The sequence below is a fragment of the Nocardia sp. NPDC056952 genome (genome assembly GCF_042674185.1).
Classification (GTDB): Bacteria; Actinomycetota; Actinomycetes; order Mycobacteriales; family Mycobacteriaceae; genus Nocardia.
On sequence record NZ_JBHURA010000007.1, the window covers coordinates 229,333 to 343,336 of the forward strand.

Annotated in this window: 106 protein-coding genes (2 of these 106 running past the window's edge); 70 read left to right on the forward strand and 36 right to left on the reverse strand. The window is 66.7% G+C overall.

Features of this window, described 5'->3' with window-relative positions; all coding sequences use genetic code 11:
• The 4 genes in view from ACFTS5_RS24345 to ACFTS5_RS24360 are tightly spaced (each overlapping or abutting the next) and all read right to left on the reverse strand, a layout consistent with a single transcriptional unit that may run on beyond the window.
• Positions 1–912: the 5' portion of a CHAT domain-containing protein gene (locus ACFTS5_RS24345; protein ID WP_378634930.1), read on the reverse strand. Its footprint begins 375 nt before the window's first position; 912 of the gene's 1,287 nt are visible here — the first part of the coding sequence; its start codon is at positions 910–912; its stop codon lies beyond the left edge, outside the window.
• Positions 909–2,423 carry a tetratricopeptide repeat protein gene (locus tag ACFTS5_RS24350; protein WP_378634933.1) on the reverse strand — a complete coding sequence of 505 codons (1,515 nt, stop codon included), beginning with the start codon at positions 2,421–2,423 and terminating at the stop codon, positions 909–911. Before ACFTS5_RS24350 ends, ACFTS5_RS24345 begins: the two co-directional genes overlap by 4 nt.
• Positions 2,423–3,511, reverse strand: coding sequence for a hypothetical protein (locus tag ACFTS5_RS24355; RefSeq protein ID WP_378634935.1), 1,089 nt, complete (start codon positions 3,509–3,511; stop codon positions 2,423–2,425). The genes ACFTS5_RS24350 and ACFTS5_RS24355 overlap by 1 nt, the downstream gene beginning before the upstream one ends.
• Positions 3,511–4,821: a hypothetical protein gene (locus ACFTS5_RS24360; RefSeq protein ID WP_378635268.1), complete on the reverse strand. Its 1,311-nt coding sequence runs from the start codon at positions 4,819–4,821 to the stop codon at positions 3,511–3,513. Before ACFTS5_RS24360 ends, ACFTS5_RS24355 begins: the two co-directional genes overlap by 1 nt.
• Positions 4,822–4,979: 158 nt before the next feature.
• Here ACFTS5_RS24360 and ACFTS5_RS24365 point away from each other — a divergent pair, with 158 nt between their 5' ends.
• The 3 genes from ACFTS5_RS24365 to ACFTS5_RS24375 all read left to right on the forward strand — a co-directional run bounded on the left by ACFTS5_RS24365 (position 4,980) and on the right by ACFTS5_RS24375 (position 8,615).
• The gene (locus ACFTS5_RS24365) at positions 4,980–5,495 is read left to right on the forward strand and encodes a lipoprotein LpqH (RefSeq protein ID WP_378634938.1); all 516 of its coding nucleotides are present in this window, start codon (positions 4,980–4,982) and stop codon (positions 5,493–5,495) included.
• A 102-nt stretch (positions 5,496–5,597) separates the two neighbouring features.
• A complete protein-coding gene (locus ACFTS5_RS24370) occupies positions 5,598–6,398 on the forward strand; it encodes a hypothetical protein (RefSeq protein WP_378634940.1) in 801 nt (266 codons plus the stop codon).
• A 156-nt stretch (positions 6,399–6,554) separates the two neighbouring features.
• Positions 6,555–8,615: a PhoX family protein gene (locus ACFTS5_RS24375; protein ID WP_378634943.1), complete on the forward strand. Its 2,061-nt coding sequence runs from the start codon at positions 6,555–6,557 to the stop codon at positions 8,613–8,615.
• Positions 8,616–8,682: 67 nt separating this feature from the next.
• Here the strand turns inward: ACFTS5_RS24375 and ACFTS5_RS24380 are convergent, their stop codons facing one another.
• Positions 8,683–9,417 (reverse strand): glycoside hydrolase family 25 protein, encoded by a 735-nt coding sequence (locus ACFTS5_RS24380; protein WP_378634945.1) that lies wholly within the window; start codon positions 9,415–9,417, stop codon positions 8,683–8,685.
• A 131-nt stretch (positions 9,418–9,548) separates the two neighbouring features.
• On the opposite strand from ACFTS5_RS24380, the gene ACFTS5_RS24385 reads away from it, so the two are divergent.
• Positions 9,549–10,235: a pentapeptide repeat-containing protein gene (locus ACFTS5_RS24385; protein WP_378634947.1), complete on the forward strand. Its 687-nt coding sequence runs from the start codon at positions 9,549–9,551 to the stop codon at positions 10,233–10,235.
• On the opposite strand, the gene ACFTS5_RS24390 is transcribed toward ACFTS5_RS24385, so the two are convergent.
• Together ACFTS5_RS24390 and ACFTS5_RS24395 are read right to left on the reverse strand one after the other, a co-directional pair.
• Positions 10,232–11,572, reverse strand: coding sequence for an amylo-alpha-1,6-glucosidase (locus ACFTS5_RS24390; RefSeq protein WP_378634949.1), 1,341 nt, complete (start codon positions 11,570–11,572; stop codon positions 10,232–10,234). The two genes, ACFTS5_RS24385 and ACFTS5_RS24390, sit on opposite strands and share 4 nt — an antisense overlap.
• A gap of 54 nt (positions 11,573–11,626) precedes the next feature.
• Positions 11,627–12,169, reverse strand: a complete 543-nt coding sequence (locus ACFTS5_RS24395) for a DUF6069 family protein (protein WP_378634952.1) — start codon at positions 12,167–12,169, stop codon at positions 11,627–11,629.
• An 85-nt stretch (positions 12,170–12,254) separates the two neighbouring features.
• On the opposite strand from ACFTS5_RS24395, the gene ACFTS5_RS24400 reads away from it, so the two are divergent.
• Entirely contained in the window at positions 12,255–12,944 is a 690-nt protein-coding gene (locus ACFTS5_RS24400; RefSeq protein WP_378634955.1) for an SDR family oxidoreductase, read from the forward strand.
• 194 nt (positions 12,945–13,138) lie between these two features.
• Positions 13,139–13,927 carry a polysaccharide deacetylase family protein gene (locus tag ACFTS5_RS24405; protein WP_378635271.1) on the forward strand — a complete coding sequence of 263 codons (789 nt, stop codon included), beginning with the start codon at positions 13,139–13,141 and terminating at the stop codon, positions 13,925–13,927.
• A 116-nt stretch (positions 13,928–14,043) separates the two neighbouring features.
• Here the strand turns inward: ACFTS5_RS24405 and leuS are convergent, their stop codons facing one another.
• A complete protein-coding gene (leuS, locus tag ACFTS5_RS24410) occupies positions 14,044–16,884 on the reverse strand; it encodes a leucine--tRNA ligase (protein WP_378634957.1) in 2,841 nt (946 codons plus the stop codon).
• 192 nt (positions 16,885–17,076) lie between these two features.
• Between leuS and ACFTS5_RS24415 the strand changes: the two genes are divergently transcribed.
• The 5 genes from ACFTS5_RS24415 to ACFTS5_RS24435 all read left to right on the forward strand — a co-directional run bounded on the left by ACFTS5_RS24415 (position 17,077) and on the right by ACFTS5_RS24435 (position 19,557).
• Entirely contained in the window at positions 17,077–17,484 is a 408-nt protein-coding gene (locus ACFTS5_RS24415) for an SdpI family protein (protein WP_378634960.1), read from the forward strand.
• A 63-nt stretch (positions 17,485–17,547) separates the two neighbouring features.
• Entirely contained in the window at positions 17,548–17,877 is a 330-nt protein-coding gene (locus ACFTS5_RS24420; protein ID WP_378634962.1) for a hypothetical protein, read from the forward strand.
• A 209-nt stretch (positions 17,878–18,086) separates the two neighbouring features.
• The gene (locus tag ACFTS5_RS24425; RefSeq protein ID WP_378634965.1) at positions 18,087–18,347 is read left to right on the forward strand and encodes a hypothetical protein; all 261 of its coding nucleotides are present in this window, start codon (positions 18,087–18,089) and stop codon (positions 18,345–18,347) included.
• Between the two features lie 477 nt (positions 18,348–18,824).
• A complete protein-coding gene (locus tag ACFTS5_RS24430) occupies positions 18,825–19,094 on the forward strand; it encodes a hypothetical protein (protein ID WP_378634967.1) in 270 nt (89 codons plus the stop codon).
• Positions 19,095–19,206: 112 nt separating this feature from the next.
• Positions 19,207–19,557 carry a hypothetical protein gene (locus tag ACFTS5_RS24435; protein WP_378634970.1) on the forward strand — a complete coding sequence of 117 codons (351 nt, stop codon included), beginning with the start codon at positions 19,207–19,209 and terminating at the stop codon, positions 19,555–19,557.
• Between the two features lie 90 nt (positions 19,558–19,647).
• Here the strand turns inward: ACFTS5_RS24435 and ACFTS5_RS24440 are convergent, their stop codons facing one another.
• Genes ACFTS5_RS24440 through ACFTS5_RS24455 form a run of 4 tightly spaced genes read right to left on the reverse strand, consistent with a single transcriptional unit; the run spans position 19,648 to position 24,057 of the window.
• On the reverse strand, positions 19,648–20,676 hold the full coding sequence (locus tag ACFTS5_RS24440; protein ID WP_378634973.1) for an aminotransferase class I/II-fold pyridoxal phosphate-dependent enzyme: 1,029 nt from the start codon (positions 20,674–20,676) through the stop codon (positions 19,648–19,650).
• On the reverse strand, positions 20,673–21,686 hold the full coding sequence (locus tag ACFTS5_RS24445; protein ID WP_378635273.1) for a 3-oxoacyl-ACP synthase III family protein: 1,014 nt from the start codon (positions 21,684–21,686) through the stop codon (positions 20,673–20,675). The genes ACFTS5_RS24440 and ACFTS5_RS24445 overlap by 4 nt, the downstream gene beginning before the upstream one ends.
• A 2-nt stretch (positions 21,687–21,688) precedes the next feature.
• On the reverse strand, positions 21,689–22,348 hold the full coding sequence (locus ACFTS5_RS24450) for an SRPBCC family protein (RefSeq protein WP_378634976.1): 660 nt from the start codon (positions 22,346–22,348) through the stop codon (positions 21,689–21,691).
• Entirely contained in the window at positions 22,345–24,057 is a 1,713-nt protein-coding gene (locus ACFTS5_RS24455; RefSeq protein WP_378634978.1) for a thiamine pyrophosphate-binding protein, read from the reverse strand. Before ACFTS5_RS24455 ends, ACFTS5_RS24450 begins: the two co-directional genes overlap by 4 nt.
• A 140-nt stretch (positions 24,058–24,197) precedes the next feature.
• On the opposite strand from ACFTS5_RS24455, the gene ACFTS5_RS24460 reads away from it, so the two are divergent.
• The 3 genes from ACFTS5_RS24460 (at position 24,198) to ACFTS5_RS24470 (ending at position 26,658) form a co-directional block, all read left to right on the forward strand.
• Positions 24,198–24,725: an EXLDI protein gene (locus ACFTS5_RS24460; RefSeq protein ID WP_378634981.1), complete on the forward strand. Its 528-nt coding sequence runs from the start codon at positions 24,198–24,200 to the stop codon at positions 24,723–24,725.
• A gap of 119 nt (positions 24,726–24,844) precedes the next feature.
• Entirely contained in the window at positions 24,845–25,879 is a 1,035-nt protein-coding gene (locus ACFTS5_RS24465; RefSeq protein ID WP_378635276.1) for an ATP-binding cassette domain-containing protein, read from the forward strand.
• Entirely contained in the window at positions 25,876–26,658 is a 783-nt protein-coding gene (locus ACFTS5_RS24470) for an ABC transporter permease (RefSeq protein WP_378634984.1), read from the forward strand. Before ACFTS5_RS24465 ends, ACFTS5_RS24470 begins: the two co-directional genes overlap by 4 nt.
• 52 nt (positions 26,659–26,710) lie before the next feature.
• Here ACFTS5_RS24470 and ACFTS5_RS24475 read toward each other — a convergent pair whose 3' ends face one another.
• The 3 genes from ACFTS5_RS24475 to ACFTS5_RS24485 all read right to left on the reverse strand — a co-directional run bounded on the left by ACFTS5_RS24475 (position 26,711) and on the right by ACFTS5_RS24485 (position 28,621).
• Positions 26,711–27,409 (reverse strand): anti-sigma factor family protein, encoded by a 699-nt coding sequence (locus ACFTS5_RS24475; protein WP_378634987.1) that lies wholly within the window; start codon positions 27,407–27,409, stop codon positions 26,711–26,713.
• Positions 27,406–27,915, reverse strand: coding sequence for a sigma-70 family RNA polymerase sigma factor (locus tag ACFTS5_RS24480; RefSeq protein ID WP_067455024.1), 510 nt, complete (start codon positions 27,913–27,915; stop codon positions 27,406–27,408). The genes ACFTS5_RS24475 and ACFTS5_RS24480 overlap by 4 nt, the downstream gene beginning before the upstream one ends.
• 67 nt (positions 27,916–27,982) lie before the next feature.
• Positions 27,983–28,621, reverse strand: coding sequence for a YqgE/AlgH family protein (locus tag ACFTS5_RS24485; protein ID WP_378634989.1), 639 nt, complete (start codon positions 28,619–28,621; stop codon positions 27,983–27,985).
• A gap of 105 nt (positions 28,622–28,726) precedes the next feature.
• On the opposite strand from ACFTS5_RS24485, the gene ACFTS5_RS24490 reads away from it, so the two are divergent.
• Positions 28,727–29,485: a lysophospholipid acyltransferase family protein gene (locus ACFTS5_RS24490; protein WP_378634992.1), complete on the forward strand. Its 759-nt coding sequence runs from the start codon at positions 28,727–28,729 to the stop codon at positions 29,483–29,485.
• Here the strand turns inward: ACFTS5_RS24490 and ACFTS5_RS24495 are convergent.
• Positions 29,479–29,790 (reverse strand): GNAT family N-acetyltransferase, encoded by a 312-nt coding sequence (locus ACFTS5_RS24495; RefSeq protein WP_378634994.1) that lies wholly within the window; start codon positions 29,788–29,790, stop codon positions 29,479–29,481. The two genes, ACFTS5_RS24490 and ACFTS5_RS24495, sit on opposite strands and share 7 nt — an antisense overlap.
• A gap of 158 nt (positions 29,791–29,948) precedes the next feature.
• On the opposite strand from ACFTS5_RS24495, the gene ACFTS5_RS24500 reads away from it, so the two are divergent.
• Complete coding sequence (locus ACFTS5_RS24500; RefSeq protein ID WP_378634997.1) at positions 29,949–31,085, forward strand: glycerate kinase; 1,137 nt, start codon at positions 29,949–29,951, stop codon at positions 31,083–31,085.
• 3 nt (positions 31,086–31,088) lie between these two features.
• On the opposite strand, the gene ACFTS5_RS24505 is transcribed toward ACFTS5_RS24500, so the two are convergent.
• Positions 31,089–31,433: a winged helix-turn-helix transcriptional regulator gene (locus ACFTS5_RS24505; protein WP_378635278.1), complete on the reverse strand. Its 345-nt coding sequence runs from the start codon at positions 31,431–31,433 to the stop codon at positions 31,089–31,091.
• A 176-nt stretch (positions 31,434–31,609) separates the two neighbouring features.
• Here ACFTS5_RS24505 and ACFTS5_RS24510 point away from each other — a divergent pair, with 176 nt between their 5' ends.
• The 3 genes from ACFTS5_RS24510 (at position 31,610) to ACFTS5_RS24520 (ending at position 33,903) form a co-directional block, all read left to right on the forward strand.
• A complete protein-coding gene (locus ACFTS5_RS24510; protein WP_378634999.1) occupies positions 31,610–32,491 on the forward strand; it encodes an NAD(P)-dependent oxidoreductase in 882 nt (293 codons plus the stop codon).
• Positions 32,491–33,333, forward strand: a complete 843-nt coding sequence (locus tag ACFTS5_RS24515) for an NAD(P)-dependent oxidoreductase (RefSeq protein ID WP_378635002.1) — start codon at positions 32,491–32,493, stop codon at positions 33,331–33,333. Before ACFTS5_RS24510 ends, ACFTS5_RS24515 begins: the two co-directional genes overlap by 1 nt.
• Positions 33,334–33,456: 123 nt before the next feature.
• The gene (locus ACFTS5_RS24520) at positions 33,457–33,903 is read left to right on the forward strand and encodes a nitroreductase/quinone reductase family protein (RefSeq protein WP_378635005.1); all 447 of its coding nucleotides are present in this window, start codon (positions 33,457–33,459) and stop codon (positions 33,901–33,903) included.
• On the opposite strand, the gene aroQ is transcribed toward ACFTS5_RS24520, so the two are convergent.
• Together aroQ and ACFTS5_RS24530 are read right to left on the reverse strand one after the other, a co-directional pair.
• Positions 33,900–34,349, reverse strand: coding sequence for a type II 3-dehydroquinate dehydratase (aroQ, locus tag ACFTS5_RS24525; protein WP_378635007.1), 450 nt, complete (start codon positions 34,347–34,349; stop codon positions 33,900–33,902). The two genes, ACFTS5_RS24520 and aroQ, sit on opposite strands and share 4 nt — an antisense overlap.
• A 15-nt stretch (positions 34,350–34,364) precedes the next feature.
• The gene (locus ACFTS5_RS24530; protein ID WP_378635010.1) at positions 34,365–34,925 is read right to left on the reverse strand and encodes a hypothetical protein; all 561 of its coding nucleotides are present in this window, start codon (positions 34,923–34,925) and stop codon (positions 34,365–34,367) included.
• Between the two features lie 396 nt (positions 34,926–35,321).
• On the opposite strand from ACFTS5_RS24530, the gene ACFTS5_RS24535 reads away from it, so the two are divergent.
• A complete protein-coding gene (locus ACFTS5_RS24535; RefSeq protein WP_378635013.1) occupies positions 35,322–37,001 on the forward strand; it encodes an NTF2-like N-terminal transpeptidase domain-containing protein in 1,680 nt (559 codons plus the stop codon).
• A gap of 72 nt (positions 37,002–37,073) precedes the next feature.
• The gene (locus ACFTS5_RS24540) at positions 37,074–37,430 is read left to right on the forward strand and encodes a DUF3054 domain-containing protein (protein WP_378635016.1); all 357 of its coding nucleotides are present in this window, start codon (positions 37,074–37,076) and stop codon (positions 37,428–37,430) included.
• 43 nt (positions 37,431–37,473) lie between these two features.
• Here the strand turns inward: ACFTS5_RS24540 and ACFTS5_RS24545 are convergent, their stop codons facing one another.
• Both ACFTS5_RS24545 and ACFTS5_RS24550 read right to left on the reverse strand, forming a co-directional pair.
• Positions 37,474–38,607, reverse strand: coding sequence for a YbhN family protein (locus ACFTS5_RS24545; RefSeq protein WP_378635018.1), 1,134 nt, complete (start codon positions 38,605–38,607; stop codon positions 37,474–37,476).
• Positions 38,608–38,611: 4 nt separating this feature from the next.
• Positions 38,612–40,132, reverse strand: a complete 1,521-nt coding sequence (locus ACFTS5_RS24550) for an adenylate/guanylate cyclase domain-containing protein (RefSeq protein ID WP_378635281.1) — start codon at positions 40,130–40,132, stop codon at positions 38,612–38,614.
• 521 nt (positions 40,133–40,653) lie between these two features.
• Between ACFTS5_RS24550 and ACFTS5_RS24555 the strand changes: the two genes are divergently transcribed.
• The 5 genes from ACFTS5_RS24555 (at position 40,654) to ACFTS5_RS24575 (ending at position 46,747) form a co-directional block, all read left to right on the forward strand.
• A complete protein-coding gene (locus ACFTS5_RS24555) occupies positions 40,654–41,895 on the forward strand; it encodes an AI-2E family transporter (protein ID WP_378635021.1) in 1,242 nt (413 codons plus the stop codon).
• Positions 41,876–43,054 (forward strand): MacS family sensor histidine kinase, encoded by a 1,179-nt coding sequence (gene macS / locus ACFTS5_RS24560; protein WP_378635025.1) that lies wholly within the window; start codon positions 41,876–41,878, stop codon positions 43,052–43,054. Before ACFTS5_RS24555 ends, macS begins: the two co-directional genes overlap by 20 nt.
• A gap of 16 nt (positions 43,055–43,070) precedes the next feature.
• On the forward strand, positions 43,071–43,721 hold the full coding sequence (locus ACFTS5_RS24565; RefSeq protein WP_378635028.1) for a response regulator: 651 nt from the start codon (positions 43,071–43,073) through the stop codon (positions 43,719–43,721).
• Between the two features lie 62 nt (positions 43,722–43,783).
• Positions 43,784–44,455: a DUF1707 domain-containing protein gene (locus tag ACFTS5_RS24570; RefSeq protein ID WP_378635030.1), complete on the forward strand. Its 672-nt coding sequence runs from the start codon at positions 43,784–43,786 to the stop codon at positions 44,453–44,455.
• Between the two features lie 570 nt (positions 44,456–45,025).
• A complete protein-coding gene (locus ACFTS5_RS24575; RefSeq protein ID WP_378635033.1) occupies positions 45,026–46,747 on the forward strand; it encodes a DUF2339 domain-containing protein in 1,722 nt (573 codons plus the stop codon).
• Between the two features lie 58 nt (positions 46,748–46,805).
• Here the strand turns inward: ACFTS5_RS24575 and ACFTS5_RS24580 are convergent, their stop codons facing one another.
• Genes ACFTS5_RS24580 through trmB form a run of 3 tightly spaced genes read right to left on the reverse strand, consistent with a single transcriptional unit; the run spans position 46,806 to position 52,474 of the window.
• Positions 46,806–50,957, reverse strand: coding sequence for an MMPL family transporter (locus tag ACFTS5_RS24580; RefSeq protein ID WP_378635036.1), 4,152 nt, complete (start codon positions 50,955–50,957; stop codon positions 46,806–46,808).
• Positions 50,958–51,674, reverse strand: coding sequence for an NYN domain-containing protein (locus ACFTS5_RS24585; RefSeq protein WP_082844190.1), 717 nt, complete (start codon positions 51,672–51,674; stop codon positions 50,958–50,960). It lies immediately after the preceding gene.
• A complete protein-coding gene (gene trmB / locus ACFTS5_RS24590) occupies positions 51,671–52,474 on the reverse strand; it encodes a tRNA (guanosine(46)-N7)-methyltransferase TrmB (protein WP_378635039.1) in 804 nt (267 codons plus the stop codon). The genes ACFTS5_RS24585 and trmB overlap by 4 nt, the downstream gene beginning before the upstream one ends.
• 133 nt (positions 52,475–52,607) lie before the next feature.
• Here trmB and ACFTS5_RS24595 point away from each other — a divergent pair, with 133 nt between their 5' ends.
• The 4 genes from ACFTS5_RS24595 (at position 52,608) to ACFTS5_RS24610 (ending at position 57,671) form a co-directional block, all read left to right on the forward strand.
• Positions 52,608–53,717 (forward strand): hypothetical protein, encoded by a 1,110-nt coding sequence (locus ACFTS5_RS24595; protein WP_378635041.1) that lies wholly within the window; start codon positions 52,608–52,610, stop codon positions 53,715–53,717.
• Positions 53,704–55,179 (forward strand): hypothetical protein, encoded by a 1,476-nt coding sequence (locus ACFTS5_RS24600; protein WP_378635043.1) that lies wholly within the window; start codon positions 53,704–53,706, stop codon positions 55,177–55,179. Before ACFTS5_RS24595 ends, ACFTS5_RS24600 begins: the two co-directional genes overlap by 14 nt.
• A gap of 249 nt (positions 55,180–55,428) precedes the next feature.
• Positions 55,429–57,258: a phosphoenolpyruvate carboxykinase (GTP) gene (locus tag ACFTS5_RS24605; protein WP_378635046.1), complete on the forward strand. Its 1,830-nt coding sequence runs from the start codon at positions 55,429–55,431 to the stop codon at positions 57,256–57,258.
• Between the two features lie 233 nt (positions 57,259–57,491).
• Positions 57,492–57,671, forward strand: a complete 180-nt coding sequence (locus tag ACFTS5_RS24610; RefSeq protein WP_378635048.1) for a hypothetical protein — start codon at positions 57,492–57,494, stop codon at positions 57,669–57,671.
• On the opposite strand, the gene ACFTS5_RS24615 is transcribed toward ACFTS5_RS24610, so the two are convergent.
• Positions 57,668–59,122, reverse strand: coding sequence for an aldehyde dehydrogenase (locus ACFTS5_RS24615; RefSeq protein ID WP_378635051.1), 1,455 nt, complete (start codon positions 59,120–59,122; stop codon positions 57,668–57,670). The two genes, ACFTS5_RS24610 and ACFTS5_RS24615, sit on opposite strands and share 4 nt — an antisense overlap.
• A 211-nt stretch (positions 59,123–59,333) precedes the next feature.
• On the opposite strand from ACFTS5_RS24615, the gene ACFTS5_RS24620 reads away from it, so the two are divergent.
• Positions 59,334–59,630: a hypothetical protein gene (locus tag ACFTS5_RS24620; protein WP_056823697.1), complete on the forward strand. Its 297-nt coding sequence runs from the start codon at positions 59,334–59,336 to the stop codon at positions 59,628–59,630.
• On the opposite strand, the gene ACFTS5_RS24625 is transcribed toward ACFTS5_RS24620, so the two are convergent.
• A complete protein-coding gene (locus tag ACFTS5_RS24625) occupies positions 59,631–60,431 on the reverse strand; it encodes a methyltransferase domain-containing protein (RefSeq protein ID WP_378635054.1) in 801 nt (266 codons plus the stop codon).
• A 297-nt stretch (positions 60,432–60,728) separates the two neighbouring features.
• Here ACFTS5_RS24625 and ACFTS5_RS24630 point away from each other — a divergent pair, with 297 nt between their 5' ends.
• Positions 60,729–61,895 (forward strand): glycosyltransferase family 4 protein, encoded by a 1,167-nt coding sequence (locus ACFTS5_RS24630; protein WP_378635057.1) that lies wholly within the window; start codon positions 60,729–60,731, stop codon positions 61,893–61,895.
• On the opposite strand, the gene ACFTS5_RS24635 is transcribed toward ACFTS5_RS24630, so the two are convergent.
• Complete coding sequence (locus ACFTS5_RS24635) at positions 61,892–63,736, reverse strand: hypothetical protein (RefSeq protein ID WP_378635060.1); 1,845 nt, start codon at positions 63,734–63,736, stop codon at positions 61,892–61,894. The genes ACFTS5_RS24630 and ACFTS5_RS24635 overlap by 4 nt on opposite strands.
• A 209-nt stretch (positions 63,737–63,945) precedes the next feature.
• On the opposite strand from ACFTS5_RS24635, the gene ACFTS5_RS24640 reads away from it, so the two are divergent.
• Positions 63,946–65,142 carry a polysaccharide biosynthesis protein gene (locus tag ACFTS5_RS24640; RefSeq protein ID WP_378635283.1) on the forward strand — a complete coding sequence of 399 codons (1,197 nt, stop codon included), beginning with the start codon at positions 63,946–63,948 and terminating at the stop codon, positions 65,140–65,142.
• A gap of 84 nt (positions 65,143–65,226) precedes the next feature.
• On the opposite strand, the gene ACFTS5_RS24645 is transcribed toward ACFTS5_RS24640, so the two are convergent.
• Entirely contained in the window at positions 65,227–66,417 is a 1,191-nt protein-coding gene (locus tag ACFTS5_RS24645) for a DUF3068 domain-containing protein (protein WP_378635063.1), read from the reverse strand.
• A gap of 146 nt (positions 66,418–66,563) precedes the next feature.
• Here ACFTS5_RS24645 and ACFTS5_RS24650 point away from each other — a divergent pair, with 146 nt between their 5' ends.
• A complete protein-coding gene (locus ACFTS5_RS24650) occupies positions 66,564–67,757 on the forward strand; it encodes an acyltransferase family protein (protein ID WP_378635066.1) in 1,194 nt (397 codons plus the stop codon).
• Positions 67,758–67,764: 7 nt separating this feature from the next.
• On the opposite strand, the gene ACFTS5_RS24655 is transcribed toward ACFTS5_RS24650, so the two are convergent.
• The 4 genes from ACFTS5_RS24655 to ACFTS5_RS24670 form a co-directional block, all read right to left on the reverse strand.
• Positions 67,765–72,093, reverse strand: a complete 4,329-nt coding sequence (locus tag ACFTS5_RS24655) for an alpha-(1->3)-arabinofuranosyltransferase family protein (protein ID WP_378635286.1) — start codon at positions 72,091–72,093, stop codon at positions 67,765–67,767.
• Positions 72,074–72,244 (reverse strand): DUF2613 domain-containing protein, encoded by a 171-nt coding sequence (locus tag ACFTS5_RS24660; RefSeq protein WP_022566695.1) that lies wholly within the window; start codon positions 72,242–72,244, stop codon positions 72,074–72,076. The genes ACFTS5_RS24655 and ACFTS5_RS24660 overlap by 20 nt, the downstream gene beginning before the upstream one ends.
• Before the next feature lie 67 nt (positions 72,245–72,311).
• Entirely contained in the window at positions 72,312–73,466 is a 1,155-nt protein-coding gene (locus ACFTS5_RS24665) for an isochorismate synthase MenF (protein WP_378635069.1), read from the reverse strand.
• 99 nt (positions 73,467–73,565) lie between these two features.
• Complete coding sequence (locus tag ACFTS5_RS24670; protein ID WP_378635072.1) at positions 73,566–74,033, reverse strand: universal stress protein; 468 nt, start codon at positions 74,031–74,033, stop codon at positions 73,566–73,568.
• 115 nt (positions 74,034–74,148) lie between these two features.
• On the opposite strand from ACFTS5_RS24670, the gene ACFTS5_RS24675 reads away from it, so the two are divergent.
• From ACFTS5_RS24675 to ACFTS5_RS24685, 3 genes are all read left to right on the forward strand, one after another.
• Positions 74,149–75,327, forward strand: a complete 1,179-nt coding sequence (locus ACFTS5_RS24675; RefSeq protein WP_378635075.1) for a glycoside hydrolase family 3 N-terminal domain-containing protein — start codon at positions 74,149–74,151, stop codon at positions 75,325–75,327.
• Positions 75,328–75,413: 86 nt separating this feature from the next.
• Positions 75,414–76,013 (forward strand): TetR/AcrR family transcriptional regulator, encoded by a 600-nt coding sequence (locus tag ACFTS5_RS24680; RefSeq protein WP_378635078.1) that lies wholly within the window; start codon positions 75,414–75,416, stop codon positions 76,011–76,013.
• A 66-nt stretch (positions 76,014–76,079) separates the two neighbouring features.
• Positions 76,080–77,246, forward strand: coding sequence for a DUF5685 family protein (locus tag ACFTS5_RS24685; protein ID WP_378635081.1), 1,167 nt, complete (start codon positions 76,080–76,082; stop codon positions 77,244–77,246).
• Positions 77,247–77,306: 60 nt separating this feature from the next.
• On the opposite strand, the gene ACFTS5_RS24690 is transcribed toward ACFTS5_RS24685, so the two are convergent.
• The gene (locus tag ACFTS5_RS24690; RefSeq protein WP_378635084.1) at positions 77,307–79,166 is read right to left on the reverse strand and encodes a VanW family protein; all 1,860 of its coding nucleotides are present in this window, start codon (positions 79,164–79,166) and stop codon (positions 77,307–77,309) included.
• Between the two features lie 302 nt (positions 79,167–79,468).
• On the opposite strand from ACFTS5_RS24690, the gene gnd reads away from it, so the two are divergent.
• From gnd to ACFTS5_RS24710, 4 genes are all read left to right on the forward strand, one after another.
• Complete coding sequence (gene gnd, locus ACFTS5_RS24695; protein WP_378635087.1) at positions 79,469–80,500, forward strand: phosphogluconate dehydrogenase (NAD(+)-dependent, decarboxylating); 1,032 nt, start codon at positions 79,469–79,471, stop codon at positions 80,498–80,500.
• Between the two features lie 260 nt (positions 80,501–80,760).
• Positions 80,761–81,462 carry a hypothetical protein gene (locus ACFTS5_RS24700; RefSeq protein WP_378635090.1) on the forward strand — a complete coding sequence of 234 codons (702 nt, stop codon included), beginning with the start codon at positions 80,761–80,763 and terminating at the stop codon, positions 81,460–81,462.
• A 95-nt stretch (positions 81,463–81,557) separates the two neighbouring features.
• A complete protein-coding gene (locus tag ACFTS5_RS24705) occupies positions 81,558–82,547 on the forward strand; it encodes an alpha/beta hydrolase (RefSeq protein WP_378635093.1) in 990 nt (329 codons plus the stop codon).
• A gap of 152 nt (positions 82,548–82,699) precedes the next feature.
• Positions 82,700–82,915, forward strand: a complete 216-nt coding sequence (locus ACFTS5_RS24710) for a hypothetical protein (RefSeq protein WP_378635096.1) — start codon at positions 82,700–82,702, stop codon at positions 82,913–82,915.
• 78 nt (positions 82,916–82,993) lie between these two features.
• On the opposite strand, the gene ACFTS5_RS24715 is transcribed toward ACFTS5_RS24710, so the two are convergent.
• A complete protein-coding gene (locus tag ACFTS5_RS24715) occupies positions 82,994–84,340 on the reverse strand; it encodes an acetyl-CoA C-acetyltransferase (RefSeq protein ID WP_378635099.1) in 1,347 nt (448 codons plus the stop codon).
• Positions 84,341–84,545: 205 nt separating this feature from the next.
• Between ACFTS5_RS24715 and ACFTS5_RS24720 the strand changes: the two genes are divergently transcribed.
• The 4 genes from ACFTS5_RS24720 (at position 84,546) to ACFTS5_RS24735 (ending at position 89,714) form a co-directional block, all read left to right on the forward strand.
• Positions 84,546–85,901 carry a 3-oxoacyl-ACP reductase gene (locus ACFTS5_RS24720; protein WP_378635102.1) on the forward strand — a complete coding sequence of 452 codons (1,356 nt, stop codon included), beginning with the start codon at positions 84,546–84,548 and terminating at the stop codon, positions 85,899–85,901.
• Positions 85,901–86,770, forward strand: coding sequence for a MaoC family dehydratase (locus tag ACFTS5_RS24725; protein ID WP_378635105.1), 870 nt, complete (start codon positions 85,901–85,903; stop codon positions 86,768–86,770). Before ACFTS5_RS24720 ends, ACFTS5_RS24725 begins: the two co-directional genes overlap by 1 nt.
• A 494-nt stretch (positions 86,771–87,264) precedes the next feature.
• Positions 87,265–87,792 carry a hypothetical protein gene (locus ACFTS5_RS24730; protein WP_378635108.1) on the forward strand — a complete coding sequence of 176 codons (528 nt, stop codon included), beginning with the start codon at positions 87,265–87,267 and terminating at the stop codon, positions 87,790–87,792.
• 530 nt (positions 87,793–88,322) lie between these two features.
• Positions 88,323–89,714 (forward strand): acyltransferase family protein, encoded by a 1,392-nt coding sequence (locus ACFTS5_RS24735; RefSeq protein ID WP_378635110.1) that lies wholly within the window; start codon positions 88,323–88,325, stop codon positions 89,712–89,714.
• Positions 89,715–89,770: 56 nt separating this feature from the next.
• On the opposite strand, the gene ACFTS5_RS24740 is transcribed toward ACFTS5_RS24735, so the two are convergent.
• The gene (locus tag ACFTS5_RS24740; RefSeq protein ID WP_378635113.1) at positions 89,771–90,160 is read right to left on the reverse strand and encodes a helix-turn-helix domain-containing protein; all 390 of its coding nucleotides are present in this window, start codon (positions 90,158–90,160) and stop codon (positions 89,771–89,773) included.
• 381 nt (positions 90,161–90,541) lie between these two features.
• Between ACFTS5_RS24740 and ACFTS5_RS24745 the strand changes: the two genes are divergently transcribed.
• The 11 genes from ACFTS5_RS24745 (at position 90,542) to ACFTS5_RS24795 (ending at position 97,559) form a co-directional block, all read left to right on the forward strand.
• On the forward strand, positions 90,542–91,234 hold the full coding sequence (locus tag ACFTS5_RS24745; RefSeq protein WP_378635115.1) for a hypothetical protein: 693 nt from the start codon (positions 90,542–90,544) through the stop codon (positions 91,232–91,234).
• Between the two features lie 753 nt (positions 91,235–91,987).
• Positions 91,988–92,557 (forward strand): ImmA/IrrE family metallo-endopeptidase, encoded by a 570-nt coding sequence (locus ACFTS5_RS24750; RefSeq protein ID WP_378635117.1) that lies wholly within the window; start codon positions 91,988–91,990, stop codon positions 92,555–92,557.
• A gap of 213 nt (positions 92,558–92,770) precedes the next feature.
• Positions 92,771–93,538 (forward strand): alpha/beta fold hydrolase, encoded by a 768-nt coding sequence (locus ACFTS5_RS24755; RefSeq protein ID WP_378635118.1) that lies wholly within the window; start codon positions 92,771–92,773, stop codon positions 93,536–93,538.
• 32 nt (positions 93,539–93,570) lie between these two features.
• Entirely contained in the window at positions 93,571–93,801 is a 231-nt protein-coding gene (locus ACFTS5_RS24760; protein ID WP_378635121.1) for a hypothetical protein, read from the forward strand.
• Positions 93,779–94,075 (forward strand): hypothetical protein, encoded by a 297-nt coding sequence (locus tag ACFTS5_RS24765; protein WP_378635123.1) that lies wholly within the window; start codon positions 93,779–93,781, stop codon positions 94,073–94,075. The genes ACFTS5_RS24760 and ACFTS5_RS24765 overlap by 23 nt, the downstream gene beginning before the upstream one ends.
• 228 nt (positions 94,076–94,303) lie before the next feature.
• A complete protein-coding gene (locus ACFTS5_RS24770; RefSeq protein ID WP_378635126.1) occupies positions 94,304–95,071 on the forward strand; it encodes an N-acetylmuramoyl-L-alanine amidase in 768 nt (255 codons plus the stop codon).
• A 232-nt stretch (positions 95,072–95,303) separates the two neighbouring features.
• On the forward strand, positions 95,304–95,759 hold the full coding sequence (locus ACFTS5_RS24775; RefSeq protein WP_378635128.1) for a hypothetical protein: 456 nt from the start codon (positions 95,304–95,306) through the stop codon (positions 95,757–95,759).
• Between the two features lie 31 nt (positions 95,760–95,790).
• Positions 95,791–96,456, forward strand: a complete 666-nt coding sequence (locus tag ACFTS5_RS24780; protein ID WP_378635131.1) for a hypothetical protein — start codon at positions 95,791–95,793, stop codon at positions 96,454–96,456.
• Between the two features lie 100 nt (positions 96,457–96,556).
• Positions 96,557–96,703, forward strand: a complete 147-nt coding sequence (locus tag ACFTS5_RS24785) for a hypothetical protein (protein ID WP_378635134.1) — start codon at positions 96,557–96,559, stop codon at positions 96,701–96,703.
• 53 nt (positions 96,704–96,756) lie between these two features.
• A complete protein-coding gene (locus tag ACFTS5_RS24790) occupies positions 96,757–97,101 on the forward strand; it encodes a hypothetical protein (RefSeq protein WP_378635136.1) in 345 nt (114 codons plus the stop codon).
• A 275-nt stretch (positions 97,102–97,376) separates the two neighbouring features.
• Positions 97,377–97,559, forward strand: coding sequence for a hypothetical protein (locus ACFTS5_RS24795; protein WP_378635139.1), 183 nt, complete (start codon positions 97,377–97,379; stop codon positions 97,557–97,559).
• A gap of 123 nt (positions 97,560–97,682) precedes the next feature.
• Here the strand turns inward: ACFTS5_RS24795 and ACFTS5_RS24800 are convergent, their stop codons facing one another.
• On the reverse strand, positions 97,683–98,399 hold the full coding sequence (locus ACFTS5_RS24800) for a hypothetical protein (protein ID WP_378635141.1): 717 nt from the start codon (positions 98,397–98,399) through the stop codon (positions 97,683–97,685).
• A gap of 526 nt (positions 98,400–98,925) precedes the next feature.
• On the opposite strand from ACFTS5_RS24800, the gene ACFTS5_RS24805 reads away from it, so the two are divergent.
• From ACFTS5_RS24805 to ACFTS5_RS24870, 14 genes are all read left to right on the forward strand, one after another.
• Positions 98,926–99,747, forward strand: coding sequence for a hypothetical protein (locus ACFTS5_RS24805; protein ID WP_378635144.1), 822 nt, complete (start codon positions 98,926–98,928; stop codon positions 99,745–99,747).
• Positions 99,748–100,574: 827 nt separating this feature from the next.
• Positions 100,575–102,476, forward strand: coding sequence for a hypothetical protein (locus ACFTS5_RS24810; protein ID WP_378635146.1), 1,902 nt, complete (start codon positions 100,575–100,577; stop codon positions 102,474–102,476).
• 347 nt (positions 102,477–102,823) lie between these two features.
• A complete protein-coding gene (locus tag ACFTS5_RS24815; protein WP_378635149.1) occupies positions 102,824–103,042 on the forward strand; it encodes a hypothetical protein in 219 nt (72 codons plus the stop codon).
• A 27-nt stretch (positions 103,043–103,069) separates the two neighbouring features.
• Positions 103,070–104,821, forward strand: a complete 1,752-nt coding sequence (locus ACFTS5_RS24820; protein WP_378635151.1) for a hypothetical protein — start codon at positions 103,070–103,072, stop codon at positions 104,819–104,821.
• Positions 104,822–104,913: 92 nt separating this feature from the next.
• On the forward strand, positions 104,914–105,792 hold the full coding sequence (locus ACFTS5_RS24825; protein WP_378635153.1) for a phage tail protein: 879 nt from the start codon (positions 104,914–104,916) through the stop codon (positions 105,790–105,792).
• Positions 105,789–107,471, forward strand: a complete 1,683-nt coding sequence (locus ACFTS5_RS24830) for a phage tail protein (RefSeq protein WP_378635154.1) — start codon at positions 105,789–105,791, stop codon at positions 107,469–107,471. Before ACFTS5_RS24825 ends, ACFTS5_RS24830 begins: the two co-directional genes overlap by 4 nt.
• A 26-nt stretch (positions 107,472–107,497) precedes the next feature.
• A complete protein-coding gene (locus ACFTS5_RS24835) occupies positions 107,498–107,923 on the forward strand; it encodes a DUF2744 domain-containing protein (RefSeq protein WP_378635157.1) in 426 nt (141 codons plus the stop codon).
• Positions 107,920–109,485 carry a hypothetical protein gene (locus ACFTS5_RS24840; RefSeq protein WP_378635160.1) on the forward strand — a complete coding sequence of 522 codons (1,566 nt, stop codon included), beginning with the start codon at positions 107,920–107,922 and terminating at the stop codon, positions 109,483–109,485. The genes ACFTS5_RS24835 and ACFTS5_RS24840 overlap by 4 nt, the downstream gene beginning before the upstream one ends.
• On the forward strand, positions 109,482–111,125 hold the full coding sequence (locus tag ACFTS5_RS24845; protein WP_378635162.1) for a hypothetical protein: 1,644 nt from the start codon (positions 109,482–109,484) through the stop codon (positions 111,123–111,125). The genes ACFTS5_RS24840 and ACFTS5_RS24845 overlap by 4 nt, the downstream gene beginning before the upstream one ends.
• Positions 111,122–111,316 carry a hypothetical protein gene (locus tag ACFTS5_RS24850; RefSeq protein WP_378635164.1) on the forward strand — a complete coding sequence of 65 codons (195 nt, stop codon included), beginning with the start codon at positions 111,122–111,124 and terminating at the stop codon, positions 111,314–111,316. The genes ACFTS5_RS24845 and ACFTS5_RS24850 overlap by 4 nt, the downstream gene beginning before the upstream one ends.
• Positions 111,317–111,327: 11 nt before the next feature.
• Positions 111,328–111,657 (forward strand): hypothetical protein, encoded by a 330-nt coding sequence (locus tag ACFTS5_RS24855; RefSeq protein ID WP_378635166.1) that lies wholly within the window; start codon positions 111,328–111,330, stop codon positions 111,655–111,657.
• Positions 111,658–111,697: 40 nt separating this feature from the next.
• A complete protein-coding gene (locus ACFTS5_RS24860) occupies positions 111,698–112,063 on the forward strand; it encodes a hypothetical protein (protein WP_378635169.1) in 366 nt (121 codons plus the stop codon).
• A 13-nt stretch (positions 112,064–112,076) separates the two neighbouring features.
• Entirely contained in the window at positions 112,077–113,273 is a 1,197-nt protein-coding gene (locus tag ACFTS5_RS24865) for a hypothetical protein (protein ID WP_378635171.1), read from the forward strand.
• A gap of 414 nt (positions 113,274–113,687) precedes the next feature.
• A protein-coding gene (locus tag ACFTS5_RS24870; protein WP_378635174.1) for an RHS repeat-associated core domain-containing protein crosses the window boundary here: on the forward strand, positions 113,688–114,004 show its beginning. 724 nt of this gene lie beyond the right edge of the window; only the first 317 of its 1,041 coding nucleotides appear in the window; its start codon is at positions 113,688–113,690; the stop codon falls past the right edge of the window.

Below are 114,004 nucleotides of genomic sequence, written 5' to 3' on the forward strand. Positions count from 1 at the left end.
GAGCGTATGGGTGCCGAGGAGAAGGTCTTTCGCCGAGAGCGGGCGATGGGTGCGGTTCGTCGCCGCGAAGCCCCGGGTGTCGGCGGTGCAGCTCAGGTGGAGCTCGGCGTGTTCGCTCCGGCCCGATTCCGGTGCGGGAGCGGTGACATGGCCGACGTAGACGAGTCGGCTCGCGCCCGTCCGCAGCACCTCGGACAACCAGTCGCGGTCGGTGTCGGCGCGCCGGAAGAGTTCGACCGTGTCGTCGACACGGGGAACCACGCGATCTCCGTAGCGGCCGAAGTGTTGTGCCACCAGGGTTTCCGCCGACGGCCTGCCGAGCACCGAGCCGAGTTCGGAGTCCGCGCGAAACCCGGGCACGCGCGGATCGAGCACCGCGACCACGGGTAACTCGCGAGTATCGTTCCAGCGGTGCGCGATGCGATCCGGCGCGTGCACCACCGAGACCGGTGCGAGCAGGCTGATGTCGGCGATGTCCAGCAGCCGGATCCCCGCGTCGGGGGCGAGGATCTCCCACGGCACCTGCGCCAGCCTGGGTGAAGGCTGGATCCGCAGATGCGGCCGAATCCCACGCTGCGACAGTTCGTACAGCTGCACGGCGAGCCCATAGGGCAGCAGGGTGCGTGACAAAGCCTGTGCCAGCGCACTTTCCGCCTCGGGATCGACCAGTGCCCCCGTGGTCATGACCCGCCGCAGATCGTCGGGTCGCGCGGGGTCGGGTACCGCGTCGGTCAGCAGTCGCAGTGTCTCGCGCACATGGTCTCGGGGCAGTACCGCTACGCCACGCGCCAACGCGTCGCCGGCCCATCGCCACGACACGTACACGTCACCCGCGTCGGCCAGCCTGATGAAGGCTGTCGGCACACTGCTGAGTTCGGCAGCCGAAGGCGTTCCCGTCGCCGGCTCGTTCACAGCGCGATCACCCGGCGGTCGCGGACGGGGCGTCCGTAGCGTTGCTCGGCGTGGGAGATGAAGTCCGCCAGGACGATGCGGCCTTGGTCGGTCAGCCGGGGTGGTGGCGCGACGGGGATGCCCGCGGCGGCGGCGACATCGGCGAGCGCGGCGCCGAGTTGCAGGGCCGGTGTGGTGATCTGCTCGGCGGGCTCGGGATCGAACAGCTGGAATTCGAGGGTAGGCGCCGTGACGTCGGTGTACGCGGTGGTATCGAGAGTGGTTCCAGCGCACTGCGTCTCGATCAGATCGCTCACCAGTTGACCGTTTCCGGCGAGGGCGGCGCATCGGAAGGCGACGCGCATGGCGGGTTCGGCGACGGTGCGGTGCCAGTGTTCACGCTGGTTGCCGTTGGGGAGGGTGTGGCGGACGGCATCGATGGCGAGGGCGGCGGGGACCGCCAGGGACACCGCGCGGGCCACCAGGTCCGGATCGGGTTGTGCCGCTTGCTCGATCGAGGCATGGAGGAGTTCGGCGTGCCAGTAGTCGAGCTGGGCGCAGTGCATCCCGAGTCCCTGGGCGGCGTAGGCCGCGAACGAGGTGTCCAGTAGCTGCTCGGCGCCAGCGAGATCGCCTTCCGCACAGGCGACGGTGGCCAGGCGCAGCCGCACGTCCGCCGCGTCCACCACCGCGCCGGTGGCGTCGAACCGATCCAGTGCCCGCTCGTAAAACGCACGCGCCGTGGTGAAGTCACCCCGGCGTTCGGCGAGGAAACCCATCGTCTTCGACCCGATCCCGGACCAGTGGCCCAGTTCACCGGCCTCGAAGAACTCCTGACTGGCCAGCAACGGCTCCTCGGCCTCGTCGAAATGCCCGGCCCGCACCAGCATCGTGGCCAGATTCTGCTGCGACTCCGCGACCGAGGCGGCCTCGCCCGCCGCGGCGAAAGCGGCCACCCCCTGGCGCGCGAAGTCGATAGCCAGTTCCCAGCGGCCGGTCTCGAACGAACAGGCCGCCAGGTTCATCAACGGGTGACCGGCCAGCTCCGGCGCGAAACGCTCCGTCACACCGAGAGATTCGACCGCCAGCTCACCGGCGCGCGCCCACTGCTGCCGATGCAGCGCGACCGCCGTCAGCGACAACAGGCACGCCACCCGCAGCAGCCCCTGATCGGTGCTGTCGGCGAGCAGCGCACGCGCCTCCTCGAGCACATCCTGCGCGGCATCGAACTCGCCCAGATGCTGGAAGGCCTGCGACAGATTCACCAACGCCGCAGGTCGCTGATGTGCGGCATCGTCGGGCATTTCCGCAAGAGCCGTTCGGAACAGCACCACCGAGCGCCGATGCTCCCCGAGCTCGTCGGCCATACTCGCGGCGTTGATCAGCGCGGCACTGCGCAATCGCGGCGCCGCACCGTCGGCCGCCCGCTCGAAGATCTCCAGTGCCGCGATCACATCGCCACGCTGATAGGCCGCGTACCCCGCGGTGAGCTGGGCGTCGTCGCGATCGGATGTCCTGCCCGTGGCTGCCATCAGAAGTCCTCGTCTGTTTCAGCGGCCGCTGTTTCGGCGCTCAGGCGCTGGTCGCCGGTGTGTTCGGTGAGCCGGGCGCGGGCGAATCGGCGGATCCGATCCCGGGCGGCCGACTCGTCTTCCAGCGGATCGGCAGGGCCGACGCCGGGCACGAAAACGGTGATCTCCGGCGAGCTTTCCGGTGTACCGGGGATTCGCGCCGAGCCGGTCCAGGCATCGCCCCGCAGATGCAAGGGCATCTCGACATCGGGTCCCGGTGGGGCGTGCTCAGTGCCGTCGGGCAGCCGCACTCGTACGCGCGCGTGCGGGCGAAGGTGTTCGGGGACGAGTCGCCGGCAATCCGGCGCGGCGACCACGCTGACCCGCACCGTCGACACCCCGCCCGCGCGGGATACCTGCCACGACACGGCGTGCTCGCCCGCGTCGAGAATGCCGGGCGGGCAACGTCGCCAGTCCCAGCCGCCACTGCCGCGCGCCACGATCAGCCCGTCGGACGAGTCGGCGCCGCCGGCCGCCAAGGCGTAGTCCTGCGCGCGACCCCGTGATCCTGTCGACTCGCCGAGCGGCCTTCGCTCGTCGGTGGAGTCGGACAACCCGAAGTCTTCCTGCGTGCCCGGTATCGACGAGCCGGTGCCGGGCTCGTCGTCGCCGTCGACCGCCATTTCGCATTTCGCGGTGAGCAAGCCGATTTCCTCGACCAGCAGCCGCGGATCCAGGGCGGGAATGCCGTCGATAGTCGACGCGGGCCACCACCGGCTCGCCCAGTGCGCGTAGGCAAGTCGCCGCAGGGCCGCCGCCGAAGCGCGTCGGGCGGGCGCGGCTGTCAGCTCTCCGGGCCGGTTGTCCGCGAGCGCCGAGGCGACCTCTTCGCCGTACACCGCCCACACCCAATCCTGTGCGGCATCGACGTCGTCGAGTACTGCGGCGGGCACCGACTCGTCGTCGAACAGGCTCCAGCTCAGATGCCCTCCCACGACCTCGATAACCAGCACATCGAGCCCCGGCGCGGCATCGGTGACCAGTGGCGCCCGCTCCGGAGCGATCACCAGCAAGCCCGGCTCCGCATGGCGAAGGTGCACGACTGTCATCAGCTGGCCCTCGCTTCCACATCGGCCACGGTGTCGGCGGTCAGCGCCTGTTTCACCCGCGTGCGGTGGTCCAGGATCACCGACCGGGCGACACCGTCGAGCAGATCCCACAGCTCACCGGGATCGAACACCGGCAGCTCGCGCACATCCCGGCCGTGCAAACGCACCCACAACCTGCGCGAATACGGCCGCCACGGCGCGTGTAACTCGGCGGCGACCGCCGCGAGCGGTCCTGTCTGCCCGTCGACCACGTGCACCGCGTACCGGCGCGCCTGCAGCACATACCCTTCCCGCCGCCAGCGACCGTTGACCACCTCGTGCGCACGCGACGAAGGAGCCGGGTCGACCGCCGCCGGGGTACCGAACGGGGAGAGACCCAGCGCCAGTTCGGAACCCGCCGCCGCGGCGACCCGTAGCGATTCGTCGAGCAGTCCCCATGGCGAACAACTGCGCGAGATCTCCCGCGTGACCAGCTCCGGAATCTCGGGGAGGTCGGTCCGATCGATGCTGCCCTGCAACACCGTGAAGACCCGCTCGTACACGGTCCGGTCGAAGGGCAGACCGAGACTCGCGGTCGACGCGGACGCGCCGAGCTCGGGTCGCTGTGGGCTGGCACAGATGGTGAGCCCCAGGTCGTCGGCGCCCGCGTCGGGATGCGCGAGCCACAGGGCGATCCCGCGTCGGGTGCCGGCACCGCTGTCGACGATGTCGTCGAACAGCGGCCCCGCATCGGCCGGATCCCCCGAACGAGCGAGCGTGCAGGCTTCGAGCAGCTCGGTCAGCTCGGCCGCCAGATCCCTTGCGCCGTAGGGGGCGAGCGGGCGGCGTGCCCAGGCGATGTCCAACAGCTCGGCCAGCCCTGGTGCTCGAGCCGGGTCGGTCACATGGCGTTTCAGCGCGGCGGTGGTGCGCCCACCGGTGCTGTCGTGGACTTCGCGCAGCGTCGCCTCGGCCCTCGCGTGCGCGCGGTCGCCCTCCGGCGCACCGTCTACGGTCGCCAGCTCGAAGCAGCGCTGGAAGTACAGATCCTGGGCGTTCCCCTCGGTGATCCGCAGCCTGCGCCGCACCTGCTTCAGGACGACGAACCACGCCGCACACGCCCGCAGCGCATCGGACTGCGCGTGCAGCAGTGCCGTGAGCAGCGCGATCCCGTCCTCGTCGAGCATGCTCGACGCCAGCCCGGGATGCTGCATCGGCCGCAGTACCAGCGGATCGAGAATCAACTTCACCGTCCGCCGCAACGGCCCACCGTCGGCCCCGCTCAGCGCGTCGACGCCGTCGAGTCCCCGCCACACCTCATCGAGCACCATGGCGCGCGGTCTCCGCATCCGACCAGGTTATAGGTATTTTCGGCGGCCGGTGCGGCGGTTGCCGAGCACGAAAGTTGGGATCGGTAGGCGGGAAAAGTTTTCTACCTTTCTCTCAACGGGTTACCAGCCCGGTCACACCGAGAGAAACGGAAACCACCATGAACACCAAGCTGATCGCCGCCCTCGCCGCTTCCGCCGCCGCCACCGCGCTGTTCGTCACCGGTTGCAGCGACGATGCCGGCACCACCTCCCCGAGCACCGCCGGATCGGCCGCTCCGGCCCCGGCCGCGGGCAAGTCCACCGCCACTGTCGACGGCAAGGAATTCACCGCGAAGTTCGACACCACCTGCGCCAAGCAGGCAGGCACCCTCGCGCTGGCGCTCACCGATACGGCCAACGCCACCTACGGCAGCCTCTCGGTCAGCGCGTCGGTCGAAGGCGAGAAGGTCCAGGCGGTCGCCATCGGCGGTAGCCAGGGCGGCGCCAACGGCCTGCCCTACGCCGTCGGCTACGGCAACGGCCAGCCCGGCGGTTCCGCGACCCTGGCCAAGGACGGCAACACCTACCGCATCACCGGCGAGGGCATCAGCGCCGACATGACCAACCCGCTGGCGGGCCCGTCGACGGTGAAGTTCGACATCACCTTCGCCTGCTCCACCATCGTCGGCGCCTGATCGACACAGGCGCGCAGCGCTCCTCAGCCGCGCATGGCCGGAGCGAATGCGGAGGTACGCCTGATCGTTCGCGACCCGGTCGCATCCATCCAAGGAGAAATCATGAAATCCAAACTGCGTGCGGCCGCGGTCGCCTTCGGAATCCTCGCCATCGGCTACTACCTCTTCTACGGCCTCACCTACACCCCCGACGAATACACCGGCGCGATGCTCGGCTGGGTCGGTCCCCAGATGGCCCTGCCGATCATCGCGCTCACCATCGTCCCGATCGTCTTCGCCTTCACCGGCGACGGCATTCTCGAAGCCTTCACCGGCCGCAACAGCAGCGAGTTCCGCGACGCCGCGGTCGGTATCGGCACCATCACCTCGTTTCGGCAGACCGGCGTCTCGGTGAACGACCAACCACAGGTCAAGATCGCTTTCCGGGTCGAGGGGTCCGACGGAAAGGTCTTCGACTCGCACGCCAAGATGATCGTGCCGCTCACCGAGCTGGCCCTGCTGCAGCCGGGCGTCGTCCTGCCGGTCCGGTATCTGCCGGGCCGCACCGACAAGGTCGAGGTCGACCGCTCCGGCGACAACGGCGCCGCCCAGCGCGCGATGAACGAATCGCTCATCCGCAAGGGCATCACCACCCGGGGCAAGCTCGACATCGCCGAACGCGGGCTGGCTGCCCAGGCCGTGGTCCGCAGCCTGGACGTCCCCGGCCGCATCCGCGGCGGCTACACCGAGATCGCGCTCGGTCTGGTGGTCACCCGCCCGGACGGCACCACGTTCGAGACTCGCGCCGAGAAGTATCTGCCGCCCACCGCGGTCGGACACGTGCAGGTCGGCCGGATCGTGCAGGTGCACTATCTCCCGGGCAACGAGCAGGAAGTGGTGATCTCCCTTCCGGTCAACGCCTGATGACAACGTCCTGCGCACTCGGCGCGCGCTGTGGCTGATCCATCCGTGATCGGTCACAGCGCGCGCCGAGTTTTGGTCGTCCGTTCATCTACGCGTTCCCGATGGCTCGCTTGGGCTGCTTACGGTGCCCGGAGTCCGTTCTACTCAGGAGTCACCGTGAGTCCGAAACCGCTCGCCCTGTTCGTCAAGCATGACGGTCAGTCGGCACGCGCCGCCCTGACCTGTGAATACAAGTGCGGCAACGCCTGCTTTCACGAGCCCCCGAACACCTCGGAGGGTGCCTACTTCGGTGACATCGTCAGCGGCCTCAACCGCCGTGGCCTGATCAAGGGCGGCGCGGCCGCGGTGCTGGCTGTCGGCGCCGCGAGTGCGCTGGCCGCCTGTGGTGACGACTCCGAGGCCGCGAAGACCCCGGCCCCGACTCCGGCCGGAACCCCCGGCACCGGAACGGCGTTCACGGCGGTGGCGCCGAACAAGGAAGACGCGCTGACCATTCCGGAGGGCTACGACCAGCAGGTCGTCATCCGCTGGGGTGACCCCATCTTCGCCGACGCCCCCGCGTTCGACTTCGACAAGCAGACCGCCGCGGCGCAGCTGAAGCAGTTCGGCTACAACAACGACTTCGCCGCGCTGATGCCGATCGAGGGCCAGGCCAACAGCTACCTGCTCGTGGTCAACCACGAGTACACCACCGGCCCGATGATGTTCCGCGGGTACAACAAAGACGCGCCGACCGACGAGCAGATCGCGATCACCAAGGCCGCCCACGGCATGGCCGTGGTCGAGGTCAAGGGCGAAGCGGGCTCCGGCAAGCTCACCCCGGTCTTCGGTAAGTACAACCGCCGCATCACCGCCGACACCGAGTTCCTGCTCACCGGTCCCGCCGCGGGCAGCGCGTTCACCGTCACCGGTGCCGACCCCTCGGGCAAGAAGGTCCTCGGCACCTTCGCCAACTGCGCCGGTGGTGTGACTCCTTGGGGCACAGTGCTTTCCGGTGAGGAGAACTTCAACGGCTACTTCGCCAACGGCGACAAGGCCTCCGACCCGCAGGGGCGCGTCAAGCGCTACGGCTTCCCCAAGGGCGGCACGCCGAACCAGTGGGAGCGCACCGACAAGCGCTTCGACCTGAGCCAGGAACCCAACGAGGCCAACCGTTTCGGCTATGTCGTCGAGGTCAACCCGTGGGATGCCGCCGCCACGCCGATCAAGCACTCCGCGATGGGTCGCCTCAAGCACGAGGGCGCGTCGATCTACGTCACCGACTCCGGTGATGTCGTCTCCTACACCGGCGACGACGAGAAGTTCGACTACATGTACAAGTTCGTGTCCTCGCGCAAGATCCAGTCCGGCACCGGCGCTTCCGCGATGCGGCACAACCTGACCATCCTCGACGCGGGCACCCTCTACGTCGCCAAGCTCACCGGCGACCACGCCGACAAGATCGACGGCAGCGGCGCGGTCCCCTCCGACAAGGGCTTCACCGGCAAGGGCCAGTGGATTCCGCTGCTCGAGACCGGCGACGACGGCAAGGGCAAGTCCCTGGTCGACGGCATGTCCGCCGCGGAGGTGGCGGTGTTCACCCGCCTGGCCGCCGACAAGGTCGGCGCCACCAAGATGGACCGCCCGGAAGACTTCGAGGCCAACCCGTTCACCGGCAAGGTCTACGTGGCGCTGACCAACAACGACAACCGCGCCAAGGACGACAAGCCGGGTGTCGACGAGGCCAACCCGCGCAAGCTGAACAAGAACGGCCAGGTCCTCGAGCTCACCGACAACCACACCGGCACCGACTTCACCTGGTCGCTGCTGCTGGTCTGCGGTGACCCCGCCGCCGCCGACACCTATTTCGCCGGCTTCGACAAGACCAAGGTCAGCCCGATCTCCTGCCCGGACAACCTGGCCTTCGACCCGTACGGCAACCTGTGGATCTCCACCGACGGCAACGCCCTCAAGACCAACGACGGCCTCTTCTCGGTGATCCTCGACGGCCCCAACCGCGGTGAGACCAAGCAGTTCCTGACCGTGCCCAAGGGCGCGGAGACCTGCGGCCCGATCGTCACCGAATCCCACGTCATCGTGTCGGTCCAGCACCCCGGCGAGGCCGATGACGCCACCCCCGACAACCCGCAGTCCCACTGGCCCGACGGCGGCACCTCTCAGCCGCGTCCCGCCGTGGCGGTCGTCTGGAAGAAGAACGGCGGACGAATCGGCGTCTAGCCGACCCCCGATCCGCTGACGAAACCGCTACTCGGCTGGGCGAGTGGCGGTTTTGTCATGTCTGTCCTCAGCTGCTGCCGAACATTCCCGACATGTTGGCGAAGCGGGCGAGGTCGCCTTGCGCGCCGCTGTAGATGTTGACGTCGGTGCCGCCGTGGATGCCGGGGACCGTGCCGCGGTCGGTGGTTTGCCAGAAGGTCCAGGTGGGCCAGTTGCCGGGGACCTCGGGCTGGTCGTTGCCGCTGTAGTCGGCGATCCAGAGCGGGTATCGGGTGAAGGCGCTGGTGTCGGCCATCGCGGTCTTCCAGAAGTGCGGGTAGGTGTAGATGATGGGCGTGCGGCCGGTGAGGGTTTGCAGCGCGTTGAGGTAGCGGTGGGTCCAGTCGATGAGGGCGGCGGGGGCCAGGCCACCCGCGGTCTCCAGGTCGAGCACCGGGGGCAGGTCGAGGGGCCCGTTCTGGCCGAGGACCGTCGCCGCGTACATCGCGGCCTGCGGTTCGGGCGGCAGTTCGGGGCGTGCGAAATGGTAGGTGCCGCGCGCCACCCCGGCGGTGCGCATGAGAATGCTGTCCTGCACGAAGAACGGATTGATGTAGTGCAGTCCCTCGGTGGCCTTCACCATCGCGAACTGGTGTCCGGCCGCGCGCACCGCGTGCCAGTCGATCATCCGGCCGTCCACATGCTGCCAGGACGACACATCCGGCCCGCTGGGCTCCGCCTGCGCGGTAGCGGGTAGCGCGCAGGCCAGGGCGATGAGCGCAACACAACCACGAACCGTCGAACTCCAGCGCTTGGTGTCCATGGCCGTCGACCGTAGTGACTTGTTGCCTGTGTGACCAGTGGTGTTGGTGAGTGTCTGTGAATAGTTACGGAAAGCCTGTCGGCCCGTGCCCGTATCTTGGTGCGGACATCGGCTGACAGAAAGTGGTGGGCATGGCGCGCAAGCGTGAGGTGCGGTTCGAACCGGCGGTCGCGAAGCCGGGGGCGCTGCGACCCGCGGTCTCGCCCGGCGACGACCCGATCGACGAACTGACCGTCACCGACGTCGAATATCGCGACGCGGATTTCGCCGAGCGTCACGTCTCCGGCATCAGCGTCGAGGCCTGCGTGTTCGACAGCGTTCGGTTTCCGAGCACCCTGCGGCACAGCACCATCGCCGAGTCCACGCTGCGAGTCTGCGATCTGGCCAACGTTCAGGCCGATGACTCGTCGATGATCGAATCCCTGATCGAGCACGGTCGTCTCACCGGATTGTCGTGGACCGCGGGTGTGCTCCGCGACGTCCTGATCGACTCCACGCGCGCCGACCTGTCCTCCTTCGCTCAATCCCGTCTGCGCACAGTGGTGTTCCGCGACTGTGATCTACGTCAAGCCGACTTCCAGAGCGCCGAGTTCCGCAACGTCCGCTTCGAACGCTGCAATCTCGTCGGAGCCCGCTTCGCCGGCGCCCGCATCCAGCAGAACCTGCGCTTCGAAGACTGCGACCTCACCGGCATCTACGGCATCACCGCCCTGCGCGGCGCCACCATCAACGGCGGCGACCCGGAGGGATTGGCGTCGACTCTCGCGCGCGAACTCGGCATCACCGTCGAATGGCACACCGATATCGCGGAGAGTTAGCCGAGCCAATCGAGAACCGAAGCGGCAGTCCAGGATTGCTGCATGCTCCCCAGCGGAGCGCCGGTGTACGGCTCGTAGTACTCGGCGAAGCTGCCGTCACTGGCCTGGCGCAGACCTTCGGCGCGGAGCATGTAGGAGCGCTCGGCCCAGCCACGGCGGGCGAAGGCCCAGGAGAACAGCCAGCTCATCACCGGCCAGACGGGGCCGCGCCAGTATTCGCGGGAGCGGAAGTCCTTGGAGACCGGCGAGGTGGACGGTGGCAGGGCGTAGCGCAGGTCGGGGTGGCCGCAGAAACGGGGGCCCTCGAAGGTGTTGAGGAGGGCGCGCTCGGCGTGGCGCGGCAGGCCGCCCGAGATCAGCGGGGCGAACATGGCGAGGGTCTCGGTACTGATCCAGCGTTGCAGGCGGACGTCGTAGTCCTTTGCGGCGCCGGTCCGTTCGTCGGTGGTGGCGACCACGCCCTTGCGGAAACGTTCGGCCCAGCCGTGCAGTTCGCGGACGTCGGCGTGCGGTTGTTTGTACTCCTCGCCGATATCGGCGAGCACCTCGCAGGCCAGTGCGAAGATCGCCGACACGAACACGTCCTCCACGGCGAAACTCATCACCGAGGTGAGCTGGAAATCGTCGTAGTTCGCGCGGCGCATCTGCTCGACCAGCCACAGGTAGCGGTCGTACTCACGGTCGCTCGGCCGCTGGGTGGGGTCGGAGATGATCGAGGTGTCCGCGCGCCGGTACGGCGGAAGATCCGTCCCCGGAACGACATTGGCGTAGGCGCGGTCCCAGCGCGGGGAGTTGTCCATGCCGGATTCCCAGCCGTGGTACAGCGTGATGCGCCCGGTTTCCTTGGGGTCGCGGGCATGCGCGAGCCAGCGGTGCCAGCGCACCAGATCGGGCCAGCGGCGGTTCAGGAATTCCTCGGCGACCGCGCGGGTGGAGCGGCCGTGCCTGCGGGAATGGTCGAGGATCCGCTGCACGGCGATGGCGTGCACCGGCGGCTGGGTGATGCCGGAGGTATCGGGGCCGTCGGGGGCGTTGCTCGCCAGCTTGCGACATTCCCACCGCGCGGGCCCGGGAAAGTATCCGTCGACGCCGTTGGCGAACACGATGTGCGGGATCATCCCGTTCTTCCACTGCGCCGACAGCAGCGTGTCGAGCTCGACCACCGCCCGCTCCACGCTCAACGGCGCCAGCCCCACCGCCACGAACGCCGCGTCCCAGCTCCACATGTGCGGGTAGAGGCGGGGCGCGGCACTGGTCATCGTGCCCAGGTCGTTGCCCCGCAGGAGGTAGGCGGCGCGGGCCGCGAGCTGCGTCGAGGTGAAACCTGGGTCGGTCATCTATCTATTCTGCGGTGGAGCAGGGCCTATGGCATCTCGACGGCACTGTGACGATCAGTACCCGGCTTGACGCGGCGTGTTCTGCGCCGCCGACCCGACCGAGCTGAGCATGGTGGTGATGCACAGCCCGACCAGCAGGTTGATCGCCGCGGTCGCGATCTTGGCGTCCAGGTCGGCGACCAGCGTGAACGGCAGAATCACCGCGACGGCCGTCAGGAGCAGGCAGATCCAGGTGAAGAAGGTGAGCGGGCTCGGCATCGCCAGCAACAGCACCATCAACAGTGCCGTGGCCAGCAGCGCGGCGGCCGCGGCGGCGATGGCGTAGGAGGTGGTGGAGACGGTGCCGTACGCGCCCGCGCCCTCGGGCGAGAGGATCGCGATGCCGAGCACCCCGCGGATGAGCATGATCGCGACGACCACCAGCAACGCGGCCACGACGGCCGTGCCGATACCGCCTGCCCACAGCTTGCCCACATTGACCTTGGGCTCCGGTTCGCCCTGGGGATAGTGGGGCTGGCCCTGGCCGTACTGGGGCTGGCCCTGGTGCTGGGGATACTGCGGGTCCGCTGGTCCGTAGTTGTACCGGGGATCGGTCATAGTCCGACGGTACTAGTCGGTGCTGTCATCCGCGCGCGGAAACGGCCAGGGTGTCGAGATCTGCCTGCCCGCTAGCGTGGGATGTATGACGGTGACCAGTACTCCCGCCCAGACCGCTCTCATCACCGGCGCGAGCCGTGGACTCGGTGCCGCGATCGCCCGCGAACTCGCGCCCACCCACGACCTGCTGCTCGGTGCCAGATCCGCCGATGCGCTGAAGCCGATTCTCACCGAGCTGCCCGAGGCGACGGGCTGGCCGGTCGCGCTCACCGACTACGCGGCGGTGGCCGCGGCCGCCGAGCCGATCTCGCGACTCGATGTCCTCGTGCACAACGCGGGTATCGCCGACCTCGGAACGGTCGCCGAGTCCTCGGTCGAGCAGTGGCGCGAAACCCTCGAGGTCAACCTGATCGCGGTTGTCGAGCTGACAAGGGTGTTGCTGCCCGCACTGCGTGCCGCGAACGGGCACGTGGTGCTCATCAATTCGGGCGCGGGATTGCGCGCGCATCCCGGCTGGGGCTCCTATGCGGCCAGCAAGTTCGGGCTGCGCGCCTTCGCCGACGCACTGCGTCAGGAGGAGCCCGCGCTGCGGGTGACCTCGCTGTTCCCCGGTCGCATCGACACCGATATGCAGCGGGCGATCGTCGCCGACGAGGGTCGCGAGTACCGGCCGGAGGAGTTCCTCACCGCCGAGACGGTGGCCGGTGCCGTGCGAACGGCCGTCGACACCCCTCGCGACGGACATCCGACCGAGATCGTCTTGCGGCCGCGCTGACCGCGACGAGGCGATTCGGTATGGTCGCCGATAGCTGCGTCCAGGGGGTCGGCGCTGGAATTCGCACAGAGGTATCCGCTGGTTCAGGCGCGCGATGGATTCGGTGGGTACCGTGCCGCTGATTTGATCGTGCCCTGGCTCGTGGCGAGGTGCACCCGGCTCGAGTAGGGGTTTCGTAAGTGGATAGACGTCGAATGCTGGCGATGTTGGCCGCGGGTACCGCCGTGGCGCTGACCGGCTGCGCGACCGCCGAGGGCGAGACCGTCGAGGCGGGTTCCGGCGGCGAGATCCCCACGCCGCCGCCCGTTCCGACCCCCGTCCAGCCCCTGCTCCCGCCCCCGCCGGGCGGTCCGAAGTCGATCATTCCCCCGAAGCCCATCACCGCGCTGCCGGGCCAGGGGCTCACCATGGCACTGACGGTCGACGACGGCGCCAGCGCCGAAGTCGTCGGCGCGTATGTGAAATGGGCGAAGGACACCGGCGCCCGCTTCACCTTCTTCGTCACCGGCTATTACGACTCCTGGACCATCCACCGCGACGCGCTGCGCCCGCTGGTGGAGTCGGGCCAGATCCAGCTCGGCAACCACACCTGGGACCACGCCGCCCTGACCAAGATCAGCACCACCGAGGTGGCCGACCAGCTCGGTCGCACGAAAACGTTCCTGCGCAACAACTTCGGCGTCGACGGCACCCCGTTCTATCGACCGCCGTTCGGATACCACAACGCCACCGTCGACAAAGTAGCCGCCGACCTCGGCTACACCGTCCCCACCATGTGGTACGGATCCCTGTCCGACTCGGGCCTCATCACCGAGGAATACCTGATCGAGTGCGCGCACAAATACTTCGCCGCCCAGTCGATCGTCATCGGCCACGCCAACTTCCCCCCGGTCACCCACTGCTACGGCCGGCTGGTCGACATCATCCGCGAGCGCAACCTGTCGCTGGTCACGCTGAACGACGTCCTGGAAGTACAAAGCTGATCTCGCAAGAACATGGGTAACTCACCGGGCACGAGCTGACCCGCCCACCTCACAAAGCTTGCCGCGTCCCCAACCCTCCCCGTACCCGGGTCTGGCCAAAAGACCCGGGGAGGCGGCTACGGCACGATGTTGACCATCTTCCCCGGCACCACGATGATCTTGCGGGGCGCCTGACCGTCGAGCAGGGCGATGACCTTCTCGTCGGCCAGGGCGGCGGCCTCGATCGACGCCGGGTCGGCGTCGGCGGGGACCTGGATTCGGCTGCGGACCTTGCCCTTCACCTGGATCGGGTATTCCACCGAGTCCGCCACCAGCAGTGCGGGATCGGCGGCGGGGAAGGGGCCGTGAGCCAGGGAGGTGGTGTGGCCCAGGCGTTCCCACAGTTCCTCGGCGATGTGGGGAGCCAGCGGAGCGAGCATCAGCACCAGCGGTTCCACGGCGGCGCGGGGGGCGCCGGTGGGGTAGTTCTTGGTGAGGTGGTTGGTCAGCTCGATCAGCTTGGCGCCCGCGGTGTTGTCGCGCAGCGCGGCCAAATCCTCGTCGACGCCGGCGATGGTGCGGTGCACCAGGCGCAGGGTCTCGTCCGACGGGGCGGTGTCGGTGGCCTTCACCGTGCCGGTTTCCTCGTCGACCACCAGGCGCCAGACGCGCTGCAGGAAGCGGTGCGCGCCGACGACGTCCTTGGTCGCCCACGGACGCGAGGTGTCCAGCGGACCCATCGACATCTCGTAGAAGCGGAAGGTGTCGGCGCCGTAGAGGTCGCACATCTCGTCGGGCGAGATGGCGTTCTTCAGCGACTTGCCGATCTTGCCGTACTCCTGGGAGACCTCGATCTCGACGCCGTCGGCGCCGGTCCAGAAGAACTTCGCGTCACGTTCGACGACCTCGGCGGCGGGCACGTACGCGCCACGCTCGTCGGTGTACGCGTAACCCTGCACGTAACCCTGGTTGTACAGGCGGCGGTAGGGCTCGCTGCCCGACACATCGCCCAGGTCGAAGAGCACTTTCTGCCAGAACCGCGCGTACAGCAGGTGCAGCACCGCGTGCTCCACACCGCCGACGTACAGGTCGACACCGCCCGGGTCGTTCGGGCCGTGCTCGGCCGTGCGCGGGCCCAGCCAGTACTTCTCGTTCTCCTCGGCGCAGAACGTCTCGGCGTTGGTCGGGTCGGCGTAGCGCAGCTGGTACCACGACGATCCGGCCCAGTTGGGCATGACGTTGGTGTCGCGGCGGTACTGCTTGGGTCCGTCGCCCAGATCCAGCTCCACGTTCACCCAGTCGGTGGCCTTGGCCAGCGGCGGGGACGGCTCGGAGCCGGCGTCGTCGGCGTCGAAGGTGACCGGCGCGAAGTCTTCCATCTCCGGAAGTTCCACGGGCAGCATGGATTCCGGCAGCGCGTGGGCCACGCCGTCGGCGTCGTAGACGATCGGGAACGGCTCGCCCCAGTACCGCTGACGCGCGAACAGCCAGTCGCGCAGCTTGTACTGGACGGTGCCGGTGCCGTGACCCTCGGCTTCGAGGTGACCGATCATCGTCGCCTTGGCCTCGTCGACCGAAAGCCCGTTCAGGAAGCCGGAATTCACCAGCTTGCCCTCGCCCGAGTGGACCGCTTCGGCCACGTTCCCGCCGTCGATCACCTCGATGATCGGCAGGTTCAGCGCGGTCGCGAAATCCCAGTCGCGGCTGTCGTGGCCGGGCACCGCCATGATGGCGCCGGTGCCGTAGCCGCTCAGCACGTAGTCGGCGATGAAGATCGGCACCTGCGAGCCGTCGGCCGGGTTGGTGGCGTAGGAGCCGAGGAAGACGCCGGTCTTCTCCTTGTTCTCCTGACGTTCCAGATCCGACTTCGCCGCGATCGACTTGCGGTATGCGGCAACAGCTTCCGCGGGGGTGGCGCTGTCGTTGGTCCAGCGGGCGTCGGTGCCGCCGGGCCAAGCCGCGGCGGTCAGCTTGTCGACCAGCTCGTGCTCGGGGGCCAGCACCACATACGTCGCGCCGAACAGGGTGTCGGGACGGGTGGTGAACACCTCGATGGTCTCGCCGTCCGCGTCGAACCGCACCTGGGCACCACGCGAGCGCCCGATCCAGTTGCGCTGCATGGACTTCACATTGTCGGGCCAGTCCAGGGTGTCCAGGTCGTCGACCAGGCGGTCGGAGTAGGCGGTGATGCGCATCATCCACTGCCACATGCGCTTACGGAACACGGGGAAGTTCCCGCGCTCGCTGCGCCCGTCGGTGGTGACCTCTTCGTTCGACAGCACGGTGCCGAGTCCCGGGCACCAGTTGACGATCGAATCCGATTGGTACACCAGGCGATACGAGTCGATCAGCGCACCGCGCTCAGCGGCCGGCATGGTGTTCCAGTCGCCTTCGGGAACCGGACGCGCGCCGGTGGCGAACTGCTCTTCCAGCTCCGCGATCGGCCGGGCCCGACCGGCTTCCTGGTCGTACCAGGCGTTGTAGATGCGCAGGAAGATCCACTGCGTCCACCGGTAGTACTCGGGGTCGGTGGTGGCGAACGAACGCCGCGGGTCGTGGCCGAGGCCCAGCCGGTCCAGCTGACGCTGCATGGTCGCGATGTTGGCTTCGGTGGTCACCCGCGGGTGCGCGCCGGTCTGCACCGCGTACTGCTCGGCGGGCAGGCCGAAGGCGTCGTAGCCGAGCGCGTGCAGCACGTTGCGCCCACGCATGCGGTGGTAGCGGCCGAAGACGTCGGTGGCGATATAGCCCAGCGGGTGGCCGACGTGCAGGCCCGCGCCCGAGGGGAACGGGAACATGTCCTGGATGAACAGCTTGTCGGGCGGCGTCTCCCCGGCGAGCGGCCCGACCGGGTTGGGCGCGTTGAAGGTGCCGCGCTCGGTCCAGTTCTGCTGCCAGCGGCGTTCGATCCGCCCAGCCAGCTCGGCGTTGTACCGGTGCTGAGGTACGTCAGTCTCGGTTGCACGAGTGTCCTGCACGGTCCTGCCTTCTTGTTCTCGCCGATCCCCGGTAAACATCGTCTAACAGCGTAGAACGTGGACGCGAGGCGATTTCCCAAGGGCCGAGAACATGCCGCGCGGCCACGACGGCACGCACGGGCGGTGTGTGGCCGGTCACGCTCGGCGGGGAGCCCTGATTTCGGGCCTTTACGGGTGCGCTAGCCTGCATGAATGGTCGTCGTCGCTCTCCTGTTGTTCGCGCTGGCCGCGGTCGCGATTGTGACCGGCGTGCTCGGACTGCTCGGCAAACTGCCCCGCAACCGCTTCCTCGGTGTCACCACGGAAGCCGCGCTGCACAGTGACGACAATTTCCGCCTCGCCAACCGCATCGCCGCCCCCACCTCCGTCGGCGCGGGCGCCCTGCTGTTCGCCGGCGGACTGGTCGTGCTGGTCGCCGGTGGTCTCGCGAGCGTCGGCGTAGCCGCCCTCGTCGCCGTCATCGCCGTCTTCACCCTCGGCGCAGGCGCCAACGCCGCCGCCCGCACAGTAGAACCCCTCCTCCCGCCCGCCCCCGTCGGCGGCTGCGGCTCCTCCTGCGGCGGCTGCTCGCTCCGCGACACCTGCGCCCCCGCCAACTAACCCTCTAGCGGCAGGGTCCTGCGTTCCGGTACAACGGGAGCAGGACCTTGATCGGGGGGAATTGTGAAGGTTGTCGGGGCTGGGCTTGTTCTTGCGTTGATCGGGGCGATCACCACCGGCTATTCGGTGATCGCGGGGGTCGTGCTGATCGTCGTCGGGGCGGTCGCTGTCGTGGTCGGGGGCGTTCTCGCCTTTCGCGATCCCGGGGGTTCGCGGAAGTCGAAGCGGTGGTGGGCCGCGGGCTCGTCCGCGGGCGGGGTCAGCTGGTTCGGTGACGGTGGCGGGCAGTCGCACGGCGGCGGTGGCGGAAACAGCGGCAGCGGTGGGCACGGTGGCGGCGGCTGTAGTGGTGGCTGCGGCGGTGGCGGCTGTGGGGGTGGCGGCGGCGAGTGATCGCTGAGCGCATCCTCGGCAGTGGTTGAGCCACAAGGGGATTGCAAGAACGCGCGGTTACGGTCGGCCTCGGATGGCCATGACCGGCACGGTCACGATTCCCACCACGCCGAACACTCCGACAATCATCGGCGGAAGGCCATCGGGCAGATCATTCAGGCAATTCGGTGTCGACGTAATGCGGCGACGCTCATCTCGGGGGAGGAACCATGGTCTTTGTCGTGGCGTTCATCGTCGCTGTCGTCGGGCTGTTGCTCGGCGGCGGAATCGGAGCAATGCTGCTGGCGACCACGATCGTGCTGGTGCTGTTCGGGCTCGTCATGCTCGGTGCCACACCGGAAGCCAGAAACGAACGGGACGCGGCCGCGGTTCGCCGGGCGCGTCGGCGTGCGTCGTCGGGGCAGGCGCGGCAGGCGAAGAGCCGGCGAGGGTCGGCGTCGTCGAGGGGTGCTGGCGACGGGGGCTGCTGACCGGGCGGTTCTCACCGCTAGTCGGCCGCAAGGGGATTGCAAGTGCGCGCGGTTACGGTCGGTCTCGACACACCGGTCCAGGTAGGGGGTCCCCATGAACTTCATCGATGTGATCGCCACACTGCTCGCGATCGTCGTAGTCGCGGTATTTCTCGTTGTGCTCATCGGAGGTCCGGTGATGATCATCGGGTTGATCATTCGGGCGGCCGATACCCCGACCGAGAGGACCAGGCGCGCGCAGCGGGCCGCGAACTTACAGCGGGCGCGCACGCACCAGCGGGCAAGGCGCTCGGGCTCGAGTGGCTGGAGCTCCACTGACAGCAGCTGGTCCAGCGGCAGTGCCTGGTCGGCGAGCAGCGACTCCGGATCCAGCAGCGGCAGCAGTTGCGGCGGCGGTAGCAGCAGCTGCGGTGGGGGAAGCAGCAGTAGTTGCGGCGGCGGCAGCAGTAGCTGCTGACATCTGAACGGACAATCTTCATGATCTACGGTGCGGGAATTCTGGTAGCTCTGGTCGGGCTGATCGCCACCAGCCATTCGCTGCTGATCGGCCTCGGCCTGCTCGGCTTCGCGGTGACACTGCTGACGATCGGTGGTGTGCTGAGTTTCCGGAATTCGCGCCGCCTGCGGTCGAAATACCAGCGTCTGCGGATCGACACCGGCGGCAAGGCCGGTCGACGCGGGATCGACGACGCGGACTCGCTGAACGAAACCTACGGCGGCGGTTTCGGTGGCGGCGGCGGGGACTGAGGACTGGTCGCCGCGTCGGGCCGGCTGAAAGCGAATTGCAAGGACCAGCGATTACGGTCGGTCCAGACATACCCGATCGCACCACGCGTTCGACATTCGCAGGAGGTTTCCGATGGCCGCTACGCGTTCTGACCTGCGGGGGAGCAGGGAATACATGGCCGGGGCGCTGGTGCTGCTGGTTGTCGGGCTGATCTCCGCCGCATACGGATGGATGTTCACGGCGGCGATCCTGTTCGGCTCGCTGGTGTTCTTCATCATGGGCGTCACCCGGATCGTGCTGCGGCCCAAGCGGGGTGCCGGCGGTGCTGCGCGCAGGTCGGGATGGCTTGCCGCGGGGAGCGCCGGTGCCGGGTTCGCCGGGACCGGTGACGGGGGCAGCGGTGACGGTGGCAGCGGGGGGAGCTGCGGTGGCGGCAGTGGGTGCGGCGGCGGGGGCGGTTGCGGCGGCGGAGGCGGGTGCTGAACCACGGATGACCGGGACCTGGCGGAGGGGGCCGGGTCCCGGTCGTGGTGACCCGGCCGGTGGCCGGGTCGGGTTCCGTTGTCGAAGGGGCTACCGCAGGTCGACGAGGGCAGCGTGGACGGCGTGCCCTGCTGCGGGGTCGCCGACCGTGATGCGCGCGCTACCGTCCGGGTAGGCCTTCGCTTTGATACCGGCGCGGCGCAGGGCGGTGGCCACGCCGGGTCCGGGTAGGTAGAGGAAGTTCGCGTGACTGGGCGGTACGTCGATTCCGCAGGCACGCAAAGTGATTCGCAGGCTGTCGCGTTCGAGGTTGATGCGCTCGACCCGGTCGCGCAGTTCCGTGCCCGCCGCGTAGGCGGCACGCACCGCGGCAACGGACGCGGTGGGTGTGCCGAAGGGCAACTGCTGGTGGCGGATTCGTTCGATCAGTTTTCCGCGGCCCACGCAGTAGCCGATCCGCAGCCCGGCCAGTCCGTACCCCTTCGAGAAGGTGCGCAGGATCAACAGATTCGGGTGACGGTGCAGCAGGGTGTGGATATCGAGACGGTCCGCCGGATCGAGGAATTCGACATAGGCCTCGTCGAGGAGCACCGGTACGCGGTGCGGGATCGCGGCGAGGAAGGAGCGCACCGCCGCCGCCTCGAGGACGGTGCCGGTGGGATTGTGCGGGCGGCACAGCACGACCAGGCAGGTGCGCCGGTTCACCGAGCGGCGCATGGCAGTCAGGTCCTGATTGCCGCCGGAATCGAGGGGGATCGGGACAAGGGTCATCCCGGCCATCTCGGCCATGATCGGGTAGCCGTCGAAAGTGGGTGTGCCGGTAACTAGTTCACCGGCGCCGAGCGTCCGCATCACCTGCAGGGCGACACCGGTGGCCCCCGCGCCGACCACCACGTCGTCGGGCGAGACCCCGAGGTGATCGGCGATCACCCGCGGCAGTTCCTCCGGCAAGAACTCCGGATACCGGTTGGCCTGGGTGAGGGCGGCAGTCACCGCCGTCAGCACGGAGGGCAGTGGGGGAAAGGGGTTCTCGCTGAGACCGAGGTCGAACAGCGTGGGTGTCGCCGTGGTGTGGAACCGACGGGAGGGGATCGTCGGTTCCACCAGCCGCACAGTCATCGCGCGGCGCCCCAGCGAATAGCCGCGGCACCGGCGAAATCACCCGCGTGCGCGAATGCCGACAGGAGAACCACCGACCCGTTGCGCAATCGGCCTGCACGGTTCTCCGCATCGAGAGTGACGGGAATGCCCGCGGCGAACAGGTTTCCGCACTGGTCGAAGGTATCGGGATGACGTTCGGCGGGCAACTCCAGCGCGTCGTGCCAGTTGCGCAGGAACAGCCGGTTCGGCTGATTGGTGACGAAGGTGTCGATATCGCTGCTCTTCACCCCGATCCGCTTGCAGACCTCCAGCGCCACCTCCGGCACCAGCCGGTTGCCACGCGCGAACACCTTGGTGATCTTGGATTCGGAGAAGGTCACACAGCCCTGACCCTCGCCCGGCTCCCAGTACTTGCGCGGACCGTTCGTGGAGAAGTCCATGTCACCGGCGAATTCGGGATAGGTGCGGGTTTCGATATCGAGGATCGGTCCCGAATCATCCTTGCGCAGCAAGCCGATTCCGCACCCGTCGCCCGGCACCGGCGCCTGCGCCAGTTTCCGGATGTCGGGCTGGGTGAACACCGGGCCCGCACAGTTCTGCGCGGCGACGATCAGCGCGGTCTTCGCCTCGCTGGTGGCCATCATCATCCGGGCTATCGCCATCATCTGGACGAACGCGGCGCACCCGCTGTTGTGCACGTCGAGTACCTGCGCCGGACGAGCGCCCAGCCGGCGAGCCAGTTCGGGGCCCGCGCCGAGCACGGGATTGTCGGGCAGCTGGGTGTGGGTGATGATGATGTCGATCTCGGACGCGAGGTCGGCGCCGTGGCGTTCACGCAGGACGGCGAACGCCTGCTCGGCCATGTCCACGGCGGTCTCGTCGCGGCCGATGTGATGACGGCCGGTCGGCGATCGGAACATCACGTTCTTCGCCATCCGCTCCGAGCGGGAGAACTGGGTGAAGTAGTCGGTCGGGACGGGGTCGCCGGGCAGATAGCTCGCGACGTCGACCAGACTCACCTGCGGCATGTTCACTGCATCCACTCCGGCTTGATCGGCAGCCCGTTGGCCGCGCGGTATTCACAAATGGCTTTGAGGTTGTCCAGCTCGAGCTGGTGTCCGGCGGAGAACATCTCCCAGAAGTCGCCGACCCAGACGGGGCGCTTCGGCGGCGCGGTTTCGGGGTAGCCGTTCTCGTCGTAGAAGGGGTGCTTGCAGTTGATCCACGTCACCACCGAGCCGGGTTTGTTGAACACCACCTGGGCGTCGACCACCCGCATCAGGTAGATCATCCAGAGGTGCTCGGACTGGTCCCACGCGCAGTGATAGTCGACGGTCATCGCGTCGGGATGGGCGACGGTGCGGGTGAAACACTTGGTCGCGTCACCGAGACGGTCGTAGGACAGCCACAGGCCGGGCTCCTCGGTTTCGGTGAATCCGCGCAGGCTGTAGGTCCATTCCTCGAGCGAGCGGGTGTCGGCTAGGTATTCGTAGACCTCGCGCGGTGGGGCCGCGATGTAGGTCTGCACGGGGCAGTAGTCGCCGAAGATCTGGTCGTGCGGATACACCGACCGCAGCATGTCCATGATGATCGGCGTTGTGGTCTCCCGGTCGGAGTTCTCGATGCGGATGACGCCGGGCACCACCTCCTCGGGGATGTCGGACAGGGCCGGCAGGGCGCTGATGGTCACGGGGTGCTCCTGGATGATTCGAGGGCTGACAGAAAGGGGAGGAACGGCGGGACTTCGTCGGGGTCGCAGAGGATTTCGAGGAACGACGGCCCGGTGCCGGCGAAGCTGAGGTCCAGTGCGCCGGACAATCGGGGGGCGTCGGAGACGGTGCGGGCGGGCAGCCCGGGGAACATGGCGGCGATGCCCGCTCCCAGGTGTGACGGTTGAAAACGGTTGAAGCTGTAGCGATCCCGGTAGTAGAGCTGTTCACGGGTGACGCACATGGCGTGCGCGTTGTTGTTGAACACCACGAAGGTGATGGGCAGGTCGTGTTCGATCGCGGTGTGGATTTCCATGCCGTGCATGAAGAACGCGCCGTCGCCGGCGATGACGACGGTGCGATGCGGGCCGTCGGGCGCGGCGCGGCGGGCGAACGCGGATCCGATACCCGCACCGAACGCGTAACCCATTCCGCCCATCCCGAGTGCGACCGTGAAACGTCCGCGCTCGGGTACCCGTAGGTAATGCACCACCGAGGCGCCGGTGTTACCCGCGTCGGCGAAAATGTCGGCGCCGTCGGGCAGCGCGCGCTGAATCGCCTCGATGACGGTGCGATAGCGCAGGCCGGGTCCCGCCGCCGCGGGAACGGGCATCGGCGTGAGCTCGGCGGAACGCTGACTTGTTGTGGCCCCCGCCCCGATCTCGGCCAGCAGCGTGGCGATGGTTTCCGCGAGATCCGCGCTGGTGGCGTGGGTCGCCGCGAGGTAGGGAGCGTGCGCGCCGATGCTGAGCACCGGCAGGTCGGCCAGGGCCGCGTCGAGGCCGGCGCGGGCAGTGACCGGCAGGCGGGTGCCGACGAGTAGGCAGGCGCTCGCCGCCGACAGGGCTTCGGCCAGCTCGGCATGACCCATGCTGCCCGCGACACCGCAGTAGCCGGGGCCGGTGTTGGAGTACACGTCCTTGGCGTCGGGGGCCACGCCGATGGCGGCGTCGAGCGTGGCCACCAGTTCGGCGAGCTCAGCGCGGGCATCGTCGCGGGCGACCTGATCACCGGCGATGATCACCACCTTCCCGGTGCGCCGGGCGTTGGTGAGTTCGGTGGCGATGGTGTGTGGGGAAGTCGCTTCCGGGGAGGCGCGATCCAGCCGTACTCCGTCGGAGGGGGCCGCGACGGTGTCGAACTGTTGAGCGACGACGGCCTCCGGCATCAGTTGCTGCTGAACATCTTTCGGGATCAACAGCACCGCAGGCCCACCACTCTCCGCGGCGGTGATCGCCGCGGCGAGCTGTGCGGGCAGCTCGAGCGGATCGGTCACCCGAGCGCAGTACTTGCTGATCGTCGCGAACAACGCTGCCGCGTCGATGGATTCGGACAATCCGCTCGAATCCTGGAACGCGCCGAGACCTTCCAGGCTGGTCGGCGGCTGTCCGATCAGCGCCAGCACCGGAACCCGTGATGTGAACGATTCGGCGAGTCCAGCAACGAGATTCACCGCACCACCGCCGGACGTGGCGGCCACGACACCCAGCCCGCCGGTGCTGCGCGCATACCCGTCGGCCATGGTCGCCGCGGAGAACTCGTGCTTGGCGACGATCCCGGCCGGTGCGCCCCCCGCGTCGAAGATCGCGTCGTAGAGGTCCTCGATATTGGCGCCGTCGACGCCGAAGATCTGGGTGATTCCCCGGTCGGCTACCGTTCGTACCAGGTAGTCCACCACCCTGTCCGGCATCGGCACTCCTTCTCCGCGACGAAATGTGACGCCGTTGTGCACCGCGTCTGATGGGGTTACGAGGCGCGCCAAGGGGGAGTTCAGAGGGTGGGTGAAAACCACCCCTTGTGTGTACGTACACATATACGTATAGTGGGTTCATGCCCAACAAGACGATCTACGTAGCCGACGACGATCTCCCCGTGTTCCAGCGGGCGCAGGAGCTCGTCGGCGGAAACCTCTCCAGCACCGTGGTCAGCGCGCTGCGCAGGCTCATCGAACTGGAGGAGGGTCGTGAGGCCGGCTTCGAGGAGGTCGTCCTGCAGGTGGGGCGCGACGGTGTCCGGCAGGTGCGCTTCCAGGGCGTGCTGCTGGGTGAATGGCGCGAGGTCGGCGACAAGCGGGTGCTGCACCAGCAGGTCTACCGCAGCCGCAAGGGCAAGCTCGTGCTCCACACGCACTCGGCGCTGTGGTCGGAATACCCGACCGGGGACGCCGCGGGCGACATGAAGGACTGGAAATACTGGCGCCGCATGTTCGGCATCGGCGATCGGGCGTGGGACTGGGGTGACTACGAGTACGAGATCCTCGACGACCTGAAGGACCTGAAGGATCGCGTGCCCGACAAGCTCTATCGCAAGGTCGAGGACATCACCGCGCACCCGCAGATCGAGGAACTCGACATCTAGCTCCGTCCTCGGACGAACAACCACACACCGCACACACCGACCGCAGCCCCTGGGGGCTGTGTCGATAACTCATGCACATATTCGCAGCAATGAATGCAATCCTCTGGAAAGGGACGACCATGGTCAACTCGGCCATCACCGCACGCGGTCTTCACAAGGCCTACGGCGACAAAACAGTTCTCGACGGCATCGACATCACCGTCGCCGAGGGCACCGTGTTCTCGTTGCTCGGCCCCAACGGCGCGGGCAAGACCACCACCGTGCAGATCCTCACCACACTGATCGCCGCCGACGGCGGCGAATGCACCGTGGGCGGCCACGATGTGGCGACCGACCGGGGCGGGGTGCGTGAGCTGATCGGCGTCACCGGGCAGTTCGCCGCGGTCGACGAGCTACTGACCGGCCGGGAGAACCTGCACATGATGGGGGACCTCAACCATCTGCCGCGCCGCGAAACCCGCGTTCTGGCCGACGAATTGCTGGCACGGTTCGACCTGGTCGAGGCAGCCGACAAGCCCGCGAGCACCTACTCCGGCGGCATGACCCGCAGGCTCGATCTGGCGATGACGCTGGTCGGCAATCCGCGGGTGATCTTCCTCGACGAACCGACCACCGGCCTCGATCCGCGCAGCCGCCGCTCCATCTGGGAGATCATCCGCGGCCTGGTCGACGATCTCGGCGTCACTGTCTTCCTCACCACGCAGTACCTCGAGGAGGCCGACCAGCTGGCCGATCGCATCGCGGTGCTCGACAACGGCCGGATCGTCGCGGAAGGCACTGCGGCAGAACTGAAGCGCCTGGTCCCCGGCGGCCACATCCGCATCGATTTCACCGATCAGCCCGATGTCGACGCAGCTCAGCGCGCGTTCGGCTCGACGGCGAAGGTGGTCGAGGGCACCGACGGGCTGACCCTCGCCGTGCCCAGCGACGGCGGCGTGCGATCACTGCGTGCCGTCCTCGACCTCCTGGATGCCGAGAACATCGAAGCGGGCGGCATTTCCGTGCACACCCCCAACCTCGACGACGTCTTCCTCACCCTCACCGGCATGAGCGGTCAGCGGCCGGAGGCGGAAGCGGAGCGTGACCACGCAGGCCGCCCGAGCATGCCCATTGTCAACAGCCGCGCCACCATCGAGCAGGAGACTCTGCGATGACCACTCAGACCAAGTCCAAGTCCTACGCCGTCGCCGACACCATGACGATGCTGCGGCGCAACATGATTCACGTCAAGCGCTATCCCAGCATGACGTTCAGCATCATCATCATGCCGATCGTGCTGATGCTGGTGTTCAAGTACGTCTTCGGTGGAGCACTCGAGAAGTCCTCGGGCGGCAGCTATATCGACTATCTGGCGCCCGGCATGATGCTGCTGTTGCCCGCCTACCTGACGGTGTCGGTAGCGGTCTCGATCGCCACCGACGCGAGCAAGGGCATCGTGAATCGCTTTCGGGTGATGGCGATCTCGCAGTCGTCGGTGCTCACCGGGCATGTGCTCGGCGCGCTCATCCAGGCGATGGCGGGCGTTGTCGCGATGACCGCCGTCGCGATGCTGGTCGGCTTCCGGCCCAACGCGAACGTCGTGGAGTGGGTCGGCGCGTTCGGGCTGCTCGCCCTGGTGACCTTCGCCTTCACCTGGCTCGCCATCGCGCTCGGCCTGCTCTCGCCCACCCCCGAAAGTGCCAGCAACGCACCGTTTCCCATCGTGCTGCTGCCCTTCCTCGGCAGTGGCCTGGTCGCTACCGACACCATGCCGGTCGGCATGCGTCAGTTCGCCGAATACCAGCCCTTCACCCCGATCACCGAGACGCTGCGCGGACTGCTGATGGGTACCGAGATCGGCGCCAACGGCTGGGTCTCGCTGGTCTGGTGCGCGGTCATCGCGGGCGGCGGCTTCCTGTGGTCGAAGTCGATCTTCCGCAAGCAAGCGAAGTAGCCTGTCGCGCAGACGGTCCGGTCTCCCCCGCGGAGACCGGACCGTTTCGCGTTCAGACCTGGGCGACCAGGACCGTCCGGCCGGAATCGATGGACGTGATCTCCACTGTGCTGATCGAATCCGGCGGGGCGTCGATGGTGCGATCCACCGTCAGCTCGGTGCCGGGACCCGCGGGCCACTGGTCGAGTTCGAAGCGCTGCTCACCCGCGGTCACCACGAGCCCGTAGGTGCGGGTGTAGCCGGAGCCGTAGGCGCTCGGCGCGTAGCTGCAGGTCATCACCAGGCGCGTGCGGTCGCCGTCGCGCACCAGCTTCACCTGCGCGCTCACCGGCGTCTGCTCCACCGCCCGCATCTGCTGCTCCGCGACGATCTGCTCGGTCGGCGTCTCCGAGCGCGCCACGGTGACGGTCACCGGAATCGCGATCGCCACCGCTGCCGCGGCGGCCGCCACCGCGCTGCCGACGCCCGTCCAGCGTCGCCGCCGCCTGCGCCGTTCGGCCGCCGCGGCCAGCGACGGGAGCAGATCGGGGATCTGTGACGGAACCGGCTCGGGCGAGGCGATCATCGACAGTGCGGTGTCGCGGTCGACCAGGGCGAGCATGCCCGGCATCCCGGACAGCTCGGCGACGGCCTGCTGGCAGTGCGCGCAGCCGAGCAGATGCGCCTCGTATTCACGCCGCTCGGCGGCGCCGAGCGAACCGAGGACATAGGCCGCGTCCCAGGTGCTGTACTCGTCGGCGAGGTCGGTCATCGGTTCGTCACCCCCATCTCCTGTAGCGCCAGTCGCATGGCGCGCATGCCGTAGTGCAAGCGCGATTTCACCGTCCCCGGCGGGATGCCCAGCTCGTCGGCGATCTGGGCCATGCCGAGGCCGCGATAGTAGGCCCGCACGATCACCTCGCGATGATCCGGGCTCAGCGTGCTCAGCGCGTCGGCGACCAGCCAGCCGTCGAGCGCCCGATCCGATTGATCGGGGCTCACCTGCTCCGGTGGGTTGTCGGTGCCGAACTCGCGGCGGTGCCTGGCACTGCGATGCTCGTCGACCGCGAGATTACGAGCCACGGTGAACAACCATGCGCGCGGTGAGGTTTCGGTCTGCTCCAGCACGGCCGGGCGTTGCCAGGCGCGCAGCAGAGTCTCCTGCACGATGTCCTCGGCCCGGCCGGGATCGCGTACCAGGCCGAGGGTGAAACGCCACAGCGCGGGTGCGTGCTCGGCGTAGAGCGCGCGCATCAGTTCGTCGCGACCATCGTTCATCGGCGGCCCTGGTCACTGCTCGTCGAAATTCATATGTCACTCCTGCTCGTGTGAAGGAGTAACGGGATCAGTTGCGTTCGAGTTCAATCGGGTGTGTCGCCAGCAGGGCCAGCGGCAACGGCTGACGGCGCAAGACCGCGGACCACAGGTCGTGGCGGTCGGTGGCGATCGGATCCGACGGCAGCGCCGAGACCACGATCCAATCGTCGTTGTCGAGTTCGCCGTCGAGCTGGCCCATCGACCAGCCCGCGTAGCCGGCGAAGATCCGGATCTTCTCGAGAAGCGGTCCGATCTCGGCGGGGTCGGCGTCCAGATCGACCAGCACCACCCGGCCGTCGACCCGGCGCAGGCCGCGGATGTCGGAGATGTCGACGCCGGCGCGCAGTACCCCCAGGCACAGCGCCGCATCGCGTTTGACCGGTCCGCCGATGTAGAGATCGGTCGGGGTGGCGGCCAGGTCCGCCCAGGCGGGCAGCACATCCACGACCGGGGTCTCACTCGGCCGGTTCAGCACCACGCCGAGGCTGCCCGCGTCGTTGTGCTCGATCACATACACGACGGTGCGCCGGAAAGTAGGTTCCACCAGGTCTGTCGCGGACACCAGCAGATTGCCCGCGCGGACGTTCACCGCCGGCTGACCACGCCGCCGATCGTCGCCGTGCCCGTCGCGAGTCCGGCGCTCGTCCGGGTCGTCTCCGCCTGCCACCGAGCCATCATCGCATTGGAGCGGCGGTGCGCGCTTCCCGCGCAGCGGATCGGAACCGGAATTTCTTCGTGCGTGGACCCCGCGATCGCCCGGTAGGGTCGCGCTATGCACTCGCCCGAAGTCCTGCTCGACGACAACGACGCTGTGTACGACTACTACCTGCGGCATCAGCAGAACAGGTGGAAGGCGCTTGCCTCGTACGCGGTGCTGGCCCGGCGGTTCCGGCCGCGCGTGACGTTCGCCGAGGGCGCGAAACAGCAGTTGAAAGCGCTGATCCGCAGCGGTCGGCCGGTGATCTACGCGATCAACCACCTCTCGACCAGCGACCCGTACACGGTCGCGGCGACGGCGTGGCGCTCACCGCTGCGCTCGAAGATCGGGCGGGTGCGGGTGCTGGCGAAGGACGAGCTCTTCCTCGACCCCGAGCAGCGGCGCAAGGTGGACATGATGGGCGGGATCCCGGTGTTCCGCGGCAAGGACCACGGCATTCGCGCGGTCAATGCCGCAGGTCAGCGGATGATGGATGTGTGCGCGCAGCGGTTGGCCGCCGGTGATCACCTCGCGATCTTCCCCGAGGGGACGTGCAATGAGGTAGATCACACCAAGGTGCAGGCGGTCGGCAGCGGAATCGGGCATATCGCGTTCCGGGCGGCCAAACTGGACGCCGCGCCCGCGCTGGTCGCCATGGGGATGAACTACGGCTCCTATGCGGCCGGTGTCGAGCCGACCGCGGCGGAGGTGGTGTCGGGGAGCGCCTACTTCCGGGCGCCGATTCTCGAGTTGCCGCAGCGGCCCGCCGACATCGCCAGGCTGGTCAAAGACGAGCTGCAACTGGCTGTCGACGGGGCCGTCGCGCGCTACTGAGGTAGACCGAACAACTCTCTGGCACGTTGCGGGACGTAGGCGATGTAGTCGGGGCGGGTGGTGATGAAATGCAGGACGACCGGGCACATCGGCAGGACGCTGAAACCTTGGTCTCTGCTGGTGTCCAGCGCGGCTTTGACCAGGGTGTTCGCCAGTCCTCGGCCTTCGAATCGGGGGTAGATCTCGGTGTGCACGAGGGCGCGTTCGTCCCCGGTGTCCTGGTATTCGATGTAGCCGGCGGGTTGACCGTCGGCGGTGAGTTCGAACCGCTCGAGCGCGGTGTTGTTGCGGACCTCGGTCGCCATAGGTCGACGCTACCGTGTTCGGGAGGACAACCCACTGAGCAAATGAGAACATGGGTCACTCCCCGACCACCTCCGAGCCGTCGCGCGCCTGATGAAAGGCCGAGAGCGAACGGTCGAGCTCGGAAACGACACTATGAATACACGGAGAGGCGGAACAGATGGCCGGCGAACCGCTTGTCGTGCTCGCTCCCGACAAGTTCAAGGGGTCGTTGACCGCGCCGGAGGTGGCCAGGGCTCTGGCCAGGGGAATCGCTCGGCGTGCGCCGAAGGCGCAGGTGCGGTGTGTGCCGGTGGCCGACGGTGGTGACGGGATGGTCGACGCTTTCGTGGCGTCGGGGTGGAAGCGGGTGGAGGTCGCCGCGCCCGGGCCGACGGGGGAGCAATCGACGGCGGTGTACGCGGTGCGGGGGGATACCGCGGTGGTGGAGCTGGCGGCTGCCGTGGGGCTGGTGAAGTTGCCCGGTGGGCGGCTGGATCCGCTGCGGGCCGATACGTTCGGGTTGGGTGTTGCCATCGTGCACGCGCTCGACGGCGGGGCGCGGGAGATCGTGCTCGGGCTCGGCGGAAGCGCTTCGACGGACGGTGGGTCGGGGTTGTTGCGGGCGCTCGGGTTGCGGTTGCTCGATCAGGAGGGGCGGGAACTGGCGGGCCGCGGGGACGTGGCCGCGTTGCTCGAGCAGGTCGCCTCGGTGGATCGAGGCGGGCTGCATCCGGCGGTCGCGACGACGCTGTTCACGCTGGCCTGCGATGTGGACAATCCGTTGCTCGGGCCGGCTGGTGCGGTAGCGGTGTACGCGCCACAGAAGGGTGCCAGTGCTCGGCAGATGCTGAAACTCGAAGCGGGGCTTACCAACTGGGCGGCCGTGCTGGGCAGGGGCTACGCGGAGATCGGTGGCGCGGGCGCGGCGGGCGGCACCGGGTTCGGGGCGCTCGCGGTGCTGGGTGCGCAGGTGCGCAGCGGGATCGATGTACTGCTCGAGCTGCTGGAATTCCCGGCCCTCATCGACGGGGCCAGGCTGGTTGTCACCGGTGAGGGCTCACTGGATCACCAGAGCATGCACGGGAAGGCGCCGGTCGGGGTCGCGGCGGCGGCGAAGAAGGCGGGCGTGCCGGTGATCGCGGCGGTAGGGCGAACCCTGTTGTCGTCCGGGGAGATTCGAGCCGCGGGATTCGCCGCGTGTTATCCGCTCAGCGACCTCGAGCCCGATCCCGCGCGCTCGATCATCGCGGCGGCCGACCTGCTCGAACGCATCGGCGAGCGGATCGCCATGGAGCACCTGTGCCGGATGCGCTGACGGTTACAGCGCGATCCGGGAGGGCGAGGGCTGCGGGGCAGTCGGCCGGGTAGCGGTGGCCAGCGCCTCGCGATTCTCATCGCCCCAGGTCTCGAGCGGTTCCAGCGCGAGGCGAAGGGCTTCGCCCAGCGGGGTGAGCGAGTACTCCACCCGCGGCGGGATCTCGGGATAGATCTCGCGGTGCACCACGCCGGTGCTCTCCAGGTGCCGCAGGTTCTCGGCGAGCACCTTCTCGCTCACACCCTCGAGCAGCCGCCGGATCTGACCGAATCGCTGCGGCCCGGCGCCGAGCACCCACATCAGGTGCAGCTTCCATTTACCGCCGACGACGTCGATGGCCAGGCTCATACCGCACACATCGTGATCTGCGTCACTGCTCAACGTCGCCACACCCTTCTGACCGTATTTCGAACCTCTGGGTAAGCAACCACACCCGAACGTTCGGTCTTCCCGACGATACTCGCGCCGACCACCATGGAAAGCGGCGCCGAACCAACCAGTATCGAGAATCGAAGGGCCACACCATGTCCGAGCAGACCGCTCCCCGTTCCGTTTCCGTTCTCGGCCTCGGCCCGATGGGCCAGGCCATGGTCAGGGCTTTCCTCGAGGCAGGCGTCGAGGTGACGGTGTGGAATCGCAGCACCGCCAAGGTCGATGCCATGGTGGCGCTGGGTGCCAAGCGCGCAGGCACCGTCGCCGAGGCGCTCGATGCCAACGAGGTCTCCGTGCTCAGCCTCACCCATTACGACGCCATGTACGACGTGCTCGGTCAGGCGATCGACCACCTGCCCGGCAAGGTGATCGCCAACCTGTCCTCCGATTCACCGGACAAGGCGCGAGCGGGCGCGCGGTGGGTTCGTGAGCGGGGCGCCGAATTCCTCTCCGGCGGCGTGATGTCGGCGGGCGACAACATCGTCCATCCCTCGTCCTACATCTTCTACAGCGGCCCGAAGGCGGTCTTCGACGCGCACGCCGAGCTGCTGCGCCCGCTCAGCCCGCAGGAATACCTGGGTGCCGACGACGGCTTGGCCCAGATCTTCTACCAGGCCCTGCTGATCACCTTCCACCCGTGGTTGCTGGCGTTCGACCAGGCGTCGGCGATGATCGCGAACTCCGGCCACAGCATCGACCAGTTCGTACCGTTCGCCGTCCGCTCCGCCGGCGCCTACCCGTTCTTCATCGAACAGTTCGCCGAGGCGAACAAGGCGGGCGGCTTCGCGGAGCTCTCGCACCTGAAGATGATGGACGCGGGCGCCCAGCACATCATCGACGCCAGCGAAGAGGCAGGCGTCGACGCGAGCCTGTCCCACCTCGCCCAGTCGTTCTGGCGCAAGGCCGTCACCGCGTCCGAGGCGACAGGCAGGCAGATCTCGCCGTACGCGTTGTTCCGCGGCGAGGCGTCCTGATGTCGGCTTCCGGCCGAGCGGCCGAGGCGGTCACCGTCATCGGCCTCGGCCCGATGGGGCAGCAGATCGTGCGCACCTACCGCGCCGCGGGTTTCACGGTGACGGTCTGGAACCGCACCCCCGGCAAGGCCGACGGTCTGGGTGCCCATCGCGCCGAGACGGTCGCCGACGCGGTGGCGGCGGCGGAGCTCATCGTGCTCAGCCTGACCCACTACGACGCGATGGACGAGATTCTCGGCGGCGCCGATCTGACCGGCAAGGTTGTGGTCAACCTGTCCTCGGATTCGCCGCAGCGAACTCGGCAGGGGGCGGCGTTCGTCCGGGCTCGCGGTGGCGAATTTCTCGCCGGTGGGGTGATGGCTCAGCCGCACGAGCTGGCCGGGCCTGCGGCATACATCTTCTACAGCGGCCGACCGGCGGTATTCGAAGCACAACGAGAGTTGTTGCGGCCCTTGGCGTCCATGGAATATCTGGGTGCCGATGACGGCGCGGCCCAGGTCTTCTACCAGGCGATGCTCGCCCTGTTCCTGCCTCTGCTGCTCGGCTACGAGCAGGCGCTGGCGATCATCGACCGGTCCGGTTCCGCGATAGCCCGGTTCATGCCCTACGCCCAGCGGTCACTGGGCAGTGTCGGCGAGCTGTACGCCGCTTGGGCGGGAATCGCCGAGGACGGGGGTCCGCCCGATCCGGCGTACCTGCGAATGATGGCGGCCGGCGCGCGACATGTGGTGGCGACCGGTGCCGAGGTCGGCGTGGACACCGTTCTGGCCGAATCGGTTTCGTCGTATTGGGAGCGAGCTGCCGGTACGCCCGAATCGACGTTCCAGGTATTTCGCGGATGAAACTCTCGATTCGCTGAAATCGGACTTTTCGAAAACTGTGAGCACTGCTCTTGACTTCGGCGCGCGGATCGCGCATGCTTGTACTCAACAGAGAGCAGTGCTCACAGTTTAGGAGTGATCAACATGGACAACGCGACCCGCCACCTCCCCCCGACCGGCATCGACCCGATCGTCAACAAGATCGCCAACCTGCTGCCCAAGCTGGGAATCAGCATCATGGGGTCGCGGCTGCTGGCGGTGCGCGGCCGCAAGAGCGGGGAATGGCGCACCACCATGGTCAACGTGATGACGGCCGCCGACGGCGAGCGCTACCTGGTCGCGCCGCGTGGGCACGTCCAATGGGTGCGCAATCTGCGCGTGGCGGGCGACGGCGAACTACGCCTCGGCCGTAAGACCGAACGGTTCACCGCCACCGAGGTCGCCGACGCCGACAAGGTGCCGCTGCTCCGGCTGTACCTGGAGAAGTGGGGCTGGGAGGTCGGCAAGTTCTTCGAGGGTCTCACCAAAGACGCGACCGATGCCGAATTGATCGCTATCGCACCGGGTTTCCCCGTCTTCCGCCTCAGCTAGGGCTTGCTCAGGTATTCGATCGCGGCGGCATAGCCCTGGATGCCGAGGCCGGCGATGACCGCGGTCGCGATCGGGGAGACGAACGAATGGTGCCGGAACTCCTCGCGCGCGTGCACATTGCTGATGTGCACCTCGACGATCGGCACCTCCGGGATCACCAGGGCGTCGCGCAGCGCCACCGACGTATGGGTGAGGCCGCCGGGGTTGATGACGATGGCCGACACCTCGCCGCGGGCCTGGTGGATCCGGTCGATCAGCGCGCCTTCGTGATTGGACTGGAACGCGATGACCTTGCGTTCGAATCGGGCGGCGGTCTGCTCGCACAGCGCGACGACATCGTCGAGGGTGTCGGCGCCGTAGATCTCGGGCTGACGGGTGCCCAGCATGTTCAGGTTCGGTCCGTTGATGACGAGGATCGGACCGGTGGCCTGCACGGAATCTCCCATGCAGGCCACTGTAAGTCACAAGCCGGTGGGGCCCTCCGAGCGCAGGTCGTCGACCTTGCGCATGGCTTCGCGGAGTTCGGCCAGCCAGGTTTCGGCGTGTTTGCCCGCGAGTTTGACCGTCCAGGCCAGGGCGTCGGCGCGGGAGCGGGCGACGCCCGCGTCGATCAGGGTGTCGAGGACCTGGCGTTCGGGCTGACGCAGACGGGTCATCACGGGGACCGCCAAGTGGGTGAACAGGATCCGTTCGCCGTCTACTCGCACGCCCCAGGCGACACTGCGGCCGTAACGCCGCTGGGCCTCGTCGGCGATCTGCATGCGGGCCGGGCGGGTCGACTCGCGGAAGCGGGCCAGCGCGCCTTCTTTCGTGGCCGCCGGGGTGCTCGCGTCGCCGGGGACGGGCAGTTCGCCGACCACGACGATCTCGTCGCGGTCGATCTCGATGTCCACCGGCCCGGTGAACCAGTCGGCGGGCAATCGTCCGGCGAACCAGTCGGGGGCGTCGGCGGGATCGGGAAGGTCGGCTTGCTGCCAACCGCCGGGTCGGCCGAATCCGCGCTCGCGTCGATCGTTCCGCATGGAAATCACCTGCTATCTGTCTTGCGCACGTTGCGTTGATTACAAGATTACGCCGATATCAGCGCGGTGAATTCCGCTCTGCGTGAACCGGTGCGTATCGACTCGGTAAAGGCGATGCCGTGCGTGTGGACGGAGACGGCCTGGGTACCCTCGCGTTGAATCGCCGGACAAATGCGAGATCCGCACCACCTGGCGCGGCTGTCGGTACGGTTGACGCAGCAGTTGTTGCCGCTTACTGGGCGAGGTTGGAAAACGGACCCTCATCAGGGCGAGATTTCCGGCACAATCGAGGTGTCGAGGTCGGGGAGTATCCCGGCTGACCGGGGCATTGGAGACGGGTCAACTTCCGGTACGGTGGATTTGTTACCGGAGTGGCAAGAGTGAAGAGTGGGCGATATGGATGTGTGGGGATCCCGCCGCTTTCGCGTCCGGGGCGCAATGGCGATCGCGGGGGTTGCGACCCTCGCCATCGCGCTGTGCTCGTGCGGAGTGGGTGGGAAGACGAGCGAGTCGGAGACGGTGGTCCAGCGGTTCACCGAGTACCTCGACGATCAGGACTACGGCAAAGCCGCCGACCTGACCTCGTACCCCGCCGCCGCTTCGGCAACCATGAAGCAAATGTTCGAGGGCCTGCAATCGGGCACTGTCGACTACGAGGCGTCGCAGGTCATCGACCTCGACAAGCAGTCCGCGATCTTCAGCATGGAAGTGGCCTGGAACTTCGGCGAGAAGAAGGACTGGACCTACACACTGCAGGGCACCGTTCGCAAGCTCGCCATCGGCTGGCGGATCTCCTGGGAGCCCGCGGTGGTCATGCCGCAGCTGACGAACAACCGCACCGTCAAGCTCGTGCGTACCACCGCGAAGCCGCCGCCCAAGGTTGTCGACCTGCCCGGCGAAACGCTGATGACCGAGCAGACGCTCAACGTCATCAAGATCGACCCGAGCCGTACCGGCGACCTCGTCGGCACCACCAACGCGCTCGCCGACGCCATCGAGCCGGTCGCGCCCCTGATCACCGGGCCGTCGCTGATGCAGCAACTGGCAGGCTCGCAGGGCAAGCCGATCGTCGCGGTGAACCTGCGCGACGGGGATTTCGCGATCCTGGAACCACGGATGGCCAAGGTGCCGGGTGTGGTGATGGAGAAGCAGCCCAAACTGATCTCGGCCGACCGGCGCACCCGTTCGCCGATGCTCGACGCGCTGCGCGAGGTATGGCAGGACAGCCTCGAGGCCACCGCGGGCTGGGGTGTGCAGATCTTCGAGGCCGACGGCAGGTTCGTCAGCCAGGTGGCCGGATACCAGGGACCGGCCGGGCCGGATATCGCCGCGACGATGGATCAGCGACTCCAGCGCGCCGCCGAAGACGCCGTGGTGAGCGCGGGGACCGCGGCGACGGTCGTGGCCATTCAGCCCTCGACCGGCGCGGTTGTCGCGGTGGCGCAGAACTCGTACGCGACGGAGAAGGGGCCGATCGCCTTCACCGGACTGTTCCCGGCGGGCGGCACGATGGAGCTGTTCCGCACCGTGGCCGCGGCGACCAAGAACAAGCCGCCGCAGGACGTCACCGTGCAGGAGGCGGCCGAGGCGGCCACCGCGCTCGGCGTCGGCGTCGACTTCAAGGTGGCCGGGCTCGACGAGGTGACCGGGCGGATCAGCACGCCCGGCCGCAGCACCGAGCAGGTGCGTCAGGGCGCGGGCGCCGACGCGGTGCAGGTGAGCCCCTTCGGGATGGCGATCGCCGCGGCGGCCATTGCGCGTGGGTCGGTGGTGCCGCCGATGATCGAGGCGGGCAAGCCGGGTACCACCGATACCCCGGTTCCCACGCTGCCCCAGCCCGCGGTCGACCGGCTGCGCGGAATGATGAACGAGGGCATCGGCAAGCCCGAAACCGCTGCGCTGCGCGGATTCCGCGATATCACCGCCTTCGCCGCGACGGGCGGCGCCGACGGTTGGCTGCTGGCGACGATGGGCGACCTGGTCTTCGCGGTGCACATCGCCGATGTCGACAGTGGCGACGCCACTTCACGACTCGCGGCCGTGCTGCTGAAATCGCTGGCGACGCCGGAGCCGTAGAGCGAGGGTTATCACTGCTCAGTGGCTATGAACCCGGTCTCGAAGTCGATCTTGACCGGTTACGCTACGTCCGTGAAGAGATACGCGCCGTTCGGTATCGATGCTCTATTGGTGATCGTCTTCTGCGCGATCGGGAGGCGCAGTCACGACGAAGCCGTCATCGCCGGTCTGCTGAAAACGGTGTGGCCCTTCGGGTCAGGACTGATCCTCGGCTGGGTCCTTGCGGTCTACCTCGCACGGAACACGCGGTTCGACGCAACGGCGTTGTGGCCCACCGGAATCCTGATCTGGGCGAGCACCCTCGTCGGCGGGATGGTGTTGCGCGCCATCAGCGGCCAGGGCGTCGCGTTCAGTTTCATGATTGTCGCGGCCTGCGTCCTCGCGCTGTTTCTCTTGGGGTGGCGCGCCGCGATACGCGCGCTGCGGTGACACCGTTCGATAATCGGCACATGGGTAACTCATCGGGGACGGGCTAACCCGACTCCATCGTTCCGCCGGCCGCGTCCCCGGATTCCCCGCGCCTACGTCTGGCTTGAATACGCGGGGAGGCGGAATAGAACTCTTGCTCGTACTCTTCGTCGTCGGCCTGTGGTGTGCGGAACAGGAACGCGAAGACGATCCAGCCGACCACGGCGACCAGGATGAAGCTGACCAGCCGGTACACGAACGCGGCCGCGACGGCCTGTGCGGCGGGCAGTCCCGCGGCCGCGGTGAGACTGTAGATCAGCGTCGCGTCCACATAGACGATGCCGCCCGGCGCGAACGGAATCGACCCCACCGCCTTGCCCGCCGCGAAGGCGATGAGCAGCCCGGACAACTTGGGATCGGCGCCGATCGCGTAACAGGCGGTGCCCAGACACGCCACGTCGGCGAACCGGTGCACCAGCGCCCACACCCCGACGAGCGCCGCGTCCTTCTTCCCCAGATCGACCGACTCGAGTTGCGCCCGGATCTCGGCCAGCTTGGCGATGCCGTGATCGGCGGGCTTCTTCCGCAGCCGATTGACCAGCGCGAGTACCCGCCGCAGCATGGCCTCGAGCGTGCCGGGATGGCGGGCGAGATAGTTGCCGGCGAACAGGACCAGGGCGAGGACCACCAGCGAGACGACGAATTTGAAGCCGATCCCCTGTCCGACCAGCGCGGCGCCGGCGATCCCGAGCAGCGCCAGCCCCGCGGCGGCGACCACGCCGGAGAAGACCAGCTGCCAGGAGGCGACGATCGGGCTCGCGCCCCAGCGCCGGGTCTGGCGGTAGGTGAACGCGGTGGAGAAGACCTGTCCGGCGGGCAGCGTCAGCGACATCGCGGTCGCGCCGTAGACCACCGATACCGATTTCCCCTGGCTGACGTCCACCCCACCGGCGTGCAGCAGTTGTTTCTGCACCCGCCCGAAACCGCTCATCGACATCGCCTGCAACACGATGCACAGGAACAGCCAGCCCCAGTGGATCTCGGTGAGCGTGCGCCAGGATTCGTGCAGGCGGGGCCACAGATACACGCCTTCGCCGACGAGCAGCGCGAGGATCACCGCGCCGAGCACCCACTTGACCCACCGAAAGCGGCGGCGGCGCTCGGCCGGTGCGCCTGCTAGGTCGCCGTCGGCCGTCACGGTCTCAGCCTAACGAACGCATCTGTTCTTCCTCGTCCCCGCGCGGCGCGGCGATCGCGGACTTCGGCCAGGCCAGGCGGGTTTTTCTGCGTCTGCCGCGCAATTGGACCTCGTCTCCGGTTATCCAATGTTCTTGCTCGCTTTCGTCGGCGAAGTAGAGCGCGCTGCCCGAAGCGAGAACGCGGCCGGGATGATCTTTGGCCAATTCGGTGAGCCGCGACGCCTCGTTGACGGGGTCGCCGATCACGGTGTATTCGAAACGATTTGCGGCGCCGATGTTTCCGGCCACCGCCAGGCCCGCCGAGACGCCGATGCCGATGTCGAGGCTGGTCACCTCGCGCAGGGCCTCGCGCAAGTCGCGGGCCGCGGCGAGGGCGGCGCTCGGTGCGTCGGGGCGATCCAGCGGGGCGCCGAAGATGGCGAGCGCCGCGTCGCCGACGAACTTGTTGACGAAACCGTGGTGGCTGTCGATTACGTCGACCACCACCCGGAAGAACTCGTTGAGCAGGCTCACCACCTCGGTCGGCGGGCGTTCGGCCGCGGCGGCGGTGGAACCGACCATGTCCACGAACAGCACCGCGACGAATCGGGTCTCACCACCGAGTTCGGTGCCGTAGTCCAGTGCCCGCTGCGCCACATCCTCGCCGACGTGCTGACCGAACAGTTCCTGCAGCTTGCGGCGCTTGGCCGCCTCGTCCATCATCCGGTTGAAGCCGACCTGCAACAGCCCGATCTCGCTGCCGTCGTAGACCTCCACCTGCACGTCACGCGAGCCGGCCTGCACCCTGTTGATGGCTTGGGACAACTGCCGCACCGGGTCGGAGATCGAGGAACCGGTCAGCATCGACAGCGCCAGCGCCTGGAGGATCACCACGCCACACAGCAGCAGGATCGAGATCGCGAGCGACTTCGCCGAGAACTTCACGTCCGAGGAGATCTGGGTGACGCACAGCAGCACGATCGCGATGGTGGGCGCGAAGGTGCCCATGCCCCAGGTCATCGCCATCCGGGTGCCGACGCCGGGGGTCAGCGTGTGGTCGAAGGTGCCCTCGGTCAGCGCCTCCGCGGCGACCGGGCGCAGGATGCGTTCGCCGAGCATGTAGGTGAAGCCGAACACGATGGTGGCGGCCATGCACTCGGTGACGATCACCGCACCCGCCAGCTCGGGCGATTCGGTGATGATCAGCGCGGCCAGGATCCCGCCGCCGATGATCCACAGCACCAGGTGCACGATCGACTGCCGCAGCGGCACGTGCAGGGCCGCCATCTGCTCGCGTCTGCTCGGTGGCCCGCCGCGCATCTGCCAGCGCATCACCGGCCGCAGCATGAGGGCCGCGGCGAAGATGCTCAGCACGGCGGCCACCCCGAAAACGAGCAGCGGCGCGAGCAGACCGGTCTGGCGCACCCCACCCGGATCGCCCTCCGGAACCGGCAGGCCGTATTGGATGAAGGCCCACACCAGCACCGCGCCGAAGGCGTTCGCCAGCAGCACAGACGTCAGATACAGCGGCCAGCGCGTTCGCATGGTCTGTTTGACCGCTTCCAGGGGCGCCGACACGTCTGCCAATCTATCTGACCACCTAGCCAGGTGATCAGGACAGGCGACAGGGTGGGCATTATCGCACCGACATTCGCCCATTACCGGGTGGAAACCGAGGAAATCCCGTCGCCATTCCGCAGTAATTCATTCTGGCTATGTATGAAAGATACTGACTGACAACATAATTCGCCGAATGGTGGCCTCGATTCCGCTGCCGATGGCACCACGACCAGCGGCTCGGCCGAGAGTATCTTCCCGGCACTGAACAGCGGTAGTGCCAAGCCCAGCGGCGCCTCCCCCGAGGCTGTCGGCCCGCCGGAAGGCACGCCGCCGAGCTACACCGTGCCCGGCTTGGCCGGACACTGACATGCGGTTCTGTCGATAGGCAGGCGAACGCCCGGTTCCGTCGACCGGGCGTTCACCCGTAGCGGGACTGTGGTCAGAACCTCTTCCCGAGGCACCGGCACGAGCACCGATCCGGCGTTCGGACCGATAGGCTCTCTCGAGTGACCGACCAGAAGGTAGATTCCGGGACCGCGTCAACGCCGTGGCGCTCGGACGCCGAGGCAGTTCATCCCCTGGTCCGCAAAGCCGCCGCGTGGAGTTGGCGGCTGCTGATCATCTTCGGCGCGTTGCTCGCGGTCGGAATGCTCGTGCAGAAGTTCGCCACGGTGGTGATCCCGCTGGCCATCGCGCTGCTCGCCGCCGCGCTGCTCGCGCCGATGGTCGATTGGATGCAGCGGGTGGGGATTCCGCGCTCGCTCGGCGTGTTCGTCGCGCTGCTGGGGTCGATCGGTCTGCTGGCGGGGGTGCTGACCTTCGTCGTCGAACAGTTCGTCGACGGTGTGCCGGGGCTGTCCAACGAGGTCACCAACAGCGTGCACAAGGTGCAGGACTGGTTGATCAACGGTCCGCCGCATCTGAGCGATCAGCAGATCCGCAGCGCGGGCGACACCATCGTGCGCACCATTCAGGACAACCGCGAGAGCCTGACCAGCGGCGCGCTGACCACCGCCACCGCCATCGGCCACATTCTCACCGGCGCCTTCCTGATCCTGTTCATTCTCATCTTCTTCCTCTACGGCGGAGATCAGATCTGGAACTTCGTCACCCGGATCATCCCCACCGCGCACCGCGAAAAGGTCCGCACCGCCGGTGAGCTGGGCTTCGGAACGCTGGTCGGGTTCGTGCGTGCCACCGTCGCGGTGGCCGCCGTCGACGCGATCGGTATAGGAGCCGGGCTGGCGATTCTGCATGTGCCGCTGGCTTTGCCGCTGGCCTCGCTGGTGTTCATCAGCGCGTTCATCCCGATCATCGGCGCGTTCTTCGCCGGGTTCGTCGCCGTGTTCATCGCCCTGGTCACCAAGGGGCTGGTGACCGCGCTGATCGTGCTCGGCATCATCATCGCGGTGATGCAGCTGGAAGGCCATGTGCTGCAACCGCTGTTGCTCGGGCGGGCCGTGAGCATCCATCCGCTGGCCGTGGTGCTGGCCATCACCGCCGGCTTGGTGGTCGGCGGGATCGCGGGGGCACTGCTCGCCGTGCCGTTGATCGCGGTGGGCAACACGGCGATTCGCTATCTGCTCGCCGACAGTCCGGAGGAGGCCTTCGGCGAATTGGTCGCCACCGAGGAGCGAAAACGGTTCAGCGCCGAGCCGGACAAACCGGAGCCGCCGGGCCGCTTCGACGTGGCGAAGCGGCTGCGCATGGAAGAAGCCGAGTCCGGCGATGCGGACTCACACAGCTGAGCTGAGCTCGGCCGACGCCGCGACCGCGCCGCTGTGGCGGGCGGCGCAGGCGTTTCGGCTGGTCACGCTGCTGTACGCGATCGGTCAGCAGATCGCGTCGGTGTCGTATTACGAGCATCCGCGACTGAGCTGGATGCTGATCGCGGTGATGGCGATCTGGTCGGGCAGTTCGGCGCTGCTGTTGTCGCAGTGGTACTTCCCCGAGGCGACCGGGAAGATCCGCGGCTGGGTGGTGTTCGGCGATCAGGTGGTGACGATCGCGCTGATCGCCTCGACTCGGCTTGTCGCGGACTACGATTGGTACCACGGACATCAGACCCTGCCGACGACGTTGTGGATCGCGAACTCGGTGATCTCGATGGCCATTCTGCGCGGACCTGTCGCGGGTGTTGTCGCGGGACTCGCCATGTCGGCGGTCGTGGTGACCGTACGGGGTCAGTGGGGACAGGACGTCTGGGGCGACGCGACCGCACCGGTACTCGTCTCGGTCGGGTTGGCGCTCGGGTTGGCCGCCAATACCGCTCGCCGGGCGCAGGGGCAGCTCGAACGGGCCTTGCGGATCACGGCGGCGGCGCAGGAGCGGGAGCGCTTGGCTCGCGAGGTGCACGACGGGGTGTTGCAGGTGCTGGCGTTCATCAAACGCCGTGGCAGCGAGATAGGCGGGCCCGCACAGGAACTCGCGCAGCGGGCCGGGGAGCAGGAGGTGGCGTTGCGGGTGCTGCTGTCCGAGCAGGCGGAGCTGCCCGATCCGGAGTCGGGCGAAGTGGATCTGCGGCCTCTGCTGACCGCGCACGCCACGCCGAAGGTATCGGTGGCCACGCCGGGCGATCCGGTGCTCGTAGGACGGATAGTCGCCCAGGAGATCGCGGCGGCGGTGAACACCGCGCTGTCGAATGTCTCGTTGCACGCGGGCGCCGACGCGAAAGCCTATGTGCTGCTGGAGGACACCGGTGACGGGTTGGTGGTGAGCGTGCGTGACGACGGCGTCGGCATCGCGACAGGACGGCTGGAGGCGGCCGAAGCCGAAGGGCGGATGGGGGTTTCGCGCTCGATCGTCGGCCGGATCGAGGCACTGGGCGGTACGGCCGAGTTGTTGACCGAGGGTGCGGACCTCGGTACCGAGTGGGAATTCCGGATTCCGCGCCATCCGGCGCGCTGAGAAGAGGAGCTGGGCGATGGCGGTGATTACGGTCATGGTGGTCGACGACCATCCGATGTGGCGTGAGGGTGTTTCTCGCGATCTCGCCGAAGCCGGTTTCGAGGTACTGGCCACCGCGGACGGCGTCGGCACGGCCTCCCGTCGGGCCGCGGCTGTGCAGCCGGACGTGGTGTTGATGGATATGCAGCTCACCGACGGGAACGGGGCCGCGGCGACCGCCGAAGTGCTGCGGGTGTCGCCGCACAGCCGGGTGCTGGTGCTGTCGGCCTCGGCCGAGCGCGACGATGTGCTCGACGCGATCAAGGCCGGGGCCAGCGGATATCTGGTGAAGAGCGCGTCCGCCGCCGAGCTGATCGACGCTGTCAAGGCCACTGCCGCTGGTCAGCCGGTGTTCACGCCCGGGCTGGCCGGGTTGGTGCTCGGCGAGTATCGGCGGATGGCGACCGCACCGGCGGCCGCCGATCAGCCGCATCGGCCGTCGTTGACCGAGCGGGAGACGGAGGTTCTGCGGATGGTGGCCAAAGGGTTGTCGGCCAAGCAGATCGCTACTCGATTGAATCTCTCGCACCGGACCGTGGAGAACCACGTGCAGGCGACGTTGCGCAAGTTGCAGCTCGCGAATCGGGTCGAGCTCACCCGCTACGCGATCGAGCAGGGGCTCGAGTAGCCACAGTGATTAGGGGTTTGCCCTGATGTGCTCGGCGGGGGTGGCTGGCTACCCTCGATGACATGGGCGGTCCTGAATCCCTCTTCGTACCCGGCGCCGCGACGGTCGGCCCCGTCGGCGACCGTGAGCTGCGTGTTTCCGATGCCGAACGTGAGCATGTCGGTCAGCTGCTGCAGCGTGCCGTCGGGCTCGGCATGTTGTCGCTCGGGGAGTTCACCGAGCGGATGGACACCGCGCTGGCCGCCAAGACCCGCGGTGAACTCAACGCCGTGCTGGTCGACCTGCCCGGTATGCGGGTGGCGGGCACACCGCAGCCCGCCGCTATGCCGCGCCCACGACACATCCCGGTTCCGGCCGGTGGGTCGAATCCGAGCGCGATCCGCAGCCGTTTGTCGGGGGTGCATCGACGCGGGCCGTGGCAGGTGCCGCCGGTGCTGCATCTCAACAACCTGATGTCGGGTGTGACCTTGGACTTCACCGAGGCGGTGATGCAGACGCAGATCGTGGAGATCCAGGTCGACGACTACTGCACGAGCCTCACATTGCTCGTCCCCGCGGCGGCCACCGTCGACCTCAACGGTCTCGATCTGGTGGGGTCCTCGGCCAACAACAAGGTGCGTACGGGGCCGCCGATCGGACCTCTGCACCTTGTCGTGCACGGGCGTATCCGGTTCGGGTCGGTGACGGCGAAGTATCCGTTGATGGTGCAGTGGCGACGGTTTCTGGGGTCATGACCCCGGGTAGTCGGGGAGACATCGAGGGCTACCCGGGCTGATTCGGGTAGGAACCGGGGGCTGACGGGGGTTTCTACTCATGTTCGGCGGGTGTCGGGCGCCGACGATGGGGAGATGAGTACCGCTATTGATCCCGCGCTCGTAGCGCGGCTCTCGGGGGAGTTCACCGCGCTGGGCGCCCGGATGGGTCAGCTGGGGGGCGATCTGGACGTGCTTTCCGCGCAGTTGCGGGCTGAAGAAGCGCTGCGCGAGGGCGAGGTGGTGCCCCCGACGTCGTGTGCGGCTGCTGTGGGGCCTGGGCCTGTTGCGGGGCCTGCATCTGTTGCGGGGTCGCCTGCTGCGGGGGCTGTGCCCGTTGCGGGCCCGCCGACTGTCGCGGGCTTCGGGCCTGTTCACGGCGGTCCACCTCGAGGCGCTCCCTTCGGCCAGGCGGGGTGGGCGGGTGGTCGGCACACAGCGACCTACGCGCCGGCGCCGGGAACGGCTGTGCCCGTGGGCGCGGGGCAGGGGCGTCAGGTCGGGTCCGGATGGGGGCAGGGAACTCATCCGGCTGGTCGACCCTTCGCGCCGATGCCGATGCCGATGCCGATGCGGGGTCCGGCGCGCGAGCCTCGGGTGCCGTGGTGGCAGCGGGAAGGGGTGATTTCGCGGGTGCTGGCGGTGGCCGGGGTCGGGGTGACCTTGGTCGGCGTGCTGATGCTGCTGGTGCTGGCCGCGCAGGCCGGATTCTTCGGTCCGGTGGCGAGAGTCGGTGCCGGGGCCGGTCTTTCGGTGGTGCTGGTCGGGCTCGGGTGGCGCGTTTTCGGGCGGCCCGGTGGGCGTGTCGGTGGAATCGCGTTGGTGGCCACCGGTATCGCTGGGTTGTATCTCGATGTTGTCGCGATGACCGGGTACTACCGATGGGTTCCGGGTGAGGTCGGGCTCGCGGCGGCGCTGGCGGTGGCGTTGATCGGGGTGGGAGTCGCGGTGCGGTGGCAGTCGCAGCCGTTGGCCGTGGGAGTGGTGGTGGGCGCCGCGGTGTTGTCTCCGGCGTTGACCACCGAGCTGATGTTGCTCGGGTTCCTGGTGGTCTTGCAGGCGGCAGGCGTTCCGGTGCAGATGCGCAGAGCTTGGCCGGTGCTGCACGTGGCGCGCACCTTGCCGGTGGTGCTCGCCGTGCTGGGGATGGCGGCGTTCAGCGGGATCGAACGGGCGATCTCCGGCACTGCGGCCGAGCAGCGGCAGGGTCTGCTGGTTGCCGCGATCGCCTGTGCGGTGGTCGGTCTGGTCGGCGCGCTGCTCGCGGTGCGGCGCAGGCCCGATGACATCACCGCGAGCATCACGATCGCGCTGACCGCACTTCCGGTGCTCGCGGTCGCCGTACTGTTCGACCGAATGGCGAGCGCCTCGATCACTGCGGCTCTGGCCGCTGTCCTGCTCGGCCTCGCGGCCACCGCGGTGATTCCGCGTCTGACGGGAGTAGGACCCGCCGCGACGACTCCCCGCTCCGCGAATGCTCCCGATGCAGGGGATGTTCGGCCTGTCGCAGTGTGGCGGATCGCGCGGCACACGGCACTGGTGGCGGGACTGACCGGTGCCGTAGCTCTGTCGCAGACCTGCGTGGCGGCGACGAGCGGTCACCCTCGACTGCTACCGACCACGCTGTTCGCGGCCGGTCTGGGGTTTCTCGCGGTGGCCGCCGTCAGTCGCACCCGGGTGGCCGCCGGGCTCGGTATCGCGTTCGCGGTACTCGGTGGGCTGGTGATGCTGGCGACAGCTACGCCGGAAACGCTTGCGCTGCAAGGGCTCGCGGAGCGGGAACTCGATGTCGCGACGGCAGTGGCGGCCATGGTCGGGTTGGGTGTGGCGGCGATGGTGGCGTGGACCGTGCCACGGTTGCCGCGGTGCGACGATCCGGGGCTCGTCACCGGGGTGTGGATCGCGGTGAGTATCGCGGGGCTGTACTACGTGCTGGTCGCCGCGGTGTCGCTCGGCGTATCTCTCGGCGGTGCCGATGGTTTCATCGTCGGGCACAGCCTCGCGACCATCGTGTGGATGGTGGTGGCCACCGGCGCACTGTTCTTCGGTTTGCGTCGTCTCGCCAGTTCACCCGCCGTGGCGAAAGTCTGCCTGGTGTCCGGCCTGCTGGTCGCCGCGGCCGCACTGGCGAAACTGTTCCTGTTCGATCTGGCGACACTGTCCGGCCTGGTCCGCGTCACCGCGTTCCTGGCGGTCGGAATACTGTTGCTGCTCACCGGAACCCGTTACGCGCGTGCCTTCGCCGAGGCAGCACCATCGCGCCAGGCCTCCTAGAAACAACGAACCGGCGGGGCTCGAAAGCCCCGCCGGTCGTGTGTCAGCACTGCGAACGTCAGTCGTCCTCGCGTCGGCGCAGCAGTTCGTTCACGCTCACCGTCCGGCCCTCGTTGCCGTGGTGGCGACCCTCGTCCGCGGCCGTACCGCGGCGCGACGAGCGCAGCTGAGCCATCCAGTTCTCGATCTCGTTGCGCGTATCGGCGGGGGATTCCGCTGCGGTGGCATCGGTTTCGGCGGCGGGGGTATCCGGGGACGCATCGTCGGAAGGCTCCGCAGGCGATGCGGCCGGCGTCGGAACAGCGGTGAAACCGGAAGGCGCCTGCCACTGACCGGGGCCACCGATCTGGTCGGTCGCCGGTGCCTCGCCGTCCGGTTCCCCACTGGCGGCCGATGTTTCGCCGGTTGCCGAATCCGGCTGCCGGGGTGAAGGCGCGGTCTCGGGTCGGACCTCGGTGAATCCGGGCGGCGCGATCTGCGGACGCACCACGTCTGCCGGTCGAGCCGAAGTCGGCCGGTCGCCGGAGGAATCGACGACAGGACGATCACGGTTCGCCTCGTCGGCCGAGGACGGGGTGACCGGTGAGAAGCGAGGTCCGCTGTCCTGGTCGGACGAGGTGAAACCGCGTGGTGTGCCGGGGCCGGTCATGCCGTTGTTCCACGGGGCGCTCGGCTGCGGTTCCACGGGTACCGCGGTGCCGAAGACGCCCTGCGGCGGGATCGGCGACTCGGGTTCCGTTTCCGCGCGAGCCGGACTGCCCTGGTGAGACTCGGCGCGATGCGCGCCGGGCGCCGCTGTGAAGTCAGGGCTCGCGGTATCGACTTCGTGCGGGCGCGAATCCGTCTCGCGCACAGGGAGATCGGCCTGCTCGGTCGGACGGCTCGGCTCGAACGGACGGTTCTGCTCGGTCGGACGGCTCGGCTCGAAAGGACGGCTCTGTTCGAACGGATGACTCTGCTCTGACGGACGGCTCGGCTCCGCCGGAGGGGCCGCAACGACCGGATCGGGCGCGGGGGAGTCGGGCGTGACCGGCCTGAGGTTCGACGCGGTCACCGGGCTGAACCCGTTGAAAGTTCCGCTCGACGGAGTCTCGCTCGGCGGCGCGGGGGGCGTCGCGTTCGGGGGCGTGTTCACGATCCTCGGCGCCTGCGGCGGGACGATCCCACGCGGCGGCGGTGTCGCCGTGTTCGGCCTGGCCGGGGGCACAATGCTGGGTCGCGGCGGGGAATCGGCAGGGGGGGTGCCGAATCCGGCGCTGTCGCCGGTCTCGTCGGGGGTCGACACCCGGGGAACCGGCGGAGTCTCGCCGATCACGCCGGAGGTGTTGTAGCCCGAAGGCGGCTGTACGCGTTCGGAGCCACGCGGCGCAACCCCGGTGACGATGCCGGGCAGATCGAGACCGGACCCGTTGTCGACCGGTCCGGGCCGCGAGATCGACGGGCCGGTGGGGGTTTCGGCGGTGCCGTTCGTGCGTCCGCGCCCGTTGGTCGAGCGAGCGGCGCCGCCGGGGCCGGTTCGCGGATCGCCGAGATCGGCGAGGGGGATGGGGGGTGTGCCGAAGCTCGGCCCCGAATAGCCACGGTCTTCGTCCTCGGTGGTATCCGGGGTCGAATCATCAGGTCCCTGAACGGGTTTCGGAGCATCCGGCTTCACGATCGGCAGTACCTGGGTCGGCTCGCCGGAAACGTACTTCGGCAGGTCGGGACCGGAGTCCTCCTGCTTCGCCGTGTCCTCCGGAGCGGCTTTCGCCGGCGTACCCGGCTTGACCACGGGCAACTCCCGGGTCGGCTCACCCGAGGACAACATCGAGGCGCGAGGACGCGTCGGATCGGGCGACATCGGCTGGCGCGAACGGGCGGGTTCGTCGGTGTCGGTGATCTTGTCGATGCGCTGAGTCGGGGCCTCGGCCTCGATCTCGGCGACCGTGCGCGGCCTGCGTGGGGTGCGAGCCAGCTTGGAGTCGGGGACCGCCGTCATCTGCATGGTCGGCGGGTCGGTGATCGGGGTGGTCTTCACCAGGTCGACCACGCCACCGTGTTCCGGGCGCTCGTCGTCGAGGATGGGTTCGCCGAGGCCGATCTTCTCCTGGATGCGCTTCATCCACTTCGGCGCCCACCAGCAGTCGTCGCCGAGCAGCTTCATGATCGCCGGGACGAGCAGCATGCGCAGGATGGTGGCGTCGATGAACAGCGCCGCGATCATGCCGTAGGCGATGTACTGCATCATCACCATGTCGGAGAACGCGAACGCGCCGGTCACCACCAGCAGAATCAGGGCGGCGGCGGTGATGATCCTGCCGGTTTGGGCGGTGCCGATCCGTACGGCTTCGGTGGTCGACGCGCCTTGGGCGCGTGCCTCCACCATGCGGGAGAGCAGGAAGACCTCGTAGTCGGTCGACAAGCCGTAGATGATCGCGATGATCAACATCAAGACCGGCGCGCTGATCGGCTGTGGGGTGAAGTTCAGAAGGGTGGCGCCGTTGCCGTCGACGAAGATCCACGTGAGGATGCCGAGAGTCGCACCGAGACCGAGCGCGCTCATCAACGCGGCCTTGATCGGCAGTACCAGCGAACCGAACGTCAAGAACATCAGGATCGTGGTGGTGACCAAGACGAGCAAGATCATCCACGGCATCAGGTTCAGCAGCGTATCGATACTGTCGGCCATCAGTGCGGGCTGACCGGTGACATACATCGTGACGCCGTCGGGTACCGAGATCGAGCGCAGGTAGTCGATCGTCGGCTCGGCGTTGTTGGTGGGATCGAGCAGGGTCGCCGAGGTGCGGAACACCTCGGGGTTGGTCGGCGACTTTGTCGGCACCTCGAAGGGGCCGACCAGCCCGGGCGCTTGGTTGGCTTCCTTCCAGACCTTGCCGATCGCGTTGGTGTTGTCCGAGACGAAGACCAGCTGGATCGGGTCGGTCTTCTTCTGCGGGAAGACTTCGTAGAAGTGCTCGAGTGCGGACCGGGTCGGATTGTCCGGCGGGAGGTACTTCTCGTTGATACCGCCGAACGACAGATCCTTGACCGGGATGATCAGCAGGAGCAGGCCGATCGTGATCGGGATGGCGATCTTGAGTGGATGCCGCATGACCCAGCGGGTCATGTTGCCCCAGAAGCCGTTCTCGACCTGCTCGGCGGTCTTGGTCTTGCGGAAGCGCTTGAGACCGAGCATGTCGACGCGCGGGCCGAGCACGGCCAGCATCGCGGGCAGGATCGTCACCGCCGTCAGTGCCGCGAGGGAGACGGTGGCGATGGTGCCGTAGGCGACGGACCGCAGGAAGCCCTGCGGGAAGATCAGGATGCCGCCGAGGCTGGCGATGATCATCGTCGCGGAGAACACGACTGTTCGCCCAGCGGTCATCACCGATCGCCGAACGGCGGCGCGCGTGCTGTAGCCCTCGGCTATTTCTTCACGGAAACGGCTGACGATGAACAGGCCGTAGTCGATCGCGAGACCGAGACCGATCATCGAGACGACACCGGTGACAAAGGAGTTGACCTCGGTGAAGTTGGTCAGCACCATGACGAGGCCGGTTGCGCCGAGGATGGTCAGACCACCGATGATCAGTGGCAGGGCGGCCGCGACGATGCCGCCGAAGATGAAGAACAGCAGGATCGCCACCGCGGGAATGGCCAGCACTTCCATCCGCTTGGAGTCGTGCGTGATGGTGTCGTTGAGCGTGACCGCGATGGCCTGCAGGCCCGAGACCTCCACGTCAACGCCGGGGATGTAGAAGACGTCCGCCACGGTGCGGTAATTGGCCATCATGGTGGTGTCGTTGTCACCGGCGATGGCGATCGACGCGAACGCGTGCTTCTTGTCCTTGGACCCGAACGCAGAGGGCACGGCCTGCGCGTCGCCCACCTTCCAATAGGTGGCGTTGATCTTGGCGATCTGATCGGGATACTTGGCGACGACCCCGGCCAGGCTGTCGACAACCTTCTTCGAGAACTCCGGATCATCGATCGTCTTGCCCTCAGGAGCGTTGTACATGACGATCACGTCCGCCAAGTGGTCGCGCCCGTATGACCCGTCGGCGATCTGCGCGCCCTGCACCGACTCCGAGCCAGGATCGAACCAGCCACTCTGGCTCAGTCGAGGGCCGAGCCCCATGCCGTAGGCGCCCAGCGCCAACATCGCCGCACCGACGACAACGATGACGGCGAAGCGGAAACGGTAGACCAGATCGCCCCAGCGGGTGAACACTTAAGCGACTCCTTGACCAGGGCGAGAAGTGAGTAGCGCAGACAGCGGCCGGAACGGCTGCAGCCAAGCGCCCTCGTCGGGCAGCGACTCGAGACTCACCCGCGGTAGCGGTTCGCGGAACACGCCGGGGATGTCCTCGAGGTCGACGAACCCGAGGGTATCCGAAGTGACCGCCCAACTCGCGTGCTCACGGAATCCGAGCACCTGAGCTGGGATTCCCTTGGCCGCGATGGCTTCCAGCGGTTCACGGAAGGCTTGGCCGTCGGCCGAGGCGACCATGATGCCGGCTAGACCACCGTCGCGTTGCCGGGTCGCGATGTGCGCGAGCATGTCGGCGTCGACATCGGAGTCTTCGTCGATCTTGGGCTTGGCGAACACCGCGAAACCGACATTGCGCAGCGCTTCCACCCACGGGCGGACCACGTCGGCGGTGCCGGGCGCGATATTGGTGAAGACGGTGGCCTCGGCCTCGATGCGACCCTTGGAGGCGACCGAGATCTCGGCGGTGCGGGCCAGCAACCAGCGGCCGAGGGCGTCGAAGCGGGGGCGATAAGCGGCGGTGGGACGTCCACCGAGGATGGCGCCGAGCCCCATGTCGAGGTTCGGCGCGTCCCAGACCAGCAGGACGCGTCGAACATCGGAACCGCTCAACGCCTCGGAACCGGAGCCTGCCTGGGCGGGCACCGGCATCTCGGGGGCGATCTCACTCACGCTCATCTGTCGATCTTCCCCCATATGAACTCGTTGATGGCGCTACCGGCACGCAGGCCTTTGCCTTCGAACTTGGTGACGGGCCGTTCGAAACCGATCGGCGCGGTAGTGCGGTTGGCGGCGCTGTCGCCGCCGGTGGTGTCGTTCAGGCCGGTGAACAGCGGTTCCTTGGAGCCTACTTCGAGAATATGTTCGGCGTAATCCGCGTGGTCGGTGGCCACGTGCAGCACGCCGCCGGGCTTGAGTCTGCTGGCGATCAGGGCGAAGGTCGGCGCCTGGAGCAGCCTGCGCTTGTGGTGGCGGGCCTTCGGCCACGGGTCGGGGAAGAACACCCGAACACCGATCAGCGACTCCGGGGCAACCATGTTCTCCAGGACGTCCACGGCGTCGCCGCGCAGCAACCGGATGTTCTCGATCTCCTCGCGCTCGATCTGCTGGACCAGCTGGGCAAGCCCGGGCTGATACACCTCGATGCCGATGAGATTCAGGTGTGGTTCGGCCTTCGCCATGGCCGCTGTCGCCGTGCCGGTGCCGGTACCGATCTCGATCACCAGCGGCGCCTCGCGCCCGAACCAGGCGTCGGCTTCGACCGGATCATTGGACACATCGCGCCCGATCACCGGCCAGGTGCGGTCCCATGAGGTCTGCTGATTCGGCGTCAGCGCGCCTCGCCGCGAGCGGAAGCTCGTGACGCGCGGGTACAGCCGGGAGCCGGTGAGCGAGCGCCTGCCCGCGTCGTTCGGCATCTCCGACAGCTTGTGGCTGGTCGGCTCGGCGTGGTTGGCGGCGTCGTTCACGTCGTCCATTGTCCAGCATGCGCGCAGCTGCGTCGCAGGCGAGTTCGGGGGACCGCTGATCCGCCCAGGTCGGCAGAAGGTTCGCCCCGCCCCGGCTCGGCGCGGATCTGACACAATGCCCTGCGAAAAGGGGGTGCGCGCAATGCCGACAGCCACTGAATTCGCACAGACACGACCCGCGGACCAGCTCGACGCGCTGATCGCGGTTCTAGGTGCAGGTCGCGGGGGTGATCCGGGGATCGCCGAACAGCTCGCCGCGGCGGCTGCGCGCCGTCGTCGTCCGCTGCACATCCAGATCACCGGGCGTGCGCTGAGCGGGCGGACCACCGTGATGGCCGCGCTGGCCTTGTTGTCGGCGCAGGAGACCGCGCCGGTCGATCAGCCCGAGCTGCCCGACCCGGTCCTCGACGGCGATCTGGTCATCTACGTGCTGGCCGGCGCGCCGCAGGCCGCCGACTACCGCCTGCTCGCGACCGTGCCGCAGGGTCGCGGCGTGGTGGTGCTCAACAAGGCCGACGCGGTGGGCGCGCGCTGGGGCGAGGCCGTGGCCGCGGCGCAGCGGCACGCGCAGGAACTCGGCCTGCCGATCGTGCCGATCGTCGCCTCGGTCGCCGCCAGGACCAGGTCGGGAGCGGTGAGCGCCGAGGATCTGAGCGATCTGCGCAGGCTCGCGGTCGGCCCCGATGTGCCGTCGGTGCTCGCCGCCGATCTGTTCATCGGCGTCGGCTCCGACCAGGAAGCGCGCAGACGGCTGATCGCCAACTGGGATCTCTACGGCGTGGACTGCGCGCTGTCGGCCCTGCGCGCCGATCCCGATCTGCCCGCGTCGGCGATCATCCAGATCCTGCACTCCGCGAGCGGGATCGATCCGCTGCACAAGCTGGTCCACCGCCGGTACGAGCAGGTGGAAGCAGTGCGCGGCGGCGAACTGCTCGACGAGCTGACCCGCCTGGCCGCCCGCGCGGTCCCCGGCGACGGTGGCCGCGCGCGAGAACTGATCGAGCAGTATCTCACCGGAGACGAGGCGCTCTGGGCCGGTCTGTGCGCCGGATTGGCCTGTCCGCAGGTCTCCCACCTGGCCGCGGGCTACCCGTCACCCGCGCCCGGCGACGCCGACGAGGCGCTCGCCCGCGCCACCCGCTGGCGTGCCGTCGTGTCCAGCGACATGCCCCCCGCTGCCAGACGAGCCGCGCTGCGCGTTCACAACGGCTATGTCAGAGCCTGGGAGCGGATGTCCAGTGCAGGCCTCTGAGGTCCCGCCCGGCCAACGCTCGGCCGTCGACGACCCCGGTGCCCTGCCCGAGGCGGTGGACGCGGTGATCGACCGGTGGAATCCACAGGGTGGCGCCCTGCTCCGGGCGATGGCCGCCGCGGGGGAGGGCAGCAGCGTCGACTTCTACGCCCCCGACGACGCCAACACCACCCTGCTGCGCACCGAACTCGCCCGCTTCGAACCCCATATCGACCTGGCCGATCCGACCGTGGGCAACGACCCGGCCGCGGCGCTCATCCTCTTCGACGCGGGCAGTGTCCTCGGCGCCGACATGTTCGCCCTGATCGACCGGCTGCGCGCCGCCGATCAGCGAATCCTGCTCGCCATGAACGGCTTTCACGCCTATCAGGACTGGCGCGCGACCCGCGACCGCAACCTGGAACTGCTCGCCGCGCGTGGCATCACCGACCTCGACATCGTCGCCGTCTCGGCCCGGCTGGCCGCCGCCGCCCGCGCCACCGACGATTCGGCCCTGCTCGATCGCTCCGGCGTGGCCGGACTGCACGCCACCCTGGCCGCGGCCACCGCGAAGGGACCGGCCGACGGTGCCCAGCGCCGCACCGTCGTCCGCACCCGGGTACTCGCCGACACCAGGGCGAGAATCGACGAACAGATCACCGCACTGCGCTCCGGCACGGACACCGCACGGATCAGGGAGGAACGCATCGGACTGGTCGCCGAGCGCGACGGTGGCCGCCAGACCGGCCTCGCCGCCGTGCGCAGCCAGGTGCAGCTCGCTCGCGTCGACCTGACCACCGAGCTCGGCGCGATGGTGCGTGCGCTACACACGCGGTCGCGCGCCGAACTCGACCGCTGCGACCGCGCCGAACTGCGCGCCTACCCACAGCGTGTGCAGCAGGCGGCCGGTGAACTGTCGGTCTCGGTCGACGCCGTCATCGACGCACGGGTCAGTGAAGCGGCGCGCCGGATCGGTACCGCCGCGCCGACCACCCGGCGCCGCGATCCGGCGCCGCGAGTCGGTCCGGATCCCGGTAAGAGACACCGAGGTGTCGAAGATCACCTCATGATCGCCCTCGGCGCGTCGGCCGGCGTCGGCCTCGGCCGATTGATCGTCGCGCCACTGTCGCTGGTCCCGACACTCGACGTGGCGAGCGTTCCGGTGACGCTGCTGCTCGGCGCGGGCGCGGCCTACTGGGTCGTGCGCGCCCGCGGCCAGCTCGCCGAACGCAACCACATGGCCCAGTGGGTCTCCGAGGCATTGGTGAACGTCAAAGCCCAGCTCGAACAGCGTGTCGCGGGAGTGCTCGTGGACATCGAGGCCGAACTGGCCGAGCATGTGGTGCGGGAATCGACCGCGCGGGCCGTGGCCGTGGATCGGCGTGTCACCGAGCTCGACGCGCTCGCGCGCAGGCTCGTCGCCGAGCGTCCCGCACAGCTGACGGCCTGTGAGCGTGACATCGCCACGCTCGATCGACTGTGAGCGTGGGATTGACCGATACACCTGTGGGTACCTGTTAGGGAGCCCGATGCCATATCGGTCGTCATATCGCGTTAACCTTGAGGCAGGAACCTGGGCGTCCGCTCTTGCCAGTCGATGCGCGGCCACCGTCCGTGTACGGCCTTCCTAGCCGTCTATCGGGGTTGTGCGACGGTTGGTCACTGCGGACGCCTTACCCGCCCATGGTGGCGATCGATGGATCGAACAACCGCCCATCTCAGGAGAGTTTTCATGACCTCAGCGACCATTCCTGGTCTTCGTGGATCCGACGGCACGGCGCCGACCGAGCACAGTGAACTGCTCGCCTGGGTACAGGAAGTCGCAGAGCTCACTCAGCCCGATCGCGTGGTCTGGGCCGACGGCTCCGACGCGGAATGGGATCGCCTGACCACTCAGCTGGTCGAGGCAGGCACCTTCAAGCAGCTCGACGAGAAGAAGAAGCCCAACTCCTTCCTCGCGCTGTCCGATCCTTCCGATGTGGCCCGTGTCGAATCGCGCACCTACATCTGTTCCGCCACCGAGGCCGACGCCGGTCCGACCAACAACTGGGTCGACCCCGCCGAGATGCGCGCCACCATGACCGAGCTGTACCGCGGCTCGATGAAGGGCCGCACCATGTACGTGGTGCCGTTCTGCATGGGCCCGCTCGGCGCCGAGGACCCCAAGCTGGGCGTGGAGATCACCGACTCCGAGTACGTGGTCGTCTCGATGCGCGTGATGACCCGCATGGGCCAGGCCGCGCTCGACAAGCTGGGCGCCGACAAGCCGTTCGTGAAGGCGCTGCACTCCGTGGGCGCGCCGCTGGCCGAGGGCCAGGCCGACGTGCCGTGGCCGTGCAGCGACACCAAGTACATCACCCACTTCCCCGAGGACCGTGAGATCTGGTCCTTCGGTTCGGGCTACGGCGGCAACGCGCTGCTGGGCAAGAAGTGCTACTCGCTGCGCATCGCCTCGGCGATGGCCCACGACGAGGGCTGGCTGGCCGAGCACATGCTGATCCTCAAGCTGATCTCGCCCGAGAACAAGAACTACTACGTCGCCGCCGCGTTCCCGAGCGCCTGTGGCAAGACCAACCTCGCGATGATCCAGCCGACCATCCCCGGCTGGCGCGCGGAGACCCTGGGCGACGACATCGCCTGGATGCGTTTCGGCAAGGACGGTCAGCTCTACGCGGTGAACCCGGAGTTCGGCTTCTTCGGCGTCGCGCCGGGCACCAACCACAGCTCCAACCCCAACGCGATGGCCACCATCGACGCGGGCAACACCGTGTACACCAACGTCGCCCAGACCGACGACAACGATGTGTGGTGGGAGGGTCTCGAAGGCGACCCGCAGCACCTGATCGACTGGAAGGGCAACGACTGGACCCCCGAGTCGGAGGGCCACGCCGCGCACCCGAACTCGCGCTACTGCACCCCGATGTCGCAGTGCCCGACCCTCGCGCCGGAGTGGGACGACCCGCAGGGCGTGCCGATCTCGGCCATCCTGTTCGGCGGTCGCCGCAAGACCACCGTTCCGCTGGTGACCGAGTCGTTCGGCTGGGAGCACGGCGTGTTCATGGGCGCCACCATGGGCTCGGAGCAGACCGCCGCCGCCGAGGGCAAGGTCGGCACCGTCCGTCGCGACCCGATGGCGATGCTGCCGTTCCTCGGCTACCACGTGGGCGACTACCTCAACCACTGGATCGACCTCGGCAAGAACGCCGACGCGAACAAGCTGCCGAAGATCTTCTACGTGAACTGGTTCCGTCGTGGCGACGACGGCCGCTTCCTGTGGCCCGGATTCGGTGAGAACTCCCGCGTGCTGGAGTGGATCGTCGGCCGTATCGAGGGCCGCTCGGGCGCCACGGCCACCGCGGTCGGCAACGTGCCCTCCGCCGCCGATCTCGACCTGGACGGCCTCGACGTGGTCGCCGCCGATGTCGACGAGGCACTCGCGGTGAACGCCGACGAGTGGCGCAAGGAGATCCCGTCGATCGAGGAATGGTTCGAGTTCGTCGGCGACAAGCTGCCTTCGGGCGTGCGTGACGAGTTCGAGGCACTCAAGGAGCGCCTGGGCTGATCCCCCGAACACAAAAACCGCCCGTACCGTTTCGGTACGGGCGGTTTTGCTTGTCCACAGTTCGTCCGACGATTCCCGCGAACTCTTTATGGGTACATCTGTCTGTGATCAGAGCGTCGCTGGTGGTGTCAGCGCAACTGTCGCTTATATTCCTCTCGAGCTGAAACCCCTGCGAGACTCCTGCACCGCCACGCGGTCAACGACGAGATCGACGCTGAGAGGTGGTTTGACGCATGACCGATCTGGTGACCGGATTCGAGTCCGACACCTATTCGAGCACGCCCATGCAGCGCGTGGCGGGCCGACTGGAGCGGGTCCTGCCCCCGGGCTGGCGGGTCGAGGTCGTCGACCTACCTGCCCGGGGTGATGTGGCCGCGCAGCCGGTTCTCCGGGTCCATATGCCGGAAAACTAGGAGGCGGAGTCGGTCCACCCCATGGGCATCAGGACCGACTTCTGCTCACAGAACGCGTCGAGGCCCTCGGGGCCGTTCTCGCGGCCGATGCCCGAGTTCTTGTAGCCACCGAACGGTGCGGTCGGGTCGAAGGCGTACCAGTTGATCGCGAAGGTACCGGTGCGGATCCGGGCCGCGACCTCGGCGCCGTGCTCGATATCGGTGGTCCACACCGAACCGGCCAGGCCGTAGTCGGAGTCGTTGGCGATGGCGATGGCCTCGTCCTCGGTCTCGTACGGGATCACCGAGAGCACCGGGCCGAAGATCTCCTCCTGGGCGATGGTGCTCGAGTTGTCGACGTCGGCGAAGATCGTCGGCTCGACGAACCAGCCGCGGTCCACGCCCGCCGGCCTGCCGCCGCCGAGCACCAGCCGCGCACCCTCGGCCTTGCCCTTGGCGATGTAGCCCTCCACGCGGTCACGCTGCTTTTCGCTGATCAGCGGGCCGAGCTGGGTGGCGGGATCGGTCGGATCACCGGTCTGCATGGTCTTGACGTGCGCGACCAGCGCCTCGACGATCTCGTCATAGCGACTGCGCGGCGCGAGGATTCGGGTCTGCGCGACGCAGCCCTGTCCGCTGTTCATCAGCCCGGAGAACGCGAGCACGGGAATGCTCGCGGCGAGGTCGACGTCGGGCAGCACGATGGCGGCCGACTTGCCGCCGAGCTCCAGCGACACGGTCTTGAGCTGCGCACCGGCCAGCGCGGCCAGCTTCCTGCCGACCGGGGTGCTGCCGGTGAAGGTCACCTTGTCGACGCCGGGGTGGCCCGCGAGGTATTCACTGGCCTCGGCGTCGGCGGGCAGCACCGAGAGCACGCCGTCGGGCAGGCCCGCCTCGGTGAAGAGGTCGGCGAGGATGTTCGCGGTCAGCGGAGTCAGTGGCGACGGCTTGAGCACCACAGTGCAGCCGGCCAGCAACGCGGGTCCGAGCTTGTTCGCGGCGAGGAACAACGGGACATTCCAGGCGGTGATCGCGGCGACGACACCGCGGGGTTCCCGTGAGACACGCGAGGTTCCGAACAGGCCGACTCGAGTCTCGTTCCAGGCGAACGTCTTCGCGAGCTCGGTGAGTGCGTCGAGTGCCGCGACGGCGGGAATCTGGTTGAGTGTCAAGGCCGCTAACGTCGGCGCGCCCATCTCCGCGGTGAGCGCGGCGAGCAATTCCGGCGAACGCTGCTCGATCAGCCGCGCAACCTTGGTGAGTACCTCCGCTCGTTCCAGTGGTGGTGTGGATGGCCACGGCCCGCTGTCGAACGCGTCGCGCGCCGCGGCGACCGCGGCGTCGACATCGGCATTCGTTACCGCCGGCACGCTGCCGACGGTCTCCTCCGTTGCAGGGGAGACCACCGAAATGCGGTCACTACCGGCCGGGGTGGTCCACTTCCCGCCGATGAACAGACTGTCGTAGTGCATGAGAACACGTTACAGTTTTGCGGGCGAATTGTCTGCAACCTGTTCTAATTCGCTGCGGCGCAACGACTGTGAAGATTGCGAATTCCAACCTGTCGGTTCGCTTTTCGGGGAAACGCACTATTGCGTTCCGGTGGTGAAAAGGGGATGCTTTAGCTACTGATCAGCTCGCTCGATTCATCGGACATTAACAGCGAATTGGGGAGACCGACTCATGGCTGTGCAAGTGATCGGCCGATCGTTGATGACCAGCGACCAGACCGACCATCAAGCGAAAAGTGTGGGCAGTGGCGGATGGGTTGTCTCATTCCTGCCGGGCCGCACGCTCACGATCGAGCAGGCGACTGCCGCTATCCAGGCCGCTGAGGCGGTCGCGATGGTCGGCGCGCTGGCCGATCAGGTCGGCCTGACCACGTTGGAGACCGTAGGCCTGGCGATTCAGGAATCGCCGTGGGTCAGGGTGTTGCCCGAGCCGATGCGGAGGTCGCGGCGCTTGAGCTGGCTGGCGTGATCATGGTTTGGTAGCTACCACGACCAGGTTGCTGACCAGTAGCTCGCGAATGACCGGAACTCGGACGAGCCACCAGGCCCAGTGTGGGTGATAACGCGGAAAAATAGTCCGCACGTCGGCTGAAGTCGTTGCTGCCCAGTGCAACCCATCGGCCGCGGTCACCGCGAACAGTGATCGGCCGAACCTGTTCTTCGGTTCGTGTCCGTTCTTGCGCCGGTACCGGCGGGCCGCGTACTCGCCACCGAGGTAGTGCCAGAGACCGGTCTCGTGCCCACCGAACGGTCCGTGCCACACCGTGTACGAGTACACGATGAGGCCGCCGGGCTTGGTCACCCGCACCATCTCGTCCGCCATCAGCCACGGCTGCGGCACGTGTTCGGCGACGTTGGAGGAGAAGCAGACGTCGAAGGAGTTGTCGAGGAACGGCAGTGCCATCCCCGATCCGCGTACCGAACCCGACACCCGCAGCCCGGCCGCGTGCATCTCCGACGGGTCGGGCTCCACCGAGACGTAGCGCGCGCCCACCGCGGTGAACTCGTCGGCGAAGTAGCCGGGGCCGCCGCCCACGTCGAGGACGACGGTGCCGGTGAGATCGCGGCCGGTGATGTCGGCGTAGAAGTCGCCGATCAGCTCCGCGCTGTCGGTGGCGATGCCGCCGTAGAAGCGGGCCGGGTCGGACTGCTCGAAGCGGAAGCTGGTGAGCAGGCGCAGCGAGCGGCGCAGAGTGGCCCGGCGCGCGAACCTCGATCGGTCGCGTCGATGGACGGGCTGCTCGGTTGTCGGCTGGGTGGCGATCGGCACGGGCAGGAGTTTATGGGCAGACCCTTCGGTCGCGGCTGGTGGTGGGGGCGTTGGGTGGTGGGGGTGGAGATCGGTGGGGTCTTGGCGCAATCACCTGTTTCGGCGTTGTGGAGTCGGAAAAACTGACTGGACGGGGTTCGATTGGGTGATTGCGCCGGGTTCGTCTTCACGGGGTCAGCTCGGTTGCGACGGGCTGATCTGGGCGGGCGGGGTCGATACAGCCGTGTTGCGTGGAGCACACCCGCTAGTGTGGGGGCCGACGTTTGTCTGCCACCGAACCGAATGCGAGCCCCGACCGTGCGTGAAGTCCTCCTACTCTGCTGGCGTGACACCGGGCACCCACAGGGTGGCGGCAGCGAACGGTATCTGGAGCAGGTAGGCGCCCAGCTGGCCGCGCGGGGCATCAAGGTCACCCTGCGTACCGCGGGTTACCCGGGTGCCCCCAAACGGGAGCGGATCGACGGCATCGACATCAGTCGCGCGGGCGGCCGATTCACCGTCTACCCCCGCGCGCTCGCCGCCATCGTGGCCGGTCGGCTCGGTATCGGCCCGCTGCGCGGCCTGCGCCCCGACGTCGTGATCGACACCCAGAACGGCATTCCCTTCTTCGCCACCGCGACGGGTGTGCCCTCGGTAGTGCTGGTGCACCACGGGCACCGTGAGCAGTGGCCGGTCGCCGGTCGCCTGGTCGGGCGGATCGGCTGGTGGATCGAATCCACGCTGTCCCCGCGCGTGCACCGCGACAACCAGTACCTCACCGTGTCGCTGCCGTCGGCCGAGGAGCTGTCGGCGCTCGGTGTGGACCGTGAGCGCATCGCCGTGGTCCGCAACGGGGCCGAACCGGTCCCCGCCGCGGTCGTCCCCGGCGACGACGCCACCCGCGCCACCCACCCGCGCATCGCGGTCCTGTCGCGCCTCGTCCCGCACAAGCAGATCGAAGACGCCCTCACCGCGGTCGCCCACCTGCGCGAACGCTTCCCCGACGTGCACCTCGACGTCATCGGCGACGGCTGGTGGGCCCCCAACCTGCGCGCCTGCGCCGACGCACTCGGCATCGCCGACGCCGTCACCTTCCACGGCCACGTCGACGAACGCCGCAAGCACGAGATCCTCTCGACGGCCTGGGTCCACGTGATGCCCTCGCGCAAGGAAGGCTGGGGCCTGGCCGTCATCGAAGCCGCCCAGCACGGCGTCCCCACCATCGGCTACCGCAGTTCCCGAGGTCTCACCGACTCCATCGTCGACGGCGTCACCGGCCTGCTGGTCGACGACGCCTCCGCCCTGGCCGCGGCCGCCGGCGACCTCCTGGCCGACCCGGATACCCGCCTGGTGATGGGCGAGAAGGCCAGAGCCCGTGCCAACGAGTTCTCCTGGGAACAGACCGGCGCCGGTGTCTTCGAGGTCCTCGCCGCCGCCGCGCGCGGCCGCACCGTCAGCGGATTGGTCTCCCCGGCCCGGGTCTAGTCGACTCGGTGACCCGCTGCCTCTCGATCTGCTCGCCGGGCGCCCGTCCGGTCCGGGCGCACAGCCGCGGCGATCAGTCCGGTGAGTAGCAGGGCCGCCCAGATCAGGTGGGCCGCGGCGGAGGTTCGGCGCTGGGCCGGGGTGGCGATGTCGAGAAGGGTGGGGGAAGGCACGCGGTAGAGGGCCAGGTCTTTGTCCTGGTACTTCGATTCGGCTGTGGTGAGAGTTTTCTCGGAGGCGCCGAGCGGGCCGGGGGTGGTGCGTTCGATCAGAATCCAGCCGACGCCGAGCGCCGCTAGTTCGGTGGCCGGGGCACCTTCGAGGAGCGCTTGCTCGACGGTGCGGGCGCGGTTGCCCTCGCCGGTCACCGCGTAGCCGCGGACTCGGAGTTCGCCGGTCTGCAGGACATCGTTGGGGAGGATGCGGGGAGCCGGGTCGAGGACGGGAGCTGTTCCGCTGTAGGGGAATCGGCGGAACATCCCGGCGGGAAGTACCGCTATGTCGCCGGGAGCGTCGACGTGGTCGACCACCTGTTGCCAGCCCGCGGGGTAGTGGACGGGGCGCACGGCGCCGCCGACTCCCCAGGCGAGGTCGGCCAGCGGGAGGGTGAGCAGAAGAATGAAAAGGATTGCGGCGGGGAGAAATCCGGTCCGGCCCTCGCGAATTTCCGGGTGTCCTTCGGCGGCAGAAGCTTCCGGGTCGTTGGCCAGAACTCGGCGGACTGCCACGGTGACGGTTCGGCACGCGGCCGCCGCGCACAGCGCGTAGGCGGGCATGGCCAACGCCACGTACTTCTGCGTATCCCGCAGCAGCCCGGCACCGGGAACGTGCACCACCAGCCATTCTCCGGCGGCCAGCCCCCAGCTGGTCGCGCCGAGGGCGGGCAGCACGATCGCCACCGCCGCGATCACCAGCAGCGCTCGCCCGTCACGTCCGAGCGCCCATACCGCCCGCACCCCGCACGCGACGATGCCGAGCAGCAAGAGTGTGCCGAGCAGGGCGAGCGGGGTCGTGCGGCTCGCGGGGACCGCTTCGCCGTTCCAGATCCCGCCGAGCCCGGCGAGGCTGCCGAGCGTGCCGAGCCACGGTTCGGCCCGTGCCGCGAACGCCGAGACGCCGGCCGGGTCCGACGGCTCGGCCCCCGATCCGAGCGCGGTCGCGGTCAGCCAGGGCGCGCAGGTCACCATCCACAGCGCGACGGCGGGGAGGAAGGCCCGCCGCCCGACCAGTGCGAGCCCGATCACCGCGGCCAGCAACGAGCCGGTCGGCGTCAGCCCGGCAGCGGCGAAACTCGCGGTCAGTGCCGCCCATCCACCGACAGACGCGGCGAATCCGAATCGGCTGCCCGCCCTCGCGTCTTCGCCGGATTCCGTGCTGCTGGTGGCTGTTCGGATGCGTGCGGCGGCGAGCGCGGTCCACGGGAGGGCGGCGTAACCGGCGAGCAGGCTCCAGTGGCCTTGGAGAAGTCGTTCCGCGACATAGGGATTCCACAGCGCGAGGGTCGCGGCGACCAATTGCGCTCCGGTAGAAGCGGAGACGAATCGTCGCGCGAGTACCGCCGCGCCGTATCCGGCCGACCACAGCGCGACGATCAGGATCGCCTTCACGAGAATTCCGCCGTCGATCACCGGCGAGAGCACGGCGAGCACGGCGTCCTGCGGAACGGCGCGGGGTGCGGCCGCGCCCACGCCGAGTGCCGAATCGGTGAGGAAGGAGCGGGGGGTGCTCACTGCGTCGCGCAGCAGCAGGTAGCCCGATCCGGCGAGCGGTCCGACGATGATCATCGTGAGCAGAGCGCAGTATCCGGCCACCAAGGCCCTTGCTCGCCCGCTACTCGTCACGTCCACGCACCTTACGTCCCGTCGGGCTTCGCCGTGGCCGGGGTCGAATAGGCGCTGTTCTGGGCCGAATCGCTCGAAGGTGAGTCCGCTTGGACTCACATTTTCGGGGTAGGCGTGATGGCCAACACAGTGAAGTGCGACCATGAGGCGTGTCCTCAGTCCGCCGCCCGCCTGTCGTTGCCGATCTGACCTGGGTGACGGCCGGCGCCATGACCGCCAACGTCGCCGGGTACCTGCTGCAATTGCTGGCCGCGAGCTGGTTGGGAGTCGAGGGATACAGCGAGTTCGCGAGCCTGCTCGCAGTGCAGTTGCTGTGCGCGGTTCCCGCCCTTGCCATGCAGAACGTGGTGGCGAGGGAGGTGGTGCGCGGGGCGTCGTTACGCGCGGTGCGAGCGATGATGTGGCGGTGTGCCGCGTTGGTCGCCGCCGTCGCGGTGGTGCTGATTCCGGTGGTGGCCGTGGTGCTCGACGTCGGCGTGTGGGCCGCTGCCGCCGCCCTCGGCGCGGCGCCCGCGTTGGTGATCCTCTCGGGTGAACAAGGAATCCTGCAGGGCGGCAATCACTTCCGCGCGCTCGCCACGGTGCTCGCGATGGCGGGTACGGCGCGGGTGGCGCCCGCGCTGCTCGCGCTGGCCTTCGGTGGCGGTGCTGCCGGTGCGCTGTGGGCGGGGGCGGGGGGCATCGTCGGCGCGGCGATCGTCGCCGGTCGCATCGCCCGCTCGACGACCGGGTCGGTGGATCCACCGACCGCTGGCAGCGGCGATGCCGGAAGCAGCCGGGAACCGATGACCAAGACCGTCGGCGTCCTTCCCGTGTTGCGTGCCGTGCAGGTGCAGGCGGCGCTGATGGCGCTGTCCTCGGTCGACCTGATCGTGGTTCGCATCGTCCTCGACGAGGTCGACGCGAGCCGCTACTCGCTGGGCACCATCGCCACCAAGATCGCGTTCTGGCTGCCGCAGGCGGTCGGCGTCGTGCTGTATCCCCGGATGGCCCAGCCCACCCATTCCGCCCGTGCGATTCGCGACGCCCTCTCGGTGCTCTCGGTGATCGGCGTCGTCGCGGTGCTGGGCGCCGCGCTGGCCGCCCCGTTGGCCCCCCTGTTCGCCGGTGCCGACTACGCCCCCATTCAGGGCATGCTGTGGCTGTTCGCCCTGCACGGTGCGATCCTGGCGGTCCTCCAGGGCGCTCTGCTCTCGGCCATCGCGGTCGAACGCACCGCCTTGGCCGCCGTCACCTGGATCGGCCTGGCCGTCGAGGTGACCCTGATGCTCGCCTTCGCCCGCACGATCGAATCCCTGATCGGCACGGCTGTCTCCGTAGCCGCGGTCACCACCACGATCGTCGCCGTCGTCGTTCTTCGCGCGGCCCGCACCCACCCGGCTCCGGCCGACCCGGTCCTGCACTGACCGAACCGGCCGGTTTCGCCCGGGGCGTCCCCGGAAACACAACAGCCCCGGCCGAAGACCGGGGCTGTTGTAGAGCGTTTCCGCCTAGGGACGCTTGTCGATGTCGATCTGCTCGGTAGGCGCGTCGTAGTCCCCACGGGGGAACTGCGTTGTCGGCGCGTCGTCGCCGTCCCACCGAGTAGCTGTGGTGTCATCCGGCGCGGCCGTGGGCGCGGGCGTCGGACGCGATCCCCGCGGACTCGCATGAGCCGCAGTGCCACCGCCGCGCAGTCCGAGGAACAACCCCGCCAGCAGCGCCAGCACACCCAGCACGCCGAACACGATCGGCACCACACGCCCGAACAGCGAGAGCTTGTCGGTGTTCTCCTTGGCGATGGCGATCTGCGACTCCACGGTCGCCTCGTCGAACACCAGGTGCGACTTCAGTGCGGTGACCTCGGGCTTGTCGCCGGACCGCGCGTAGAACAGGTGGATCGATTCCCCACCCTTGATCACGGTGCCGGTCTGCGGCTCGACCCACAGGTCACGCACGTTGGTGTAGTAGCGCGTCATGGTGACGGGGGTGTCGCCACCCTCCACGCCCCACTTGGCGGCGGGCAGGGTGAGCCGGTTGGTCGGCGACTGCACGACGTCCCAGGTGCTGGTGACCGGCGCCTCCATCTGGAAGTGGTACACCTTCATGTTGTTGATCTCGGTCTCTTCGATGAAGTTCGCGTCGAAGGACTTTCGCACGTTGATGTCGAAGTACGGGTAGGTCTTCTTCTCGGTGCCGATCGGGAAGCGGTAGCCGATGCCGGTGTGTTGCACCGGCTCCATGACGCTGCCGTCCTTGTTCACGGTCACCGCGATCGACCCGTTGGGGTCGGTGTCCACCGGCATGCCGGTGGTGCGCGAGATGGTGACGCGGTCGATGGCGGCGGTGAGCAGGCCGGTATCGCCCTGCACGTCGGTGCGCCGCAATGTCTGGCCTGCCTGCAGCGTCATCTCGTCGGCGTCGGAGGGCTCCTCGACGGTGACGAAACGCTGGGAGATCAGCGGCACATCCTTGTTCACCACGGCGGCACCGTCACCGGAGGTCAACGACTTGGAGTCGAGGACGAGGCTCTCCTCGCCCTTCTGATTCTCCGCGATCGTCGTGATCTCGAGATCGAGTGGAGTCTTGGCGACTTTGCTCACCGTGTAGGTGGGGATCATCAGCGCGGCGACGAGTAACGCCGCGCCCAGACCCACGAGCACGCAGGCGACCGTTCTTCTGGTACCGGCACTCAGTGCCATGCAAACTCTCCTCGTCGTTCGAACACGGATGGCCCGGTGGTCTGGTATTGCACCACAGGCACTCGTGAGCCCCGACACTAACAGCCCAGGCCGCGAAGGTGCGGTGCTGTGCCGTGGAAATCGCCGACACGGCAGACTGGACCCCGATGACGACCGCCACCGCTCCCGTTTCGCGCCCGCGCGCCTTCATTCCCGCCCTCGAAGGGATGCGCGGGATGGCGGCGCTCGGTGTGCTGGTCACCCACGTCGCGTTCCAGACCGGAACGACCGGGATGCCGGTCCTCGGCCCGATCCTGGAACGCTTCGATATGGCGGTCGCGGTGTTCTTCGCGCTGTCGGGTTTCCTGCTGTGGCGCCCGCACGCGGCGGCCGCGCACGGGCTCGGCCGCGCACCGCGGACCTCTCGCTACCTGTTGCACCGGGTGGCCAGGGTGATGCCCGCGTACTGGGTCGTCGTGGTGTTCGTGCTGCTGTTGCTGCCCGGCGCGGCGCATTCGGCGAACCTGCGGGTGTGGGTGTCGAATCTGTTCCTGCTGCAGGTGTTCGTGCCGTTGACATTGACCGATGGGCTCACCCAGATGTGGAGCCTGTCGGTGGAGATGGCTTTCTACCTGGTGCTGCCGGTGCTGGCCTGGCTGGTCGTGCGACTGCGCGGCGCTGCGGCGCGGTGGCGGGTGCCGGTGCTGTGCGGGCTGGTCGCGGTGTGTCTGACCTGGAATCTGTGGCCGATCCCGACGCCGGACGCGATCCACGCCGACAACTGGCTGCCCGCCTACCTGCCGTGGTTCGCGGCGGGGATGCTCCTGGCGGAACTGATCCACCTCGTGCGACCCGAGGTCCGGTGGGCGCGAGTGCTGTCGAGTCAGCCGCTGATGTGGGCGGTGGCGCTCGCCGCGTTCCTGCTCTCGGCGACCGAGTTCGGCGGTCCGGCCGGTCTGGAACGCGCGCAACCGTGGCAGTACGCGATGAAGATGGCGCTGGGCATGATCTTCGGGTTCTGCCTGCTCGCACCCCTGGTGCTGCGGCAATCCGGCGCCCCGCACCGCTGGCTGGAATCGCGCACCGCCGCGATGCTCGGCCGCTGGTCCTACGGCATCTTCCTGTGGCACCTGGTGGTGCTCACCGTGGTCTTCCCGGTCTTCGGCATCGTGCCCTTCAACGGTGACTTCCTCTACGTGATCACCCTGACCACCGCGCTCACGCTCCCGTTGGCCGCCGCGAGCTTCGCCCTGATCGAGGAACCGGCCCGCCGCTGGGCGGCCCGGTGGGATCGGCGGGCCGGGTCCGCGCGCGTCGACGAACACCGGCCGGAATCGGCGCAGCGTCCGGCGGTGCGCTGAGTCGTGCTCAGCGACGGCGGGGGAGCGCCGCCACCCCGACTGCGACGACCGCGATGACGGCTGGCGCCTGGGCCAACAGCGAGCCGCCCATGTATTCGGTGCCGGAGCGCCAGGTCCCGGTCGACAGGGCCGCGGCCGAGGCCAGCGTCCCGAGGCCCGCGAGCCAGGGCAGGGTCCGCTCCGTCAGCGCGGGCCGGAAATAGTTGCAGCCCAAGGTGATCAGTGTGAACGCCGCACCGAACGGCCCGGAGATCACCGCGATCACGCCGGTCAGCCCGATCGCCGCGACCCAACCGGCACCCCAGGTGCTCGGTGCGGGCCCGGCGTCGGGCACCGCACGTCGGCGCGGAACGGCGAGCAGCACCAGGGGGATCAGCAGCAGCAGCCCGCCGAAGATCGCCAGCCGATACCAGCGGTCGGCCGGGAACGACACCGTGATCTCACCGCTGGTACTCGGCGGAACCAGCCAAGCCTGCTGCCAGCCGTCGACCACAAGTGGCGACAGTTCCCGTCCGTCGGCGGTGTGCGCCTGCCAGCCGACGTTGGTGCTCAGCGGAAGGACCAGCAGCTGAGTGCCAGTCTCCGGCGCTTTCGGATCGGCGAAGTTGTTCCCTGCGTCAGTAGGTGTGGAGCCGGCAGTCTCCCCGGTTTCGGTGGGGTCCGAGGGAGCGCCGGTTTCGCTGGTTTCGCCGGGGTTGCCCGTAGGCGCGCTGGGTGCGCCGGGGTAGGGGTCGGTGCGGGGGAGACGCAGGCGGTCGACGGTGAAGAGTTCCGTGGGGGCCACGGTGAGGTCGGGATGGCCGGGGAGCAGCTCGATATCCGCTGCGTCCTCGGGGCATGCGCGCGCGGAAACCGGCGCGCCCGAACGGAGTTCGTCGGCGGTGGCGGTGATCGTGGTGTGCACGGCACGTCCACCGATGGCGATCACCGGACCCGCGTCGCAGCCGATGGTGATGAGCCGGTCGCCGGGAGCGTGGGCGGGATACTCGGGACCGAGCACGTCGACCTCGGCCAGGCCGGCGGGCTGGGTGAGGACGAAGCCGAGTGCGGTGCGGTCGAGCACCTCGTTCCAGCTCTGGATGCTGATCTCGATGCGATCGGTTTCGGTGGGGTACAGCGAGATTCGGGCCGGTTCGCCGTGGTCGCGTTCGGGCAGTTCGCGGATCTGCGGGCCGTTGCCCAGGTTCACCGCGACGGAGGTCGCCGTCGCGGGCAAGCCGCCGAGCGCGGTGGTGATGTCGAGTCCGGTCACCAGCGTCGGTTCCGGAAGTTCCAGTACCAGAGTGGGTTTGCCGCCCGCCGGTTCACGCACGGTGGACTCGGGTGCGGTCCAGGTGGTCTTCGGATCGCCGTCGGTAGCGGCGAAGGCGGCGCCGCGCAGGTCGGCGACATCGGCCTGACCGCGTGCCACCGGCCGGGTCGGGTCGGTGAGCAGGGCCTCCAGCGCGGGCCCCGGCCGGGTGCGCACGGTGAGGTCGGTGCCCACGGTGAGTGGTTCCGGCACCGACAGCGTGCGCCCGAAGATGCCCGGCTCCTCGGCGGGCAGCCCGAGCCCCTTGCTGCAGTGCACGCGGTCGGGGCCGTCGAAACAGTTACCGCGGCCGGGGAATTCCTGTCCGAGATCCCACCCGCTGACGATGGTTCCGGCAGCCACATCGGGCAGCACCACCCGGTGCCGGATATCCACGCGCTCCGGCGCTTCCCGGTTGGAGTAGTCGTCGAGCGTGAGTTCGCTGATCCCGAATTGACCACCACGAGTGCCGGTTTCGGTGCGGGCGGCGCTGATCATCACCCAGTCGGATTTGCCCGCGGGCAGCGCGACGGACACGGGCTCTCCGGGTTCGGTGATCCGTGCCGACACCGTTCCGCGTGAGGTGCGGACCTCGACCCACTTCACCGGATCACCCAGCGCCGCCGCCGTGGTGGTGAAGCGCAGCGAGCCGTTGGCGATCGGCTTGTCGAGATCGAGTCGAATCCATTGCCCGAGAGCGGATTCGGAACCGTTGCTGATCCACGCGGTGCTCGGATCGCCGTCCACGGCGGCCGCGGTGGAGCTGCCGGGCGCCGCTCCGCCGATCTGGGTGGCATCGGCGGCCGAGCTGGACGCGGTGACCTTCGCGCCCGACCATTCGCCCTGCACGAGTTCGGCGCCTTCGACCGGGTAGTCGGGGACCAGGTTGTGGGTGCGCCGGGCGTCGTCGGCGGCGCGGACCGCGGAGTTGTGGTTGTCGACCCGGCCGAAATCGGACTCGCGATCCATCGGGGTGTCGGTCAGCAGCACGGGCCGCGGCGGTAATCCGGCGCGGCGCGCGTCGGCGTCGAGAAGCACTGGCGCCGTGGGGTTCCCCCCGTCACGGCGCACACGCTCCAGCACCTCGGGGCCACCCTGGACAACCGGGGTCGACTCCAGCGGGACGGTGTACGCGCCGGGGAACCCGGGCGGCGCGCCGGTGCCGCTGCGTACGTCGACGGGGGTGCCGGGCGGTGGGACGTCGACCCGGTAGATCTCGACGGCCGGGTAGGCGGGCTGGAGATCGTTGTCGACCACCAGTCCCGCATCCGCCGCGCGCGGCCCGATGTTCGCGCCGAACGAGGTCACTCTGGTGAGGCCCGGCGAGCCCTCGATCGCGCGGTGCGCCAGCATCGGACGCGTCGAACGCGAGGTCTCGGGGTCGAGATCGTTGCGCAACACCAGGATTCCGATGCCCTGGTCGGCGAGGGTGGCGGCGAGGCCGGTCGACGGCCTGCCGTCGGCGATCAGCCGCTGCACCGAGTCCATCGCGCGAATCGTGCCCGGCGGGTTCAGGGGAACCGAATCGCGCACGGCCCAGGGGGTACTCGCCAGGGCTTGCAGCGGTTCGTCGCGGGTGAGTCCCCAGATCTGGCTGCCGAACGGCGCACCGGGTACCACCAGCGCGCGGGTGTCGGCGGCGTTGTCGGCCAGCCAGTCGGCGGTGTCGGTCCAGTAGGCGGGCACCCGGTCGTAGGCGCCGCGCGGGGCCAGCCGCCCGGTCCACGCCAGTGAGGTCGCGAGGGTGAGCGCGGCCAGGACCAGCGCGGCGACCGCGACGAGCCGGTCGCGCTCGGGATGGGCGAAAGAGCTGCGCCACACCGGCATCGGCACGGAGGCGGGCAGCGCCACCCGGCCGAGCAGATGCGCCAGTCCCACCACCAGCGGCAGCCGGATCAGCGGTTCGAGCTTGTGCACATTCCGCAGCGGCGCACCGCCCGAGTCGAGGAAGATCCGCACCGATTCGGCGAACGGCCCTCCGAGTGTCCCGACATATCCCGCGCAGATCCCCGCGAGTCCCACGCACAGGATCAAGGCGAACCTGCCCCGATAGGGCATCGTCGACCGCGCGAGTCCGGCCATCCCCGCCGCCGCGAGCAGGCCGGTGGCGAGCACCGCGGCAGGCTGGGTCACCAGCACCGCGCCGGCGATTCGTTCGGGTGAGACGAACGGCGTCCAGCTATCGGTCCCGCGCAGCACCTCGCTCAACGCTGCCCACTGCGTCGTCACCCCGGACGACTCGATGAAGTCGAGGAACGGCGGACTCACCTTGCCGAGCAGCAGCAGCGGCACCACCCACCAGAACGTGGCGAGGACCAGCAGCGGAATCCACGCTCGGGTGAACCGCCACCACTGCCGATTCGGCCGATAGGTTGCCCACCACAGTGCCGCGGGCAGGAACGCAGCCACGGTCGCGACAGCGTTCACCGAACCCATCAACGCCAGCGCCAGCGCGCTGCCCGCCGGTGAGAGCGGGCCGCCGCGCCGTCGTTTGATCGCGGTGCCCAGTGCCGCGGGCGCGAGCAGCACCCACGGAGCCAGCATCATCGGCAGGGTTTCCGAGGAGATCGAGCCGAGCGTGGTCAGTACACGCGGCGACAACGCGAACGCGATGCCCGCGATCACCCGTGACCCGCGCGAGCCGATGCCGAGCGTTTCGCACAGCTTGACGATTCCCCAGAACCCGGCGAGCAGCAGCAGCGCCCACCAGACGCGCTGGGTGACCCACGCGGGCAGGTTCAGCAGGTGCCCCGCGGAGAAGAACGCGCCGTGCGGGAAGAAGTAGCCGTAGGCCTGGTTCTGGACCTGGCCCATCGGGGCCTGGCTGCTCCACAGGTGCGACGCTCGCGCGAGGAAACCGAGGGGGTTCTGCGCGAGGTCGTATTTGGTGTCGGCGACGGTGAGGCCGGGCGCCTGCGCGAAGGTCAGTACGAAGGCGGCTACTACCGAGCCGACGAGCCAGCGCCAGCCCAGTGGCGCCTTGTCCGGTTGCCCCGATGCGGGGCGCGACGCGCGGGCGTCGGCCTCAGCGGCTGCCGTATTCAGGGGCGTTGAGCAGCGACGAGTCTTTGTCACCGCTGCGGTCGATCGAGGGCGCCGTGTTCTGCTGCACCGCCGCCGTGATGGCGAAGACGGCGATCGCGCTCAGCAGGGCGCCGCCGACCGCGCTGGCAACAGCCGGAACAGCAAACTTCATCGCGCACTCCAATACGCTCGACGACGGGGCCTGTCTCCGGTCAACCTAGCAGGTGTACCGGGCTCGGTCAGTCGTTGGGCAGCTCGCAACGCAGGGCGCTCAGCAGGGTGCGAAGTTTGACGGTCGTCTCGGCCAGCTCGGCGTGCGGATCCGACGCCGCGACGATCCCGCCGCCCGCGCTCGCCCGCAGCGTCCGCCGATCGGCGGAGAGCTCGCCGCCGCGAATCGCCACGACCCATTCGCCGTCGCCGTCGTCGCCGCACCAGCCCACCGCGCCGCCGTAGAAGCCGCGTCGCGGTTCGTCGGTCGCGATCGCGTCCAGGGACGCGGTGAACGGGGTGCCGTTGACGGCGGGGGTCGGGTGCAGCAGCAGGGCCAGGTCGAGGGCGGTGGTCGACGGGTCACGCAGCACGCCGTGAATGGGAGTGGCCAGGTGCCAGACCTGTTCGGTGCTGAGGAGCTCGGGCGCGTCGGGGATGCGCAGTTCCGTGCAGACAGGGGTCAGTCGCTGCCGGATCCAGTCGATCACGAAGGCGTGCTCGTCGTGGTTCTTCGTGCTGGACAGCAGCTCGCGCGCCTGGGCCGCGTCATCGGCCGGATCGGCGCGGCGAGGCAGGGTTCCCGCCAGCGGATTCAGGCTGACGCGGTCGCCGTGCCGCGCGACCAGTACCTCGGGTGTCGCCCCGATCAGCGTCTCGCCGGATCGACCCGCCGCGGACAGGTCGACCGCGTACACCGCGGCATTCGGATGCCTGGTCAGCAGGTGTGCCGCCAGTACCTCGGGGTCCAGTGGCGCGTCGGCCTCCAGCACGATCGACCGTGCGGCCACTACCTTGCGCAGCTCGTTCGCCGGGTCACCCAGTTGCTCGACCAGCTTCGTCACACGCGCGACATGTTCTGCCGTACTGGGTATTTCGGCCACCACGCGCACGCCGGGCAATTCCGGGAGCGCCGCGGGTCGCCACGGTCCCGCAGTGTGCAGCACCGTCTCCGGTTGCCAGAGCGCCGCGGCTTCGCGCGGATCGAAGGGGAGCGCGCCGACGATCAATGTCGGTGCCGCGCCGGGCGAGTCATGCTGTTTCCCGGCCGAATCGGTGACGTGGCCGGGCCGTTTCCGCCACGCACGCAGCGCCGCCACTGCCTGCCGAGGGTCGGAGTACGCCTGGCGCACCCCTGACGTCCGCAACACCGCGTCGGGTCGAGCGAGCAGGAATTCGTTCATGGTGCTTCGACCATAACGCCGCCGATGTGGCGCCGATCCGGGAGAGCGACGGAACTCTCACCGCGCGACGGCACCACGAAGTTCCGGTGTGGCGAACCGCTACTGCTCCGGTGGCACCAGGAAGACCGGCCGGTGCCCGTGCTTGAGAACGGCCTCGGCGACGCTGCTGTGCAACAGCGCGCGCAACCCCGTGGCACCGCGCGTACCGGCCACGATGATGTCGACGTCGAGCTCATCGGCGCAGTCCACGATGGCGTTCCAGATCGTGGTGGTGCACTCGGCGGTGCGTGGTTCGGCGTCGATTCCAGCCAGTTTCGCCAGGTGCACGCCCTCGGCGTTGATCTTGCGGGCGTCGGAGTAGGCGATGTCCTCCACCTCTTCGTCGGGCACCCAGTCCGGCTGCATCACCCCGGCGAGCCCGGAGATGCGCGCGGCCTGGCGCACCATCGGTTCCCATGCGGTGAGCAGAATCGCGCGGTCGGCGGTCAGGAATCGTCCCGCGTACTCGATGGCGCGTTTGGCGTGTTCGGAACCGTCGTAGGCGATGAGCATCCGATCGCATGCCATGACGACCTCCTGCGCTGGTCGGAGCGGCTTTTCCCTCAGATTACCCCGCGGATGTGTGTATCAATCCGAACCACCGTGGTGGGGTTCGCGCCGGAGGCGGGCTACCGTGGAGCGCATGCGGAAATCGCCTGTGGTCGTGTTCGCAGTCCTCGCCGCCGTTGCCACCGCCTGCTCGGGAGGTTCGTCGAACGAGACGACGCCCGCGGCGAGTAGCAGCGGAGTGGCCGCCCCCTCCGCCGCCGGAGAGTCGAGTTCGCCCGCGTCGGCGACTCCGATCCAAAGCAATTGCGGTGCAGACTATCTCGCCAAGCTCTCCCAGCGGGAGAAGCTGGCCCAGCTGCTGACCGTCGGCATCACCGGTTCGGCGGACGCGTCGAACGTGGTGAGTTCGGAGCAGGTGGGCGGCATCTTCGTCGGCAGCTGGACCGATCCGAGCCTGCTGGACAAGTCGGCGCTCGACGCGGTGAAAGCGCAGGCCAAGGTCCCGCTTATGGTGACCATCGACGAAGAGGGCGGGCGGGTCTCGCGCGCGAAGAACGTGATCGGCGCCGCGCCGTCGGCCCGTGAGATCGCGCAGACCCAGACCCCTGAGCAGTACTACCAGTTCACGCTGACCAGGTCGAAGGCGCTGAAGGATCTGGGCATCACCGTCGATTTCGCTCCTGACGTCGATGTGAGCAGCCAGCCCGACGACAGCGTGATCGGCGACCGCTCCTACAGCGACGACCCGAAGGTCGTCACCGAATTCGCGGGCGCCTACATCCGCGCGGCCAACGAGGTGGGCCTCGGTTCGGTGATCAAGCACTTCCCCGGCCACGGCTCCGGTTCCGGTGACTCGCACACCGGCGCCGTCACCACCCCGCCGCTGGACCAGATGCAGAACACCGACCTGGTGCCGTTCCGCGAGCTGGTGAAGTCCGGTGCGGCGGTGATGGTCGGCCACCTCGACGTGCCCGGCCTGACCGAGCCCGACGTGCCCGCCAGCATCAGCCCGGCCGCGATGACGCTGCTGCGCGAGGGCAAGGGCTACGGCGCCGCCCCCTACGACGGCCCGATCTTCACCGACGATCTCAGCGGCATGGCCGCCATCACCGCCCGGATGTCCATCGCCGACGCGGTCGAGGCCACGCTCGTCGCGGGCGCCGACAACGCGCTGTGGATCAGCAGCGATGCGGTGCCGCAGGTACTCGACCGTTTGGAACAGTCGGTCTCGAGTGGCAAACTGCCCGCCGACCGGGTCGACACTTCCGTACTGCGGATGGCGCGCTACAAGGGCGTAGCGCTGGGCTGCTGATCGCACCCGGCGACTGTGCGGCAAATGAGCGCGGGTGAACTTACCTTGGAGTAAGATAGGTGGTTCACCCTGCGGTAGGAGAGTGGATGGCAGGCGGGACCAAGCGACTTCCCCGGGCAGTTCGCGAGCAACAGATGCTCGATGCCGCCGTCGAGGTATTCGCACGCAAAGGCTTCCACGACACGTCGATGGATGCCATCGCCGCCGAGGCGAAGATCTCCAAACCCATGCTCTACCTGTACTACGGCTCCAAGGACGAGCTGTTCCGCGCCTGCATCCAGCGCGAGGGTCTACGTTTCATCGAGGCCGTCGCGCCCGCGGGTAACCCGCAGCTGACCCCGCACGAACAGGTCCGCACCGCGCTGGAGGGTTTCCTCGATTTCGTCGACCGCAATCGGCAGTCCTGGCAGGTTCTCTACCGTCAGGCTATCGGTCAGCAAACATTTGCCGCCGAAATCGACAATGCCCGTGAGCGGGTCATCGAGCTCACCGCGAAGCTGCTGGAATCCAGCGCCAAGAACGCCGACCCCGGCACCAACTTCGAGGTCGTCGCGGCGGCGGTGATCGGTGCGGGTGAGGCCATCGCCGACCGGGTCGCCAGCGGGCGGATCGAAGTGGCAGAGGCGGTCGACCTGCTCGACGACCTCGCCTGGCGCGGCCTGGCCGGTCGGAAGAAGATCGAGTAGCGGTTGCGCCCCGCCCCGTCGGCTGCGATCGTGCACGGTTGACGTTTCACGACAGACGGGGTGGCAGTGTTCGGTGTGTTGAAGCCGTGTGCGCACGGCGCGGCGAAATATGGCATCGATCCGGGGCAGTGGCAGGCACACATGTGCGGGCTGTGTCTGGGTCTGCGAGACGGGCACGGTCAGCTGGCCCGCGCCGCGACCAACACCGATGCGATCGTGCTCAGTGTGCTCACCGAGGCGCAGTCGGGGGCGGGTGCGCGCACGAGCGCCGGTCCGTGTCCGCTGCGCGGGATGAAGCGCGCGTCGGTGGTCGCCGCGAACGCGCCGGGTGTGCGGTTGGCCGCCACGGCGTCACTGCTGCTGGGCGCGGCCAAGATCGGCGATCACGTCGAGGACGGGGACGCCTCCGTCCTCGCCCGCCGGCCGATGCGGCGGGTATCGAACGCCTGGGCCGCACGAGCACAGCAGCAGGCTGATCTGATCGGGCTCGATGTGCGGCCCATGCTGAACGCGATCGCCACCCAGTCCTCGATGGAGTCCCGCGCGGCGGTCGAGGTGATCACGCTCGAGGAACTCACCGGGCCGACTCAGCTCTGTGCCGCGACCCTTTTCGGTCACACGGCGACCCTGGCCGGGCGCCCGGAAAACGTTGCGGCCCTGCAGGAGATCGGTCGGCACGTCGGCCGCATCGCGCATCTGGCCGACGCCATCGAAGACCTCGAGCGCGACCGCGCCCGTGGCCGTTTCAATCCGCTGGAGGCCACCGGCACGGATATGCCCCGCGCCTACGATCTGTTGCGCGAGAGTGAATCCCGCATCCGGCAGGCCGCGTCCGAGGCCGAACTCGACCAGCTGCCGACGGTCCGCTGGGCGCTGCTCGATCCGCTGGCGAGCCTGCTGCGGAGCCTCGGTCGGGGGCTCGGCATCGCCGTCGGCCATGCCTGCCGCACTCCCGTTACGGCGCAGCAGCATTCGCCGTACGAGTTCCCGTCCCCGCCCGGACGGCGCCCGAGCAGGCCGGGGCCGTTCAAGGCGAGCGGACTCGTGCTCGGCGTCTACTGCACCGGCATGGCCTGCTGTGTCGACCACACCAGTCCCTGCACCGGCGAGCAGAAGGACGCCTGGGCCAAGAACTGTGACTGCGGCAGTTGCTGCGATTGCGGTGAGTGCTGCGGCAACTGCTGCGGCGAGGACTGCTGCTGCGGCGACTGCAGCTGCGATTGCGGCTGCTGACGAAAAAGGCTCGCGCGGTGGCGAATCCGCCTACCGCGCGAGCCTTCTGCTATCGAACCCCTACTCGCACTTGACGATCGGGATGGGGTCGTACTTCACGGTCCGCGTGTGCCGCGACACCTGCGCGCCGGACTTGGCGTCGGTGATCACCCGGGTGTCGGAGATGGTGAAGCCGGGCGCGCCCTCGGAGGCGATGCAGTCCTTGCCCTTGGGCAGCACCACCTCATTGGGTTCGGTCGGCTTCGACTTCTCACCCGTAATCGATTCCACGTTCACGGTTTTGGTGCCCCACAACCGCACGGTGATATCGGAGCCGGTGGCGACCGCCTGAATGTAGACACCGGTCGTGCCGGTATTGCGGAACGCCAGGTCGATCGCACCGTCGAACACCGTCGCCTCGCGCGCGGCCGGGTAGCGCGAGATGTAGTAGCTGTGCTCGGTGTGTCCGCCGTCTTCCATCCCGGCGAAGTAGGCCGCGTTGTAGAGCGTGGTGGCGAACTGGCTGATGCCGCCGCCGACCGCGGTGCTCGGCCTGCCCTTGTCGATGATGCCGGACTCCACATAGCCCTCCGCCGCGGTGCGCGGGCCGGTGAACTCGTTGAGCGAGAACGTATCTCCCGGTTTGACCACCGCGCCGTCGACCTTGGCGGCGACCGTGCGGATATTCACCCCGGAGGGGCCGCTGAATCCGCCGGTGGTGAACTGGCCGATCGTCTCGTTGATCCCGAGCGCGTTCGCGGCCTCGGTGGTGAGCTTGGGCTCGATGCGCTGATAGACCACCGGGCTGGTGCGCGGACCCGGCTGCGTGAGCAGGGCGGGCAGCTTCTCCAGCGTCTTGGGCCAGTCCACCTTCTCGCCGACCACGGCGGGCACCACGGTCGGTTTGCCCGCGCCGACGGTGAAGGTGGCGTCCTTGGGTTCCACCTCGGACTTCGCCAATTGTGGTGCGAGCAAGGCGATGACGGCGTCGCTGTTGAACTGGGGTGCCAGCCCGCCGTTGCCGTCCGGCACGAAACCGAGCACGTCGGCGATCTGGCCCGTGGTCAGCGTGGCCTGAACATCCTTGCCGGACACAGTGATCGGTGACGCGACGGCCGGTGTGGCGATGTCGCGCACCGCCGCCTGCACGGCGTCGGCGCGCACGGCGACCGGCGCGGCCACCACGGGCAGATCCAGTTGGCTGGTCGCCGCCCAGCGGTCGGTGATCGTGGTGCGCGCGGCCTCGGTGTCGAGCACCCGGCCCGGCACCGGCGCGACCGCGACCGGCCTGCCGTTCTCGAACCGCACCGTACCTTCGACGGTCGGATTGTCGTGGACGCGGAAGGTCTCGAGCTGTGCGTCGAGGGCCGCGGTGTCGACGGTGCTCGACACCGGAACCTCGCGGGTGCCGAAGAGCGAGATCAGCCGGCTCACCGGGTTCAGCGGCTGGCTGCCGACGGCGTCCCAGGTGCGGTCGTAGTCCACCGACAGACCGGCTGTGGCGGGCACCATGCTGGCCTGCACATCGCCGATCCGCACGGGCAGGGGTCGCTCGGCTTTGGGGCCGAGTTCGGTGTGCAGCAGCGCGTCGGCTTCGGCCTGGTCCATCCCGCCGATGTCGATACCGGCGACGACGACGCCGCGCGCCACCTCACCCGTGCTCAACGCGAGGTCGGCCAGGTAGGCGGCGGTCCCGACGGCCAGCACGGCGCCGACCGCGATCCCGATCCGCTTGACCAGCTGCTGGTTGCCCGGCGGGGCCGGCGGGGGCGGGCCTGCCGGGCCGGGGGTGGGTGACCAGCGATCGCGGGTCACGGTGTTCAAGGGCTGCGTAAGGGCGGTGGTGTCCGGATCGAAAGTGCGATTTGATTCGAGCAGCTTGCGTAATCCGACCTCGCCCCTTCGGTCGGCCGGTTGTCCGGCGGTCGACTCGCTGGGCACGGAGGTCCTTCCGTTAGGTTGGCCCCGAATGTTTGCGGGGTCCGGCCCGAGGGTAACGCGCTTCGGCGCGCTCGGCAGCTCGGCAACCGGGTGGGGGCAGCAGAAAGGCTCCGCGTAGTTGCCGGGTCGGGGGTCTGGCAACTACACGGAGCCGATCTGTTTATCGGGGCTCGGAGCGGGGCGTTACAGCCCATTCGGAAGAATTTCGGCGCGCGGGCCGACGCCGCCACGAGCGACGACGCGGCGGCGCGAGACAATCGGGGTGAGACTCGACACCACGGACCGGACAACGAGGAGAACTGATGCAGCTGGGAATGATCGGCCTCGGCCGGATGGGTGCCAACATCGTGCGCCGGATCGTGCGCGACGGGCATACCGCCGTCGGTTACGAGCGCCACCCAGGGCCGATCGCCGAGATGGAGTCCGAGCTCGGCGGCAAGTTCCGCGGTACGACCGACCTGGCCGAGTTCATCGGCATGCTCGAGGTGCCTCGCGTGGTGTGGGTGATGATTCCCGCCGGTGCTACCGGCAAGGTGATCGAGGACGTCGCCGAGCTGCTCGAGCCGGGCGACATCATCATCGACGGCGGCAACAGCCGCTACCACGAGGACATCAAGCGTGCGAAGGCGTTGGAGCCCAAGGGTATTCACTACCTGGACATCGGCACCTCGGGCGGCGTGTTCGGCCTACAGCGCGGCTACTGCCTGATGATCGGCGGAAACGCGGCGCAGGTCGATTACCTGGAGCCGCTGCTGGCGACCATCGCCCCCGGTTACGAGTCGGCCCCGCGCACCCCTGGTCGCACCGGTGAGCCGTCGCAGGCCGAGAAGGGCTACCTGCTGTGCGGTCCGCACGGTGCGGGTCACTTCGTGAAGATGGTGCACAACGGCATCGAATACGGCGCGATGGGCGCTTACGCCGAGGGTCTCAACATCCTGAAGCACGCCAACGCGGGCTCGGAGTACCTGCACGGTGAGCACTCCGCCGAGGAGACGCCGATGGAGCACCCTGAGTACTACATGTACGACCTGGACATCCCGGCCATCACCGAGGTGTGGCGTCGCGGCTCGGTCGTGGCCTCCTGGCTCCTCGATCTCACCGCGTCGGCCCTGGTCAGCGACCCCGACCTGGACTCCTACAGCGGCCGCGTCTCCGACTCCGGCGAAGGCCGCTGGACCATCGACGCCGCCATCGACACCGCGGTCCCCGTGCCGGTCCTCTCGGCCGCCCTCTACCAGCGCTTCTCCTCCCGCGGCCAGGCCTTCTACGCCGACAAGATGCTCTCGGCGATGAGAAAGGCGTTCGGCGGCCACAACGAGCTGCCGCAAAAATAGCCCCCTAGACGCCCACAACCGGCCTTTCGTCGCCAGGCGGAGGTCGGTTGTCGCGTTTCCGGGTCGGATCGGTAGATCGAAAATCCTCGGATGCTACCCGGACCGGAGAGTAAAACAATGATGTTCCACAAAATAAGAACACGTTCTTCTTTTCCAGGACAAGCGTCCAGTCGGACCTATACCTTGTGGTCAGAGGGGGGAAAGCCCACCTGATGAGGAATTCGCCCCGGTCGTCTCGCCCGGGGCTTTGGAGGAAAAGCATGTTCCGGACTTCGCGTATCGCCGCGGGCGTCGCCACCACCGCCCTGGTCGTCGCCGGTGTCGGTGTCGGCCTTGGATCCGGCGTCGCCGCCGCCGACGCCACCTGCGCGGTGAGCAGTCACGCGCAGAAGAAAGACGCGAGCACCGTGGGCGTCACCCACGTCTACGACAAGATCGCGAGCGCCGAGCAGATCGGCGTCGGCACCTCGGTCACCTACAAGGTGATCGTCGGAACCACCGGGATCGGCAACCCGTACGTCAACACCATCACCGACTTCCCGCCGGTCGGCTTCGGCGCACCGACCAAGACCACCATCACCGCCTATCACGCGATCGGCGGCCAGGTCACCGAGGACGTCACCGCCGAGCCCAACGCGGGCGGCTGGAAGGTCACGAGCACCGGCTGGTTCGTCAACTCGGGCAACCCGGTCACCCTGACCATCACCTACCCGGTGCCGAGCAGCGTCAAGACGGGTCAGATGGTCACCAGCGGTGGCGTCGGGGTCGCGGGCACCGTGGGCGTCAGCAATGAGATGCCCGGTCTCACCGCCTGTTTCACCGCGCGCGGCGCCAACGCCGGCGAGACGGTGATCGGCAGCCTCGGTGACAACGGACTGGGTTCCGATGATGGCCAGCTGAGCTCCACCGGCTCGCTGAGCGACATCATCTCCGACGTGCTGGGCGATCTGATCGGTAGCTGATCGTCTGGCACCTGGTCGCCGGGACGGTCTCGCGCTGCCGTCCCGGCGAACCATTCTCTATGTGGCGCAATCTTTTTCGAATTCTGTGAGGACTCGTGTTCCCCTGTAAGCGGACGGCGCTGACCGCGCTCGCCGTCATCGCGCTGTCGGTCGTCGCCATTGGGACCGCCGGTGCGGACGGATCGCGGCTGGATCGGATCGAGCGGCCCGGCCAGCGGCAGCAGACGCTGCACGTGTACTCCGCGTCCATGGACCGGGTGATTCCGCTGCAGGTCATCACGCCGCACGACACCAGCGCGCCACGTCCGACGCTGTATCTGCTCAACGGCGCGGGCGGCGGCGAGGATATCGCGAACTGGTACAACCAGACCGACATCGTGCAGTTCTTCGCCGACAAGAACGTCAACGTCGTCACGCCGGCGGCGGGCGCGTTCTCGTACTACACCGATTGGCAGCGCGACGATCCGAAGCTCGGCCGCAACAAGTGGCAGACGTTCCTCACCGAGGAGCTCCCGCCGATCGTCGACACCACCTTGAACACCACGGGCGTGAATGCCATCGCGGGCCTGTCGATGTCGGCCACCGCGGTGCTCAACCTGGCGATCGCCGCCCCCGACCGCTACCGCGCCGTCGGCTCCTACAGCGGCTGCGCTTCGGTCGACGACCCCGTCAGCCGCGCCTACATCGATTTCGTGCTCGCCCGCGGTGGTGCCGACCCCGCCAACATGTGGGGCCCACCCGGTGACCCCGCCTGGCGGGCGAACGACGCCTATCTCAACGCGGAACGCCTGCGCGGCAAAGCGATCTACCTGTCCAGCGCGAACGGACTCCCCGGCGCCGCCGAAACTCTCCCACCCGGTGCGACGCCAGGAAAGGTCATCGGCATGACCGACCAGATCCTGCTCGGCGGCGCCATCGAAGCCGCCGCCAACCAGTGCACGCAGCGCCTCGCCGCTCGCCTCGCGGAACTGAACATCCCCGCCCACACCGAATTCCGCCCCGCTGGCACGCATACCTGGCGGTACTGGGAACAAGATCTGCACAACTCCTGGCCCCTTCTCGCCGCCGCTATCGAAGCGAGCTGACAGCGTGTCGAGCAACCTGAATGGCTTGTAGCACTGGGCAATTCGAGTCGTCAAGCCCCTGGAAGTTATGGATAACACTCGTATAGAGGCACCCGATGTGGTTATTAGCTTCGCTCAGTTTGTCCCTTGAAAGGCTTGTCATGCATCGTCGAATGATCCGAGTCCTTGTTGCCACCGCGGCTGTCGCCGGAATCGCCGCAGGCGCGCCCACCGCGCTCGCCGCCCCCGCGCAACCGGCTGTAGTGGCCGAATCAGGTTCCGCCGGCACCGGTTCCGCCGCGATCGACATTCCACTCGGCTTCCTCAAGCTCATCCTCTGCGGGCCGTGGGCGTCCTCGGAGCCGCACCCGAACCCGACGTGCCGCTGAGGTCTGACAACGAAACGGCGGGTGGTCTCCGAAGAATCGGAGACCACCCGCCGTCGCTGTGTGTGTGATCAGCGCGGACTAGCGCTCGATGATCGCCACCACGCCCTGGCCGCCCGCGGCGCAGATGGAGACCAGCGCACGGCCGGACCCCTTCTCCGCCAGCATCTTCGCGGTCGAGGCGACGATGCGGCCGCCGGTCGCGGCGAACGGGTGGCCCGCGGCGAGCGAGGAGCCGTTGACGTTGAGCTTGCTGCGGTCGATGGAGCCGAGCGCGCCGTCGAGGCCGAGGCGCTCCTTGCAGTAGGCGTCGGACTCCCACGCGGCCAGGGTGGCCAGCACCACGGAGGCGAACGCCTCGTGGATCTCGTAGTAGTCGAAGTCCTGCAAGGTGAGGCCGTTGCGGGCCAGCAGGCGCGCGACCGCGTAGGTGGGCGCCATCAGCAGGCCGTCGGGGCCGTGGATGTAGTCCACCGCGGCGACCTCGGAGTCGACCAGGTGGGCCAGCACCGGGAGGTTGCGCTCGGCCGCCCACTCGTCGGTGGACAGCAGCACCGCGGACGCGCCGTCGGTGAGCGGGGTCGAGTTACCCGCGGTCATGGTGGCGTCGCCCGCCTTGACGCCGAACACCGGCTTCAGGGTCGACAGCTTTTCCACGGTGGAGCCGGGACGCAGGTTGTCGTCGCGGGTCAGGCCGAGGAACGGGGTGATCAGGTCGTCGAAGAAGCCACGGTCGTAGGCGGCCGCCATGTTCTTGTGCGAGAGGTAGGCCAGCTCGTCCTGCGCTTCGCGGGCGACGCCGAATTCCTTCGCGGTGATGGCGGCGTGCTCACCCATCGACAGGCCGGTGCGCGGCTCGGCGTTGCGCGGGATCTCGATGCCGAGCATCGAGGGGCGCAGCTGGCCGACCAGCTTGACCTTGTCCTTGGTGGTCCGGGCGCGGTTGGCGGTGAGCATCCACTCGCGCATGTCCTCGCTCACGCCGATCGGCGCGTCGGAGGTGGTGTCGGCGCCGCCGCCGATGCCGGACTCGATGCGACCCAGCGCGATCGCGTCACCGACGGTGACGATCGACTGCAGGCCGGTGCCACAGGCGAGCTGCAGGTCGTGGGCCGGGGTGTAGGGCGAGAGCTTCGAGCCGAGCACGCTCTCGCGGATCAGGCTGTGCTCGCCGACCTTCTTGAGCACAGCGCCGCCCACGACCATGCCGAGGCGCTCACCCTGCAGACCGAACCGGCTGACCAGCCCATCGAGGGCGGCGGTGAACATGTCCTGATTGGACGCCTTGGCGTAGGCCTTGTCGGAGCGCGCGAACGGGATGCGGTTGCCGCCAACGATGGCAACCGGGCGCTGAGTCTTGGCGGCCTTGGCAGTGCTGGTCTTAGCAGTGCTGGCCTTGGCCGTCGCCGAGCGGGCTTTGCTAGTCACTCGAGTTCTCCATGGTCTCGTCGGTTCCGGGTAACGCCGGCCGGTGGAATTGGCCCCCGTGCGGTCGCGGCGTCGTATCGGTTTACATTAAACTTACTCCGGAGTAAGTTCGTTGTCGACACCGTACCCGCAAGTGTGCGCTCACACGGGGGACACTGGGCGGAGCACGGTCACACACTCGTCGAGCACAGAGAAGGTAGGAACAGTGGCAGCCAAGAGCAAGGGTGCACCGAACCTCTACGGATCTTTCATCCACTCCGCCCCCGGCGCGTTCCTCGCGAGCAAGCTGGGCCTCCCGCAGCCGGCCGAACTGCGCCGCTACAAGGCAGGCGAACCCGCGCTGCCCGGCCCGGTGCTGCTCGGCGGCAAGGGTCGCCTGGCCGAGCCGGTCCGCGCGCTGCTGTCGGACTACACCGTCGCGGACTCGCTCGAATCGGGCACCAAGTACGGCGCGCTGGTCTTCGACGCCACCGGCATCGATTCGATCGACAAGCTCGCGCAGCTGTTCGAGTTCTTCCAGCCCGCCATGCGCAGCCTCGCGCCGTCGGGCCGTGTCGTGGTTCTCGGCACCACCCCCGAGCTGGTCGGCTCGGTCGACGAGCAGATCGCCCAGCGCGCGCTCGAGGGCTTCACCCGTTCGGTCGCCAAGGAGCTGCTGCGCGGCGCGACCGGTCAGCTCGTCTACGTGCACCCCGAGGCGGGCGCCGCCGCGACCGGCCTCGAGTCGACCCTGCGCTTCCTGCTCTCGGGCAAGTCGGCCTTCGTCGATGGTCAGGTCATCCGGGTCGGTTCCGCCGACTCGGTCGCCCCGGCTTCGTGGGACTCCCCGCTCGCGGGCAAGGTCGCTGTCGTGACCGGCGCCGCGCGCGGTATCGGCGCCACCATCGCCGAGGTGTTCGCCCGTGACGGCGCCACCGTGATCGTCGCCGACATCCCCGCCGCGGGCGAGGCGCTGTCCGACACCGCGAACAAGATCGGCGCCACCGCGCTGGCCCTCGACGTCACCGCGCCCGACGCCGCCGAGCGTCTGGCCGACTTCGCCACCGAGCGTTTCGGCGGCATCGACATCGTCGTCCACAACGCCGGCATCACCCGCGACAAGCTGCTCGCCAACATGGACGAGGGCCGCTGGAACTCGGTGATCAACGTCAACCTCGCCGCCCCGCACCGCATCACCTCCGGCCTCGTCGCCAAGGGCGTGCTCAAGGAAGGCGGCCGCGTGATCGACGTGTCCTCCATCGCGGGCATCGCGGGCAACCGCGGCCAGACCAACTACGGCGCGTCCAAGGCGGGCGTCATCGGCATGGTCGACGCCGAGTCCCCGCTGCTGGCCGAGAAGGGCATCACCATCAACGCGGTGGCGCCCGGTTTCATCGAGACCGCGATGACCGCCGCCATCCCCGTCGGCACCCGTGAGGCCGGTCGCCTGATGAGCTCGCTGCTGCAGGGTGGCCAGACCGTCGACGTCGCCGAGACCATCGCCTACTTCGCGAGCCCCGCGTCGAACGCGGTGAGCGGCAACGTGGTTCGCGTCTGCGGTCAGAGCCTGATCGGCGCCTGATGACTCAGACGATCACCCTCACCGAGGTTCCCAAGAACGGCGGCCTGTACGCCAAGGCGGCGCTGGGCGCCATCCCGCTGCCCGGCCCGCTGTCGGCGCGCAAGCCGACCCTGCCCGACCGTCGAGTAGTCCTCGAGGGCGTGCGGGTCGACCCCGACCATCTCGCGGCGTACTGCCATGCCACCGGCCTGCGTTTCAGCGACACCCTGCCGCTGACGTACCCGTTCATCCTCAGCTTCCCGCTGGCGATGCAACTCGTCGTCGCACGGGACTTCCCGTTCAGCGCGGTCGGTGCGGTGCACTTCGAGAACGTCATCGAACGCACCCGCGAGATCTCGGTCGCCGAGCCCCTCGATTTCTCCACCCATATCGAGAACCTCCGCGAACACCCGAAAGGTCTTCTGGTGGACGCGATCACGGAGATCAGCGTCGGTCGTGAACTCGTCTGGCGGCAGGTGACCACCTTCCTGCATCAGCAGCGCACGTCCCTGTCGGGCGGCCCCAAGCCGGCGCCTCCCGCCGACGAGGTCCCCCCGCCCCCGCTGCGCGTGCAGCGCGTGGATCAGAAGATGATCAACCGCTACGCCGCCGCGTCCGGCGACCACAACCCGATCCACGTCTCCGGGATCGGTGCCAAGGCCATGGGTTTCCCGCAGACCATCGCCCACGGCATGTGGTCGGCCGCCGCGATCCTCAGCACCGTCGAGGGCCGTGTCCCCGAAAAGGCCACTTACGCGGTCAAGTTCGGCAAGCCGATCTTCCTTCCGTCCTCGGTGAACATCTACGCCGACCAGGTCGGATCCGGCTGGGATCTCTCCATCCTGCATCCCAAAAAGGGGTACCCACACCTCACCGCAACCTTGCGCTGAGTCTCTACCGGCAAGGGCCGCACACTCCAGGGGGGTGTGCGGCCCTTGCCGGCTTCAGGGCACGGAGAATCGGTCGTCACGGGGGATTGTGTTCGGGGCCCTACGCTTTCGTAAGGTTGGTCGATCGTCATCCCGATAGTCGTCGTTACGGGTAATTGCTGTGACTTTACTCATCGGCCTGAATCGGTTCGCTACACAATTGCCGTAGTGCGAGTTTTCGCCCGTTCTGGTCTACCGTCCGGTGTTTTCTTCTGCGTGCTAAAAAATTGCCCAGCGCGCGGTGGGCGGCCTTTGCAGTGTTGCCGGGCCGCCAATATCGCGTGCTAGCACCACCGGGCAACTATTCGGCATCTGAACACTGTGGTGGCCGAATTTCGAGCATTCCGATTCCTCTGAAACGCGGGTAGAACTTCTCTTGCCCAGCGATCGTTCGGTCGCGCCGGCGGGTTCACCAGATCCAGATCCGTGGCGAGAAGTGTTGTGGAGGAAGCGTTGTGAACAAGATCAGTCTTTCGAATCGGGGGATTCTGCGGGCGGTTGCCGTCGCTGGGGCGGCGCTGTCGCTGGTCGCGAGCGCCGGGGCGGCGGGCGCGGACACCGGCAGCGGTGAGACCGGGAGCGGGGTGATCGACACGGGCAGTGGGATTCTGGGAGATCTGCTCGATACCGGCAGTGGAATCCTCGGCGGTAGCTTGAGCGGCGGGTCGTCCGAGAGCGTGCAGCCGTGCAACCGCTCGACCAAGTCCGGCGGGGCCGGCGTCACCAACACGACGCATCAGCTCGGCGTCACCGGACCGACCTCGTTCGTCCTGACCTACGAAACCCTCAACATCCCCGACCGCATCCAGGTCTTCTACGAAGGCGGGCAGGTGCTCGACACCGGCTACGTCGGCGACAATGCCAACCAGGGCACCGGATCTCGGGTCGTGTCGTTGCCCGCGGGCTCGTCCTCGACGGTGAGTGTTCGGGTCACAGGACCGAATGACACCCAGTGGGAGTACACGGTCAACTGCCCGTCGTAGCGAGACCGGTCCATCCCGGTCGATATCGCACGTGTGGGGGCCGCATGCCCGAAAAGGCATGCGGCCCTGAGCAAACAGCTATCCGGCAGGAAACTGACAGCACATATTCCGGTCAGCGCAGCGCGCGGCGGGAAACATGAATATGACTGCGCGCCAATCGATTGTGCACCAGAACCTGTTATAGGTTTTCAGGGTGATATCAATCATGGACTGAGCCGAGCAGTAACTGGGTACATAGCAAGGTTCGCCACAAGCGTGATGCGCTGCCTCGATCCTTCGCTGCGGGGATCTTGCCGCCGTTCGCGCGATTGATCGATCGTCCAGCGGTAATGATCTTGTTCGAGTTCCCGTTCGTGATACCGAGCGGTGGTCTTCGAGCAATCGATATGAGATCCCCGAAACGAGCCCTGCCGCCGGGCGCCCGTCGGGCAAACGCGCAGCAATGGTTCGGCGAATGCCCCGAATGTCGCGGGCTAGGGAGGGGGCGCCGACCGTGTTAGAAATTTCAGTCGGCAACAAAGTCGGCAATCATGGTAGCTCTGGTAGCTCACAGTTGTCCGGTCGCCACTAAGATCGCGACCTATGGGTCGAGTTGGCCTTGTTCGAACTATTTGCGGTGTGGTGTGACGAAATCTGATGAAGCAGTGATCGATCCGGTAGCGCGGGCCGAAGAGAAAGTACGCACCCGTGGTGGCCGGTTCGAGTTTCTGGATGCGCTTCGAGGTTTGGCGGCCTCGGCGGTAGTGATCGGTCATTGTGGGGAGCGACTGTGGCCTGAATACGCACGGTTCTCGTCGTCGCATTTCGGGGCCGGCATGTTCGGGGTCTTCGTCTTCTTTATCGTCAGCGGCTTCATCATCCCCGCGTCATTGGAGCGAGGGCGATCGCTTGCCGCCTTCTGGGTAGGCCGGTTCTTCCGGCTGTTCCCGTTGTTCTGGGGCTGTCTGATCGCGGCGATGATCCTCCATTCAGTCGGCCGGTTCAGTCTGCAATCGGGCTTTCTGGCCGATCCCGCATGGCACATGATCACGAACGCCACAATGGTGCAGTTCTTCCTCGGCGCCCCGAACACTCAGGTGATCGGGGCCGCGTGGACGCTCTCCTACGAGTTGGTGTTCTACCTGTTCGTGTCGCTGTTGTTTCTCGGTGGGCTCAACCGGCGATCGGTGCCGCTGGTCGTCCTTGCGATCGGCTCGATTGTCGCCGCACTGTTCCTGCCGGTCGCGATGGTCAACGGCCCCGACGCGAACCTTGTCAGTCGCCTGATGGTCGTGGTCGTGACAGTGGCGGTCGCGGTGTTCTTCGCTCGTCGTGCGGCCACCAGGCGCTCGGCCGTCGCAGCGGTTCTACTCGCATCGATCGCCGTCCCGCTGGTCCTCAACCAACCCGGTCCGTCGGCATACTCCGCCACGATCTTCGCGACGATGCTCGTCGGCACGGTGCTCTACCGGATGACGGCGGGCGAGATCAGCACCACGCTCGGCTGGGGGATGTTCGGGTTCGCCGCATGCGTGATCCTCGGGTTCAAGTTCGTCGTCGAGCAGCCCCACCTGGACCCGTCGACCGGCGTGTGGGTCCCCTGGTGGAAGGAAGCGGTCACCATGGTCTGCGCCTACCTGCTGTTCGGTGCCGCGCTGCTACTGCGCCGGTATTCCTTCCCGCGCCCCTTGCTGTTCCTCGGGCGGATCAGTTTCTCGCTATATCTCATGCACGCCCTCGTATTGGGCGCCATAAACCCCTGGACAACATCAGTTCTCGGGATATCCGCGGCCTGGCTCACCTGGTGCACCTGGGTGATCGGCTCGATCGCTCTCGCGACCCTCACCTACCACGCGATCGAGAAGCCCTTCCACAACCTCGGTCGCCGTCTGATGGACAAGATGGACGCGGGAGCCCGCCCGGCACCGACCCCGGTCGCCTGATCGACTAGCCAGCAAAAACGAATGCCCCGCCATGAGCGGGGCATTCGTCGTCGGGCTCAGCTGTGCCTGGCTGCCCGAAGCCCGTTGACGTAAGCGGCGACAATCCGCAGATCACCTTCGGACAACCCGGAGAGATCGACGATTCCCTCGGTGGATTGCGGTCGAACGTGCTCCGTCTCGATCGGGTCCAGCCCCGCTTGGGACAGCAGCGGTTCGGCATCGAGCCCGACCGCCGCCGCCATGGCCTGCAAGGTCTCGGCCGTGGTGCTGGCGGGGACCTTCTGTCCGCGCTTGTACTGGGTCCCGTTCTCGACCTGCGTCCACAGGCTCGTACTGATCCGTGCTGCTTTCGCGGCGCGGTCCATCGACATCTCGCGCTCCTTGCGAGCAAGTCGCAGGGTGGCGCTGACCTCGGCGGGGACCACCGCGCTCCGTTGTCTCACCATGCATCGAGGGTAGCAGATTGTTTGCACTGATGTATGAAGTGTATGTAGTCATCGGCTGCGAATTTGCGAATCGAAATCCTGCATCGAATGTAGACCGTAACAGTGAACGGCGAGTTTGTTTGTGGTGGTACGTGACTGGGTACAGCACTCTGCCGCCTCGGCTTGACAGACGCGTTGCAACAACGTTGCATACAACGAGTGTCCGATTGTGGGTCCCAGTAGGAGCCACTCCTGGACACAGCCCGGGGGCGCGCCATTCGATTTCGGCCGCGTAGCAGGGTACGACCGGGGCTCCGGCCCGCTATCGACCGAAGGAGCAAGTACATGGGCCCATACGATGCCGTCACGGCGTCGAACCGCATTCGTGAGGACTCATGCGGCGTGACCCCACTGGACAGGTGGGCCGATGACAACCACCTGTACCTGGATCGGGAAGCCGCGCGGGATCTGGCCCGGATGCTCGGGGACATCCCGGACCTGGCCGAGGATCTGTCGGACGCGCGCACACGCCAGACCCGCTTCGGCGCGGTGGACTACCGCACGCGCAATGGCTCACGGGAACAACGACTTCCGTTCAATCCCGTCGCCGCTCGCGCGGCCGACCATCTCCAGTCGGTCTTGGTGGCCTGGGTTCGGTTGGTCTGCGAACAGCGCGGCGTCGACTACACCGGGGTCGCGACCATCAGTGGAATGGCGGAGTGGTTGCAGCGCAACATCATCGCGCTGGCGATGACGGAAGGTGTGGAGGCCGCGCCCGCTGAGTTCGCGGCGGCGATCGAGGCCGCGGAAGCGGTGGTGTGTCCGCCGGTCGATCTCGCTCCCGCCGATGCGGCTCTGGTTCTGCGCGCCAGGGCGGTTCGCCTTCATGCGGCCGCGATCGGCAAACTCGCCGAAGAGCTGGGTGACGGTTTCCGGAACCTCACCGCTCGGCGGGTGCGCACACTGCGCAAGGCCGGTCTGATCAGCCCGGTCCCGGGGCCCTGGTCGCCGGACTGGCCGGAGCTCTTCATCGTGGGTGAGGTTTTGGATGCGCACCGTGCCCTTCCGGCGCGGCACCGGGCGAAAGATGCATAGCGAACAGAGTGACCCAGCGGGGCGTCGGCAGATTGTTGCCGGCGCCCCGCTGGCGTTGTGGGGCCTCTGCACGGCCGGATTCAGAGGCCCGAAGTGCTTAGGCCGCAACAAGTTCAGCCCGATCGCGCCATCGCTTCATATCGGAATACCTGCTTCTACCTGGGATTTAGCTTCTTGTGAAAGTCGGTGTTGACAAGTTGTGGCCGATGACGCAAACTAGTGCCAGCGGGATTCTTCGTGCCCAAAATCATTTCGGCACACCGCGATTCGATGCCAGCGAGCGCTGTCCCCGCAGATCCTGACCGGGACTCGGTTCACGTCAACGCTAGAATGGGACCGTGCTCTCGACCGAGAGTCTCGACATTTCGGCTGCTGGGTGAGGTTCTACTTGTGTCAGGTGCATTCGATGCATTTACTCCCGATGAATCCGGTAAGCCGACCGGTGAGAGACCTACTCGCGAAGGCGGCGAGCCCCTCTATCGAGTAGACGACTCGATACCAGGTCGAAGGAACCGTGTCGGCCATGTCGACCTCTCCGACATCTGCGTAGAAGACCTCCAAGTCGTCGCTGGTGCGGTGGATCGTTGGCGCTCGCTCCGGGCGCCGACCACGGTGACGCGTACCACCTCTCGGTGACCTGACACACGGCATCTGGCACCGTCTCCGGTGGTGATGATGCGACGGGTCGTGGTCAGTTCCGAGTTGTGAGAGTTGTGTATTGCCATGGGTGATGAAGGTGAGTCGGATGCTTCGATGCCGGACCGACAAGATATCGCGGTGCAGCGCAATGGGTTCAACGCCCAAGAATCTGCGTTCAACCAGGGAATCCGGGTCGATTCGGCCGTGGTCTTCGACTTCGTGTCGTATTGGTCGGTAGTCGACCGCGCAGTCCTCATCCAGGCCGACCTGTCCGGTCATGTACGAAACGAAGTCATCGCACACGCTGTTGCCCACATCGAGATGGCCGAATCACGCGAACTGGCAGCGGCACTCGACGGCGAGCGATGGCGCGGCCGGATCGAAATGCAGGTGCACGATGTGGTGGCACAACGCCTCATCCCCGTCTCCCACCTGCGTGACGCGCTGGAGGTGGGCGACAACCTCACCGATGTTTCCGCGCTCCTCGGGGTCACCGAGTTCCTGCTCGGTTGGCGATTGCAGCACTTGGCGAACGAGGAGTTCGCGGTGATACCGGTGCATCTGCTGAACCGCCTGGGCTGGCTGCCCGGGATGCCCTCCGAATACCCCTATCGGTGCTTATGGCCGACATCCAGCTCGGGCGAGATGCTTCGCCAGCTGGCACCCGGCCGACACCACCGATAACCACAGTCCTACTCAGCCCTCGTTCCGTGAAAACGGCACGGGGGCTTTGTCATTGGCGCTTGCCGCCGCCGCATGCCCGCCCCTGACGCGCCCGTCTCCCGCAGCTCGCTGTGGTCGAAAGGCGTTGTCGCAGCGCAGGGGCGCATCGGTCCCGCTCCGGCGGAGCACTCCGTCGGAGCGGGACCTCCACTCACGTCCCAGAGAGGTACGAACATGTCACTGTGGTCTCCGAAAGGATCGCCCCGCACGATCGATGTACTCGTGGTCGGCGGAACCTGGAATCCTGGCGGCGACGGCGTCACCGGTGCCTTCACCGACGCGCTGAACAAGTCGATGTTCACCCCTCGGATGGTCCCCTATCCCGCCGACTACGGGTCGCAGGTGAGCTACGCCGAGAGCGTCGCCGAAGGTAAGCGGGCGCTCCTGGCCGCTGTCGATCGATCGCCGAACCCTGTCGTGCTGGCCGGATATTCGCAGGGCGCGGCGGTTGCCGGTGACCTCGCGGCGGAGATCGGCCGCGGTGAACATCCGGGCCGTGAGGTGATCGCCTGCGCGTTGATCGCCGATCCGCGCAGACCAGCGGGCAAGTATCTCGGCGACACCGACCCCGGCGGATACGGCGTGGTCGGCGAGCGGCCCATCGACGGTATCCCCGCCTATTGGGCCGCGGCGCCCGGCGATCCCATCACCGCACTGCCCGCGGGCAACCCCTTGCGGACCATCGCGGATCTGAGCGCCTTCTTCAGCTTCGCCAGCGCGAACTCGGCGGTGCGCTGGGCACAGCGAATGCTCGACACCGCCACCCGAAATCAACTGCAGCGGTGGTGGTCGCCATCCAACTGGAGTCATTGGACCGGCGCTATCGCCTACGCCCGCGGCTACCTGTTCGACGGCAGGCACACCAGTGACTACGTCCGCTACGGCCACGCCCGCGCTCTCGCCCAGGCACTGAACCGCGATGTCGCCGAAGGGCGCATCTGAGACCCGCGAAAACCTGTGGGAAGGAACACATCATGAGAATCAGCAGAACCCCAGAGCCCGCGCTGGTCCGGTCGGTACTCGTCGCTGTGACGGGAGTCCTCGCCTATCTTCTCGGTCGCGAGATCGATACGGCATGGATCGAAACACTGCTCACCCTTTACGGGTTGGCGACGCCGCTGATCGCGGGCGCACTGATCAGGCCCGCCGTTACTCCGGTGACCGGATCGGCGGGTGAACCCGATGACATCGTGGTTGAGCCCTGAATTCGTGCAGGCGACCGGCATGGCACTGGCCACCGTCATCGGCGCGGTGACCGCGTGGCAGGCCCGCGAAGTCGCCAAGTTGCGGGAGCGGGTGGTTGCCCTCGAGGAGCAGGCCGCCGACGATCACCTCCGATTCCGCGACGCGATACGCCTGATCCGCGCACTTCAACGCCATATCGACGAACTGCTCGGCTTCCTGCGCCTGCACGTGCCAGGTATGGAGCCCCCGGTGGCGGACTACAAGATCCCCGCCACCCTCCAAGAAGAAATCTGACGGCGACCCCGCCGTTCCCGAACTGCATGCGGTCGGCCCCCGGAGAACACTCGATACGGTGCGGGATTCGAGCCCGCCGCATGCCGCGCTCCTGACGCGCCCGTCTCCCGCAGGTGGTCTGCGGTCGTAGACGTCGCCGCTGCGTCAGGAGCGAAGGTCCCGCCCTCGGCGCTTCCCCTCGTCCACGAGGGCGGGACCCCGAACCTTCACTCACACAAGGAGATACCCATGGCCTGGACAGGCGACCCGGTATGGCTGGCCGATGTGCTGCGCGCTGCCGGGCTGGACGTCATCGAACACGAGGGCTGGCGCGACCGGGGCCACGGCGACTTCCGTGACCTGCGCGGCGTGCTCTGCCACCACACCGCGGGCGGGGGCAAGAACGACTGGCGCATCGTCCAGGACGGCCGCGCCGACCTCCCCGGCCCGCTGGCCCAGCTGGTCCTCGAACGCGACGGCACCTTCCGCGTGATCGCCGCCGGCGTGTGCTGGCACGCGGGCCGCGGTTCCTGGCCCGGCTGGCCCACCGACAACGCCAACTACCACGTCATCGGCATCGAAGCCGTCTCCCGCGGCGACGGAACCGACTGGACCCCAGCACAACTCGACGCCTACAAGCGCGGCTGCGCGGCCATCCTGGCCCGCATCGGCCGCGACGCCGAGGACTGCGTGGCCCACCGCGAGTACTCCCACGAAGGAAAAATCGACCCCGCCGGCATCGACATGGACGAGTTCCGTCGCGAAGTGCAGGCATTCATCGACGGAGAGGACGCTCCGATGAGCGCATCCGAAGTAACCCAGATCCAGGATTTCATCACCGCGTTCTGCGGCCCGATCGGCACCGATGTCAAAGACATCCGCGAGCAGCTGTGCGGTAGCCAGCAGCGGGATGCGGGCATGTTCGCCGGCTGGGACCAGCTCGACGGCATGACCGTGGTCGACGCCCTGGCCGACATCCTGGACCGCCTCAAGGCCCTCGAATCACCCCGTCTCTGACGCGCCACGGCCGTCTGCCGCACAGCGAAAGGAGGTGAATTCCATGCTCCCTGTCCTCCTCGAACTGCTTCAGCTAGCCATCGTGCTCGCGCCGGTGGTCCTGCCGCTACTCGGCCTCTGACGAACAACCGACACAAGATATGGAGACGATGATGGCGCCTTCCGACGCCGGAGAAGATGCGGACGACATCGTCGGCGCCGGCATCCTGGCCGTTGAAGTCGAGGTGAAGCAGTGACTTCGCCATATCCCAAACCTGGGGAGTTCCCCGACTTCGAGCAGTTTCTTGTCGACCTGCTCACCCCGATCGAGACCACGCTGACAACCCTGCCCGCCACGGGCGAGCTGGTGGTGGCGCAGTTCCCGTTCTTCTGGGTCCGGCAGATCGGTGGCAGCACCGATATCAACGAGATCACCTATACCGCGAAGGTGCGAGTAACTGCCGCTGCCAGCGACCGGGCCGCGGCACAGGCTGCTGCTGCTCGCGCACGTGTGGAGATCCTCGCTGCGCCAGGCAAATCAGTCAACGGGGTCCTCATCGACTGGGCAGAAGAAATGACGCCCGCAGAAGTCAAGTACTTCCCGCCCACGCTAGCTCGGAGTCAGGGCGCGGCTGACCTGCCGAACCTCGACCCAGTCAGTCAACTCGTAGAGCTCGGATTCACAGTCCACGCGCGACGCCAGAGCTAGTGAACAAAGAAACCAACGAAACGGAGAGAAAATGCCCGCAACCAACCTGACCGCGATCAAAGATGCTCAGCACGAGCTGCTCATCAAGCCGCTCGATGCCGCGGTCTTCCTGGCGCCCTGGTACACCCCCGTACCGACTGCCTTCACCGACGCGTCCAGCGTGCTGCAGACCCTGCCCGCCGCCTACAAGTCGGTCGGTTTGATCGACAAGAAGACCGGCATCGCGTTCGCCCGCGGCATCACCGCGTCCCCGATCGAGTCCTACGGTGAGCTTCAGCCGTCGCGCAACGACATCACCAGCGACATCAGCACTATCGAGTTCGAACCCCAGCAGACCAACGCGCTGACGCTCGCACTGACCACCAACGCCAACCTCGACCAGGCCAAGGCGAACGCCCAGTCCGGTGAGGTGTTCTTCGCGCAGCCGACTGCTGAGCAGATCACCTACTACTCGGCAATCGTCATCGCCAAGGACGGCAACGACGCCGCGCCGGTCTACGTGTTCAAGGTGATGCCGAAGGTCGCGGTCAGCAAGTACGGCGGCGAGCAGTGGACCTCGGCCAACCTGATGTCGCAGAAGGTGACCCTCACCGCCTTCAAGGACGACACCGCCGGCTACGCCGTCGCACACGGTTTCGGTGGTCTGGGCTGGAAGCGGCTGCTGACCAAGGCCGGGATCGCTACCGCGACAGCCTGATCGGCTCAGCGGAATCCACGATGGGCGTGCGCAGCGATCCTCCGGCCTGTGCGCAAGCCCAGTACAGCACTGGTACCGGAGGAGATATGCGAGGAAGCAAATGACCCCCACTGAGTACCCGGTCTTCATGACGGATGGAACCAACGAGTACGTCGTCAACGACGCGACCCAGTACATCAACGCGGTCTTCAGCCTGGGCCACCGCCTTGCGGAACCCGCCGAGCAGTCGCTGAAGTCCGACCAGTAACCACCCATATGGGCGGGATCGCTCCCGTCCGATAGATGAACCGGAGATCCCCTATGGCAGCCACCACCGAGAACACTGACCAGCGCGACCAGTCCGGACGAGATGCCGGCCGCTTCTTCGAGATCCAGCAGGAGCTCAGCAGCAAGCGCCGCGGCCCCTATCGGCTCACCGAGGACATCCTCATCCAGCCGATCACGCGTCGGCAGATGCGGGCGATCCGCGACGAGCAGGACGAGGACAAACAGCTGGCGATCGTTCTCGGCCAGGACTACGAAGCTGTAGAGGAACTGTTCGCCGACCGACCGGTCGACGAGTGGCTCGCCTTTCAGGAGGACCTGAACGCCTACTTCTTCGGCGAAGGCGCCGCGGAGCTGCCGGGGGGATCTCAGGGCTCGTAGAGTTCTGGGACAGGTTCGGTGCCGCGCTCGAATATGACCTGTTCGAGCGCGGCGTCGACGTCCGGGACTGCTTCGGGCCCAGTGAAATCCGGACCCGCGATTGGCGCACGATCTGGCGTCTCAAAGACCGACTCCCGCTCGGATCCCACTACAAGACAGCGCTGTCGACCGACCGTTCGCTAGCCGAGCTGTTTATCCGCGACGAAAGCACAGACACCCAGACTGACGAAGTCAACGGGGACGCCCGAGGGTTCACTGTCGACACCTATCTGCTGATGACGATCGTAGACAACCTGCAAGCCGTTCAAGCAGCCGTCATCGCCGCAGCGGGCGTCGATCCGCCGCCCGTCGTGCCTTTGAGCCGACCGACGACAGCACTGGACGAACTTCGCGAGGAACGCCGACGTCGAGGCCTCGAATCATTGATTGCGCAATTCAGTCCAGGGAATCTCAGTTGATTGGATATCTGTCGATCAGAATTTTCTCGGATCGGGTATTCCAGAGCTCGCATGGACGATTCTTCGGGCAGCGAGCTGGAAATGAATAACGACCCCATAATTGCACTGATGGTGCTCCCACTATCAATTCCTCAGTGCCGAGTAGTCTGCGAACATCGTTCGCATTGCCTTGTCGAAATATCCGGCCTTCGCGATAGAGTCGACAGAATTGAAGCCCCGCGGTTTCCTGAGATACCATTTCATTATCTGCGCGGCGAGTTCCCACTCTTCGTTCACGAGACATAGGGCGACTGTCGCGCGAACTTTTCCTGGATTTATATTCTTCTCGAACCATGAGTATCGTTCCGGTGTCATGACGTTTGTCACGAGGACCTCTATATTATTGCGGGCGGCGAACCATGGAATTACATCAGATTCAACAGTTCTCGAGAACCATTCTATATATCTGTCGATGTCGTTCTCGCTAGAAATATAGAGACCAGGCTGAAAGAAACTGTCTCCGGCGCCGTCGACATTTGATGGAAAATCGACCTCCCCGTCACCAAGGAGGTCGGGTGGCAGGAGGATCGGGCTGATGCGGGCGCCGATTGGCAGCGCACCTATGATCTGTGCTACGCCCGATGAATGTAGTGCGATCGTTGCGGTCGTAGCTACGGAAGAATTCTCATCATCCAGTATGTACGCGGTCAGGATCTGAGTCGTATTCCTAATCTCGGAACCTAATGAGAATGACAGGCCGGTAGCGTCCATCTCGGCGCGGCGCTCGAATCCATATGCGGCAAGCGCTGCGGTTAGCCTCGCTTCGGTCACCCGGCGTAGGCGGCTGAGTCTGACGGACATGTCGTTCACCTCGGATGTTACGAGTTTGCGAAAGATTCGCACTCAGGCGACTCCAGTGTGCATCGTCCCGCCGGTGCTACACAAGTCCTGACCGATGCAAGAACCAATCACGGATTGAAGGCAAATGTCCTCTGAAGCAAATGGCAGCCCCCTCTTGGGCGATTCCGCAGGGGCTGGCGGACTACTCGGCGCGGCGTGGTGTTGATTGCTGGCGAGTCGGGCATCCCAAACTTGCTTCGGGCCTTTTGGTTCGATGTCGGAAGGATATCGCCGAAGCGGAATCGGCTTCGTTTCGCATGGCCGTAGGTAACCTCGCGGCGTCGGCATGTGGGTAGGCGAGAAATTCTCGGCGCCACTACATCTTTCGTATTGAATCAATGCGCCAGGAAGGTTGCGACTGAATAATGAGTAACGAAAAGTCGGGACGGATGTAGGGAAGACATCCCGGGGCGAAATCGTGGAGCTTTGAGAAGTCAAAATCTACGGCTGGGGAAAGGCTGTGAAAGGAGCGACTACCGGCCGACATATGAGCGAACTGACCGCAGGGATGTGGATAAGGCTGGCTGCGAGTACCAACGCTCTAGAGCAAGTATTCTGGTATGGTACGAAAACACTCGATTCGACTAAGCGAATGGCGAACATCATGACCTCCAAGCGAGCACTAAGGAAGACGTTCATCGAAAAAGTCACCGAGGCTCTATCTGCTCTAGGATTCGAGCGTCGTATTGACCTTGGTGCCGATGGAGAATTTTGGTTCGCGCGATCAGCGGGAGCGATGGACCTCGAGGAATCGGTGCGCATTATATTTGTGCCGGGTCGGCTCGATAGCGTTGGCACATTATGCACGGTTCAGATTATTTCCCGTGACGTAGGTGTGATCCTCCGAGATCTTCCTGACGATGCCAAGCTGAAACGGCTTGTCGGAGAACCAGATTCAGGTGAATACTACTCCACTGTTTGTATTGAACCCGCAGCCTCGCTTACGGGTTCAAATTCTGCCATATCCGGGCCAGAGATATTCAATAAAGACGAATTAGGCGCGGCGGTCACATGGGTCGAGACCTTTGTGTCTTCAACGGCGACGGACTGGTTTCAGAAGAGAAACTCCTTAGCTCGGCTAGTTGAGATTGCTCAAGAGCCTTCGCCTGGAACTCCAGACAATATCGTTCCGGGCCTATTTCGGGCCACGGTAGCACTTTGTGCGATTGGTGGAGATTATGCTACTGCAGACAGGCTAATTATGTGGTACCGGAATCGCAGTAGCTACAATTTCTTTGACTCCAAAGAGCGGTTCTCGGAGTTTACAAAAGGTTTGAAGCGCGAATTTCCTGAACTCACTATTGACTGATTGACATGTCGGTAACAGTCGACACTTCACTTTTGTGTTCATACTGCTTATCCCGCGATCGAGGCAGTTATCGAATACTTGAACTGCTTTCGACATTCGATTATGCGGCAGCGCTATGAAAAATGTCAGCCAGACGAGTATAGAGCAGCGCCCATCCCTGATTCAATCGGATCAGGTATGAGCGACTCGTCAGTGACCACCCGTATCGATCCAGATGGCTTCCTATGCCGTCCTACCCTGCGGTGCCACCGTTGCGATTTCGACTCCGTATTTCCTCGCTAGCCCTAAGTCTGAGAAGCAGGTTGGCGACCTGACCCCTGTTAACACCCGTTGTCGCGGTAGATTGCCTCGCGGCTGATCACCAGTTCTGCTTGGGCTGGCGTCTATTCCGTGGCATTAATGCGCAGATCCTTTTGAGGGACGCGACAAGCCGGCCGCAGAATGGGCATGCCGCGCGCCCGCTCGGCTGGTGGTAAGGCGGGCGGGCGTTCGTCCAGCTCAAGAACTGGATGGTGCAGCAACAAAAACCTTGCCGCTCTGACATGCCACGGCCATCTGTAGTACGCCACTCAAGATCAAAAATCAAAATCACCTCCGGCCAGATTCCGTCGCGCGAAATTTGGCAATGCTGATGGCGTGCGAATTCACTCGGCGCGTGATCGCACAGAACGTTTAAGTCCTGATGGTAGCCAAACATGGCATCAGTATGAATTCGGCATCCCCAGTAGGCCATTTCGACTGTGATTCTTTCGGTACATCAGGGGTCGCCGGGCGACACCCGTTCGGGCGGTAGCGGATGCTCCAGCCATTTGACGACATTTAATTCGGTGCGGCACGAGTTGTGCTTCCCGACGCTGTTGATAACAGATACCAAATTGAGGTCCAAAATGTCTAATGAAAATAGTGGCTCTCTGGGTGGCTTGAATATTCCGGTTAGCTTCTTTCGTAGCCACAGAATACCGAAGCCCTGGGAGATCTCTCCAGAACTTGATCCAAGGTATATGGCGCGGGTTAGTGTTGATGGTAGTAACAAGCTAACAGATCTGCGCGCGGATTATGGATCCAGAAAGAATGTCAAGCTCACAAGCGGAGCACGAGGATTTCTTGGCGACGCGTTTACGAGAGAATTCGATGCCCGTACCGGGGCGGCATATTTTGGCGGTGGGGAGCGGGCCAGAATTCCAGTTCCGAACGATACGGGAACGCCATTTAAACCCGACGGCGTTGTCGGCAAAGACAAGCATATATTTCTGAATGAGAACAAATTCAATACAGCAACTTGGCGGCCGCGACAGCTTCTGGGGTACGCACGTTATGGCATGGGGAATCTCGGTCTGAATACCAGCCTAAGCCCGGATTTGGCCCTCAACGTCAATAGGGCATTGTCTACTGGCGGATTGAATAGTGATACTGTTGCTGGCGTTCGTGTCTTCAGATGGAATACTCAGATTGTTCCTACGGAGAAACTTTTGCGTGGCGCCGCTGCCAACTTCGACGACTATATTGGCCCGGCGGTGGACAAGCGTGGCAGGGTCAGAAAGTCCGCAGCTCAAGCGAAGGCATGGCTCGACGGACAGGTCTCCGATCTGGATAATCCAGAAAAGCAGTTGAATACTGGTGCCTCAGGTCCAAGCGTTCGCAGCAACCCGAGATTCGGTCCGGGCACTCCCCATCGCGATCAATTGGCAAGGCGCACTCCAAGCTCGGCGCACACCCGTGTTGCTAGCGGTGCGTCGAACGCGGCAAAGGCTATAGGAAATATTCCGGGTCGTCTTCAGAATTCTGGTTTTTCCAAGAGTGTTGGCGCAATTGCCGCAAAGGCTTCTAACTCATCGATTGGCGGAACCGCATCGAAAGTTATGAATTCAACTGCGGGAAAGGTTGGCGGAAGACTCCTGGCTCCCGTTACGACCGCGTTTGCCATAAATTCAGATATCAAGAAAGGTGATTCTGTCGCGAAGTCGGTCACGAAGAATGGTGTTGGTCTTGGCGCATCGATTGCTGCGGGTGCGGCGGTCGGCACGCTCATTCCTGTTCCCGTAGTCGGCACTCTTGCCGGCGCCGCTGTAGGCGCCGCAGTGGGTCTGGGAGCTACTAAGCTTGTGGACAAAGCGTGGGATCCTGCAGCGAAAGGGGTCGGCAAGGCGGTAAAGGCTGGTGGTCAGGCCAAGAAATGGTTGGCTAGCAAGTTTGCTGATGGAGGGCCGGTTCTTGGTGCTGGTTCTTCGATCGGGGATATGATCCCAGCGTTTTTGTCGAATGGGGAGTATGTAGTTAATGCCGCTTCAGCGGGGCGATTCAAGCCCTTATTGGAGTCAATTAATAAGGGGGTCCCCGGGTTTGCCCCGACGGGGATGAATCCGGCGATGTCGTCGGTGTTGGAGAAGGCTTCGAGTGGGTTTGGGGACGCAGCGAACGCATTTGTGTCCGGGCAATCTGGTGATGTGATGAAGACTTTTGGGTTGAAGGACACGCCAGCTGCGATGAAGGCCGGCACTCAGGCGGCTGAGTTGTTGAAATCGGTTGGGCCGCAGCTGGGTTCTTTGGCAGGATCCGCCGCTAAGCAAGTCATTCCGGCGAAGGCGCTGGTTGCTTCGGCGATGGCCAAGGGCGGTGCCGTGGACCAGTCGATGACAATCAACTTGCAGACTCCGGATCTTGATACTGCGTTCCAGAAGTCGAAGACGTTGGAGGCGCAGCGGGCGTTGACCTACGCCGGCCGCTGGTAGTTCATTCGGTTGGCAGGCGATCCACCTGCTGTCCAGTGACGTTACCGAGCCAGGTAGATCAGTACCAGTGTTGCGACGATCAAGAATAGGACAGCCCACGCGGCTTGCGAAAACACGGCAATTGTCCAACTTGCTGCGCTGCGTCCCGGCTTCCAGCCCATCTCGGCCAGTTCGGCCGCGATCAGGTCCCGAACCGGTTGTTCTCGATCGCGATCGCGCGACAAGGGGTAGCCACCTTCTGTTGGCCACCAGTGTTCGAAGGTTCGAGCGAATCCGCGGCTTTGGTCGAGAGTCAAGGTGAATAAGTATGGAGTTCGTTCCTGGGTGTGATCGTACGGTCGAGCGACGTGCAGTTCGTCGCGGCCGACTACCCGAACCTCGAAGGACGGGTGACTGATCAGCGCGAGTCGGAGGCGCTGCGCCAACTCCGTTCTTGCGGAATCGGTTTGGTCTCGCATGGTCGTAGCTTACCTCGTGTGGTCGGCATGCGGGCAGGCGAGAAGATCCCGCTGCGGGCTACCACGTCTGTGGTGCTGAAACAAAAACACCGAGAGAGTTGTGACTGAATAATGGGTAACGAAGAGTCGGGATGGATGTGGGAAGACATCCCCGGCGAACCGTGGAGCTTTGAGAAGCCAAAAGATACCGCTGGCGGAAAGGCTGAGAAGAAGGACTATCGTCCGACGCATGAGCGGACTGACCCGAGGACCGGCAGGGCGCTGAACCCGGGAAACAAAATCGGCCAGGAGATGGGGGTCAAGTGGGGCGGATATGACGTCTTCAATCGGACATTCTATTCCAAATCGGGAGGCCGCCCAGACGCATCGTGGACGAATAAGGCCGGCCTTGCCTTCGGTGCTGGAATCGAAACCACCGCGGGGTCGGAGAAGACAAAGCCCGGCATTGATTGGGGTTTGAAAGCAACAGCAGGACTTCGGGCTTCAGGTCAGATTCGGCAGACAGATAAGTTTGACCTCATTATCAATGGGCAAGCTGGTGTGCTCGCCGAGGCCGGCGGAAAACTGCGCATGAAGAACTGGCAGGGAGAAGCAGGATTAGAGGCATTCGCGGGTGGTAAGGTCGGCGCCGACGTCACGGTCGGCAAGTGGGGTCTCGGAGCAAGCGCAGGAGCTGAAGGCTGGGCCGGCGCTGGTGCGGGCGCGAAATTCAAGTGGGGAAAGAACCCTGACACCGGTAAGTACGAGCTGGGCGGCAGCCTCGGGTTGGCGTGGGGTCTCGGCGGAAAGCTCAGCGGCGGAATATCCGTCGACCCGACGAAGGTCAAAGAATCTGTCGGAAATCTGGGTGGCTCCGGAGCTGCCATCGCCAAACAGGTCGGAAAGGTCGTGCCGACAGGTGTGGGTCGAGCTGTGGCCGCGATGCCCAATACGAAGAGCGTAGCGACCGGCGTCGGCAAGGCCGCGAACGCGATTGCCGCAGTGTCCGGCGCGAAGACCGCGGCAACGGGTGTGGGCAAGGCGGCGAAGGTAATTGCTGCGATGCCAAGTGCGAAGGCTGTGACGGCCGGTATCGGTACCGCAGCGAAGACGGTCGCCGTGGGCGGCGTGGGTTCTGCCGCTTCGAGTGCTGTCGGCGCCGCTGTGCGCAAGGCTTCCCCGGCCGTGAGCAGTGTTGCCGGTGCGGGGGTGAAGAAGGTTGGGCAGGCGAAGAAGTGGCTTACCAGTAAATTTGCGGCTGGCGGTCCTGTTGCGGGGAGTGGTTCGTCGATCGGTGACATGATTCCGGCGTTTTTGTCGAATGGCGAGTTCGTTGTCAATGCGGCGTCGGCGGGGCGGTTCAAGCCGTTGTTGGAGGCGATCAACAAGGGTGTTCCTGGTTTCGCGCAGGGGGTGATGGGTGCGACGTCGATGTCGGGGTGGGCTGGTGATCAGGCGAAGAAGGCGTTGGAACAGTTGCAGAGTGGTCCTGGTGTGAAGGTCGGGAATCCTGCGTTGTCGTCGGTATTGGATAAGGCAGCTGGTGGCCTCGGTGATGCAGCGAGTGCGTTCGTGTCGGGTCAGTCCGGCGACTTCATGAAGACGTTCGGTGTGAAGGACGGGATGCCTGCTGCGGCGCGGGCTGGTGCGCAGGCTGTTGATTTGTTGCGGTCGGGTATGGATCCGTCGATGGTTAAGTCCGTTGCGCAGCAGTCGGGTTCGATGGCGCGTCTGGTGGCCAAGCAGGTGATGCCGGCGAAGGCGTTGGTGGGTGCTGGTGTTGCTGGTGGTGGTCCGGTTGATCAGTCGATGACGATCAATTTGCAGACTCCGGATCTTGATACTGCGTTCCAGAAGTCGAAGACGTTGGAGGCGCAGCGGGCGTTGACCTACGCCGGCCGCTGGTAGGAGTTCGAAACAACTCTCTGGTCTAACAGTTCGCCCGCATCCAATCAGGATGTGGGCGATTTGCTTTCACTATGAAATGAGGTGTATCAGCGTTGTCTACTGCTGCGTTGATTGAAGTCGAAGGGGTCGACGGTTCGCTGTGGACCCTCTCTGGTGCAGGTCAAGGGCGTGAGGGTGTTGAACTCGGCACGTCGCCTACCGGGCTGTACGACGCCCCTGTCAAGACGATCTGGAATTCATCCGCGTTCCAGATCGGTGCCACCTTCGGCGGCGCGACCTGGCAGAAGCGAGACGTCGTATTCGGTGTGAATGTGTTCGGTACGCAATCCTCGAACTGGGAGAGCACCGACTCCGCCTGGCGAAAGGCGTGGGCGTACGACCGGGACTCGAAGCTGATCGTCACAACCGAATACGGTTCGCGGACACTGCGTCTTCGCTTGTCCGAGCAGCCTGAGTTCAAGCCTAAGCGTGACCCTCACTCGAAGGGTTGGAGCCAGGTCACCATGACCTGTACCGCGGGTGTCCCCTGGTGGATCGAAGACGATGTCACTGCGACCGCGGCATCCACGATAGATACCCGCCCAGATGGCGCATCCGAAACCCTCTGGGTGTCTGTATCGAACCCTACTGACCAGCCGATGTGGTTGCGGTGGGTCGCTTCCGCGCCGGGAGTGTGGACGCTGCCGGACTTCTCGTGGAAAGAAGACAACGCTGCCGACCGAGTGATCACTATGCCCACGCTGACGAATGGTCAGGACATCACTGTCGACACCGACCCGATGCAGGAGATGGTGGTCGCGGCGGACAACAGTTCGGTGTGGGCGCGCATGAACGGCCGAATGTTTGTGCATTCGGTCCCGCCGTGGACCCCGGAAGTGCAGGTCCCGGTTACCGTCAAGGGCGCGCCGGCCGGCGCGATCGTGCAGGTTCGCTGTCCCCGCAACTGGTCGCGCCCGTGGGGGCTCCAGTGACTGATCCCTCGACCAGCAGTCGCATCGACGATATCTATGAGAAGGCGCTCGCGGTCCGCACACAACGCCGAGACCTGCGGGTATCTGCGCCGCTGATCCGCCTGTGGGACGGCGACTGGAATCTGCGCGGCATTTCCCACGCCGAGGTCTCCGGCGATTTCAAGTGGTTGTTGAACGAGTCCGGAACGGGGCAGCTGGTTCTCCCGGCCGACCATTACCTGGCGAAGTGGATCATGGATGCGCGCGGGCGGAGCACCCAGAACGTCCATGTGACCGTGGACAAGGACGGCGCGCGGTGGGGCGGCCGCATGAAGACGGCGACGTTGAAGAAGACCGAGACCGGCTTGAAAACTGTGGTCGTTCAGTTCATGCACGATTACGAGGAACTGAAGTACATCCAGGTGTGGAGCAATCCGCTGCTACCCGCCGCGTTTCAGTTCCCGAAGGTCTTCATGCTGGCCGGCCCGTCGGTGTGGTGCCTGAAGCTGTCACTGTTCCTCAACATCCTCCGAAAAGAGGCGAGTCTTTGGGCACTCCCCGATGATCCACTCGACCCGGAGCAATGGTTCAACCTCGATCAGTCGCGCTGGTCGATGGTGGTTGCCCCGAGCGACTTCTTTTCTGACACGTCGATCTGGACGATCATCTCGTCTCGGTGGAAGACCTGGCACGACATGGCGGCGCCCACTCTCGACGACGCGCATCTGATGGTCACTTGCCGTCGATTTCTGGCAGGTGACCCACCGCCTTGGCCGGGCGCGAACCTGCGCCACGGGTGCCTGATATTCGACATCGTCGACAAGTCCGGGTACTACTCGGGTACTTCCGAGGGCGGTACGGTGCTCGACGGTCTCGTGCACACAGTGCAGGAATTTGTCAATGACATGGCCGAGCAGGAGCCGAATTTCCTGCCCGATCCCAATTCTCCCGAGGAATACCGACGGCAGGACTGGCTCGGCACACTCCCGTCGAACCCCTGGGTGGTGTATCGGGAGAATCAGTACACCGGGATCCAGACCTCCGAGTTCACAATCTCCCCAGCGACCGCCGTGCAGATCAACTGCGGCGGCAACAGTATGCCGGGTGTGAACGAAGCCATCTCGGCAATGGTGCAGATGGTCGGCAACCTGACATCGACTGTGACGGTGAGTATTCCGATCGTCGGAGGTGCCGGTGTGAGCTTGCCTCCGATGGGCGGCCCCCTCGACACATTTCTCAAACCGCTGTACAGCGACACGATTCTGGCTTGGATGTCCTTCAAGTCGCCGTTGCGTCCGCCACGGATGGGCTGGTCGCACTATTTCGAGCGGTTCCAGACCGGCGCTGACAAGGCCTACACGCTGTCGTCATTGCTGTCGATCCGAGCAGGACTTTGGGCGACTCGGGCCTTCTCGTCTCACAAGATCACCATTGCCGATGGAGCGCCCTATTTGATCGGCGAAGGCGGCCGCGGTCACTTCTTCCTCGGAGACCGCATCGGTGCAACCGTCGAGGGGATGCCTGCGGGCGAGATCTTTGTCGAGCAGGTGACCGCACTGGACTTGACCTGGTCCCGAGGTGCGACACCGTCCTGGCGGATCACCATCGGAACCGACAAGGCACTCGAAGATCCCGTGGTCAAGTCCTTGCGTCACGTGCAAACCATCATGGGTGACCTGCAGATGCTCGGCGTTATGTAGTTCGTTATCCAGATCCGGAGATATCAATGGCGCTGCCATCACAAGAAGAATGTAATCAGAATGATCCCGAGGACGCCTTCGTATGGGCATTCGTCGGTTTGCCGGGCCCTCGCAACGGCCCCATGCTGGTTCCTCAGCAGGTGCTCGGGAAATGGTCGAAGCATCTGTGGGAACTGGGGTTTCGACATCACCCGGAAGCGCAGCAGTTGGAGTACCACCCTGCAGTAGCGGGTTCGGAGCATTGGATCTCCCAGGCGGGCAACTGGGTCCCGATCGGTACCCCGCGCCCACCGGAAGTCACGCTGGGCTCGGTTGCCGATCTCAGTGTGGACGAACGCCGCGAACTCGTGCGACAGCTCCATGAATCCGGGGAGTTGGCGCATCTGGTCGATGCACGATCCTTGGAACCGGATGTGGCGCAGGACGGTACCTTCGATGGGCCTCAGCCGTGACCAGCCCTGATCGTGCGATGCCCGCGGGGGCGCTGACCGGACCAGGTGGCAGAACGGTCGGCACCATCGGCAAGCTTTCCCAAGATTCGATGAAGTCGGTCGTCTCAGGGGACATCGTCAAGTCGTTCAGCGGCATCTCGGTGAATCTGGGCTCCGCTGTCGACGCGGGCGTAAAGCGGTTCGCGGCTGATCTCTGCGATGCGGTGACCGGTGCCACCGGGGGGCTGATCAATCTCGGAGGCTGGGCCCGGGACCTGCGCGCCGAAGCCGATCAAGCACTCCAGGATTCGGCACGGGCGCAGCATACTGCTCAGGGTGCGCAGGTGACCGCGGATGGCCAGACCACGATCATCAAAGCGACGAACTCGCGCGTGCAGGTCGTGATCGACGGGCTTCCGGTCAAGCCCTATTGGGAATCGATGAACCTCACCGAGGAGACCTCGTTTCCGCGCAACTTCCTGCAGCGTGCCGCTTGGGAGCTTTCGGCGAGCAACGGTGCCGTGGTCTCCAACTACGTGCCGAGCTACACGCCGGCGGCGAACTCGCTGGAGGGGGCGTTCATTCGCTGTCTGTACAGCGGCGGGCGGAAGGTGGTCAGCTACATCCCGGATGCTGTTACCTCCCCGTGCGAGTTGTATGTCGTCGTCGGTCGAATGCTGGACAACGGTGACATCAAGATCGAGTGGGTATCGCCGAACCAGACGCCACTCATCACCGGCGCTCGCGGCGAGCAGACCGTCGAGATGCCGGCCGAATTGATGTTCGAGCAGGGTGAGTCGGCATTCGTCGGAATTCATCAGCGCGGCGGCGGAAATCGCAGGCCGCTGCTGGGGATCGAGGCGGTCGACATCCCGCGCCCGGCAACGGTGTGGCCGCCCCAGGTGAACGCGCAGTTCAGCACCTCGTCGCTGTTGTCGGCGGGAGTGACACTCGCCGCGGGAACCCTGTCGTTCGCGTCACGGAGGACGCCCTACATTTCGATTGGAAAGGCCTCTGCCACAGGGGATCCGGTCAAATTGTCGTTCTTCGAGGACTTCGAAAACGGGATGCCGACCGCCTTGGTTCGGATGTCGGCGCGGTTTGCCACCACCGCCGACGGCGTCTTTCAGGTCGATGGCATGGACGACGGCTTGCGTCGGTATCTCTACGGGCAGAAGCTCAATTACGACGACCAGATGGTGACCGGGCGGATTCGAACCCCGTCGGATTTCAGTGCCCGGCTGTTCCTCCGTTCCGATGCGGCCAACAGCAGTTATGTGTCGTTGTCGGTGACGAGTTCGGCGATCGTGATCGTGCGCTGGACCAGCGGTTCCAACGGCACGGCGCTGGCCGCGCTGCAGACTTCGGTCGGTGACAATGTCGAAGTTCGCCTCAGGGCGGTTGGCAATGTCTACACCGCCGAACGCAAGATCGGCGGGGTGTGGACCGCGGTATTGGTGCATACCGATACCGCGAACACGCTGCCATCGGGGCCCGCGTACCGCTATACCGGTCTGGGTACCGAGCGTCAGTCGTGGACCGACGGTGGTGGCTGGGGCGACTGGCAGGCGGAAGACCTGTGACCAGCCCCGACAACAGGTTCCCCGAGGGCGCGTATTCCGGAGTCTCGGGGTCACGCAGCATCGCCAGACTCGGCGGGACCACCCAGCAGTCGATGCAGACAGCGATGCGCGCGCAGGTGATGCGCGCCTATGCCGATATCCCGTTCAACTTCGCCAAGGGGGTACAGGCGGGACTGCACGAACTGGCTGCCGCGCTCTGTGACGCGATCACCGGCTTCACCGGCGGGTTGATCAACCTCGGCGACTGGGCTCGCGCATCACGCGCTCATGCTCAGGAGGCGCGGGAGCAGGCGGCGACCGCGCGCGATTCGGCCGATGTCGCCGAGGAAGCTGTGGTGCAGACCGCCGAGGTGGTCCAGGCGACGAACTCGCAGGTCCAGGTGGTCATCGACGGCCTACCGGTGAAGCCGTACTGGGACTCGATGAATCTCACCGAGGAAGCATCGTTTCCGCGCTGCATGCTGCACCGACGGGTGTGGGACCACGCCACGGTCTCGAAACCTGGATACGTCCCGTACACCTACACATACGTCGCCGGCTACGACGCCAACGGCTATCCGATATATGCCGACCACACGGTCCACGCCCGGTACGAGCCGTCATATACGCCGCAGGCGAACACCCTCGACGGTGCGTTCATCCGATGCCGGTACAGCGGTGGTCGCAAGGTCGCCACGTTCATCGTGGACGCGGTGAGCAATCCGTGTGAGCTGTATGTGGTGGTCGGCCGGATGTCGGTGAACGGTGACATCCGGATCGAATGGGTGTCGCCGAATCAGACGCTGAGCATCACCAACTCACGACTCGAGCGTTCCGTCGAACTGCCGAACGAGCTCGTTTTCGACGTGGGGGAGACCGCATTCGTCGGTATTCACCAACGGGGAGGCGGTAATCCGCGTCCGCTGCTCGGCACCAATTCCACTGATCTGCCGCGAGCACCCGGTGCCTGGCCGCCCCGGCCGAGTGCTCGGTTCGCGGCATCAGGAGCGTTGGTGGCCGGTGCGACTTTGGCGGCGGGGTCGATGAGCTTCACCTCGAACTCGGTGCCGTATGTGGCACTGAGCAAGAGTCTGGTCGCCGGTCCGCCGTCGAAGCTGGTCTTCTACGAGAACTTCGACTCGGGTTCGCTACCAGTGGCTTTGGGTCAGGTGTCGAGCTTGCCCGCGACGGTGTCCGGCGGGGTATTCGTGGTGTCCGGTGGTACCGACGGCATTCGGCGCTATCTCTACGGCCAGACACTCAATTACGACGATGTGATGGTGACGGGCCGGATCATCAGCCCCTCGGTGCGTCACGCCTGGCTGATGCTGCGGTCGACGCCGGACAACAAGAGTTTCGTTTCACTCAATGTGACCCAGTCCACTGTGTCGATCTTCAAATACGAAAATGGCGTCTGGACAGCACTTTCCAGCGTCGAGGCGGCGATCGCGGGCGGCGATGTGGTGCGGCTACGTGCAACGAACAACCTGTTCACGGCTCAGCGCAAAACCGCTTCGGGATGGGACGACGTGCTCACCTACACCGACACCACCGGCACCCTCCCCAGCGGTCCGCGCACTCGCTACACCGGCCTGGGCAACGAGCGCGCCGACTGGGTGAACGGCGGCGGCTGGGACTACTGGAAAGCAGAGGATCTATGACAACCACCGTGACGGTCGACGGCCAGGAACTGGCCTTCGCCGTGGAGAACAACATGCTCGTCGTGTCGATCGTCGCCGACGGCATCGCGAGCAGGCGCGGCAGCATCTTCATCGGTGCGCTGGAACCTGAGCCAGGGCCGGTCTATATCGAGCCGGATCCTGTGGCGCCACAACCGGAACCATCGTCCTGAAATGGAACCCCATGTCTGAACAGAAGCAATTCGGCTATGACCCGACGAACCTCACCCTCGTGCTCTCCAAGGGTGCCGACTTCGTGCACACCGTGGCACTGGAATCGGGTGCGGTATTTCCAGCCGAAACCAAGGTCCGGATCGTGCTGGTGAATGCGTCGGAAACGGTGCTCGACACCTGGCAAGCGGTAGTCAGCGCGACCGAGGCGAAATTCGTCATCGGATCGGAGCTGGCCGACGCCATCGCCGCGGGCGCGAAATATCGCCTGTACGTGTCTTACCCGACCACGCCGACCACTGAATACCTCTGGTTCTACGGAGCCGTTCGCCGCAAGCAGTAATCGACTCACATTTCACAACATCTCTACAGGAGGAAATCTCATGGCTATCGCCGTTGCTACCACTCGCCAGGCGCTCGCGGACGCGTACAAGAACGTCGCGGGCTCGAACACCGTCTACATCAGCGTGCACATCGCTGACCCCGGCACCACCGGCACCAACGAGGCGAATGGTGGTTCGCCCGCCTACGCCCGGAAGCTGTCGACCTGGACTTCGGGTACCGGCGGTGTGGTGACGGGTTCGCAGGTCACCATCGACCTGCCCGCAGGGAACTACACCCACGTCGGCCTGTGGAAGACCGTTGCCGGGATCGGCCAGGCGGACTTCATCGACAAGGTCGCGATCAGCGCCACCACCCTCGGTGCCCAGGGCCAGCTGCTGATCACCCCCACCTTCACCCAGAGCTGACGGAAGGCGCCGCATGGCTACGCAACAATCGACGGTGCGGGCCACACTGCCGGCGCCGTCCACAGCCGTGGTGACACCGCCTGACGCCTCGGTCACCACCTCGACGTCGCCGACGGTGCCGGTTGTCGTCCTTCGCGCCGACGTACCGATTATCGAGCCGTACATCGTCGCCGGGTATCTCGGCAACGGCGCCGTCGCCGCGCGAGTCGACGCTGTGCTAGCGCAGGTCTCGGCACGGACGGCAGCGAGCGGCCAGGCCGCAGCGGCAACCTCGCCTCGAGCCGGGGCGTCCAGCACAACAAGCGCGCTGGGGCGGCTGGTCGCGAAGGTCGCCGTCAAGTCGGGGAAGGTTCTGCTCGACGCGAGTCTCGCGGCGGTCGGTGATTCGACTGCGCAGTTGAACACCCACCTGCCGAGAGCATTCGTCGCTGAGGGAATCGCGAGCGCCGAGCTGGTCGTGATCAGCAGCGCTGAAGCATTGTTCGGCGGCGACGGGCGGTTCTCCGGTCTGAAACCGTTAGATCTCACGTTCACCGGGGAGAGCGGTCTCGCCGTCGCCGCGGCGGCCGCGGGCCCGGTTGTCGTCGCCGCTGGTGGGTCGGGAGCGGGCTCGTTGTCTGCTCGAACCGGACAGTCGGTCACTCTCAGTGGTGGTGGGATGCTCGCGGTAGTGCAAGGTGCGCCCGTCGGCACCACGGGATCGGGTGGGCTTGTCGCGGGGAGTAGCGCGAAGGCAGGAGTCGACATGGTGCACACCGGGGCCGGGCAATTGTCGCTGGTCGCGGTGCCGAGCTTCGCTCCTTCCGGAATGACCAAGTCCACTGCATGGGCAGGCATGACAACCGCCTGGACCAACGTCATCGGATGGGCCGCCGACACCACCTCTTATCCGGGGTCGGTGGTCCAGTCCGACGGAGTCGTCGCTCAGTCTACGAAAGCCGCAGCGACACTGAGTGCTTCGATCGTTCTCACCGCGCCGGGCGCAATGAGCGCGAATGTCACGCTGCAGTTGACGGTCAACAATGTCGTTGTCGCTACGGGCACCGCCACAACCGTGCCCTCCAGCGGGTCGGCCACCGTGAACGTGTCGGCGGTCCGTGCCATCGCGGCCGGGGACGTAGTGCGGGTGCAGGCGAGTGGCAGTCAGTTCGCGCCACAGTTCAACCCGGCAGCACACGCGAATCCGGCGTCGTACGTCCGAATCACCTGAGGTGTGATCCGAAGGTGAGCTATCGGCCCGCGCTCCTGACCGGAGTGCGGGCCGTTTGCCGTCAGCGTCATCGTTCGGCTGCCGCGCCACGTCGACTGATTTGGGCATGCGGAGCGTCATCGTCCAGGAGGCGATTTGTCCGAATACGTGTCCGAAGGTGCATTGTATTGCTCGTTGTTCGCCGCTTAGGCTGCGTTAACTACCTGGAGTTTGTGTGATTTCTCGCCATCGCTTCGGTGAATTTCATTCGCTTGGCGTATTTAATCTCTTTGTTCGCGTCGTCGTGACTGTTATGTCACTCGTGATGATCACGACACTGGCGCAGGCCATTGTTTCGCCGCCTGGAACCGCCGATTCGCTACCGACCCGGGAGGGGCCTCTGCTAGCGGCTATCGGCAGCGAACTCGCCGACACGTGTCCACCACCACCGCCGCCGGGGCAGCGATCCAGTACGTCCGCGATGTCCACGACCGCATCACCAAGCGAACTGTCCAAGGTGGCACCGCCCCGACAAAGGTGACCCGTTACGGATTCACCTCCGCCATCGGCGGGCCCACCTTCATCCTCGACGATTCCGGAAACCTGCGTCAACGCGTGGTGAAGCTGCCTGGCGGTGCGGTACTCACCAATAATTACACCCAGGAAACCGGCGTCAACTGGTCCTACCCGAACATCCACGGTGACATCCTGTTCACTGCCGATGCCAGCGCCACCCGCACCGGTGACATCCA

Excerpts from the sequence above, each read along its gene's own strand:
- ACFTS5_RS24350 (WP_378634933.1), bottom strand. The coding sequence starts at position 2,423 with ATGGCAGCCACGGGCAGGACATCCGATCGCGACGACGCCCAGCTCACC.
- ACFTS5_RS24355 (WP_378634935.1), bottom strand. The coding sequence starts at position 3,511 with ATGACAGTCGTGCACCTTCGCCATGCGGAGCCGGGCTTGCTGGTGATC.
- ACFTS5_RS24360 (WP_378635268.1), bottom strand. The coding sequence starts at position 4,821 with ATGGTGCTCGATGAGGTGTGGCGGGGACTCGACGGCGTCGACGCGCTG.
- ACFTS5_RS24365 (WP_378634938.1), top strand. The coding sequence starts at position 4,980 with ATGAACACCAAGCTGATCGCCGCCCTCGCCGCTTCCGCCGCCGCCACC.
- ACFTS5_RS24370 (WP_378634940.1), top strand. The coding sequence starts at position 5,598 with ATGAAATCCAAACTGCGTGCGGCCGCGGTCGCCTTCGGAATCCTCGCC.
- ACFTS5_RS24380 (WP_378634945.1), bottom strand. The coding sequence starts at position 9,417 with ATGGACACCAAGCGCTGGAGTTCGACGGTTCGTGGTTGTGTTGCGCTC.
- ACFTS5_RS24385 (WP_378634947.1), top strand. The coding sequence starts at position 9,549 with ATGGCGCGCAAGCGTGAGGTGCGGTTCGAACCGGCGGTCGCGAAGCCG.
- ACFTS5_RS24390 (WP_378634949.1), bottom strand. The coding sequence starts at position 11,572 with ATGACCGACCCAGGTTTCACCTCGACGCAGCTCGCGGCCCGCGCCGCC.
- ACFTS5_RS24395 (WP_378634952.1), bottom strand. The coding sequence starts at position 12,169 with ATGACCGATCCCCGGTACAACTACGGACCAGCGGACCCGCAGTATCCC.
- ACFTS5_RS24400 (WP_378634955.1), top strand. The coding sequence starts at position 12,255 with ATGACGGTGACCAGTACTCCCGCCCAGACCGCTCTCATCACCGGCGCG.
- ACFTS5_RS24405 (WP_378635271.1), top strand. The coding sequence starts at position 13,139 with ATGCTGGCGATGTTGGCCGCGGGTACCGCCGTGGCGCTGACCGGCTGC.
- ACFTS5_RS24415 (WP_378634960.1), top strand. The coding sequence starts at position 17,077 with ATGGTCGTCGTCGCTCTCCTGTTGTTCGCGCTGGCCGCGGTCGCGATT.
- ACFTS5_RS24425 (WP_378634965.1), top strand. The coding sequence starts at position 18,087 with ATGGTCTTTGTCGTGGCGTTCATCGTCGCTGTCGTCGGGCTGTTGCTC.
- ACFTS5_RS24430 (WP_378634967.1), top strand. The coding sequence starts at position 18,825 with ATGATCTACGGTGCGGGAATTCTGGTAGCTCTGGTCGGGCTGATCGCC.
- ACFTS5_RS24435 (WP_378634970.1), top strand. The coding sequence starts at position 19,207 with ATGGCCGCTACGCGTTCTGACCTGCGGGGGAGCAGGGAATACATGGCC.
- ACFTS5_RS24440 (WP_378634973.1), bottom strand. The coding sequence starts at position 20,676 with ATGACTGTGCGGCTGGTGGAACCGACGATCCCCTCCCGTCGGTTCCAC.
- ACFTS5_RS24445 (WP_378635273.1), bottom strand. The coding sequence starts at position 21,686 with ATGCCGCAGGTGAGTCTGGTCGACGTCGCGAGCTATCTGCCCGGCGAC.
- ACFTS5_RS24455 (WP_378634978.1), bottom strand. The coding sequence starts at position 24,057 with ATGCCGGACAGGGTGGTGGACTACCTGGTACGAACGGTAGCCGACCGG.
- ACFTS5_RS24460 (WP_378634981.1), top strand. The coding sequence starts at position 24,198 with ATGCCCAACAAGACGATCTACGTAGCCGACGACGATCTCCCCGTGTTC.
- ACFTS5_RS24465 (WP_378635276.1), top strand. The coding sequence starts at position 24,845 with ATGGTCAACTCGGCCATCACCGCACGCGGTCTTCACAAGGCCTACGGC.
- ACFTS5_RS24470 (WP_378634984.1), top strand. The coding sequence starts at position 25,876 with ATGACCACTCAGACCAAGTCCAAGTCCTACGCCGTCGCCGACACCATG.
- ACFTS5_RS24475 (WP_378634987.1), bottom strand. The coding sequence starts at position 27,409 with ATGACCGACCTCGCCGACGAGTACAGCACCTGGGACGCGGCCTATGTC.
- ACFTS5_RS24480 (WP_067455024.1), bottom strand. The coding sequence starts at position 27,915 with ATGAACGATGGTCGCGACGAACTGATGCGCGCGCTCTACGCCGAGCAC.
- ACFTS5_RS24490 (WP_378634992.1), top strand. The coding sequence starts at position 28,727 with ATGCACTCGCCCGAAGTCCTGCTCGACGACAACGACGCTGTGTACGAC.
- ACFTS5_RS24495 (WP_378634994.1), bottom strand. The coding sequence starts at position 29,790 with ATGGCGACCGAGGTCCGCAACAACACCGCGCTCGAGCGGTTCGAACTC.
- ACFTS5_RS24500 (WP_378634997.1), top strand. The coding sequence starts at position 29,949 with ATGGCCGGCGAACCGCTTGTCGTGCTCGCTCCCGACAAGTTCAAGGGG.
- ACFTS5_RS24505 (WP_378635278.1), bottom strand. The coding sequence starts at position 31,433 with ATGAGCCTGGCCATCGACGTCGTCGGCGGTAAATGGAAGCTGCACCTG.
- ACFTS5_RS24510 (WP_378634999.1), top strand. The coding sequence starts at position 31,610 with ATGTCCGAGCAGACCGCTCCCCGTTCCGTTTCCGTTCTCGGCCTCGGC.
- ACFTS5_RS24515 (WP_378635002.1), top strand. The coding sequence starts at position 32,491 with ATGTCGGCTTCCGGCCGAGCGGCCGAGGCGGTCACCGTCATCGGCCTC.
- ACFTS5_RS24520 (WP_378635005.1), top strand. The coding sequence starts at position 33,457 with ATGGACAACGCGACCCGCCACCTCCCCCCGACCGGCATCGACCCGATC.
- aroQ (WP_378635007.1), bottom strand. The coding sequence starts at position 34,349 with ATGGGAGATTCCGTGCAGGCCACCGGTCCGATCCTCGTCATCAACGGA.
- ACFTS5_RS24530 (WP_378635010.1), bottom strand. The coding sequence starts at position 34,925 with ATGCGGAACGATCGACGCGAGCGCGGATTCGGCCGACCCGGCGGTTGG.
- ACFTS5_RS24535 (WP_378635013.1), top strand. The coding sequence starts at position 35,322 with ATGGATGTGTGGGGATCCCGCCGCTTTCGCGTCCGGGGCGCAATGGCG.
- ACFTS5_RS24550 (WP_378635281.1), bottom strand. The coding sequence starts at position 40,132 with ATGCGAACGCGCTGGCCGCTGTATCTGACGTCTGTGCTGCTGGCGAAC.
- macS (WP_378635025.1), top strand. The coding sequence starts at position 41,876 with ATGCGGACTCACACAGCTGAGCTGAGCTCGGCCGACGCCGCGACCGCG.
- ACFTS5_RS24565 (WP_378635028.1), top strand. The coding sequence starts at position 43,071 with ATGGCGGTGATTACGGTCATGGTGGTCGACGACCATCCGATGTGGCGT.
- ACFTS5_RS24570 (WP_378635030.1), top strand. The coding sequence starts at position 43,784 with ATGGGCGGTCCTGAATCCCTCTTCGTACCCGGCGCCGCGACGGTCGGC.
- ACFTS5_RS24575 (WP_378635033.1), top strand. The coding sequence starts at position 45,026 with ATGCCGATGCCGATGCCGATGCGGGGTCCGGCGCGCGAGCCTCGGGTG.
- ACFTS5_RS24585 (WP_082844190.1), bottom strand. The coding sequence starts at position 51,674 with ATGAGCGTGAGTGAGATCGCCCCCGAGATGCCGGTGCCCGCCCAGGCA.
- trmB (WP_378635039.1), bottom strand. The coding sequence starts at position 52,474 with ATGGACGACGTGAACGACGCCGCCAACCACGCCGAGCCGACCAGCCAC.
- ACFTS5_RS24595 (WP_378635041.1), top strand. The coding sequence starts at position 52,608 with ATGCCGACAGCCACTGAATTCGCACAGACACGACCCGCGGACCAGCTC.
- ACFTS5_RS24605 (WP_378635046.1), top strand. The coding sequence starts at position 55,429 with ATGACCTCAGCGACCATTCCTGGTCTTCGTGGATCCGACGGCACGGCG.
- ACFTS5_RS24610 (WP_378635048.1), top strand. The coding sequence starts at position 57,492 with ATGACCGATCTGGTGACCGGATTCGAGTCCGACACCTATTCGAGCACG.
- ACFTS5_RS24615 (WP_378635051.1), bottom strand. The coding sequence starts at position 59,122 with ATGCACTACGACAGTCTGTTCATCGGCGGGAAGTGGACCACCCCGGCC.
- ACFTS5_RS24620 (WP_056823697.1), top strand. The coding sequence starts at position 59,334 with ATGGCTGTGCAAGTGATCGGCCGATCGTTGATGACCAGCGACCAGACC.
- ACFTS5_RS24640 (WP_378635283.1), top strand. The coding sequence starts at position 63,946 with ATGACCGCCAACGTCGCCGGGTACCTGCTGCAATTGCTGGCCGCGAGC.
- ACFTS5_RS24645 (WP_378635063.1), bottom strand. The coding sequence starts at position 66,417 with ATGGCACTGAGTGCCGGTACCAGAAGAACGGTCGCCTGCGTGCTCGTG.
- ACFTS5_RS24650 (WP_378635066.1), top strand. The coding sequence starts at position 66,564 with ATGACGACCGCCACCGCTCCCGTTTCGCGCCCGCGCGCCTTCATTCCC.
- ACFTS5_RS24660 (WP_022566695.1), bottom strand. The coding sequence starts at position 72,244 with ATGAAGTTTGCTGTTCCGGCTGTTGCCAGCGCGGTCGGCGGCGCCCTG.
- ACFTS5_RS24665 (WP_378635069.1), bottom strand. The coding sequence starts at position 73,466 with ATGAACGAATTCCTGCTCGCTCGACCCGACGCGGTGTTGCGGACGTCA.
- ACFTS5_RS24670 (WP_378635072.1), bottom strand. The coding sequence starts at position 74,033 with ATGGCATGCGATCGGATGCTCATCGCCTACGACGGTTCCGAACACGCC.
- ACFTS5_RS24675 (WP_378635075.1), top strand. The coding sequence starts at position 74,149 with ATGCGGAAATCGCCTGTGGTCGTGTTCGCAGTCCTCGCCGCCGTTGCC.
- ACFTS5_RS24680 (WP_378635078.1), top strand. The coding sequence starts at position 75,414 with ATGGCAGGCGGGACCAAGCGACTTCCCCGGGCAGTTCGCGAGCAACAG.
- gnd (WP_378635087.1), top strand. The coding sequence starts at position 79,469 with ATGCAGCTGGGAATGATCGGCCTCGGCCGGATGGGTGCCAACATCGTG.
- ACFTS5_RS24700 (WP_378635090.1), top strand. The coding sequence starts at position 80,761 with ATGTTCCGGACTTCGCGTATCGCCGCGGGCGTCGCCACCACCGCCCTG.
- ACFTS5_RS24710 (WP_378635096.1), top strand. The coding sequence starts at position 82,700 with ATGATCCGAGTCCTTGTTGCCACCGCGGCTGTCGCCGGAATCGCCGCA.
- ACFTS5_RS24725 (WP_378635105.1), top strand. The coding sequence starts at position 85,901 with ATGACTCAGACGATCACCCTCACCGAGGTTCCCAAGAACGGCGGCCTG.
- ACFTS5_RS24735 (WP_378635110.1), top strand. The coding sequence starts at position 88,323 with ATGGTAGCTCTGGTAGCTCACAGTTGTCCGGTCGCCACTAAGATCGCG.
- ACFTS5_RS24740 (WP_378635113.1), bottom strand. The coding sequence starts at position 90,160 with ATGGTGAGACAACGGAGCGCGGTGGTCCCCGCCGAGGTCAGCGCCACC.
- ACFTS5_RS24750 (WP_378635117.1), top strand. The coding sequence starts at position 91,988 with ATGCCGGACCGACAAGATATCGCGGTGCAGCGCAATGGGTTCAACGCC.
- ACFTS5_RS24755 (WP_378635118.1), top strand. The coding sequence starts at position 92,771 with ATGTCACTGTGGTCTCCGAAAGGATCGCCCCGCACGATCGATGTACTC.
- ACFTS5_RS24760 (WP_378635121.1), top strand. The coding sequence starts at position 93,571 with ATGAGAATCAGCAGAACCCCAGAGCCCGCGCTGGTCCGGTCGGTACTC.
- ACFTS5_RS24765 (WP_378635123.1), top strand. The coding sequence starts at position 93,779 with ATGACATCGTGGTTGAGCCCTGAATTCGTGCAGGCGACCGGCATGGCA.
- ACFTS5_RS24770 (WP_378635126.1), top strand. The coding sequence starts at position 94,304 with ATGGCCTGGACAGGCGACCCGGTATGGCTGGCCGATGTGCTGCGCGCT.
- ACFTS5_RS24780 (WP_378635131.1), top strand. The coding sequence starts at position 95,791 with ATGCCCGCAACCAACCTGACCGCGATCAAAGATGCTCAGCACGAGCTG.
- ACFTS5_RS24785 (WP_378635134.1), top strand. The coding sequence starts at position 96,557 with ATGACCCCCACTGAGTACCCGGTCTTCATGACGGATGGAACCAACGAG.
- ACFTS5_RS24790 (WP_378635136.1), top strand. The coding sequence starts at position 96,757 with ATGGCAGCCACCACCGAGAACACTGACCAGCGCGACCAGTCCGGACGA.
- ACFTS5_RS24795 (WP_378635139.1), top strand. The coding sequence starts at position 97,377 with ATGACGATCGTAGACAACCTGCAAGCCGTTCAAGCAGCCGTCATCGCC.
- ACFTS5_RS24800 (WP_378635141.1), bottom strand. The coding sequence starts at position 98,399 with ATGTCCGTCAGACTCAGCCGCCTACGCCGGGTGACCGAAGCGAGGCTA.
- ACFTS5_RS24805 (WP_378635144.1), top strand. The coding sequence starts at position 98,926 with ATGAGCGAACTGACCGCAGGGATGTGGATAAGGCTGGCTGCGAGTACC.
- ACFTS5_RS24820 (WP_378635151.1), top strand. The coding sequence starts at position 103,070 with ATGTGGGAAGACATCCCCGGCGAACCGTGGAGCTTTGAGAAGCCAAAA.
- ACFTS5_RS24835 (WP_378635157.1), top strand. The coding sequence starts at position 107,498 with ATGGCGCTGCCATCACAAGAAGAATGTAATCAGAATGATCCCGAGGAC.
- ACFTS5_RS24850 (WP_378635164.1), top strand. The coding sequence starts at position 111,122 with ATGACAACCACCGTGACGGTCGACGGCCAGGAACTGGCCTTCGCCGTG.
- ACFTS5_RS24855 (WP_378635166.1), top strand. The coding sequence starts at position 111,328 with ATGTCTGAACAGAAGCAATTCGGCTATGACCCGACGAACCTCACCCTC.
- ACFTS5_RS24860 (WP_378635169.1), top strand. The coding sequence starts at position 111,698 with ATGGCTATCGCCGTTGCTACCACTCGCCAGGCGCTCGCGGACGCGTAC.
- ACFTS5_RS24865 (WP_378635171.1), top strand. The coding sequence starts at position 112,077 with ATGGCTACGCAACAATCGACGGTGCGGGCCACACTGCCGGCGCCGTCC.